Raw genomic sequence first — 111,064 nt, 5'->3', positions numbered from 1 at the left:
TCGACATCGGTCGTGAGCTCACGCGCGGTCTCGGTGCGGGCGCCAATCCCGACGTCGGTGAGAAGGCCGCCGAGGACCACGGCGACGAGATCGAGGAGGTGCTCAAGGGCGCCGACATGGTCTTCGTGACCGCCGGCGAGGGCGGCGGCACCGGCACCGGTGGTGCTCCGGTCGTCGCGCGCATCGCGCGCTCGCTCGGCGCGCTGACCATCGGTGTCGTCACGCGCCCGTTCGCCTTCGAGGGCCGCCGTCGCGCCAACTCCGCCGAGGACGGCATCGCCCGCCTCCGCGAGGAGGTCGACACCCTCATCGTCATCCCCAACGACCGCCTGCTGTCGATCAGCGACCGCAACGTGTCGATGCTCGACGCCTTCAAGCAGGCCGACCAGGTCCTGCTCCAGGGTGTATCCGGCATCACCGACCTGATCACCACCCCGGGCCTGATCAACGTCGACTTCGCCGACGTCAAGGCGGTCATGTCCAACGCTGGCTCCGCCCTCATGGGCATCGGCTCGGCGCGCGGCGACGACCGCGCGCTCGCCGCGGCCGAGATGGCGGTCTCCTCGCCGCTGCTCGAGGCCAGCATCGAGGGTGCGCACGGCGTCCTGCTCTCGATCGCCGGCGGCTCCGACCTCGGCATCTTCGAGATCAACGAGGCGGCCGCGATGGTCGCCCAGGCGGTCCACCCCGACGCCAACATCATCTTCGGCACGATCATCGACGACGCCCTCGGCGACGAGGTCCGCGTGACCGTCATTGCCGCCGGCTTCGACGGTGGCCAGCCCAAGAAGCGCGACGAGGGCACCGTCCTGCGTCGCGAGCCCGCGCCGGCCGGGCGCCAGGCCCCGACCAACAACGTCGGCCAGGTCGCCCAGCAGTCCCGCCCGGCCGCTCCTGCCCCGCAGGCAGCGCCCGCCCAGCAGCAGCCCGCCCCGGTGCAGCAGCAGCCGCAGTACACCCAGCAGCAGCCTGCACAGCCGGCCCGGCCGGCGGTGCAGTTCGACGACGACGAGCTGGACGTCCCGGACTTCCTCAAGTGACCGTCGCTTGTTCGCCCATCGCCTGACCGCCGACCCCGTCGAGCTGGCCTTCACGGACCGGCTCGGCGGGGTCAGCGCCTCGCCGTACGACGCGCTCAACCTCGCGCGCGTCAGCGACGACGACCCGGGTGCGATCCGCGACAACTGGCGCCTCGTCCTCGAGGCGTTCGCGCCCGACGGCGCGACCCTCTGTGACATGCAGCAGGTGCACGGCGCGGAGGTGGCGCTGGCCGACCCCGGCGCCGACGCGGCGCCGGTCTGCGACGCCATCGTGACCGACCGCACCGATGTCGTGCTCGCCGTCCGGGTCGCCGACTGCGTGCCCGTGCTGCTCGCCGACCCCGCTGCGGGTGTCGTCGGCGCCGCGCACGCCGGCCGGCTCGGCGTGCAGCAGGACGTCGTCGGCGCAACGGTGGCCCGCATGCGTGACCTCGGCGCCCGCGACGTGACCGCGTGGGTGGGTCCGCACGTCTGCGGCTCCTGCTACGAGGTGCCCCCGGCGATGCAGGACGAGGTGGCCGCCGCCGAGCCGTCGACGCGCTCGACGACCAGCTGGGGCACGCCCGCCCTCGACCTCGGCGCCGGCGTCCGCGCCCAGCTGGAGCGCGCCGGTGTCACCGTCGAGCTCCTCGGGCCGTGCACGCTGGAGTCCGACTCCCTCTACTCCCACCGGCGCGACGGCGCGGCCGCCGGCCGCCTCGCCGGACTGGTCCGGGTGCGCCCATGAGTGCCCCGCTGACCGGCGCCGCCCGTCGTGACGAGCTGGCCGCCAACCTCGCCCAGGTCCGCGAGCGCATCGCAGCCGCGACGTCCGCCGCGGGCCGCCCCGAGGGCGACGTCGCGCTCGTGGTCGTCACGAAGTTCTTCCCGGCCTCCGACGTGCGGCTCCTCGCGGAGCTCGGTGTCACCGACGTGGGGGAGAACCGCCACCAGGAGGCCGAGGAGAAGGCCGCCGCCTGCGCTGACCTCGACCTGCGGTGGCACTACATCGGCGGCCTGCAGTCCAACAAGGCGGCCGCCGTCGCGGCGTACGCCGACGTGGTGGAGTCCGTCGACCGGCTCAAGCTGGTCGCGCCGCTCGACAGGGGAGCGGAGGGCCGTCAGGTCGACGTCCTGCTCCAGGTCAGCCTCGACCGCCCCGACGCCGACGGACGGGCCGGCTGCGACCCGGCGGAACTCGCCGGGCTGGCCGAGGCGGTCGCCTCGGCAGAGCACCTCATGCTGCGCGGCCTGATGGCCGTCGCGCCCCTCGGGGAGGACCCCGCGGCGGCGTTCGCGAGGCTGGCGCAGATCCGCGCCGGCTTCCTGCAGGACCACCCCGAGGCCACCGTCCTGTCCGCAGGGATGAGCGGCGACCTCGAGGAGGCCGTCACGGCCGGCGCGACACACGTGCGCGTCGGATCGGCGATCCTCGGTTCCCGAGTCAACGTCAAGTAATGTCACAGACAACGCGCCAGATGGCGGCGCAGGAGTATCGGAGGACGACGCATGAGCACCATGCGCAAGATCGGTGAGTACCTCGGCCTGGTCGAGGACACGGGCCGGTACGCCGACGAGTACGACGACTACGACGAGGCGCCCGCGGCGCCGCGTGCGGCCCAGCCCGCACCTCGTCAGGCCGCTCCACGTCCGGCGCCGGTCGCGGACATCACGGAGCGTCGACGCCCGACGCCCGCGCCGCAGCAGACCGTTGCCGAGCTGTCGCGGATCACGACGCTGCACCCGCGCACCTACAACGAGGCGCGCACCATCGGTGAGAACTTCCGCGACGGTGTGCCGGTCATCATGAACCTCTCCGAGATGGACGACTCCGACGCCAAGCGTCTCGTCGACTTCTCCGCCGGCCTGGTCTTCGCGACCCGCGGCAACATCGAGCGGATCACCAACAAGGTGTTTCTTCTCTCCCCGCCCAACGTGACCGTGGCGGCCGAGGACAAGGCTCGTATCGCCGAAGGTGGCTTCTTCAACCAGAGCTGACCAGCTCTCCGCGCCTGTGACCGCGACTTCCCGTCTCGGTCGCAGGCGCTATTGTTCTGACAGTTTCTTTTCCGCTTCGACATATGAATGGGTGAGGGCATGCCGCTGACGCCTGAGGACGTGAGCAACAAGCGCTTTACTCCGGTCCGGCTCCGTGAGGGCTACGACATGGGTGAGGTCGACCAGTTCCTCGACGAGGTGGAGGCCGAGCTCGCTCGTCTCACCAAGGAGAACGACGACCTGCGCGCGAAGCTCGCTGCCGCGCAGTCCGGCCAGCCGGTCCCGGCCGAGCCGGTCAAGGCTCCCGAGCCGGTGAAGGCTCCCGAGCCGGTCGCGCCCGTCCCCGCCGCTCCGGCCCCGGTCGCCGCGCCGTCCGAGGAGATCCGGGTCGTCACGGTCGCCGACGCTTCCAGCGCCGCCGCCCGCCTGCTCGAGATCGCCACGCGCAACGCGGACGAGCTCGTCGAGGAGGCCAAGAACGACGCCGACAAGATCGTGGGCGAGGCTCGCACCAAGGCCGAGCGCCTCGAGTCGGAGTCCAAGATCAAGGCCGACAAGATGGAGTCCGACGCCCGGACCCGCGCGCAGATGCTCGACTCCGAGACCGCCGAGAAGCGCAAGCAGCTCTTCGGTGACCTCGAGAAGGAGCAGGCCAAGCTCAGCACCGAGGTCGAGCGTCTCCGCTCGTTCGAGCGGGAGTACCGCTCGCGCCTCAAGAGCTACTTCAGCCAGCAGCTCGAGGCGCTCGAGAGCACCCCTGAGGTCGCTCCCGACGAGGCCGCGGGCCAGGGTCCCAAGCGCCTGCGCTCGATCCTGGGTGAGGACGAGGGCTGAGGCTCTCCACGCTCTGCCACTGAGGTCGGCCGGATCCTTCGGGGTCCGGCCGACTTTTGCATCTGCACATTTTCCGGGGCGCGCCGAGTGGCGGTTTGAGCCGGTGCCCGGGAGGGGCTAGCCTCTCGGCCACCCGAGGTGGCGCAGGTCACCTTCTCCGTGCCGGTCCAGGAGGCCAGGTCCCCATGCCCCGCAGTACGCCGAAGATCCTCGCCGGCACCGCCGTCAACGCCGCCTCCGCAGCCCGCAAGGTGATCGCCCGCAAGCCGCGCGAGGAGGAGGCCGCCGAGGCCGCTCCCGCGAAGAAGGCTCCCGCCAAGAAGGCCACCGCCAAGAAGGCTGCTCCTGCCAAGAAGGCCGCGGCTCCCGCGAAGAAGGCGGCGGCGGCCGCGAAGAAGGCCGCTGCGCCGGCCAAGAAGGCCGCTCCCAAGAAGGCCGGTCCGGTGAAGCCGGAGAACCTCGCGGTCAAGGAAGGCGAGGAGGCCTGGACGAAGGCCGAGCTGGCCGAGGTCGTCAAGGAGCTCAAGGACCACGCCGCCCGCCTGCGCCAGGAGGTCGAGGAGCAGGAGGCCGAGCTCGCCGGCATCATGAAGGACGCCGGCGACGGCGCCGGCCACGACCAGGCCGACATGGGCGCGACGAGCTACGAGCGCGACCACGAGCTCACCGTGGTCGCGAACTCCCGCGAGATGCTCGCCCAGACCGAGCGCGCCCTCGCCCGCATCGACGACGGCACGTACGGCGTGTGCGAGTCGTGCGGGCAGCCGATCGGCAAGATGCGGGTCATGGCCTTCCCGCGCGCGACGCTCTGCATGGACTGCAAGAAGCGCGAAGAGCGGCGCTGATGCTCGCTGCGTGGTGGGGTGTGGGAAACTCGCTCCATCATGCAAGCAGCGCACGCCGAGTCTGAGTCCACCGTCGCCACCAGCTCCCGGCGCACCGCGCGGGCCTTGTTCGTGGCCACCGCCGTCGTCCTCTACCTGGTCGACCTGGGCACCAAGTCGCTCGTCGTCGAGAAGCTCGCCGACCGTGGTCGCGTCGACCTGGTCGGTGACCTGCTCGGGTTCCGGCTGACGCGCAACCCGGGTGCGGCGTTCGGCACGGGCACGTCGTACACCGTGCTGCTGTCGTGCGTGGCGCTGGTCGCGGTCGGCGTCGTCGTGTGGCTCTCGGCGCGCGTGGCCAACCGGGTCTGGGCGCTCGCGCTCGGACTGCTGCTCGCGGGCGTGCTCGGCAACCTGACCGACCGGGTCTTCCGGGAGCCGGGGCCGTTCGAGGGGCACGTGGTCGACTTCATCCAGCTCCCGCACTGGCCGATCTTCAACGTGGCCGACATGTGCATCAACGTGGCCGCCCTGCTGATCCTCGTGCAGGCCTTCCGCGGCGTGCGCCTCAACGGCACGCGCGACGGGAAGTGACGGCTGTGGACCAGCGCACCGTCCTGATCCCGGAGGGGCTCGCCGGCGAGCGCGTCGACGCCGCCATCGCCCGCATGTTCGGCCTCTCCCGCACCCGCGCGGCCGAGCTCGCCGCCGGGGGCCACGTGCAGCTCGACGGGCGTGACGTCGGGAAGTCCGACCGTGTCCACGAGGGCGGCATGCTCGACGTGACGATCCCGCGGATGGCCGACCCGCTCGAGGTGAAGCCCGAGCTCCACGACGGCATCCGGATCCTCCACGAGGACGACGCGATCGTCGTCGTCGACAAGCCCGTCGGCGTCGTCGTGCACCCCACCGTCGGCTGGACCGGCCCGACGATCGTGGGCCACCTCGCCGCGGCCGGCGTGCGCATCTCCACCAGCGGTGCGAAGGAGCGCGAGGGCATCGTCCAGCGGCTCGACGTCGGCACCTCGGGCGTCATGGTGATCGCGAAGTCGGAGCACGCCTACTCGGTGCTCAAGCAGGCGTTCCGCGACCGCACGCCGGAGAAGACCTACCACGCGCTGGTGCAGGGCCACCCGGACCCGAGCGAGGGCACCATCGACGCCCCGATCGGCCGGCACCCCAAGCACGACTGGAAGTTCGCGGTCATGAACGACGGCCGCCCGTCGGTCACGCACTACTCCACGCTCGAGGCCCACCGCTTCGCCAGCCTGCTCGAGATCCACCTCGAGACCGGCCGCACGCACCAGATCCGCGTGCACATGAGCGCCACGAAGCACCCCTGCGTCGGCGACCCGCTCTACGGCTGCGACCCGATCCTGGCCAGGCGGGTCAAGCTCGACCGGCAGTGGCTGCACGCGGTCAAGCTCGGCATCACGCACCCCGACTCGGGCGAGTGGGTCGAGTTCGAGTCGCCGTACCCCGCCGACCTGGCGCACGCGCTCGACGTCATCCGTGACACAGACTGATGCGCTGGTGCTCCGCCCTGCGGAGCCCGAGGACGTCCCCGACCTCGTCGACGTCTTCCTGACCGCCCGCGCGGCCGCGCCCATGCCGGCGTCGGTCCACACGCCGCGGGAGGTCGCCGCGTTCCTCGCGGCACGCCTGGCGACCGACGAGACCTGGGTGGGTGAGGTGGGGGAGACCGTGGTCGGCTACGCCCGCTTCACCGAGACCTGGCTCGACGACCTGTACGTCGCCCCCGGCGCCCAGCACGTCGGCGTCGGCACCGCCCTGCTCAACCTCGTCAAGACGCTCCGCCCCGACGGCTTCGGGCTCTGGGTCTTCACCTCCAACACCCCCGCCCGTGCCTTCTACGCAGGCCACGGCTTCGTCGAGGTGGAGCACACCGACGGCACCGACAACGAGGAGCGGGCACCCGACGTACGGATGGTCTGGGAGCCGCGCCGAGCGGGTGCCGGAACTGTCGGTGGGGCGGACTAAAGTGCCCTCCATGTCCTCTGGCTCCGCTGACTCGTTCGTGCACCTGCACGTCCACACGGAGTACTCGATGCTCGACGGCGCATCGCTCCTCGACGGCCTCTTCCAGCGCACCAGCGACCTGGGCATGTCCGCGATCGCGATGACCGACCACGGCAACATGCACGGCGCCTACGACTTCTACTCCAAGGCGAAGAAGTACGGGGTTAAGCCGATCATCGGCATCGAGGCCTACGTCACTCCGGGCACGCCGCGCGGCGAGCGCCGCCGCGTGCGGTGGGGCAAGGGCAACGCGTCCGAGGAGGGCGGCGACGACGTCTCGGGTGGTGGCGCCTACACCCACATGACGATGTGGGCCGAGTCCACCGAGGGCATGCACAACCTCTTCCGGCTGAGCTCGCGCTCGAGCCTCGAGGGCTACTTCTACAAGCCCCGCATGGACAAGGAGATCCTCGCCGAGCACAGCAAGGGGATCATCGTCTCCACCGGCTGCCCGTCGGGTGCGATCCAGACCCGGCTCCGCCTGGGCCAGTGGGACGAGGCCGTCCGCGAGGCCGGCGAGCTCCAGGACATGTTCGGGCGCGACAACGTCTTCCTCGAGCTGATGGACCACGGCATCTCGATCGAGAAGCGGGTCCGCGACGACCTGATCAAGCTCGGCCGCGACCTGGGCATCCCGCCGATCGCGACCAACGACTCGCACTACAACGCCCCCGAGGACGCCAAGGCCCACGAGTCCCTGCTCTGCGTGCAGTCCGGCAGCCGCATGGCGGAGCCGACGTACGAGCAGGGTGGCAAGCGGTTCGCCTTCCAGGGCGAGGGTTACTACATCAAGTCCGCGCAGGAGATGCGCGAGCTCTGGGGCGACCACAACGGCATGAAGGAGGCGTGCGACAACACCCTCCTGATCGCCGAGCGGTGCGAGGTCGAGTTCTTCGAGTCGACCGGCGGCTACATGGCGCGCGCCGACATCCCCGCGGGCGAGACCGAGGAGTCGTGGCTGCGCAAGGAGGTCTTCCGGGGCCTCGAGTCGCGCTACCCCGACGGCCGGCTCACGCAGGAGGTCATCGACCGCGCCAACTTCGAGCTCGAGGTCATCACCGGCAAGGGCTACTGCGGCTACTTCCTCGTGGTCGCCGACTTCATCCAGTGGTCCAAGGACAACGGCATCCGGGTCGGCCCCGGCCGTGGCTCCGGTGCGGGCTCCATCGCGGCGTACGCGCTGCGCATCACCGACCTGTGCCCGCTGGAGCACGGCCTCTTCTTCGAGCGGTTCCTCAACCCCGAGCGACCGTCGATGCCCGACTTCGACATCGACTTCGACGACCATCGCCGCGGCGAGGTCATCCAGTACGTCACGGAGAAGTACGGCGCCGACCGCGTCGCGCAGATCGCCACCTTCGGCCGGATCAAGGCCAAGCAGGCGATCAAGGACGCCGCGCGCATCCTCGACCACGGCTTCGCGATCGGCGACAAGATCACCAAGGCGCTGCCGCCCGACGTCATGGGCAAGGGCGTCAAGCTCAAGGACATCTTCAACCCCGAGGACAAGCGCTACGCCGAGGGCGGCGAGTTCCGCGCGCTCTACGAGCAGGACCACGACGTCCGCACCATCTACGAGACCGCGCTCGGCCTCGAGGGCCAGATCCGTCAGACCGGCGTCCACGCGGCCGGCGTGATCATGGCCAGCGAGCCGCTGATCGACATCGTCCCGCTGATGGACCCCAAGCAGGACGGGCAGGTGATCACGCAGTTCGAGTACCCGAAGTGCGAGGAGCTCGGCCTGGTCAAGATGGACTTCCTCGGCCTCTCCAACCTCCACACGCTGGAGGACGCGGTCCAGAACATCGAGATGAACCGCGGCGAGAAGGTGATCCTCGAGGAGCTCCCCTTCGACGACCGCGCGACGTACGAGCTGATGGGCCGGGGCGACACCCTGGGTGTCTTCCAGCTCGACTCCGGCGGCATGCAGGCGCTGCTGCGGTCGATGAAGCCCGACCAGTTCGCCGACATCACGGCCGTCTCCGCGCTCTACCGTCCGGGCCCGATGGGCGCGGACTCGCACAACAAGTACGCCCACCGCAAGAACGGCCGCGAGCCGATCGTGCCGATCCACCCTGCGCTGGAGGAGCCGCTCCAGGAGGTGCTCGGTGAGACCTACGGTCTCATCGTCTACCAGGAGCAGGTCATGGCGATCGCCCAGGTGCTCGCCGGCTACTCCCTCGGCGCCGCAGACAACATGCGCCGCGTCATGGGCAAGAAGAAGAAGGCCGAGCTCGACGCCCAGTTCGAGGGCTTCGAGGCCGGCATGCTCGAGCGCGGGTATCCCAAGGACGCCGTCAAGATCCTCTGGGAGATCCTCGTCCCCTTCGCGGACTACGCGTTCAACAAGTCGCACTCCGCGGCGTACGGCGTCATCACGTACTGGACGGCCTACCTCAAGGCCAACTACCCGACCGAGTACATGGCCGCGCTGCTGACGTCGGTGAAGGACAACAAGGACAAGATGGCGCTCTACCTCGGTGAGTGCCGCCGGATGAAGATCCAGGTCCTGCCGCCCGACGTCAACGAGTCCTCCCACAACTTCACCGCGGTCGGCAACGACATCCGCTTCGGCCTCACCGCCATCCGCAACGTTGGCGCCAACGTCGTCGACGGCATCGTCGAGGCGCGCGAGACGCAGGGCCGGTTCACCGACTTCAACGACTTCCTCTCGAAGGTCCCCGCGCCGGCGTGCAACAAGCGTCTCGTGGAGTCGCTGGTCAAGGCCGGTGCCTTCGACGGCATGGGCCACCGGCGGCGTGCGCTGGTCGCGATCCACGAGACCGCCGTCGACCAGTACGTCGACATCAAGAAGAACGAGGCGATCGGGCAGGACTCCCTCTTCGCCGGGCTCGGTGACGACGACGAGGGCGGCGGCTTCGGCGTCAACGTCGCCATCCCCGACATCGACGAGTGGGACAAGATGACCCTGCTCGGCAACGAGCGGGAGATGCTCGGCCTCTACGTCTCCGACCACCCGCTCAACGGCCTCGAGCACGTCCTCTCGCAGGGCACCGACTGCTCCATCGGCCAGCTGATCGTCGACGAGGAGCGGGCCGACGGCTCATCGGTCACGGTCTCCGGCCTGATCACCAGCGTGCAGCGCAAGATCACCAAGCGCGGCGACTCGTGGGCGATGGTGACGCTGGAGGACCTCGAGGGCTCGATCGAGGTGCTGCTCTTCCCGAGCAGCTACCAGCTCGCCGCGCCGTACCTCGTCGAGGACGCGATCATCACCGTCCGTGGCCGCCTCTCGCGGAGCAAGGACACCCCCGAGATCATGGGCCAGGAGGTCACGGTCCCCGACCTCTCCGACGGACCCAACGGCCCCGTGGTGATCTCGCTGCCGTCGACGCGCTGCACGGCTCCGGTCGTGGAGTCGCTCAAGGACGTCCTGCGGACCCACCCCGGCGTGACCGAGGTCCAGCTGCGGCTGCTGGCCCGCAACGCCACGACCGTGATGCGCCTCGACGACCGGCTCCGGGTCACGCCCAGCGGCGCGCTCTTCGCCGACCTCAAGCAGCTCCTCGGGCCTGGTTGCCTTGCCCAGTGACGTGAAGCGGCCCGCGCTGCTCGCTGCGGCGGTCGTGATCGGCTGCGCGCTGCTCGGCGCGCTCTGCGGCGTCGGCTGGTGGCTGTGGTGGAAGCCCGCGCCGAGCGGCGTCGTCTACCAGCACCACGCGTTCTTCATGCCCGACGAGGAGTTCCGCGCCACCGGGCTGTACGTCGCGATCGCGGCGCCGGTCGGGCTGCTCCTCGGTGTCCTCGGCACCTGGCGACTGCGCCGTGACCCGCTCCTCGCCGTGCTCGTCCTCGTCGCCGGCGCGGTCGCCGGGGGAGCGGTGATGCTGCTCGCCGGCCGCCTGCTGGAGCCCGCGAGCGCACTCGCGCTCGCGCGTCACGCGAAGGACGGCGCGGCGATCCACGCCTCGCTCCGGGTCGACTTCGGGCCGGCGTGGTGCGCGATGCCCTTCGCGGCCGTGGTCGGCTGCCTCGGCGTGCTGCTGTCGATCGACCCGCACGCCGCGCGCGAAATGGCGTCCCAACGTTCCTGATCGTCTGTAGCCTCCCAGTGACTTTCCACTGACTCGAGGACAGACATGACCGACCTTCCTGCCCAGCCCGCCAAGAGCCGCAAGGGGCTCGCGCTCGCCGCGGGTGGCGCCGTACTCGCTGTTGCTGCCGTGGGTGGCGGCGTCTGGGGCTACCAGGCGTACTTCGGCCAGGGCGACCAGCCGGCCCAGGCCCTTCCGGCGAAGGGCCTGCTCGGCTACGTCTCGCTCGACCTGAGCCCCAACGGCGAGCAGCTGCTCGCCGCGCGCTCGACGCTGAAGAAGTTCCCGGCGATCGCCGACGAGATCAAGCTCGGCGGCAAGGACGACCTCCGCAAGCAGGTCTTCGACAAGCTCAAGGGCGACGGTCCGGGCTGTGGCGGCCTCGAGGACTACGACAAGGACGTCAAGCCGTGGCTCGGGGACCGTGTCGCGCTGGCTGCCCTCGACGCCGGCGAGGGCGAGAGCCCGACGCCCGTCATCGTCCTGCAGACCACCGACCACGCGAAGGCCGCGAAGGCCGTCCCGTCGCTCGTGAAGTGTCTGGAGCAGGGCGGCGACGACACGACCAGCTCGGCGTTCAACGGTGACTGGCTCGTCCTCGCCGACGGCGCCGGCAAAGCCGAGGCAGCGGTGAAGGCAGCGAAGAAGGGCACGCTGGCGGACGACGACGCCTTCTCCACGTGGACCGACGCGGCCGGCGACCCGGGCATCGTCACCGGCTACGGCTCCACGCTCGGCTACGAGCGTGCGCTCGGCTTCATCACGTCCGACTCGGGCATGAAGCTCCCGGACGAGGTCATGAAGGAAGCGAAGAAGTTCACCGGCGCCGGTCTGGTCGGTCGCTTCCGCGACGGCGGCCTCGAGATCGAGGTGGCCAGCAAGGCGAAGGGGTCGACCGTGACCTCGGGTGACATCGTCTCCTCGCTGCCCAAGTCGACGGTCGCCGCGCTCACCATCGGCCTGCCGGAGGGCTGGCGTGCCAGGGTCGAGAAGTCCGTCGGCCACGCGCTCGAGGACGAGGTGGGCATGAGCCTCGAGCAGGCCGAGGCCATGCTCACCCAGCAGACCGGCCTCGACTTCGACGACATCGAGACCCTGCTCGGCAAGGGGCTCTCCGTCTCGGTCGACTCCGCCTTCGACGACGAGGCGATGCAGCAGGAGGACCCGACCGCGATCCCCGTCGGCATCAAGATCAAGGGTGACCCCGACAAGATCGAGAAGGTCGTCGAGAAGCTGCGCGACACCTTCGGTGCGCAGGGGATGCCGCGCGGCTTCCTCGTCAGCAAGAAGAGCGGTGACTACGAGATCATCAGCGTGAACCCGAAGTACGCCGACAAGCTGGCGGACGAGCACGGCCTGGGTGACACCGCGACGTTCAAGAAGCTGCTGCCCAACGCCGACGACTCCGTCGGCAGCTTCTTCCTCGACTTCGACGCCCACGACTGGCTGGACGACCTGTTCAAGCAGTTCGACGCGCCGAAGGACGTCCGCGACAACGTCGCGCCGCTGAGCGGCATCGGTGTCTCGTCGTGGAAGGACGGCGACGAGGCCCACGTCCTGGCGAAGGTCGCCACCGACTGACCCACGCCGCGCGGGCTGGTCGCCTAGTTCGGCGACCAGCCCGTGCGGGCGACGTCGACGGCGGGCAGCGACGGCACGACGTCCATCGCCCGCATCTCGTCGCGCAGCATGCGGGTCAGCATCGCCAGGCGGAGGTGGGTGTCGTCGGCCTCGAGCAGCGACTGCCGGTCGGGCAGGGGCAGCAGCGTGATCGCCGCCAGCGTCCACGACAGGTACGCCGGGTCCTGCGGCAGCACGCCGGTCAGCACGTCCTCGCCGTGCAGCTGCGAGAGCTGGAGCCGGTAGCGCTCGAAGAGGCTGCGCGCCCGCTCCACCAGCTCGGGCGCGGTCACGGCGTCGTGGTCGTCGCCGAGGAGCTCCACCTCGCCCGACGGGTACGCCGCGTGGGTGAGCACGCCGGAGAGCCGGAGCCGGCCGCGGCCGACGACGACGATCTCGAAGGTCCCGTCGTCGTTGCGCTCGGCCTCGGTCAGCTGGAGCACGCAGCCGACGCGGAAGAGCGACTGGCCGCCGTGGGTCTGGTCGCTGCCGGCGGGGCCGAACGGCTCGCTGACCTCGAAGCCCTCGCGGATCGCGACGGTGCCGAAGATCCGCTGCGCGGGGTCGGGTTCGGCGAGCAGCTCCTCGACGAGGGTGCGGTAGCGCTCCTCGAAGACGTGGAGCGGCACCGTCATGCCCGGGAAGACGACGGTGTTCAGCGGGAACAACGGCAGCGTCCGGGACATGCGAGACACCCTAGACTTGGCCCATGATCCGCCGCATCGACCTCCGGGGTTCTGACCCGCTCGCCGACTACAGCCGCGCCGTGCCGCGCGCTGCCTTCGACGTGGAGCATGCGGTCGAGATCGTCCGCCCGATCTGCGAGGACGTCCGCGACCGCGGCGTCGAGGCGATCGTGGAGTACTCGCGGAAGTTCGACGGCGTGGAGCAGACCGACGTGCGCGTGCCCGTCGAGGCGCTGACGCGCGCCCTCGAGCAGCTCGACCCCGACGTCCGCGCCGGCCTCGAGGAGTCGATCCGGCGCCTGCGGATCACGTGCGAGGCGGAGATGGAGCACGACGTCACGACCGAGCTCGGCGCGGGCGCGACCGTCACCCACCGCCTCGTCCCGGTCAACCGCGTGGGCCTCTACGTGCCCGGCGGCCTGGCTCCGCTGGTCTCCAGCGTGATCATGAACGTCGTGCCCGCCCAGGTCGCGGGCGTGAAGTCGATCGCGCTCACGTCCACGCCGCAGAAGGACTTCGGCGGCCTGCCGCACCCGACGATCCTCGCCGCCTGCGCGCTCCTCGGCATCGACGAGGTCTACGCGGTCGGCGGCGCCCAGGCGATCGCCATGTACGCGTACGGCGCGGGGGAGTGCCGCAAGGTCGACCTCGTGACCGGCCCCGGCAACATCTACGTCGTCTCCGCCAAGCGCCTCCTCAAGGGCCAGGTCGGCATCGACTCCGAGGCCGGCCCGACCGAGATCGCGATCCTGGCCGACGACAGCGCCGTGGCGTCGTACGTCGCTGCGGACCTGATCTCCCAGGCCGAGCACGACCCGCTCGCCTCCTCCGTGCTCGTCACCCCGAGCGAGGCGCTGGCCGCCGCGGTCGAGACCGAGCTCGAGGCGCAGGTCGCCGCGACCAAGCACCAGGAGCGCATCACCACCGCGCTCGGGGGTGAGCAGTCCGCGATCGTCCTGGTCGACGGCCTCGAGCAGGGGCTGGCCGTGGTCGACGCCTACGCCGCCGAGCACCTCGAGATCCAGACCGAGGACGCCGCTGCCTGGGCCGCCCGCGTCACCAACGCGGGGGCGATCTTCGTCGGCAACCACGCGCCGGTCTCACTCGGCGACTACTGCGCGGGCTCCAACCACGTCCTGCCGACGGCCGGCTGCGCCTGTCACAGCTCCGGCCTGTCCGTGCGCTCCTTCCTCAAGGCCGTGCACGTCATCGACTACAGCCGCGCTGCGCTCGCCGAGGTCGCCGACCACGTCGTCAACCTGGCCGAGGCCGAGGACCTGCCGGGTCACGCTGCCGCGGTGCGCGTCCGCTTCCAGGAGTCCTGATGAGCTTCCCCCCGATCCGGCCCGAGCTGGCCGGCATCGAGCCGTACGGCGCGCCCCAGCTCGACGTGCCCGTCCAGCTCAACGTCAACGAGAACCCCTACGGGCCCTCCGAGGCATGCCTGGACGACATCGCTGCTGCGGTGCGTGAGGCCGCGCGTGAGCTCAACCGCTACCCCGACCGTGAGTTCACCGCGCTGCGCGAGGGCCTCGCGGCGTACCTCAACACCGACGGCGGCCACGGGCTCGAGGCCCGCAACATCTGGGCGGCCAACGGCTCCAACGAGGTCATGCTCCAGCTGCTCCAGGCCTTCGGTGGCCCGGGGCGCACGGCGCTGAGCTTCGCCCCGACGTACTCGATGTATCCGGAGTACGCCCGCGACACCCACACCACCTGGGTGCAGGGCAAGCGCGAGGCCGACTTCGCCCTCGACCTGGACCACGCCCGCGAGCTGATCGCCGAGGTCAAGCCGCACGTCGTGCTGCTGCCCAGCCCCAACAACCCGACGGGCACCGCCCTGCCGCCCGAGGTCGTCGGCGTGCTCTGCGAGGCGCTGGCGGAGGCGAGCGGCGGCCTGCTGGTCGTCGACGAGGCGTACGGCGAGTTCCGCCGCGAGGGCACCCCGAGCGCGCTCGAGCTGCTGCCGGCGTACCGCAACCTCGTCGTGAGCCGCACGATGTCGAAGGCGTTCGCCGGCGCCGGCCTGCGCCTCGGCTACCTCGCTGCGGACCCCGCGATCCTCGACGCGATCCGCGTCGTCCGCCTGCCGTACCACCTCTCGGCGGTCACCCAGGCGACCGCGCTCGCGGCCCTGCGTCACGCCGACGAGCTGCTGGGCAAGGTCGACGAGCTCCGCAAGGAGCGCGACGAAACCGTAGGCTGGCTCCGCGAGCAGGGCTTCACGGTCGCCGACAGCGACGCGAACTACGCGTTCTTCGGCTCCTTCGAGGACCGGCACGCGGTCTGGCAGGGGCTCCTCGACCGGGGCGTCCTGATCCGGGAGACCGGGCCCGACGGCTGGCTGCGCGTGTCGATCGGCACGGCCGACGAGATGAACGCTTTCAAGACTGCACTGCTGCACACGATGGAGGAGCTCGCATGAGCCGCACGTCCACGATCACCCGTGAGACCAAGGAGTCCAAGGTCCACGTCGAGGTCGACCTCGACGGCACGGGCAAGGCGTCGATCTCGACGGGTGTGGGCTTCTACGACCACATGCTCAACTCGTTCGCGCGGCACTCGCTGGTCGACCTGACCGTCCACACGGTCGGCGACACCCACATCGACGCCCACCACACCGTCGAGGACACCGCGATCGTGCTCGGCCAGGCGCTGGCCGAGGCGATGGGCGACAAGAAGGGCACGCGCCGCTTCGGCGACGCCACCGTCCCGCTCGACGAGGCGCTGGTCCAGGCCGTCGTCGACATCTCCGGTCGCCCCTACTGCGTCTGCACCGGCGAGCCCGAGGGCCAGATCTACGTGCAGATCGGCAACGACGGCTACGTCGGCTCGCTGACCCGCCACGTCTTCGAGACGATCGCCTTCCAGGCGCAGATCGCGCTGCACGTCCGCGTGCTCGCCGGTCGCGACCCGCACCACCTGGTCGAGACCCAGTTCAAGGCCTTTGCGCGGGCCTTCCGCGACGCGATCGCGCTCGACCCGCGCGAGACCGGCATCCCTTCGACCAAGGGCGTCATCTGACGATGAGCCAGCCGTCTGTCGCCGTCCTCGACTACGGGTCCGGCAACCTGCGCTCCGCCGTGCGTGCTGTGGAGCGCGCCGGCGCCGCGGTCACCCTGACCTCCGACTTCGACACCGCGCTCGAGGCCGACGGCCTGCTGGTGCCCGGCGTCGGCGCGTACGCCGCGTGCATGGCCGGCCTGCGCGCGATCAAGGGCGAGCGGATCATCGGCCGTCGCCTCGCCGGTGGCCGCCCGGTGCTCGGCATCTGCGTGGGCATGCAGATCCTCTTCGAGCGCGGCGTCGAGCACGGCGTCGAGACCGACGGCTGCGACGAGTGGCCCGGCGTCGTCGAGCGCCTCCAGGCTCCCGTCGTGCCGCACATGGGCTGGAACACCGTCGACGTCGCCGCGGGCAGCTCCCTGTTCGCGGGCATCGAGGGCGAGCGCTTCTACTTCGTCCACTCGTACGGCGTCCGCGACTGGACCCTCGAGACCAACGACCGCACCGCGGCGCCCCTGGTCACCTGGGCCGAGCACGGCGGGGACCGCTTCGTGGCTGCCGTGGAGAACGGTCCGCTGTCCGCGACCCAGTTCCACCCCGAGAAGTCCGGCGACGCGGGCGCACAGCTGCTGCGCAACTGGGTCACCAGCCTCTGACCCTGCTGCCTTGTCGGTGGGTCGTGCCAAGGTGGAGGCCATGACCACCTTCGTCCTGGTGCACGGCTTCTGGCTCGGCGGCGACTCGTGGGACGCGGTTGCACGCCCACTCCGGGAGGCCGGCCACACGGTGGTCGCGCCGACTCTCGAGACAGCGCCCGGCACGACCTTCGCCGAGCACCTCGAGGCCCTGCGGGCAGCCATCGATGCAGCAGACGGTCCCGTCGTGCTCGTCGGCAGCAGCGCGGCGGCGAAGCACGTGCTCGCCCTGAGCGGTGACCATGCCGACCGCGTCGCGCGGGTTGTCTACGTCGATACGCTCCCGCAGCCGATCGAGGCCACCGATGACCCGGCGGAGGACTCGATCCCGTTCGACTGGGAGGAGCTCACCCCGGAGGAGCAGCGCGACCTCACCGACGAGCAGCGCGCGTGGATCGAGCAGACAGCGGTGCCCTACCCCGCCCGGGTCGTGCGCGACGGGTGGCCGCTCGATCCCCGCGCGTACGACGTGCCGGCGCTGGTGATCGGCACCGGCTTCGACGAGGCGACGCTGGGGGAGTGGCGGGAGAGGTGGCCGGGCGCATTCGGCGTCGTCGACCGCATGAGCGACCTGAGCTGGAGCTGGCTGCCGACCAGCCACTGGCCGCACCTGACGCGTCCCACCGAACTGACGGAGATCCTGCTCGCCGCCGCGCGTTCCCTAGGATGAGCGGCATGAGCGACTACCTCGAGCTGCTGCCCGCCGTCGACATCAAGGGCGGCCAGGCCGTCCAGCTCGTGCAGGGCGTGGACGGGTCCGAGAAGGTCTTCGGCGACCCGATCGAGGCGGCGCTGCGCTGGCAGGACGCCGGCGCCGAGTGGCTCCACCTCGTCGACCTCGACGCCGCGTTCGGCACCGGTCAGAACCGTGAGCTCCAGGCCGAGATCGTCGGTCGCCTCGACATCAAGGTCGAGATGTCCGGTGGCATCCGCGACGACGAGTCGCTCGAGGCCGCCATGGCCACGGGCTGCCGTCGCGTCAACATCGGCACCGCCGCGCTCGAGAAGCCGGAGTGGTGCGCCAAGGCGATCGCGACCTGGGGCGACCGCGTCGCCATCGGCCTCGACGTCCGCGGCACCACGCTCGCGGCCCGCGGCTGGACCCGCGACGGCGGCGACCTGTGGGAGACGCTGGCCCGCCTCGACGCCGAGGGCTGTGCGCGCTACGTCGTCACCGACGTCAACAAGGACGGCATGCTGCAGGGCCCCAACCTCCAGCTCCTGCGCGACGTCGCCGAGCGCACCGACCGTCCGCTGGTCGCCTCCGGTGGCGTCACCACGCTCGACGACATCCGCGCGCTGATGGGCCTGGTCGAGATCGGCGTCGAGGGCGCCATCGCCGGCACCGCGCTCTACACCGGCCAGTTCACGCTCGAGGACGCGCTCGCCCTCACCAAGGGCACCCTGTGAGCCTCGCCGTCCGCGTCATCCCGTGCCTCGACGTCGACGGCGGCCGGGTGGTCAAGGGCATCAACTTCAAGGATCTGCGCGACGCCGGTGACCCGGTCGAGCTTGCGCGCACCTACGACGCCGAGGGTGCCGACGAGCTCACCTTCCTCGACATCTCCGCGTCGAGCGACGCCCGCGCGACCACCATGGAGGTCGTCTCCAAGGTCGCCGAGGAGGTCTTCATCCCGCTGACCGTCGGTGGCGGCGTACGCGCGGTGGAGGACGTCGACCGCCTGCTGCGTGCCGGCGCCGACAAGGTCGGCGTCAACACCGCCGCGATCATGCGCCCGGCGCTGCTCGCGGAGATCGCCGACCGGTTCGGCAACCAGGTGCTCGTCCTCTCGGTCGACGCGCGCCGCGTGCAGGGCGACGTGCGCACCGACTCCGGCTTCGAGGTGACCACCCACGGTGGCCGCACCTCGACCGGCATCGACGCCGTCGCGTGGGCCGTCCAGGCCGCCGAGCTCGGCGCCGGCGAGATCCTGCTCAACTCGATGGACGCCGACGGCACCCGCGACGGCTTCGACCTCGAGCTGATCCGCATGGTGCGCGCTGCCGTCGACATCCCGGTGATCGCCTCGGGTGGCGCGGGCGCGGTCGAGCACTTCGCCCCGGCCGTCGACGCGGGCGCCGACGCCGTGCTGGCGGCGAGTGTCTTCCACTTCGGCGACCTGCGCATCGGTGATGTGAAGATGGCGCTCAGCAAGGCGGGCCACCCGGTCCGCTAGACCCGGCCGCCGCCGTTCAGACCCGGCGCGCGGTGTTCGGGATGCAGCCGGCCTGCAGGCCGACCGCGCGCAGGCCGCTGAGGTCGCCGGCGCCGAAGCGGTGGTTGGGGCTCGACGCCACGCCGTACATGAGCTGGTTGCTGCCGGACGCGTGCCCGAGGCCGAGGGTGTGGCCGATCTCGTGCTCCATGATCTGGCCCCAGGTGGCGCCGCCGGAGCTGGTGAAGCCGGCCGGCAGCCGCTCGGTGCGGTCGAGGGTGAGGGTGCCGTGCACCATCTCGGCGTAGCCGTCGTGGGTGGCCCAGCCGCCGCCGCCCTGGCCGGCGACCGACCCGCTGAGGGAGCCGACCTGCGACGGGGTGTTGAAGCCGACGGTGATCGTGGCGCGGCTGTCGTAGTTGCCGGGCCGCGGGGTGACGCTGGTGGTGCCGCCGTACGTGAAGGTCATGCCGGTGGCCTGCGAGAGCCGGTGGAAGGCGACCTTGAGGTCGTTGAGCGACGAGCTGTAGCCGCCGTTCTGGTTGAAGCGCCAGATGATCGGCTGACACGGGTTGTAGCGCGGGTGCGCGCTGGCGATCCAGCGCCAGTCCGAGGCCGTGCCGGCGGGGCTCCACGTGGGACGGACCGAGAACGAGCGGGACGACGAGGCGCCCGCGGTGGCATCGGTGGTCTCCGGCGCCTGCACGCGGAGCGTGTGGCCGCCGAGCCAGGCCGACGGTGCGACGAGGCGGTAGGTCTGGGTGCTCGAGGTCGTCGTGGAGCGCAGCGTGCGCCAGCCGGAGGCCGTCTGCACCTGCAGGCGCACGGTGCGTCCGGCCGGTCCGGAGACCGAGCCGGAGACGACCGAGGTGTCGCCGAGGGTCACCGACGCGTCGGAGACGGCGGCCGAGACGGTGGTGGTCGCTGCCGCCTGGGCCGGCGCGGGCAGCAGCACGCCGAGCGTGAGCGGCAGGGCGGCGATGAGGGCGGTGGAGCGCTTCATGGCATGGGAACGTACGTGTCGGCGGTTCATGACGGAGTCCGCCGAATGTCCATTTCTCCGGACCGAAGTGGTCAGCCGTTCGGCTGTGCTCCAGGGCCCTGGCCCCACGTCTCTGCCCGGTACTCGTCGTACGCCGCGCGGAGCTGCTCGCCGGGCCAGCCGGTGGGGGAGAGCTCCGCGGGGAGCAGCGGGTCGGACTGCAGGTGACGCACCATGGCCGCCACCACGGTGAACCGGTCGGCGGGCGTGCTGGTCCGGGGGAGGGCGTCGAGCAGGAGGCGGCCGTGGGTCGCCCAGCCCTCGAGGTCCCAGAGCCGGGCAGCCAGTGCGGCCGCATCGCCCAGCGGGCGCGACTCGAAGCACTCCGAGATCGCGGTGAGCTCCTCGGGCCAGCCGCGACGCAGGTTGGCCGGCCGGGTCCATACGCCCTCGCGCAGCTCGGCGACGCGGAGCGCCTGCAGCTGCGCGCGCAGCGCAGCCCGGTCGGCGGCGCTGCGACCCGTGGTGGTCACGATCGCCATCTCCCACGTGCCGTGCCAGGCGCGTGTCTCGGGGTGGTGGACGGCATCGACCTGGCGCTGGCGCTCGAGCAGCCGTTCGCTCAACGTGTACGACGTGTCGCCGTCGCGCAGCAGGTCGCCGCGCGTGACCATGCGCGAGAGCGCAGCCCGCGTGGCCGTCTCGGTGAAGCCGAGGAACTCCAGCCCGGCGACGAGCTGGGCGGCCGTCTGCCGCGGCGGGTGCAGCGCGAGCAGCGTCGTCAGCACCGCGGAGCGGGCCGAGACGGGACGCAGCTGAAGACCGGACACGCCTCGATCATTGCACAACTGGCGCGACTGAAGGAAAAGTGCAATGCTCGGGCCATGACCGAGCTGACCCGCGACGGGGACGTCTTCGTCCTCGACATCAGTGACCCCGCCCTGCCGGACGACGACCACCGCTTCACCTACGAGCGGATCGCGGCGATCGACGCAGCCCTCGACGAGGTCGAGGCATCCGAGGGGCCGGCAGCCCTGGTGATCACCGCCAGGGGCAAGTTCTTCTCCAACGGCCTCGTCCCGGAGCTCTTCGTCGAGCCGGAGTACACCCCGGCGTACCAGCGGCTCGTCGCGCGCCTGCTGGTCAGCGAGGTGCCCACCGTCGGCGCGCTGAACGGCCACTGCTACGCAGGTGCGCTGCTCTTCGCCCTCGCCTTCGACGAGCGCTACGCCCGCACCGAGCGCGGCTTCCACTGCCTGCCCGAAGCGGCGATCAAGGTCCCGTTCACCGCCGGCCTCGCCGCCCTCGCGATGGCACGCCTCGCCCCGCAGGTGGCCCACCGGGCCATGGTGCTCGCCACCCGCTACGACGCAGAGTCGGCCCTGGCGGCCGGCATCCTCGACGCCATCGTCCCGGCCGAGGAGCTCCTCGGTGCCGCTGTGGCACGGGCAGCGGAGCTCGCGCCCCTGCGCGGCCCCGTCCTCGGGTCGATCAAGAACGCACGCTACGCCGGCGTCGTCGACGCCCTGCACCGCACCGAAAGCCTCTCTGTCGAAGGAGCCACCGCATGAGCAGCAAGCGCCTCGAGGGCCGCACGATCCTGATGTCCGGCGGCAGCCGCGGCATCGGCCTGGCGATCGCGGTCGCCGCAGCGAAGGAGGGCGCCAACGTCGCCATCCTCGCCAAGACCGACACGCCCGATCCCCGCCTGCCCGGCACGATCCACACCGCCGCGGCCGAGATCGAGGCGGCGGGCGGTCAGGCCCTGCCGATCGTCGGCGACGTCCGTGACGAGGAGTCGGTGGCGGGCGCAGTCGCGAAGACGGTCGAGCGCTTCGGCGGCATCGACATCGTCGTCAACAACGCCTCGGCCATCAACCTGGCCAAGACCGTCGACCTGCCGATGAAGCGCTTCGACCTGATGATGTCGATCGAGCACCGCGGCACCTTCCTGCTGACCTCCAAGGCGCTCCCGCACCTGGTCAAGGGCACCAACCCGCACATCCTGACGCTGTCGCCGCCGCTCAACATGAACCCCAAGTGGCTCGGCGCGCACCCCGGCTACACGCTCGCGAAGTACGGCATGTCGCTGCTCGGCCTCTGCTGGGCCGAGGAGTACCGCGAGGCCGGCGTCGCCTCCAACACGCTCTGGCCCGAGACCCTGATCGCCACCGCCGCGGTGCAGAACCTGCTCGGCGGCGACGAGGCGATTGCGGTCTCCCGCACCCCGGAGATCATGGGCGACGCGGCGATCGAGGTGCTGGTCCAGGACTCGCGCGCCTGCACCGGCAACTCGTTCCTCGACGTCGACGTGCTGGCCGCGGCCGGCATCACCGACCTCTCGCCGTACGGCGGCACGGGCAAGCTCGAGCTCGACATCTACGTCGACCCGCGCTGACCCGCGCCGACCCGCGCCGTCCGGGCTGCGGGCCTCAGAGACCGAGGTCCGCGGCCTTGAGCGCGGTGATGTGCGCGTCGGGGCCCTCGAAGGCCACGTCGGCGACGGCACCCCGGCCGTAGAGGTAGAGCACGATCTCGGAGACCTCGCCGACGAGCACGACGGGGTTCTCGCCGCGGCGCAGCTGGAGCGTGGTGCCGGTGTCGGAGCGGCGGACCTGCACGGGCACGTCGGCGTCGCGCACGATCACGCGGCCGATGACGGGGAGCGCCCGCCACAGTGCCTTCACGGTGCTGTCGGGGAGCGTGCGCGGCTGCCAGGTGGCGCCGGCACGGCGGCGTACGTCCTCGTGGTGGACGAAGTACTCGATGGTGTTCGCGAGGGTGTCGACGCCGGGCAGGGCCAGCGGCGAGCGGGCGGAGCGGACCGCCTCGACGGTCGTGGCGAAGTCGCGGCGCGCGGTGGTGTCGACCGCGTCGTCGTGCCGGCCGGCGAGGGCCCGGGCGAAGATGCCGACGGCGTTGTGTGGCTGGCGGTCGCGCACGAGCAGGTGCGCCATCAGGTGCCGGACGTCCCAGGCGCCGCACAGCGTGGGTGCGTCAGGACCGACGGCCAGGGCCAGGTCGCAGAGCTGGTCGCGCTCGAGGCGTGCAGGTGACCGGGTCATGCAGGCAACCTTAGGCTCTTGGGAATGCCAGACAATGCTGAGGTGGTTGGGCCCTCGTGAGCACCCCGACATCGACCCTGCGTGACGGCTTCGCGGTGCTGGGGGTGGCGATCCGGCGCGAGCCGTTGATCTTCACCGTCTCCACCCTCGGCAGCGTCCTCTTCGGAGCGCTGACGGTCGCCGACGCCTGGGTGCTCGGCTGGGCCACCGACCACGCCGTGACGCCGGCCTTCCGCGACGGCCACATCTCCGCGTCGATCCTCTGGGCCGTCGTCGGCCTCTTCGTCGGCGTCGCGATCCTGCGCGCGGTCGGCATCGTCGCGCGCCGGCTCGGCGCCGGCGTCATGCAGTACCGCCTCCAGGCCCACGACCGCCGCGCCGTCACACGCCAGTACCTCCGGCTCCCGATGGAGTGGCACCAGCAGCACCCCACCGGCGAGCTGCTCTCCAACGCGAACGCCGACGTCGAGGCGGCGTGGAGCCCGATCGCTCCGCTGCCGATGGCGGTCGGCACCGTCGTGATGATGGTGATCGCCATCGCGCAGATGTTCGCCGCCGACCTCGTGCTCGCGCTGATCGGCCTGCTCGTCTTCCCGATCGTGGTGCTCACGACGGTCACCTACCAGAACGCCGCGTCCCCGCTGATGACCCGAGCGCAGGCCCTCCGCGGCACGCTGAGCGGCATCGCCCACGAGTCCTTCGAGGGCGCGCAGGTCGTCAAGACGCTCGGCCGCGAGGCCGACGAGACCGAGCGCTTCGCCGCTGTGGCCCGCGAGCTGCGCGACGTCAACGTGCGCGCCGGGCGGATCCGCGCGGCGTTCGACCCGGTGATCGCGGCTGTCCCGTCGCTGGGCGTCCTGGTCGTGCTGGCGGTCGGCGTCGCGCGGGTGCAGGCGGGCGACACGGCTCCGGGCGATGTCGTCACCATCGGCTACCTGTTGACGATCGTGGCCATGCCGATCCGGTCGATCGGCTGGCTGCTGGGGGAGTTCCCGCGCAGCGTCGTCGGCTTCCGCCGGGTCACCCGCGTGCTCGCCGCCACCGGCGAGATGCAGTACGGCGGGTCCGCGCTGCCGGCGTCCGGCGCAGCCTCGCTCGCGGTCGAGCGGGTGAGCTACGCCTACGAGCCCGGCGCCCCGGTGCTGACCGACATCGACTTCTCGCTGGAGCCCGGCCGCTCGGTCGCGCTGGTCGGCGCCACCGCGAGCGGCAAGAGCACGCTGACCACCCTCATCACCCGGCTCGTCGACCCCGACGCGGGCGCGATCCGCGTCGACGGCGTCGACCTGCGCGACCTCTCGGCGGGCGAGCTGGCCCGTGCGGTCGCGGTGGTGCCGCAGTCGGCGTTCCTCTTCGACGACACGGTGCGCGGCAACGTCACGCTCGGTGCGGACGTCCCCGACGCCGACGTCTGGGCCGCCCTCCGCACCGCGCAGGCCGACGGGTTCGTCGCGGCCCTGCCGCACGGCCTCGACACGAAGCTGGGGGAGCGCGGCACCTCGCTCTCCGGCGGCCAGCGGCAGCGGATCTCGCTGGCCCGCGCGCTCGTCCGCAAGCCGCGGCTCCTCGTTCTCGACGACGCCACGTCCGCGGTCGACCCGGAGGTCGAGGCGCGGATCCTCGAGGCGCTGCGCGACGGTGCCACGACGGCCACGCTGGTGGTCGTCGCCTACCGCAAGGCCACGATCGCGCTCGCCGACGAGGTGCTCCACCTCGCCGACGGCCGCATCGTCGACCGCGGTCCCCACACCGCGCTGATCCAGCGCTCGCCGGCCTACGCCGACCTCGTCAACGCCTACGAGACCCAGCAGGAGGACGCGTGAGCACCACCGTGACCGCGCCCGAGCCCGTCGTCGGCACCGGCGCCGAGATCTCCGCCATGGCGACGATCCGCCGCGGCATGCAGATCTCGCCCGAGCTCCGCCAGGGCCTCGGCGTGACGCTCCTGCTGGCACTGGTCGCGACCATCGGCCAGGTCGTCGTGCCGATCACCGTGCAGAAGACGATCGACCACGGCCTCGGCCCCCAGGGTGCCGACATCGGCTACATGGTGCGGATGGGCGTGCTGGCCGCGGTGGCGATCCTTGCGACCGGCCTGGCGTCGTACGCCATGACCAGCCGGCTCTTCACCCAGGCCGAGCGTGGCCTGGCCACGCTGCGGATCAAGGCGTTCCGCCACGTCCACGACCTCCCGCTGCTCACGCAGAACACCGAGCGCCGTGGGGCGCTCGTCAGCCGCGTGACCAGCGACGTCGACCAGGTCAGCCAGTTCCTCGTCTTCGGTGGCATCTTCGCGATCGTCAGTGTCGGGCAGATCACCGTCGCGACGGTGATCATGCTCTTCTACAGCTGGCAGCTCTGCCTCGTCGTGTGGATCTGCTTCGCGCCGCTCTTCCTCAGCCTCAAGTGGTTCCAGCAGCGGCTCTCTGACGCCTACGGCATCGTCCGCGCGCAGGTCGGCGTGATGCTCGGCGCGATCGCGGAGCCGGTCGTCGGCGCCGCCGTCATCCGTGCGTACGCCGTGCAGGACCGCACGCAGGCCCGCATCGACGAGGCGATCGCAACCAACCAGGCGGCCGCGACGAAGGCGCAGGGATTCACCGCGTTCTCCTTCTCGCTCGGCGGTCTGTCGGGCGGCCTGGCCAACGCCGGCGTCATCGTCATCGGCATCTGGCTCGGGTTCGCGGGGGTGCTGAGCGCCGGCGAGGTGATCGCCTTCGCCTTCCTCGTGACGCTCTTCGTCGGCCCGGTGCAGATGGGCACGCAGGTGCTCACCGACGCGCAGAACGCGCTCGCCGGCTGGCGCCGCGTGATCGGCGTGCTCGAGACGCCGGCGGAGCTCGTCGACCCCGGCGCCGACGGCGAGGTGCTGCCGCGCGGCCCGATCGACGTGGAGTTCCGCGACGTCTCGTTCGGCTACCCGGGCGGCCCGCTCGTGCTGCAGGACATCGACCTGCACGTGGAGGCTGGCACCCGCGTCGCGGTCGTCGGCGAGACCGGCTCCGGCAAGTCGACGCTCGCCAAGCTGCTCACCCGGCTGATGGACCCGACCAGCGGCTCCGTCCTCCTCGACGGCGTCGACGTACGCCGGGTGGCCAACGCCTCGCTGAGGCGCAGCGTCGTGCTCGTGCCCCAGGAGGGGTTCCTGATCGACGAGACCCTCCGCGCCAACGCGCAGTGGGGCCGCGCAGGGGCGACCGACGAGGAGATCCTCGCCTCCGCCGACGAGCTCGGCATCTCCGACTGGCTCGACACCCTGCCGCGCGGCCTCGACACCCGCGTCGGCCAGCGCGGCGAGGCGATGAGCGCGGGGGAGCGGCAGCTCGTCGCACTGCTGCGCGCGCACCTCGCCGACCCGGACCTGCTCGTGCTCGACGAGGCGACCAGTGCCGTCGACCCGCAGCTCGAGATGCGCATGGCGCGCGCGCTGGAGCAGCTCATGTCGGGCCGCACCTCGGTCACGATCGCCCATCGCCTCACCACCGCCGAGAACGCCGACGAGGTGGTCGTCGTCGACCACGGCCGCATCGTCCAGCGTGGTCCGCACGCCGTCCTGGTCACCCGCCCCGGTCCGTACGCCGACCTCCACGCCAGCTGGGTCGCCCAGCAGGCCCACTGAGCCCCATCGTGCGGGAGGATGGCCGCGTGGCCGACCCCCTCATCCTCCTCGTCTCCGGTGACCGCCTCGACGTCCTGACCGCGCACTTCCGCCGCTACGAGCAGGAGTACGCCGTACGGGCGGCCGGATCCGCGGCCGAGGCGACGGGGGTCATCGCCGCTGCAGTCGATGCCGGCCAGCCCGTCGCAATGGTCGTCAGCGACTCGCAGCTGCCCGACCAGCCCATGCTCACGGCCATGCACGCGTGGCGCACGCTGGTGCCGACCGCCCGCCGGATCGTGGCGATCCCGATCGAGCGGTTCGGCTCCGACACCGTGGCGCTGCGCCCCGCGCTGCAGAAGGGGAAGTTCGACACCCATCTGCTGCTTCCCCAGGGCCTGCGCGACGAGGAGTTCCACTACGCCGTCGTCGAGCTGCTCAGCGACTGGGGCGCCACCGTCGCGACGTCCGAGATCGACACGGTCCGGGTGATCACGCCCGACGCGTCGCCGCTCGCACTGGCGGTCCGCGACTTCCTCGACCGCACCGGCTTCCCGCACCGCACCTACGCGCCCGACTCCCCGCAGGGCGCCGAGGCGCTGGCCCTCCATGGCGACGAGCCCCGCTTCCCGCTCGTCCACCTGACGTCGAGGCCTTTCGCGGACCGGCCGATCATCGCCCCCAGCTCGGTGCGCGGCCTGGCCGCGCTGATCTACGGCCGACCCTCCGACATCGAGGTCGACACGGTGGTGGACCTCGCCGTGGTCGGTGCCGGACCGGCGGGCCTCGCGGCCGCTGTCTACGGGGCCTCCGAGGGGCTCAACACCGTCGTCATCGAGTCCGACGTCATCGGTGGGCAGGCCGGCACGAGCTCGATGATCCGCAACTACCTCGGCTTCCCCCGGGGCATCTCCGGGATGCGACTGGCGCAGCGGGCCCGCACGCAGGCGATCCGCTTCGGCGTACGTTTCTTCACGGGGTGGCCGGTGGTCGAGCTGCGGCCCGGAAAGGACGGTGGGCCCCACACGATCGTCACCGACGGAGGCGAGGTGCGCGCCCACACCGTCCTGGTCGCCTCCGGCGTCACCTACCGGCGCCTCGGCGTCGCCCCGCTCGAGGACCTCGTCGGCGCGGGCGTCCACTACGGCGCCGCCATGACCGCCGCCCGCGAGATGGAGGACCGCGACGTCTACGTCGTGGGCGGCGGCAACTCCGCCGGCCAGGCGGCGGTCCACCTCGCCCGCTTCGCGCGGTCGGTGACGATCCTGGTCCGCCGCGACGACCTGGCCGCCACCATGTCGAAGTACCTCATCGACGAGATCGAGTGGAACCCCCGCATCACCGTCCGGCCATGCACCGAGATCGTCGACGGCGGTGCCGAGGAGACCGGCCAGCTCGGCTGGCTGACGCTCCGCGACGTCCGCAGCGGAGCCGAGGAGCGGGTCACCGCCGGTGGCCTCTTCCTGCTGATCGGCGCGGCCCCGCACGGTGACTGGCTGCCCGACGGCGTACGCCGCGACGAGGCCGGGTTCGTCGTCACCGGGCGCGACGTCCCGCAGGAGTGCTGGGCCGGCGGCCTGCCACCAGCGAACCTCGCCACCTGCGTGCCGGGCGTCTTCGCGGCAGGCGACATCCGCTCCGGCTCGATGAAGCGCGTCGCGACCGCGAGCGGCGAGGGTGCCTCGGCGGTCGCGCTGGTGCACGCCTACCTGGAGGGCCTGCGCACCGGCAGCCATTAGCCTTGGCGCGTGACCGACGCCGACCAGCAGCAGCTCGACCCCCAGCTCGACCCCGCCATCGCCGCCCGCCTCAAGCGCACGGCTGACGGCCTCGTGCCGGCGATCGCCCAGCAGCACGACACCGGCGAGGTGCTGATGATGGGCTGGATGGACGACGAGGCGCTGCGCCGCACCCTGACCACGGGCCGCGCCGTCTACTGGAGCCGCAGCCGCCAGGAGTACTGGGCCAAGGGCGACACCTCGGGCCACGTCCAGCACGTCAAGGAGGTGCGCCTCGACTGCGACGGCGACACGCTCCTCGTCAAGGTCGACCAGGTGGGCGCCGCGTGCCACACGGGCGACCGCACCTGCTTCGACGCCGACCTGCTGGGCCCCGCGTGACGCGCAGGGGCAGCTTCGGGCCGGTCGTCCTCCTCGGCCTGGCCTCCTCCGCGCTGGCCGCGGTCGCGGGCAACAAGCCGATGGTGACCGGCAGCGGCCGTGCCACGTCACACGTCTCCGTCCCGGGCATCCCCGGGATCGAGGACAAGCTCCCGCTGGCCGGCGCCCTCGGCCTGGTCCTCCTCGCGTCGTGGGGCGTGCTCCTCGTCCTGCGGGGGCGGGTCCGGCGCGCGATCGCGGCGCTCGCAGCACTGCTCGCGCTCGGCACCCTGCTGGCCGCAGTCGTCGGCCTGCCGGACCTCCGGGCGTCCTACCGGTCGGACCTGGTCAAGATCGCCGCCGGCAGCACCACGGTCCACACCACCGGCTGGTTCGCCACGCTGCTCGTCGCGTCGGCGCTCGCCCTCGTGGCCGGGGTGCTCGCGGTCCTGCTCGCACGCGACTGGCCCGAGATGGGCAGCAAGTACGACGCGCCCTCCGCCGGCGACCGGCCCCGCGTCGTACCCCTGGCGGAGCAGTCGAGCGTCGACCTCTGGAAGTCGCTTGACGCAGGTCACGATCCGACTCGTGACCCGGACGCGCACGACGACCCGCCGGCCTGACTAGACTGTCGCCGCAATCGCTGCACGACGAGGAGAACCACGCGCATGTCTGACTCTCACGGCAACACCCCGGCGGCCTGGACCGCGGTCTTCATCGGACTTGCGGCGTTCGTCGTGGGCGGCATCGGCATGATGTTCTCCCCGATCAACTGGTCGCTCTTCTGGGTCGGCGTCGTGATCCTGGCCGTCGCGCCGGTCGCGCTGGTCGTGCTCAACAAGATGGGCTTCGGTGAGGGCACCGGCCACTGAGGCCCTGACGGCCTCCGTCGTCCCCGGCTCGCGCCGGGTGCGTGACCTGGCCGCGCCCCTCGGGCTCGCCACGGCAGTCGCCGCGGCGAGCCTCGCGCTGCACGTCCGCGACCCCCACCAGCAGGGCTCGTGGGGCTTCTGCCCGTTCCTGGTGCTCACCGGTCACCCCTGCCCGGGGTGTGGTGGCCTGCGTGCCGTCAACGACCTGACCCACTTCGACCTCGTCGGAGCGGCGTCGAGCAACCTCTACTTCGTGGCGAGCATCCCGTTCCTCGCCTTCGGCTGGCTGGTGTGGGTGCGCCGCGCCTGGGCCGGCCAGCCGGTCGAGGGACCGAGCACGCGCGTCGTCGCCGTCGCGCTCGTCCTGCTCGTCGCCTTCGGCGTCGCCCGCAACACTCCGTGGGGTGCGTGGCTCGCGCCCTAGCGCACGCCCGGGTCACCCGGCGTACGGCGAGACCGGCGCGCCTGCGCCCGGCGTCGTGTTGACCGCGATCGTCGCCAGCATCCGCAGCGTCTGCTCGAGCCAGCCGAAGAAGACGTAGGTGAGGAAGCCGTAGACCGCACCGACGAGGAGCGCGACCACCCCGATGCCGGGGGCGTCCTCGGTGATGCTGCTGATGAAGCCGATGAGCACAGCGAGGCCGACCAGGCCGATGACAACCCACTTGAGGGTGGCGATCATCGAGGCGACGCGGTTGGCGGCGGCGATGTGGTTCATGGGGAGCTCCTCGTCCTGACGTCGCCCGACGCGACGTGTGTCATCTGCAACCTAGGGCCCACGCCCGACAGTGCGCTGCAGGTCCGGCCCTGCTCCGCCGGTGGAACCCGGCGAAGACCGCTGGGCGCCGCGTGAGACGCTTGGACGCGTGAGCGACGCACCAGCAGAGGCCACGGTCCTCGACGAGATCATCGCCGGAGTCCGCGAGGACCTCGCCGTCCGCGAGGCGCAGGTCTCCTACGAGGAGGTCTGCGCAGCGGCGCAGGCAGCGCCCGCCCCCCGTGACCCGATGCCGGGCTTCCGCGCGGCCGGCATCAGCGTGATCTCCGAGGTCAAGCGCAAGTCGCCGTCGAAGGGCCACCTCGCCGAGATCACGGACCCCGCCGCGCTCGCGCAGTCCTACGCCCGCGGCGGCGCCCACGCGATCTCCGTGCTCACCGAGCAGCGCCGCTTCAACGGCTCCCTCGACGACCTCCGCGCCGTCCGCGCCGCCGTCGACACCCCGGTCCTGCGCAAGGACTTCATGGTGACGAGCTACCAGGTCCAGGAGGCCCGCGCCGCCGGCGCCGACCTGGTCCTGCTCATCGTCGCCGCCCTCGACGACGCCGACCTCAAGGCGCTCTACGACGAGGCGATCGGCCTCGGCATGACGGTCCTCGTCGAGGTCCACGACGAGGAGGAGACGCGCCGAGCGGTCGACCTCGGCGCCGAGCTGATCGGCGTCAACGCCCGCAACCTCAAGACCCTGGCCGTCGACAACGACACCTTCGGCCGCCTCGCCGCGCTCATCCCCGACGACCGCGTGAAGGTGGCCGAGTCCGGCATCTCCGGCCCGGCCGACGTCGAGCGGTTCGCCCGCGAGGGTGCCCGCGTGGTGCTCGTCGGCGAGGCGCTCGTCAAGGACGGCGACCCCGAAGCAGCAGTCCGCGCTATGACAGGAATCAAGGGATGACCAACTGGGACGCCGACGAGTTCGGATGGTTCGGCGGCGCAGGTGCGTGGGGTGGCCGGTTCATGCCGGAGGCCCTCGTCGCCGCGCTCGACGAGCTGACCGTCGCCTACACCGAGGCGATGGCCGACCCGGAGTTCGTGAAGACCTTCGAGGACGCCCTCGTCGACTACGCCAACGTGCCCAGCCCGCTCTACGAGGCCAAGCACCTCTCCGAGCAGTACGGCGTGAAGATCCTGCTCAAGCGCGAGGACCTCAACCACACCGGCGCCCACAAGATCCGCAACGTGCTCGGCCAGGCGCTGCTGACCAAGCGCATGGGCAAGTCCCGCGTGATCGCCGAGACCGGTGCCGGCCAGCACGGCGTCGCCTCCGCGACCGCGGCCGCCTACTTCGGCCTCGACTGCACCGTCTACATGGGCCGTGTCGACACCGAGCGCCAGGCCCTCAACGTGGCCCGCATGGAGCTCCTCGGCGCGAAGGTGATCCCGGTCGAGTCCGGCTCGGCCACCCTCAAGGACGCCATCAACGAGGCGCTGCGCGACTGGGTCGCCAGCGTCGACCACACGGCGTACCTCTTCGGCACGGCGGCGGGCCCGCACCCGTTCCCGTCGATGGTCCGTGACTTCACCCGCGGCATCGGCGACGAGGCGCGGGCGCAGTGCCTGGCCAAGTACGGCCGGCTGCCCGACGCCGTCGCTGCGTGCGTCGGCGGCGGCTCCAACGCCATCGGCCTCTTCACGGCGTTCCTCGACGACGCCGACACCGCGATCTACGGCTACGAGGCCGGAGGCGACGGCGTCGAGACCGGCAAGCACGCCGCCACGATCGCGGCTGGCGGCGCGGGCGTCCTCCACGGCGCGCGCACCTACGTCCTGCAGGACGGCGACGGCCAGACGATCGAGTCCCACTCGATCTCGGCGGGCCTCGACTACCCGGGCGTCGGCCCGCAGCACGCGTGGCTCTCGGCGGCCGGCCGGGCGTCGTACGAGCCGGTGACCGACACCGAGGCGATGGACGCGTTCCAGCTGCTCGCCCGCACCGAGGGGATCATCCCCGCGATCGAGTCGAGCCACGCGCTCGCCGGTGCCCTCCGTCTCGCCCCGACGCTCGCGGCCGAGAAGGGCAAGGACGCGATCCTGCTGGTCAACCTCTCCGGCCGCGGCGACAAGGACATGGGCACGGCGCTCGACTACTTCGAGCTCGCCTCGTCGAAGAAGGGTGAGAAGAAGTGAGCACCGCCTCCGCGTTCGCGCGCGCCAAGGCCGAGGGCCGCGCTGCGCTCGTCGGCTACCTGCCCGCGGGCTTCCCTGACCTCGAGGGCTCGATCGAGGCGCTGACGGTCATGGTCGAGCACGGCTGCGACGTCATCGAGATCGGCCTGCCCTACACCGACCCGGTCATGGACGGCCCGATCATCCAGGCCGCCGCCCAGCAGGCCCTCGACAACGGCACCCGGTCGAAGCAGGTCCTCCAGGCCGTCGAGGCGGTGGCGAAGGCCGGTGCCCCGACGCTGGTGATGACCTACTGGGGCCCGATCGAGCGCTACGGCGTCGCACAGTTCGCCGCCGACCTCGCCAGTGCCGGGGGAGCGGGCCTGATCACGCCCGACATCACGCCCGACTTCGGCCAGGAGTGGATCGCCGCTGCCGACGAGCACGACCTCGACAAGGTCTTCCTCGTCGCCCCCTCGAGCACCGACGCGCGCATCGCGATGACCACCGCCGCCAGCCGCGGCTTCGTCTACGCCACCGGCGTCATGGGCGTCACCGGCGGCAAGCAGGCCACGGCCGACGTCGTCCGCCCGCTCATCGAGCGCACGAAGGCGACGACGGACCTCCCCGTCGGCGTCGGCGTCGGCGTCAGCACCGGCGCCCAGGCCGCCCAGTTCGCGCAGTACGCCGACGGTGTGATCGTCGGCTCGGCGTTCGTGCGTGCACTGCTCGAGGCGCCCGACCGGGCGACCGGGCTGCGCAACCTCGCCGCGCTCACCGAGGAGCTGGCTGCCGGAGTCCGTGGCCGTGCCTGAGCCGCGCATGCGGCGCCTGGGCCTCGCGGCCTCGGGTGCGGCGCTGGTGCTCGCCCTCTCCGCGTGCGCCTCGACGCCGACCGCAGGCGGTCCGTTCCACGGCTCGAAGGTGCCCAACCCCTGGCAGGTGCCCGCGACGTCGCTGACGGCGACGACGGGGTCGGCGTACTCCTTCACGAAGGAGGCCAAGCCGCTGACGCTGGTCTTCTTCGGCTACACCAACTGCCCCGACGTGTGCAGCCAGGAGATGGCCGACATCACCTCGGCGCTGGTGCGGATCCCGAAGGACCAGCGCAAGGACGTCGACGTGGTCTTCGTGACCACTGACCCCAAGCGCGACACGGTCCCCGTCCTCGCGCGCTACCTCGGCGCCTTCGACCGCCGGTTCGTCGGCGTCACGAGCACGTACGCCGACCTGCAGGCGCTCGCGACGAAGACGTTCCACGTCTCCTTCGCCAAGGCCGGCCCCGGCGGACAGGGCACACCCGACAGCGACAACCCGGGCCGCACCGGCTACCTCGTCGAGCACAACGACGAGACGTTCGCCGTGCAGGATGGCCAGGTCACCGCCTTCTGGAACCGTGACGTGACCCCCCAGCAGCTCGCCCAGGACATCAGCAGTCTCCTCGAGGAGTGACGTGAACGCCCTGACCGCCCCCTTCGTGGCCCTCAGCATCCCCAGCCCCGCGCAGGGTGTCTGGCACCTCGGGCCGCTCCCGATCCGGGCGTACGCGCTCTGCATCATCCTCGGCATCGTCGCCGCGGTCTGGATCGGCGAACGCCGCTGGGTCGCCCGCGGCGGCAAGGCGGGGGAGATGCAGGACCTCGCGCTGTGGTGCGTGCCGTTCGGCATCGTCGGCGGCCGGCTCTACCACGTCATCACCGACCACGACCTGTACTTCGGCGAGGGCCGTCACGCGGTCGACGCCCTGAAGATCTGGCACGGCGGGCTCGGCATCTGGGGCGCGATCATCCTCGGCGCCGTGGGTGCCGTCATCGGCGCGCGTGTCATGGGCATCCGGGTGCTGCCGGCCCTCGACGCGCTCGCGCCCGGCGTGCTCGTCGCGCAGGCGATCGGCCGGTTCGGCAACTACTTCAACCAGGAGCTCTTCGGCAGGCCGACCGACCTGCCGTGGGCCCTCGAGATCGACCGTGACCACCGCCCGGCCGGCTACGAGAACGTCGCGACGTTCCACCCGACGTTCCTCTACGAGTCGCTGTGGTGCCTGGCGGCGTTCGCGGTGATCATCCTGCTGGACCGCCGGTTCCGCCTGGGCCACGGCAAGGTCGTCGCGCTCTACGCGCTGCTCTACACGGCCGGCCGCGGCTGGATCGAGACGCTCCGCATCGACCCGGTCGAGCTCCACGACGTCGGCGGCCTTCGCTTCAACGTCTGGATGTCGATGGTGGTCTTCGCGCTCGCGGCGGCCTACCTCGTGTGGGCCGCGGCGAGGCGTCCCGGGCGCGAGGAAAGCGTCTACCGCACCTCCTGAGACTCAGGTCACTCCGGTCCCGGGGGCCGGTTTTCGAGGGGCGCCGACGCGGCTCTCGGTGGTAGCCTGACCTTTCCGCTAGGGCCAACGTCGTCCCCTGCGGTTCCCTTTTGCTTCTTGCATTGCCGATTCGCCGTGCCCTCGAGGCCGGCGCAGACGACGACGGGAGAATGCCCATGCACGCATTCCCGCCGCCCCAAGGGCTGTACGACGGGGGCCACGAGCACGACGCCTGCGGAGTTGCCTTTGTGGCCACGCTCACGGGTGTTGCCAGCCATGACATCGTGAAGAAGGCGCTCACCGCGCTGAAGAACCTCGAGCACCGCGGTGCCGCGGGTGCCGAGCCCAACTCGGGCGACGGCGCCGGCATCCTGATGCAGGTTCCGGACACCTTCTTCCGCGAGGTCGTCGACTTCGACCTGCCTGCTGCCGGTGGCTACGCCGTCGGCACGGCGTTCATCGACGGCGACGCCGACACGGTGGCCAAGGTCCAGACGCGCATCGAGGAGATCGCGGTCGAGGAGGGCCTCAAGGTCCTCGGCTGGCGCGACGTCCCGGTCGCGACCGACATGCTGGGCGCCACGGCGCTCTCCTGCATGCCGTCGTTCCGCCAGCTCTTCGTCGCCTCGACGGAGGCCCTCACCGGCCTTCCGCTCGAGCGCCAGGCGTTCTGCCTGCGCAAGCGTGCGGAGCACGAGACCGGCGCATACTTCCCGTCGCTGTCGTCGCGCACCATCGCCTACAAGGGCATGCTCACGACCGAGCAGCTCGACCAGGTCTTCCCGGACCTCGTCGACGAGCGGGTCATGTCGGCGATCGGCGTCGTCCACTCGCGCTTCTCGACCAACACGTTCCCGTCGTGGCCGCTGGCTCACCCGTTCCGCTTCATCGCGCACAACGGTGAGATCAACACGGTCAAGGGCAACCGCAACTGGATGCGTGCGCGTGAGGCCCTGCTGGCCTCCGACGTCATCCCGGGCGACCTGTCGCGCCTGTACCCGATCGTCGACCCCGAGGCCTCGGACTCCGCGTCGTTCGACGAGGTGCTCGAGCTGATCCACCTCGGTGGCCGCACGCTCCCGCACGCGATGCTCATGATGATCCCCGAGGCGTGGGAGAACCACGCCACGATGAGCCCCGAGCGTCGTGCGTTCTACGAGTTCCACAGCACCGTCATGGAGCCGTGGGACGGCCCGGCCAACGTCGTCTTCACCGACGGCACCCAGGTCGGCGCGGTCCTCGACCGCAACGGCCTGCGTCCCGGTCGCCTCTGGGTGACCGACGAGGGCCTCGTGGTCTACGGCTCGGAGGCCGGTGTCCTCCACGACATCGCGCCGGAGTCGGTCGTCCGCAAGGGCCGCACCCAGCCCGGCAAGATGCTCCTCGTCGACACGGCCGAGGGCCGCATCATCGAGGACGACGAGATCAAGGACGCCCTCGCTGCGGAGCACCCGTACGCCGAGTGGCTGGAGGCCGGCCGCATCAAGCTGGGCGACCTCCCCGAGCTCGAGCACATCGTGCACACGCACAAGTCCGTCGCGCGTCGCCAGCAGGTCTTCGGCTACACCGAGGAGGAGCTCCGCGTCCTCCTCGCGCCGATGGCCAACACCGGTGCCGAGGCGCTGGGCTCGATGGGCACCGACTCGCCGATCGCCGCGATCAGCGAGAAGCCCCGCCTGCTCTTCGACTACTTCTCGCAGCTCTTCGCGCAGGTCACGAACCCGCCGCTCGACGCCATCCGCGAGGAGCTCGTCACCTCGCTCAACGGCACGATCGGCCCGGAGTCCAACCTGCTCGTCCCGAGCGAGGAGTCCTGCAAGCAGGTCATCCTGCCGTTCCCGGTCTTCAGCAACGACGACCTGGCCAAGATCCGCCACATCAACCGTGACGGTGACCAGCCCGGCTTCATCGCGCACGTCGCCCGTGGTCTCTACGACGTCAAGGGTGGCGGCGCCGCCCTCGCGGCGAAGATCGAGGAGATCTGCGCCGAGGTGTCCGCGGCGATCGCCGACGGTGCCCGCATCGTCGTCCTCTCCGACCGTCACTCGACCGCCGAGCTCGCGCCGATCCCGTCGCTGCTGCTCACCGCGGCCGTGCACCACCACCTCGTCCGCGAGAAGACCCGCACGCAGGTCGGTCTCGTCGTCGAGGCCGGTGACGTCCGTGAGGTCCACCACGTCGCGACCCTGATCGGCTTCGGTGCCGCTGCGGTCAACCCGTACCTCGCCCTCGAGACCGCCGAGGACCTCGCCCGCGAGGGCTCCTTCGTCAAGGTCGCCCCCGAGGTCGCGGTCAAGCACACCGTGAAGGCGCTCGGCAAGGGCGTCCTCAAGGTCATGTCGAAGATCGGTGTCTCCACCGTCGCGTCCTACACGGGTGCGCAGATCTTCGAGTGCATCGGCCTGTCGCAGGAGGTCATCGACCAGTACTTCACCGGTACGACGTCGAAGCTCGGCGGCATCGGCATCGACACGATCGCCGAGGAGGTGGCCAAGCGCCACGCCACGGCGTACCCGAAGGACGGCATCACGCCGGCCCACCGCACGCTGCCCATCGGCGGCGAGTACCAGTGGCGTCGCGAGGGTGAGCCGCACCTCTTCAACCCGGAGACGGTCTTCCGCCTCCAGCACGCGACCCGCCAGGGCCGTTACGACGTCTTCAAGCAGTACACGAAGGCGATCGACGAGCAGTCCGAGCGGCTGATGACGCTGCGTGGCCTCTTCAAGTTCAAGAGCGACCGCCAGCCGATCAGCATCGACGAGGTCGAGCCGGTCAGCGAGATCGTGAAGCGCTTCTCGACCGGAGCCATGTCCTACGGCTCCATCTCGCAGGAGGCCCACGAGACCCTCGCGATCGCGATGAACCAGATCGGTGCGAAGTCCAACACCGGTGAGGGTGGCGAGGACCCGGAGCGTCTCTACGACCCGGCCCGCCGTTCGTCGATCAAGCAGGTCGCCTCGGGTCGCTTCGGCGTCACGTCGGAGTACCTCACCAACGCCGACGACATCCAGATCAAGATGGCGCAGGGTGCCAAGCCCGGCGAGGGTGGCCAGCTGCCCGGTCACAAGGTCTACCCGTGGGTGGCCAAGACCCGTCACTCGACGCCCGGCGTCGGCCTGATCTCCCCGCCGCCGCACCACGACATCTACTCGATCGAGGACCTGGCGCAGCTGATCCACGACCTGAAGAACGCCAACCCGGCGGCTCGGGTCCACGTGAAGCTCGTCTCCGAGGTCGGCGTCGGCACGGTCGCCGCGGGTGTCTCCAAGGCCCACGCGGACGTCGTGCTGATCTCCGGCCACGACGGCGGCACCGGCGCGTCGCCGCTGACGTCGCTGAAGCACGCGGGCGGTCCCTGGGAGCTCGGTCTCGCCGAGACCCAGCAGACCCTGCTGCTCAACGGCCTGCGCGACCGCATCGTCGTCCAGGCGGACGGTCAGCTCAAGACCGGTCGTGACGTCGTCATCGCCGCCCTGCTCGGCGCCGAGGAGTTCGGTTTCGCGACCGCTCCGCTCGTCGTCTCGGGCTGCATCATGATGCGCGTCTGCCACCTCGACACCTGCCCCGTGGGTGTGGCCACGCAGAACCCCGTCCTGCGCAGCCGCTACTCCGGCAAGCCCGAGTTCGTCGTCAACTTCTTCGAGTACATCGCGGAGGAGGTGCGCGAGATCCTCGCCGAGCTCGGCTTCCGCACGCTCGAGGAGGCGGTCGGCCAGGTCGACGCCCTCGACACGCGTGACGCCTCGGCGTACTGGAAGGCCTCGGGTCTCGACCTGTCGCCGATCCTGCACAAGGTGGACCCGGCCGGCGACCACGGCCAGTACGAGGGCCAGACCCTCTACAACACCAAGGGCCAGGACCACGGTCTCGACAAGGCGCTCGACAACGAGCTGATCGCGCTCGCCAAGCCGGCTCTCGAGTCCGGCGAGAAGGTCACCGCGCAGCTCACCGTCAGCAACGTCAACCGCACCGTCGGCACGATGCTCGGTCACGAGGTCACCAAGCGCTACAAGGGCGCCGGTCTCCCCGACGACACGATCGACATCAGCTTCACCGGCTCCGGCGGCAACTCCTTCGGAGCGTTCCTGCCGAAGGGCGTGACGCTGCGCATCGAGGGCGAGTCCAACGACTACGTCGGCAAGGGCCTCTCCGGCGGCCGCATCATCGTGCGTCCGGACCGTCGTTCGACGTTCGAGCCGAGCCAGCAGGTCATCGCGGGCAACACGATCGCGTTCGGCGCCACGTCCGGTGAGCTCTACCTCTCCGGCATGGTCGGCGAGCGCTGCTGCGTCCGCAACTCCGGTGCCACGGTCGTGACCGAGGGCGTCGGCGACCACGGCTGCGAGTACATGACCGGTGGTCGTGTGGTCGTCCTGGGCCCGACGGGACGCAACTTCGCGGCGGGCATGAGCGGCGGCTACGCCTTCGTGCTCGACCTCGACGCTGCGCTGGTCAACCCCGAGCTCGTCGAGCTGGCGCCGGTCACCGGCAAGGCGGCCGACGAGCTCAAGGAGATCGTTTCCAAGCACCTCGCCGAGACCGGATCGTCGGTCGCCGAGGCGCTCCTGGCTGACTGGGACGCCGCACTGCCGCGGTTCACCGAGGTCATGCCGAGTGACTACAAGCGCGTGATCGAGGCTCGTGAGGAGGCCCTCGAGGAGGGTCTCAACGAGGACGAGGCCGCCGCCCGGATTATGGAGGTGCTCCATGGCTGACCCGAAGGGCTTCCTGAAGAACGGCCGCCAGGTCGCGACCCGTCGCCCCGTCGACGAGCGCGTCGGCGACTGGCGCGAGGTCTACCCCGATGGCGGCATCGGCAGGACCCTGCTGCCGATCATCAACACGCAGGCCAGCCGCTGCATGGACTGTGGCATCCCGTTCTGCCACCAGGGCTGCCCGCTCGGCAACATCATCCCCGAGTGGAACGACCTGGTCTGGCGCAACGACTGGGAGGCCGCGATCGAGCGGCTGCACGCGACCAACAACTTCCCGGAGTTCACCGGTCGCCTCTGCCCCGCCCCGTGTGAGACCGCCTGCGTCCTGGGCATCAACCAGGACCCGGTGACGATCAAGAACATCGAGGTCTCGATCATCGACAAGGCCTGGGACAGCGGCTTCGTCCGTCCCGAGCAGGCCGAGTGGCTGTCGGGCAAGACCGTCGCCGTCATCGGCTCCGGCCCCGCGGGCCTGGCTGCCGCCCAGCAGCTCACCCGCGCCGGCCACACGGTCGCCGTCTACGAGCGGGCCGACCGCGCCGGTGGCCTGCTGCGCTACGGCATCCCCGAGTTCAAGATGGAGAAGTCGCACGTCGACCGCCGTCTTGCGCAGATGGAGAAGGAAGGCACCGTCTTCCGCACCGGCGTCAACGTCGGCGAGAAGATCACGGGTGACCAGCTCCGCGAGCGCTACGACGCCGTCGTCCTGGCCATCGGCTCCACCGTCCCGCGTGACCTCCCGGTCCCGGGCCGCGAGCTCAACGGCATCCACCAGGCGATGGAGTTCCTGCCGCAGGCCAACCGCATCGCGTACGGCGACACGGAGCTTCCCGGCGGCGAGGAGCAGATCCTCGCGACCGGTAAGAACGTCGTCATCATCGGTGGCGGTGACACCGGAGCCGACTGCCTCGGCACCTCGATCCGCCAGGGCGCGAAGTCGATCACGCAGCTGGAGATCATGCCGCGTCCGAGCGAGGAGCGTCCCGCCGGCCAGCCGTGGCCGACGTACCCGATGACCTACCGGGTCTCCTCGGCCCACGAGGAGGGTGGCGAGCGCGTCTACGCGACCTCGACCGTCGAGTTCCTCGGTGACGGCAACGGCAACGTCCGTGCGCTGAAGGTCACCGAGGTCGACGCGAAGTTCCAGCCGGTCCCCGGCTCGGAGCGCGAGATCCCGGCCGAGCTGGTCCTCTTCGCGATGGGCTTCGTCGGTCCGGAGAAGCCCGGCATCGTCGAGCAGCTCGGCGTCGATCTGGACGAGCGCGGCAACGTCAAGCGCGACGACAGCTACGCGACCTCCGTCCCCGGCGTGTACGTCGCGGGTGACGCGGGCCGTGGCCAGTCGCTCATCGTGTGGGCGATCGCCGAGGGCCGCTCCGCCGCGGCCGGCGTCGACGCGTACCTCACGGGCTCGACGAACCTGCCGGCGCCGATCCCGCCGACGGCCCGTCCGCTGATGGCCTGATCGCAGCACTCACGCGAGCGCCCCGTTCCCCCTGGGAACGGGGCGCTTCGTGCTTCGCGGGGGAGTGGCCGGCGCCTCGGGCGGACTTTTGTTGTCCAAGAGACGAAAGGGTGTCCTCGTGACTGTCTGGTAGCCCGTCGGGCGCGCTAGTGTCACGGTGTGCGGAGAGCAAAGATCGTGTGCACCCTCGGACCTGCCGTCTCGACCCCGGAGAAGATCCGGGCGCTCGTGGACGCAGGCATGGACGTGGCACGGATGAACATGAGTCATGGGTCGCATGACGACCACGCCCGGATCTACCAGCTGGTGCGCAGCGCGGCTGAGGAGGCGGGCCGCTCGGTCGGCATCTTCGCCGACCTGCAGGGGCCGAAGATCCGCCTCGAGCGCTTCTCCGACGGGCCGGTCGACCTCGAGCAGGGGCAGGGCTGGACGATCACCACCCGCGACGTCGACGGCAACCACAGCGAGTGCGGCACGACGTACAAGGGGCTGCCGGGTGACGTGAAGGTCGGCGACCCGATCCTGATCGACGACGGCAAGGTCCGCCTGGTCGTGACCGGGGTCAGCGACACCGACGTGCACACGCAGGTCGTCGTCGCGGGCACCGTCAGCAACAACAAGGGCATCAACCTGCCCGGCGTCCCGGTCTCCGTTCCGGCGATGTCGGAGAAGGACGTCGAGGACCTGCGCTTCGCGCTGCAGCTCGGCGTCGACTTCATCGCCCTCTCCTTCGTGCGCAACGCCGCCGACGCCGAGGACGTGCGCGTGATCATGCGCGAGGAGGGCCGCATGGTCCCCGTCATCGGCAAGATCGAGAAGCCGCAGGCAGTCGACGCGATCGACGAGATCGTCGACGCCTTCGACGGCCTGATGGTCGCCCGTGGTGACCTCGGCGTCGAGTGCCCGCTGGAGGAGGTCCCCTTCATCCAGAAGTCGGTCATCGAGAAGGCCCGTCGCCACGCCAAGCCGGTCATTGTCGCCACGCAGATGCTCGAGTCGATGATCAGCTCGCCGGCGCCGACCCGCGCGGAGGCCTCCGACGTCGCCAACGCGATCATCGACGGCGCCGACGCGGTCATGCTCTCCGGTGAGACCAGCGTGGGTGCCCATCCGATCACGGCCGTGCAGACGATGGCGCGGATCGCCGCCTCTGCCGAGGACCACAGCATCGAGCACATGGCCCTGATCAACTGGAACCCCCGCACCACCGGCGGTGTCATCGCCAAGGCCGCTGCCGAGGTCGCCGAGCGGGTCAAGGCGAAGTACATCGTCGCCTTCACGACCAGCGGCGACTCTGCCCGCCGCCTCTCGCGCTACCGCGGCCAGATCCCGATCCTCGCCTTCACGCCCGAGGCCGACACCCGCTCGCAGCTCTGCCTCGCGTGGGGTGTCGAGGTCTTCCAGACCGCCGTCGTCGAGCACACCGACGAGATGGTCCGCCAGGTCGACGAGGCGCTGCTCGCCAGCGGCCGGGTCGACGAGGGCGACCTCGTCGTCATCATCGCCGGCTCGCCTCCGGGCATCCCCGGCTCGACCAACGCGCTGCGGGTCCACCGCATGGGCGACGCGATCAACGAGGTCGCCCCGGCGTACCGGCGTCGTAGCTGATCCCGGCTTGCCATCGCACGCACCGAGCCCAGCTCCGTGCGTGCGATGGCATGGGTGCCCCGGGTGGGATTCGAACCCACACTGGACGGTGTTTGAGACCGCTTCCTCTGCCGTTGGGATACCGGGGCGGCAGCAGCGGCAACCCTAGCCGCATCGCAGTCGCGCGCCGTACGCCGGGAGGCTAGCCTTGCGGCCGTGACCAGCACCGCACCCCGCCGCGTCCTCATCGCCGAGGACGAGGCCCTCATCCGCATGGACCTCGCCGAGATGCTCGCCGAGGAGGGCTACGACGTGGTGGGCCAGGCGGCCGACGGCGAGCAGGCGATCGCGCTCGCCGAGCAGCTCCGGCCGGACCTCGTCGTGCTGGACGTGAAGATGCCGAAGCTCGACGGCATCGCCGCCGCCCAGCGGATCGCGGGGGAGCGGATCGCCCCCGTCGTCATCCTGACCGCCTTCGCCCAGCGCGAGCTGGTGGAGCGGGCGCGCGACGCCGGTGCGATGGCGTACCTCGTCAAGCCGTTCAGCCGCAACGACCTGGTGCCCGCGATCGAGATGGCCGTGAGCCGGTTCCGCGAGGTGGCCGCACTCGAGGCCGAGGTCGGCGACCTCACCGAGCGGCTCGAGACCCGCAAGTCGGTCGACCGGGCCAAGGGCGTGCTGCAGAAGGATCTGGGCCTCTCCGAGCCCGAGGCGTTCCGCTGGATCCAGAAGACCGCGATGGACCTCCGCCTCTCGATGCGCCAGGTCTCCGACGGTGTCGTCGAGCACGGCGTCTCGGGTGGCGCCGGCTCCTGAGCTCTCCAGCGGCTCGCTGCGCAAAACTTCGGTCACGTTTCTGTTTCCGGGCGCGTCGAACCTGTCGCGTGACCCGGATCACGGGCTAGGTTGCGAGCGATCGCGGACATCGCCGTCCGCCGAATGATCGGAGACAAGCGTGACTTTTTCCTCGAAGGCCGTGACGGGCCTCATGCTGGCCGGCCTCGCGACCGCCTCGCTGTCCGCCTGCGGCACGACGGACAGCTCGAAGAATGCCGACGGCGGCAAGTGCGGCTACAAGATCGGCTTCCTCGGCGCGCAGACCGGGCCGAACGGTAACCTCGGTCTGAACATGACGGGCGGCATCAAGACGGCCCTCGACGCGTACAACAAGGACCACGCCGACTGCAAGGTCTCCCTGGTCATCAAGGACTCGCAGGGCAGCCAGGACCAGGCCCCGCCGCTGGCGAAGTCGCTCATCGACGACTCCAAGATCATCGGCGTCGTCGGCCCCGGCTTCTCGGGTGAGTCGGCCGCGACCGGTGACGCGTTCTCCCAGGCCGGCCTGGTCACCGTCTCGCCGTCCGCGACCAACGTCGACCTGACGAAGAACGGCTGGAAGACCTTCCACCGCGTCCTCGCCAACGACGACGCGCAGGGCCCTGCAGCCGCGAAGTACCTGCAGCAGCAGGGTGCCAAGAAGGTCTTCGTCCTCGACGACTCCGAGGACTACGGCACGGGCCTCGCCGGCGCTGTCAAGAAGGCGCTCGGCTCCGCCGTCGTCGGCACGGACAGCTACGAGAAGGACAAGATCGCCGACGTCGTCTCCGGCCTGGTGACCAAGATCAAGGGCTCGGGCGCCGACTCGGTCTTCGTCGGCGGTTACTACGGCGACTCCGGTCTTCTCGCCAAGAAGCTCCGCCAGGCAGCCTGGAAGGGCATCTTCGAGTCGGGTGACGGCTCGGAGGACCCGGGCTTCGTCGACCAGGCAGGCGCGGCCGGTGCTGAAGGCGCGATCCTCACTGCTGCTGCCGCTCCGGCCACGGCCGACTTCACCAGCAAGTACGAGGCCGCCAACGGTGGCAAGGCTCCCGGCCTCTACTCGGCCGAGGCGTACGACGCGGCGACCGCCCTGCTCAACGGCATCGACTCCGGCGCCACGACGCGGTCTGCACTTCTCGACTACGTCAACTCGTACGACAAGCCGGGCGTGACCAAGCAGATCAAGTTCACCAAGACCGGTGAGGTCACGACCCAGACGATCTACGCCTACACCGTCAAGGACGGCAAGATCCAGCCCGGTACGCCGATCAAGTGATCGCCCTCCGACGGGCGATCAGGTGACCTGACGCAGCGCGGCCGGGGGCGTTGAGCCCCCGGCCGCGGCTGCGTTACCAACTGGGAGAGAGACCTCCGTGGAATTCCTGCTCCACCACTTCTTCGAGCTCACCATCAGCGGCCTGGCGCTGGGGTCGATCTATGCGCTCGTCGCACTGGGCTACACGCTGGTCTACGGCGTGCTCCAGCTGATCAACTTCGCCCACTCCGAGGTCTTCATGTACGGCACCTTCGCCGTCGCATGGGTCTTCGTCTTCATCGGCGGCAAGGAGAGCTCGTCGAGCGGGCTGATGGCCGCCTTGCCGACGCTGCTGCTGGCCCTCGTGGTCGCGATGCTCGTCTCCGGTGGGGTGGCGCTCGCGCTCGAGCGCATCGCCTACCGCTCCCTCATGAAGCGCAACGCCCCCAAGCTGATCGCGCTGATCTCGGCCATCGGTGCGTCGTTCGCGCTCTCCGAGGCGATGGGCCTGCGCGACAAGTTCGCCGGCTGGTTCGGCCTCGACGACAACCTCGCGAACTACGTCTCCAAGCCGCGTGACATCTACACGCTGCCGGTCACGGTCAACCCCCACGGGCTCTTCACCCTGGGCGACTACCGGGTGACGGACGTCGACGTCCTGGTCATCGTGTCCGCCCTGCTGATGATGGTCGGCCTCGACCAGTTCATCCGCCGCACCCGCTTCGGTCGCGGCATCCGCGCGGTCGCGCAGGACCCCGAATCGGCGATGCTGATGGGCGTGAACTCGACCCGGGTCGTCCAGCTCACCTTCTTCGTCGGCGGCCTGATGGCTGGTGCCGCTGCGACGCTCTACATGCTGAACATCGGCTTCACCCGCCAGGACGCGGGCTTCCTCCTCGGCGTCAAGGCGTTCACCGCCGCTGTCATGGGCGGCATCGGCAACCTGCGAGGCGCACTGCTCGGTGGCCTCGTGCTCGGCGTCGCGGAGAACTGGGGGGCGGCCGTCCTCGGCACCGGCTGGCACGACGTGGTCGCGTTCGTGCTGCTCATCCTGATCCTGCTCTTCCGTCCGTCCGGCCTCCTCGGTGACGCACTCGGAAAGGCACGCGCATGAATCTCGTTCCTGCACCCGTTGCCGCGACCTTCAGCCGCATCGGCGCGCGTTTCGACAACCGGCCCGCGAAGATCACGCTCGCGGTTCTCGGCGTGCTCTTCGTCTACGCGCTCCCGCTGCTCAACATCCCGCTGCTGACGACGCCCGACAGCGACTTCGGTGGCGTCCTGTTCAGCGTCGCGGCGTACGCGCTGATCGCGGTCGGTCTCAACATCGTCATCGGCTACGCCGGCCTGCTCGACCTCGGTTACGTCGGCTTCTACGCGACCGGTGCCTACACGGTCGGCGTGCTGACGCAGTACCACTGGCACTGGCCGTTCTTCCTCGCCCTGCCGGTGGCCATCGTCGTCACCATGATCGCGGGCGTCATGCTCGGTGCCCCGACACTGCGCGTCCGCGGCGACTACCTGGCCATCGTCACGATGGGCTTCGGCGAGATCATCCGCCTGGTCATCACCAACACGGAGTGGCTCGGCAAGTCGGGTGGCATCGCGAAGATCCCCATGCCCCCGACGATCGGTACGCCGCCGCAGCCGGGCGAGCCGGGCGGCCTCTTCGGGATCCCGCACATCTCGTGGAGCACCTTCCCCAACGTCGTCGACGTGGGCCACGAGACGCACTTCCTGTCGTTCACCGTGCTCGACGCGATCCCGTTCTACTGGCTGATCGTGACCGCGCTGCTCCTCGTGCTGCTCGGCGACAAGCTCCTCAAGGACAGCCGCGTCGGCCGTGCCTGGGAGGCAACCCGTGAGGACGAGGACGTCGCCGAGATCATGGGTGTGCCGACCTTCCGCTACAAGTTGCTCGCCTTCGCGCTCGGCGCCGGCATCGGCGGGCTCTCGGGAGCGATGTTCGCGACGCGCCAGACCTTCATCCAGCCGGCGTCGTTCGCGCTGCTGCTGTCGATGCTCTTCGTCGCGTCCGTGATCGTCGGCGGTGCCGGCAACCGGTGGGGCGCTGTCGCGGGTGGCGCGGTCGTCGCCTACCTGCCGGAGCGGTTCCGCGGCTTCACCGAGTGGCGCATGCTCGTCTTCGGCATCGCCCTCATCGTCCTGGCCACCTGGCGCCCCGAGGGTCTCTTCCCACCACGTCGCACACGTCGCGCCAAGGCCGCCGAGGCCGAGATCGAGGAGCTGGAAGGAGACGCGGCCAATGTCTGACACCGCAACCACCACGCAGACACTGCTCGAGGTCCACGACGTCACGATCAAGTTCGGCGGCATCACCGCGCTCGACGGGGTCTCGTTCGACATCCGCGAGGGGGAGATCCTCGGCCTGATCGGGCCCAACGGCGCTGGCAAGACCACCTGCTTCAACGTGATGACCGGCGTCTACCAGCCGACGAGCGGCCAGATCCGCTTCGCGGGGACCGGCCTCGCGAAGATGAAGCGCCACGCCATCACGCGCCTCGGCATCGCCCGGACCTTCCAGAACATCCGGCTCTTCAAGTCGATGACCGCCCTGGAGAACGTTCTCGTCGGCGCCGACGCCCACAGCAGGGTCGGCTTCTTCCACGCGCTGCTGCGTACCCCGCTGCAGCGCCGCGAGGAGGCCGAGTCGCGTGAGCGGGCAATGGAGCTGCTGAAGTTCATGGGCCTCGCCCGCCGGGCCGACGAGCTCGCCGTCAACCTGTCGTACGGCGACCAGCGCCGTCTCGAGATCGCGCGGGCGATGGCGACCAACCCGAAGCTGATCTGCCTCGACGAGCCGGCGGCGGGCTTCAACCCCGCCGAGAAGGTCGTCCTGATGGACCTCATCAAGAAGGTCCGCGACCGGGGCTACACGGTGCTGCTCATCGAGCACGACATGAAGCTCGTGATGGGCGTGACCGACCGGATCGTCGTCCTTGAGTTCGGTCGCAAGATCGCCGAGGGCACCCCGGCGGAGATCCGTGACAACCCCGCGGTCATCGCGGCCTACCTCGGCGTGGAGGAAGACGATGCTTCTTGAGGTCAAGGGCCTGTCGGTCAACTACGGGCACATCGAGGCGATCCGCGACATCTCGTTCGGAGTCGCAGAGGGCACGATCACGACGCTGATCGGTGCCAACGGAGCGGGCAAGACGACCACGCTGAAGACGCTCTCCGGCCTCCGGAAGGTCCGGGAGGGCAAGGTGACCTTCGACGGCAAGGACATCACCGACCTGTCGCCCGAGCGACGCGTGAAGCTGGGCATCAGCCAGTCGCCCGAAGGCCGCGGCTGCTTCCCGGCGATGACCGTCCGCGAGAACCTCGACATGGGCGCCTACGTCCGTAGCGACCGCAAGTCAGCGGCGTACGCGCAGGATCTCGACCGCGTCTACGAGCTCTTCCCGCGCCTCAAGGAGCGCGAGAAGCAGGCGGCGGGCAGCATGTCCGGAGGTGAGCAGCAGATGCTCGCGATCGGCCGGGCGCTCATGGCGCGACCGAAGTTGATCCTGCTCGACGAGCCGTCGATGGGCCTCGCGCCCAAGCTGATCCAGCAGATCTTCTCGATCATCACCGAGATCAACCAGCAGGGCACGACGGTGCTCCTCGTGGAGCAGAACGCCGCTCAGGCGCTCAAGCGCTCGCACGAGGCGCACATCCTCGAGACGGGCGAGATCGTCCGTTCCGGTAGCGGCAAGGAGCTGGCCGGCGACCCCGCGGTCAAGGCGGCGTACCTCGGTGGAGATGTCTGAGACCCGGAAGACAGCCCGGGTCTCCGGGGAATAGGCTTCGCAGGCATCGCCGACGTTGGGAGGTAGTTGTGAGTCGTGCACCGTTCCAGGTCCGCTGCGTGGAGGCGGCTGACGCTGCAGGCCTCGCCGACCTCTGGCACGCCGACAGCCGCCTCGGCCAGCACGAGGCTGGGCGTCACGACATCCCCTCGACGATCCGCAAGGTGCTCGCCGGCACCAACGACCGCATCGTGGTCGCCGTCGTCAACGACGTGATCGTCGGCGCGGCCTACCTCCGGATCGGCCCGCTGATGCCACTGACCAGCGACCAGGCGGTCTTCGTCCACCTGCTCAAGGTCGACGAGGCGTTCCGCCGTCGCGGCGTGGCCCGCGGCCTCATGGAGGCCGCGGTCAGCTGGGCCGAGGAGCAGGGCACCAGCCACGTCCTCACGGTCGCCGGTGGCATCTCGCGGGAGTCGAGCCGCTTCCTGGCGCGCCTCGGCCTCAGTCCGGTGGCCGTCGTGCGCGCCGCACCGACGGCGGCCCTGCGGGCGAAGCTGCCGATGGAGGTCCCCGCGCTGGTGCGCGGCGGCGCCGGGCAGCGCAACAACCTCGGTCAGGTGCTGGCCGCCCGGCGCGCCACGCGCCGTTCGCAGAGCGTCTGAGCCGTCTGGCTCAGGGGGCCTTCGACCCCATCGGCACCAGCGCCAGGGTGATCCGCGAGGTGCAGACGCGCTTGTCGCGCTCGTCGGTGATGACGACCTCGTACGCCGCAGAGGTGCGGCCGAGGTGGATCGCGGTGGCGACCGCGGTGACGAGGCCCTTGGTGGCCGAGCGGTGGTGGGTCGCGTTGATGTCGACGCCGACCGCCATCTTGTCCGGGTAGGCGTGCATCGACGCACCCACGGAGCCGACCGTCTCGGCGAGCACGACCGACGCGCCACCGTGGAGCAGCATGAACGGCTGCTGGTTGCCCTCGACCGGCATCGTCGCGACGACGCGCTGTGCGGAGATCTCGACGAGCTCGATGCCCATCTTCTCGTTGAGGGGTCCCATGCCCGCGGGGAGCAGGGAGAGGTACTCGTCGATGGGGAGGTCCTCGAGGGACTCCGGCAGCTTCTGCTCAGTCATGGCTCCATCCTGCCGGACGGCGCCCCGGAGCCTGTCGGTGACGGCCGATAGAGTCACTGGGTGACCAGCTCCCGCCTGCTCCTGCTCGACGGCCACTCGCTCGCCTACCGCGCGTTCTTCGCGCTCCCGGTGGACAACTTCTCCACCGCGACGGGCCAGCACACCAATGCGGTCTACGGCTTCACCTCGATGCTCGCCAACGTGCTGCGCGACGAGCAGCCGACCCACGTCGCGGTGGCGTTCGACCTCAGCCGCCAGACCTTCCGCCTGGCGGAGTACAGCGAGTACAAGGCGAAGCGCAACAAGACCCCCGACGAGTTCAAGAGCCAGCTGCCGCTGATCCAGCGCATGCTCGACGCCCTCAACATCACCTGGCTCCACCACGAGGGCTACGAGGCCGACGACATCATCGCCACCCTCGCGACGCAGGCCAACGCGGCGGACATGGACGTCCTGGTCCTCACCGGTGACCGCGACTCGCTCCAGCTCGTCAACGACCGGACGACGATCCTCTACCCGATGCGCGGCGTCTCCGACCTCGCCCGCATGACGCCCGCCGCCGTCGAGGAGAAGTACGGCGTGCCCCCGCATCGCTACCCCGAGCTGGCCGCGCTGGTCGGCGAGGCGAGCGACAACCTGCCGGGCGTGCCCGGCGTGGGCCCGAAGACCGCGGCGAAGTGGATCCAGACCCACGACGGCCTCGACAACCTGATCACCCACGTCGACAAGGTCGGTGGCAAGGCGGGGGAGAACCTCCGTGCCCACCTGACCGACGTGATCCGCAACCGCCGGCTCAACGCGCTGGTCTGCGACCTCCCGCTCACCGTGGGCCCGACCGACTTCGCCCGCGCCGAGTGGGACCGTACGACCGCGCTCGAGCTCCTCGACGAGCTGGAGTTCCGCGGCGAGCTGCGCACGCGCCTGCTCGACGTGGTGGGCGCGGCCGAGCAGCCGGTCGAGGCCGACTCGGGCTTCACCCTCGACGGTCGCGTGCTGGCTCCCGAGGAGGTCGCGGGCTTCCTCGCCGAGCTCGGCAACGAGCCGGTGGGCCTGCAGGTCCGCGGCACGTGGGGCTCCGGCACGGGCCGCGCCGAGGGCCTCGCGCTGGCCACGGTCGACGACCGCGCGGCGTACGTCGACGTCGCGGGGCTCACGCCCGAGGCCGACGGCGCGCTGGCGGTCTGGCTGGCCGACGCCGACCGCCCGAAGGTGCTCCACGACGCCAAGGGGCCCGGTCACGCGCTCGCGGCCCAAGGGTGGAGCCTCGACGGGCTGGCCACCGACACGGCAGTTGCGGCGTACCTCGTGCAGCCGGACCAGCGCTCGTACGACCTCGGCGACCTGACGCTGCGCTACCTCAAGCGCGAGCTGCGCCAGGAGGCGGCGCAGGAGCAGGACGCGCTCTTCGACGACGCCTTCCTCGAGGGGGAGGGTGCGGTCGACAGCGCGGCCACCACCGCGATGCTGCAGGCGCGCGCCGTGCTCGACCTCGCCGTGGTGCTCACGGCGGAGGTGGAGGACCACGGCGGCACCCGCCTGATGGCCGACGTCGAGCTTCCCCTGATCGCCAACCTCAGCGCCATGGAGCGCACCGGCATCGCGGTCGATGTCGCCCACCTCGAGGCGCTCGAGGCCGACTTCGGCGTCGAGGTGCGGGCCGCGGCCGAGGAGGCCTTCGCGGTCATCGGCAAGGAGATCAACCTGGGCTCGCCGAAGCAGCTGCAGGTCGTCCTCTTCGACGAGCTCGGCATGCCGAAGACGAAGAAGACCAAGACCGGCTGGACCACCGACGCCGATGCCCTCCAGGGGCTCTTCGAGAAGACCGAGCACCCCTTCCTCCTCCACCTGCTCCGCCACCGCGACGTCACGCGGCTGCGGCAGACGGTCGAGGGCCTGCTCAAGACGGTCCAGCCCGACGGCCGGATCCACACGACGTTCAACCAGCTGATCGCGGCGACGGGCCGCCTGTCCAGCACCGAGCCCAACCTGCAGAACATCCCCGTCCGCACCGAGTCCGGCCGCCGGATCCGCGAGGCGTTCGTGGTCGGCGAGGGCTACGAGACGCTGATGACGACCGACTACAGCCAGATCGAGATGCGGATCATGGCGCACCTCTCGGAGGACGAGCTCCTGATCGAGGCGTTCCGCTCGGGCCAGGACTTCCACTCGATCACCGCGTCGAAGGTCTTCGAGGTGCCGGCTGCCGAGGTCACCAGCGAGCAGCGCGCCAAGATCAAGGCGATGAACTACGGCCTCGCCTACGGCCTCTCGGCGTTCGGCCTGAGCCAGCAGCTGAAGATCACGCCGGCGGAGGCGAAGGTGCTCATGGACGAGTACTTCGAGACCTTCGGTGGCATCCGCGACTACCTCGGCGGCATCGTGGACGAGGCCCGCCGCTCGGGCTACACCGAGACCATCATGGGCCGGCGCCGCTACCTCCCCGACCTCACCAGCGACAACCGCCAGCGCCGCGAGATGGCCGAGCGCATGGCGCTCAACGCGCCGATCCAGGGCTCTGCTGCCGACCTGATCAAGGTCGCGATGCTCGACGTCGACCGTGCGATCGCCGAGACGGGCCTGCGCTCACGGATGCTGCTCCAGGTCCACGACGAGCTCGTGCTCGAGGTCGCGCCGGGCGAGACCGAGGCGCTCACGGCGCTGGTGCGCGAGCGGATGGGCGGCGCCGCAGACCTCGCCGTGCCGCTCGACGTCTCCGTCGGCACCGGCCGGTCCTGGCACGACGCCGCCCACTGAGCCTCAGGAGACCTGCGTGACCTCGTCGGCCGCCGGAGCCTTGATGTCGACGTCATCGCCCCAGTGGTCCATGGTCATGACGGTGTTCTGCCCGCCCACCTCGATCTCGAGGCGGCGCATCAGGTTGTCGTCGTCGAGCAGGACGCTGTAGCTCATCTCCGGCAGGTCCTTCGCCTTCAGCGTCGAGGGGTCCATGCCGAGGGCCTGGGCCTGCTTGCGCATCTTCGCGAGGGCGTAGTCCTGGTCGAGCGTGAGGTCGTAGGAGTGGAGGCTCTCGCCGCCGACCTTCTTGTCGCCCTTGTAGGAGAGCGTCTCGAGGCTCTTCGCGTAGTCACTGGCCATCTTCTCCGGCGACATGTCCTCGAGCGTGCCGGTCATCGTCTTGCTGAACTCCGGAGGCAGCTCGCTCCACTTCGCGTCGCCCTTCTGGCGCGTGTAGAAGGTGCCGTCGACGAGCAGCACCTCGCTCGTGCCCATCCCACCCTTCATCGAGGTCGAGGCCGCGTCCTTGCCGATCTCCATCCACATGTCGAGCTTCTGCCCGCCGAGGTCGCCGCCGACGTGCACGGTCTCCTCGTCGGCGGTCGCGGCGGCGACCTCCTTGCCGAAGGTCGCCTTCGTCAGCGGCGTGTACGCCACGTGGTCGTCCTTCGTGGAGTCCGTGCCGCACGCGGTGAGCGAGGCGAGCAGGGCGGCGCCGATCAGCGCGGTGCCGATGGGGGTGCGCAGGCGAGGCATGCGGAGGTCCTTCGGGGTCGTCCGGAGGCCCGATGCCCCCGGTGGCGCGATCGTACGTCGCTCGGCCACGCCGGGCAGGACTTGCGATCAGGCGGGTGTGAGCGCGTCGTCGCTCGGTGAGGGCGCCGGCTGCTCGACGAGCCAGAAGCTGATGGCGACGAGGGCGACCAGCAGGGCGGAGTCGACGCCCACGACGACGGAGAGCAGGCCGCCGAGCGAGGTGGTGGCGAGGCCGAGGGCGACCATCGCGACGAGGCCGGCCCAGACGAGCAGGACGGTGCGCCGGCCCTGGCGCGCGATGACCGCGTAGACGAGCAGCTGGAGCATCGAGAGCAGGGTGCCGAGGAGGGCGAAGGCCCACAGGCGGGGCTCGATCGCGGCGTACGCGTCGCCGCCGACGAAGACCATCGCGAGCCGGGGGAGCAGCAGCGCGCCGAGGATCGCGCAGACCCCGAGGCCCGCGACGGCGAGGAGGCTCCCGGTCAGGGCGCGGCGGCGTTCCGCGGCAGTCGACATGGTCGGGAAGGCGACCACGACGACGAACTGCGGGAGGAAGAGGACGGCCTTCGTGAGGATCAGGCCGCCGGCGTAGAGGCCGGCAACGTGGTCGTCGAGGACGTTGCGCGCGATGAGGATGTCGAGGTTCGACAGGGCGAAGAAGGCGAGCAGTGCCTGGGAGTTGTGGAGCGTCTCGCGGAGCACGGACCGGGCGCCGTGGTCTCCGACGTCGGTGCCCGTCGTGCGGGAGCCGCGCAGCGCCCACCAGCCGCACAGCACCGGCACGACCTGGCCGAGGGCCACGGCGACGATCGCGGTGAGCTCGTCGGGGCGCCAGGCCATCAGGGCGACGCCGATCAGGAGCCGGGGGAGTCCGTTGGCGATGTAGACGACGGCGAGGGGATACCAGCGGCGCTCGCCCTGCAGGATGCCCAGCTGGCCGCCGAGCATCGTCATCGGCACCGCGGTGAGGGCGAGGATGATCGCCGTCGGGAGGCTGTCGAGCCGCAGCACGCCGTTCACCAGCGGCGCGAGGGCGAGCATCAGAGAGCCGAGAGCAAGGGAGGCGCGCCAGCTCAGCCGCAGGATGCCGTGCTCGATCTGCGCCACCTCGGCAGGTGCCGCCGAGATCCGGCGCGCGGCGGTCGCCTGGAGGCCCAGCTGCAGGACGGAGACGACGAGCAGGGTGTTCATCATCGCGACCAGAGCGCCGTAGGCACCGGGCCCGAGCATGCGGGCCGCGATCATCGTGAAGCCGTACGTCGCGACGCTCATCACCGCCATCGCCACGGCGATGGAGCTGCCGCTACGAAGAGCGCGGCCGATGGCGTCGTGCAGGCGGTTCACGTCGGTGAGTGTCGCACGGGGTCGATGACGGGACGGTGAACCCCTGACAGACCCCGAATGGAGGCCCGTGTTGCCTGGGTCACACCCTGAATGTTACCGTCCAGTAGCGCTGTCATGGGGTGACGGTAGGCGCTGCGGGTTGGGAGGCCCGCAAGGAGGGAGGGGCGCCGCTGCGCGCCCGAGAAGGGACGCCTCACCATGCGCGTCAACCTGTTGTCCGGACTGCTGCTCACCATCGCAGCCGTCCTCTTGTCGGGTCCGGGGGCCGCGCTCGACGCGGGCCTGGGCCCGGTCGCACTCGCCGGCCTCGGTGCCGGCGCCGTGGTCGCGCTCGTGCCCGACCGTGGACTGCCGGCCCGGCTGGCCGGCTTCGGCGTCGGCCTGGCCCTCGCCTGGGCCGCGTACGCCGCGAGGGCCGCGCTGCTGCCCGACACCACGGCCGGTCGCGCGCTCGCGGTCGGCCTCGTCGTGGGCGTCGGCGTCACCGCCGTGTCGCTCCTCCGACTGCCGCTCTGGCCGGCGTTGCTCGGCGCCGCGTCGCTCGCCGGCACCTACGAGGTCGCCTACACGGCTGCGCCGTCCGAGGTGATGACCACGTCGCTCGCCGCGGTCTCCGCGCTCGTCGTCGCGGTCGCGCTCGGGGTGGTGGCCGGTGCCCTGGCCGCGGCCCTGACCGGTGCGCCGGCGTCCGCCACGACGCAGGAGGTCGCCCGATGAAGACGCGCCTCGCACTCGCAGGAGTCGCCGCTCTGGCCTTGTCTGCCTCCATGCCGCTCACGGCCTCCGCCGCCCAGCGATCGGCGCACCACGACGGCGACGCCTCCGTCGTCGACACCGAGACCGTCCAGGCCTACCTCGACCCCACCGGCAAGGTGCAGTCGCAGCGTGTCTACGAGCAGCTCGTCGTCCAGGGCTCCGGCAAGGTCACCGTGACCAACCCGGTCAGCACCCACGGCCTGCGCAACCTCGACGGCTTCGGCGGCTTCGCCGTCAAGCACGGCGCCCAGGTGGCGACGTACGACCTCGACGCCGCAGGCGGGACGGTGCGGGAGCGCACCGTCAGCGACCACGACGCCGACCTGCCGCTCAAGGTCTCGGTCCGCTACCTGCTCGACGGCAAGGAGGTCGAGCCCGGCGACGTCGTCGGTGCCTCCGGCCACCTCCGCGTGGAGTACACCGTCGAGAACACCACCGCGCGCACGCAGCAGCTCACGATCCCCGACGGTCGCGGTGGCACCACGACCCGCGACGTCCCCGTGGCGGTGCCGTACGCCGGCACGCTGACCACCACGCTGCCCGCGTCGTTCGCCGAGGTCAGCTCGGAGCGGGGCAACCTCGCCGGGGACGGCCGCGGGGGCACCAAGGTCAGCTTCACGATGACCCTCTTCCCGCCGATCGGCTCGCCCCGGACCACGCTCGTCTACGAGGCGGACGTCAGCGACGCGGTCGTGCCGCGCGCCGAGGTCGCGGCCCTCCCGGTCAACCCGATGGAGAGCCCGACGTTCGCCACCGCCGCCGACGGCTACCGCAAGGGCACGGCGAGCGGCAACGAGCTGGCCGCCGGCGCCCGCGAGATGGATGCCAACCTCCTCAAGCTCCGCGACGGCGCGCAGGACCTGCTCGGTGGCCTCATCCAGCTCCACGACGGCGCCGACCGGCTGCGCGACGGGCTGAACGACGACGCACTCCCGGGTGCCCGCAAGCTCGCCGACGGGTCGAAGACGCTGGCCGACGGCCTCGCCGGCGACGCGCTGCCGGGTGCGCGGAAGCTCGCTGACGGGTCGAAGGAGCTCGACGCGGGCCTGGCGAGGCTTGACGACGGCTCCGGACGGATCGCCGGCGGCGCCGCGCGGCTGAGCGGTGGCACCCATGACGCCGCCCTGGGCAGCACCGAGCTGCGCGACGGACTCGCGCGGATCAGCGCGGGCCTTGGCTCGCTCGCCGACGTGGACGGGCTCCCCGCGGCGGCCGACGGTGCGGCGAAGCTCAAGGTGGGTGTCGACCAGGTCCTCGCCGGCTTCGGTGCGGCCGGCTCGACCGGCACGCTCCTCGATGGGCTGTCGCGCCTTGAGACCGGCCTCGGTCAGCTCTCCGCCGGCCTCGTGCAGCTCAAGGGTGACGGCAGCCAGGCCACGCCGGGCCTCGTCGGCGCCAAGGGCGGCGTCGACCAGTCGAAGTCCGGTGTGGATCAGTCGAAGGCGGGCGTCGACCAGGTCATCGCCGGCCTGGGTGACGCGGTCGGCGCCGGTGGCTCGATCGACCAGTTGCTCGGTGGCCTCCAGCTGCTGACCACGCTCGACTGTGGCCCCACGTGCCTTGGCGTCGTCACGACGAAGCTGATCCCCGGCGTGCAGGACAGCAAGTCGAAGCTGACCGACGCCCGCAACGGCCTCACGCAGGTCACTGGCGGGCTCGGCCAGGTCTCGGGCGGTCTGGGTCAGGTCTCGGGTGGCCTCGCGCAGGCGATCGGCGGCCTGCAGACGCAGCTCATCCCGGGTGCCCAGCAGGCAGCCGACGGCGCGACCAAGGCCAACGCGGGCGCGAAGCAGCTCGCGGGTGGCCTCGGCGTCATCCGGCAGGGCCTCGCCGACCTGGAAAGCGGCCTGACCGGCGCGGTCGCAGGAGTGCTCGCGCTCGATGACGGCGCGGGCGACGCCTACACCGGCGCCGGCGATCTGAGCACCGGTCTCGGGCTCCTCGACGACGGTGCGGGAAGCCTCGCCGACGGCACGCGTGACCTGGCGGCCGGTGCGCACGATGCCCACGACGGCTCGCGCCGGGTGGCCGGTGGCAACGCGGAGCTGGCCGACGGCCTGGTGGACGCGGCGGACGGATCGGGCAAGCTCGCCGACGGCAACGCCGAGCTGGCCGACGGCCTGGTGGACGCCGCCGACGGATCGGGCAAGCTCGCCGACGGGCTCCTCAAGGCACGCACCGGCACCCCGCGGCTGGTCGACGGCGCCGGGCGGCTCTCAAAGGAGGGGGCCCGGGTCATGGCCGGCAAGGGTCGCAAGGCCGCCCAGGACTACGGCGAGCTGGTCGCGGTCATGGAGGCCGGTGGCAAGCGCGCGGACGCCGAGCAGATGGCGTACGGCGCCCCGAAGGGCGCGGTCGGGCTCACGGCGTACAACCTGGTGATCGAGGGCGACGACGGCGCGGGCAGCCGCAACGTGCTGCGCGTCCTCACCGGAGGCGGCCTGCTCGCCGCAGCGGCGGGTGCCGGCTTCCTGCGGCGCCGGCTGGTCTGAGCGCCCGCCCGCACCGACAGGGCCGCGGGCGGATCAGGTGGTGGCGACGAAGATCGCCGTGCCGGGGGTGTACTTGCCCCGCACGTGCGACCAGCCACCCCAGATCCGCTCGTGGCCCTCGGGCCACTCCGGCTCCTCGAGGCGGGTGATCCGGAATCCGGCGCCGGCCAGGATCGTGACCCAGTCGCCGAGCGTGCGGTGGTGCTCGACGTAGGAGACCACGCCGGTCTCGTCGTCGACCTCGACGTACGGCGTGCGGTCCCAGTAGGACTGCGAGGCGACGAGGCCCTCCTCGGAGGGGTCGTCGGGGAACATCCAGCGCGTCGGGTGGGTGATCGAGAAGGCGAAGGTGCCGCCCTCGCGCAGGACCCGCCGGGCCTCGCCGACCATGTGCTCGATGTCCTTGACGAACTGCAGCGCGCCGAACGACGAGAAGACGATGTCGAAGCTGCCGTCGGCGAACGGCAGGTCGGTGGCCGTGGCGTGCACGACCGGCACCTCGATGCCGGCCTGGTCGTCGATGCGCAGCGAGTGCTGCAGCTGGCGGAAGCTCAGGTCGAGCCCGACCGCCCACGCGCCCTGCGAGGCGAGCCAGCGCGAGCACTGGCCTGCGCCGCTGCCGACCTCGAGCACGTCCTTGCCCGTCAGGTCGGTGCCGAGGATCCGCAGCTGCTCCTCGGTGAGCCCCTCGGGTCCCCACAGGAAGCCGACGTCGCCGAGGAACTCGCCGTGCGTGGCCTGGTACTCGTCGGCGTAGCTGTCCCAGTCGGGGCCGTTGGCGCGCCGTGACTCCTGCTCCGAGACGGGGCGTCGCTCGACGCGGACCGGCCGGTGCGGCTGTTGCTCCATGCCCGGAAGCGTAGTGGGGAGTTCTCCCCATGCCGCAGGGCCCCGAGGGGAGTTCTCCCCATTCCGCCGCCCCCTCTGCGGCGCCGAGGGTTGGTCTCACCAACCGGTGCACACACCACCCACCACAGAGGGAGAACATCATGCTTCGGATCAGGGCCATGGCACTCGCCGTGTTCTTCGGGGTCCTCGCGTCGCTCTTCGCGGCGGTCACCCCTGCCCAGGCGTCGACGCTCCGCAACGGCGTCTGCGAGAGCGGCGAGTTCTGCTACGCCTACAACAGCAACTTCGCCGGGTCGATCTCCGACCACGGCGCGCAGCTCGCCAGCTACGGCTCCACCACGCCGTCCTGCTACACCTTCCGGACGCCCGGCAAGGCCGGCTACGGCAAGTGCATCAAGAACAACGCGGCCTCGGTGTGGAACCGCACCTCGAAGACGATCCGCGTCTACTACAACAGCAACTACAGCGGGAAGTACGTCGACGTCGCGTCGGGCGTGAAGAAGAACCTCTACGGCACCGCGCTCTACAACCAGAACGCCTCGCACGGACCCAAGCCGTCGACCTCCGGCACGTCGTACGCCGCGATCGACAACTACCCGTACAAGGGCGCCACCGGTGGCGTCGACCCCTGGTACTTCTACAAGGGCCAGTGCACGAGCTGGGCCGCCTGGGCCGTCCACAACCGTCTCGGCATCAACTTCAACAACTCCTACAAGGGCCAGCACTGGGGCAACGCCAACCACTGGGACGACGCGGCCCGTGCCGCCGGCGTGCCGGTCTACAGCACCCCGAAGGCCGGTGACGTCGCCGTCCGCAACTCCGGCACCTACGGTCACGTCGCGTTCGTCCGGGCGGTCTACTCCGACGGCACCTTCTCGATCGAGGAGTACAACCACGTGCACCCCTACACCTACAGCGTGCGTCGTACGACGCGTGGTGAGGGTGCCGACCAGTTCAGCCAGTTCATCCGGCTGAAGTGATCGCCATGAGGACCTCCGTGAGCAAGCTCGCCGGCGCACTCGCCGCCGTCACCGTCACGATCGGCGGCCTGGCCGGCATCACGGCCACTGCCCCGACCGCCACCGCGTCGTACGGCGTCACCGGCGTCGACGTCTCGGCGCACAACCACCCCAACGGGGCGGCGATCAGCTGGGGCACCGTCGCGCAGACCGAGAAGTTCGCCATCGTCAAGGCGACCGAGGGGCTGACCGGCAACTACGACAACGCGTGGTTCGGCCGGGACTTCGACGGCGCGAAGGCAGCCGGACTCGTGGTCGGCACCTACCACTTCGCCGACCCGGGCACTCCGGTCGTCGACGACGCGGTGGGGGAGGCCCGGCACTACTGGGCGACGATCCGGAGCCGCCAGGTCACGGGGGGCCTCCCGCCGGCGCTCGACATCGAGAAGGCCAAGGGGCTCACCCCGACGCAGCTCCAGGGCTGGGTCACGGCCTTCCTGAACGAGACGAAGCGGCTCTCGGGCCGTACGCCGATCGTCTACACGTACCCGTCCTTCTGGGACACCTACATGAAGACGACCGCGCACTCCGGCAACCCGCTGTGGATCGCGCACTACAGCACGAGCCCGCGGATCCCCGGCGGCTGGACCAGCTGGAAGATGTGGCAGTACACCTCCACCGCCGCGGTGCGGGGCATCCCGGACGCCACCGTCGACCGCAACTACTTCAACGGCACCCTCACGCAGCTGAAGGCGTTCGCCGGCGGCACCACGACGACGCCCACGCGCAACGGCGTCTGCGAGGCGGGGGAGTTCTGCTACTACTACAACAGCTACCAGGCCGGGTCGATGTCGGACCACAAGGCCTCGCAGGCCGACTACGGCGCGACGCAGCCGACCTGCTACGAGTTCAAGACCGCCGGCAACGGCCAGGGCGTCTGCGTGAAGAACCACGCCGCCTCGGTCTGGAACCGGACCGGCCACACCGTCCGGGTGTACTTCAACTCCAGCTACGGCGGCTCGTACCAGTCCGTCGCTGCGGGGGCGAAGGTCAACCTCAACAGCACGCTGAAGAACCAGAACGCCTCGCACCGCACCGTGTGACGCGTGGGAGGATCCCGTCCGTGGACCTCTTCGACTCCGGCCTCCGCCCCCTCCCGGGCGGACGGTCGGAGTCGTCGTTCCTGGCCCAGGCCGGCGACGAGATCAGCGTGGTGAGGCTCTGGGTGCGTCCCGACCGCCGTGGCTCCGAGGGCTACGCGATCGAGGTGGCGCTGATGACCCTGCTCCGCGGGATCGTGCCCGTCCCCGAGGTGCGGGAGGTGCGCCGCCCGGTCGGCGACATGCCCGCCCTGGTGGTCACCGGCTTCCTGCCGGGCGAGCGGCTCGACGAGCTCCTGCCGCTGCTCTCCGACGAGCAGCTCGCAGCCGTGGGCGCCGACGTGGGCCGGATCCTGGCCCGCCTCGCCGGCGTGCCGATGCTGCGGGCGGGGGAGTTCCGCGACGCCGAGCTGATCGTCGCTCCCTTCCCGCCGGGGGAGCGCACGGCCGGCCGCGCGGTGCTCGTGCACGGCGACCTGACGGCGGCTCGGCTCCTGGTCGACCCGGTCCGCCTGCGGGTCACCGGGGTGCTCGACTGGGAGGCCGCCCACGCGGGCTCACCCGGCGACGACCTCGCGAGCGTGCTGTCCTGGGCGCCGCAGCCGCTCGCCGACGCTGCGCGGGCGGCGTACGACGGGGTGTGGGGGTAGGTCCACGCCGGGAGGCCGGTTGGACCCCGCGGGTCGCCCGCAGGTATCCTGACGGTTGCACCAGTTGTCTGCCTGTGTCCCGGACAGAGGGGACCCTCGCTCGCCATCACCGCACGTTCCCGTGCGACCGCTCCAACGGTGGTGAAAAGTGGCTTCTGGTGTGCCCGCACGACTCCATCCATCCCCAAGGACTACTTCCTCCTCATGACGAGCACCCTCTCGACTGCCCCGGACTACGACGCGCCCCAGGTGGCCGTCAACGACATCGGTTCCGAGGCCGACTTCCTCGCGGCTATCGACGCGACCATCAAGTACTTCAACGACGGCGACATCGTCGAAGGCACCATCGTCAAGGTCGACCGTGACGAGGTCCTCCTCGACATCGGCTACAAGACCGAAGGTGTCATCCCCTCCCGCGAGCTGAGCATCAAGCACGACGTCGACCCCAACGAGGTCGTTTCCGTGGGCGACCAGGTCGAGGCCCTCGTCCTCCAGAAGGAGGACAAGGAAGGCCGTCTGATCCTGTCCAAGAAGCGCGCGCAGTACGAGCGCGCCTGGGGCACGATCGAGAAGGTCAAGGAGGAGGACGGCGTCGTCGAGGGCACCGTCATCGAGGTCGTCAAGGGCGGCCTCATCATCGACATCGGCCTCCGCGGCTTCCTGCCCGCGTCGCTCGTCGAGATGCGTCGCGTCCGCGACCTGCAGCCGTACGTCGGCCAGGTCCTCGAGGCGAAGATCATCGAGCTCGACAAGAACCGCAACAACGTGGTCCTGTCGCGCCGTGCCTGGCTCGAGCAGACCCAGTCGGAGGTCCGCCAGGGCTTCCTGACCCAGCTCCAGAAGGGTCAGATCCGCAAGGGTGTCGTCTCCTCGATCGTCAACTTCGGTGCGTTCGTGGACCTCGGCGGCGTCGACGGCCTCGTCCACGTCTCGGAGCTCTCCTGGAAGCACATCGACCACCCGTCCGAGGTCGTCACCGTCGGTGACGAGGTCACCGTCGAGGTCCTCGACGTCGACATGGACCGTGAGCGCGTCTCCCTGTCGCTGAAGGCGACGCAGGAGGACCCGTGGCAGCACTTCGCCCGGACCCACCAGATCGGCCAGATCGTCCCGGGTAAGGTCACCAAGCTCGTTCCGTTCGGTTCCTTCGTCCGCGTCGAGGAGGGCATCGAGGGTCTCGTCCACATCTCCGAGCTCGCCGAGCGCCACGTCGAGATCCCGGAGCAGGTCGTCCAGGTCAACGACGACGTCATGGTCAAGATCATCGACATCGACCTCGAGCGTCGCCGGATCTCGCTGTCCCTCAAGCAGGCCAACGAGACCGACACCGCTGCGAACGTCGAGGAGTTCGACCCGACGCTCTACGGCATGACGGCCACCTACGACGAGGCCGGCAACTACGTCTACCCCGAGGGCTTCGACCCGGAGACCGGCGAGTGGCTCGAGGGCTTCGACGAGCAGCGCGCGACGTGGGAGGAGCAGTACGCCAAGGCTCACGCCCGCTGGGAGGCCCACGTCAAGCAGCAGGCCGAGGCCAAGGCGGCCGACGCCGAGGCCGGCGAGGCTTCGTCGTACTCCTCCGCGGCTCCGGTCGAGGAGACCGGCGGCTCGCTGGCTTCCGACGAGGCGCTCCAGGCGCTTCGCGAGAAGCTCACCGGCGGCCAGTGAGTCCCTCACTGATCAGCTGATCAGCACGCACCGGACGGCGGTCACCCTGTGGGGTGGCCGCCGTCCGGCATTTCTCAGAACAGGCGGCGCGGAGTCTGCAGGAGCCAGGTGTCGCTGTCGCGGAAGCGGTCGTGGGGGAGCGAGCCGGTCGTGAAGTGGTCGTTGCGGGCATACCGCACGAGCAGCGCGAGGAGGACGAGGAGGGCGGCGAGGGCGAGGATGCTGGTCATGGCAGTAATTCTTCCCTGCAGGTGATCCTGCCACCAGTGGCAGATATGACGTTGATGGTTGATTAACTGCCATGCCGGTGGAAGAGTGGCTGCATGCTGACCAACGTGGCCGTGATGGTGTGGGACGGCGCGGCCCCCTTCGAGCTCGGCGTGCTCTGCGAGGCCTTCGGCCTGGACCGCTCGCAGCACGGCGTCCCGGTCCTCGACTTCGCGGTCTGCTCGCCCGGTGGCGACGCGGTGCGGATGTCGATGGGCCTGACGATGCAGCCGGAGCACGACCTCTCCCGGGTCCGCTCGGCCGACCTCGTCGCCGTCTCCGCGACCCCGACGCTCGGTGGCACTCCCGAGCCGGTGCTCGCCGAGCTGCGCGCGGCCCACGCCCGCGGCGCGCGGATCCTCTCCGTCTGCAGCGGCGCCTTCGCCCTCGGCGAGGCCGGCCTGCTCGACGGGCGCGAGTGCACCACCCACTGGATGTACACCGAGCGCCTGCAGAAGCAGTTCCCGACCGCGCGCGTCGTCCCCGAGGTGCTGTACGTCGACACCGGTCAGGTCGTCACCTCTGCGGGCAGTGCGGCCGGCCTCGACGCCGCGCTGCACATCTGGCGCGAGGAGTACGGTGCGAACGTCGCGAGCATGGTCGCCCGCCGCGCCGTCGTGCCCCCGCACCGTGACGGCGGCCAGGCGCAGTTCATCGCCCGCGCCGTGCCCGCCTGCGACGCCGAGACGCTCGGGCCGCTGCTGGTCTGGGTGGTCGAGAACCTCCGCGACGACCACAGCGTCGAGTCGCTCGCCCGGCGCGCCCACATGTCGCCGCGCACGTTCGCGCGGAGGTTCCGCGACGAGACCGGCGCGACGCCGCACAGCTGGGTCACCCGCCAGCGCGTGGCGGCGGCCGAGGAGCTCCTCGAGACCACCGAGCAGCCGGTCGAGTGGATCGCCGACCAGGTGGGCTTCGGCAATGCCGCGACCCTGCGGCACCACTTCACACGTGCGCGGGGAGTGAGCCCGCAGCAGTACCGGCGTACGTTCTGCCCGGCGGCCGGCACCGCTTGAGTGGTGCGTGAGACTGGCTCCGTGTCCGTCCAGCTCCGTCGCCACGCCGTTCTCGCCCTCGCCCTCCTGGTGCTCGTCCTGGCCGGGTGTGGTGAGCCGGCCCGGCACGGCAAGGGCAGCGCGTCCCCGTCCGCGTCCCCGTCCGCGTCGCCGTCCGCGTCGCCGTCCGCGTCGGCGTCCGGTGCGCGCGGTCTGATCAAGCTGCCGGACCCGGGCAAGGGAGCGAAGATCGGCTGGGAGCCGCAGCTCGACCCGCTGCCGGGCGGTCGCAGCTACTACGTCGCGATCCCGACCTGCACGGGCTCCCCGGGCTGTACTGCGTGGCTCGCGGCGCCCCGCAAGCTGGTCGTCTGGCTCCACGGCATCGGCCAGGGCGAGGCGCCCGCCATCGTGGCAGGGGCCTTCGAGCGCCTGGGGCAGGTCACGAATGACGTCGTCCCGGCCTTCGGTGTGGCGGCGGGTCCGCGCCACTCCTGGGATGCCGGGATGTGCTGCACGTTCCGGCCGATCGACGACCTGGGCTACCTCGACGACCTGGTCCGCGACGCCTCCGCCCGTACGCCGATCGCGGCCGGCCGCGTGGGCCTCGCCGGCGTCTCCAACGGCGGTCTCCTCGCCACGCGCGCGATCTGCACCCACCCCGACCGCTACCGGGCGATCGCGGTCTGGGCGGCGAGCTGGCGTGGCCCGTGCGCGACGGGGCCGGTGACCATCGGGCACTGGCACGGTGACGCGGACCCGGTGATCCGGCTGCACGGCGGTGCGCTCTCGCTCGGAGGGCACGTCGTCGACTTCCCGCCGGCGGACTGGCTGCGCAACCGGCTTGCGCCGGGCTCCGACTTCGAGCTCACCGTCGTGCCGGGTGCCACGCACCTGACGCTGCCGCCTGCGACGCTCACCGAGATGTTCGCCTGGCTCGACGCGCATCTCTGACCCGGCGCACCTCTGACCCGGCGCGGCTCTGACCCGGCGTGCCCCGGGCCGGGAGTGACCCGGTCGGGCGCCACGCGCGAAGTCGGACAAGTCCTGTCCTTCCGCGCCCTTCTCCGCTAGATTGACGAGTGCCGGTTTCCATTCCGGTGCCGTTGGGTTGGGAGGCCCCGCGGCCACGCTTCCTGGGAGGGGATGGCGCCATGCTGCGTCGTATATTTTCATGCTGTCTTGCGGGTGCCCTGACTGCTCTGGCACTGGTCGCCGCACCGTCCGCGGCGCAGGCGGGGGCGCCGTCGGCGCCGCCGAAGATCATGCTCTTCGGCGACTCGCTGACGCAGGGGTTCAACGGTGACTGGACCTGGCGCTACCGCGTCTGGCAGTCACTGACGGAGGCCGGCCAGGCCTTCGACTTCGTCGGCCCGCGCAACGACGTGGTCGAGTACACGACCTGGAAGCTCGACAGCCAGGGCTACCGCAACCCGGCGTTCGACCGCGACCACGCGTCGCTGGCCGGCATGAAGTTCATGTCCGGCTACTACCAGCTCGCCTCGCTCGCGCGGTCCTACCGTCCTGATGTCGTCGTCGGCCTGATCGGCGTCAACGACCTCCTCGCGGGGACCAGCGTCGCCGACCTGGAGGCGCACTGGCGCGAACAGATCGCGCAGGCGCGCAACGTCGACCGGGGTGTGGACGTCGTGCTGGTGCCGATCCCCGAGACGTGGGCGGCGGGCGTCGTTGACTACAACGCGATGCTCGGGCGGCTCGCCGCGGACCTGGACACCGCGACGGAACGGGTGACGCTGGCACCGCTGGCGAGCCTGTCGATGTGGAGCGACACGTTCGACTATCTGCACCCGACCGCGAGCGGGCAGCGCAAGATCGCCGCCTCGGTGGAGGGCGGCCTGGCCCAGCTCGGCATCGGCAGTGGATCAGCGGCGATGGCCGCCGATCCTGCCGATGACCACCAGTGGGCGCCGGTGCCGTCGGTGACGGTCGCCGGCGGTGCCATCACGGTCGCCTGGAGCGCCGTCACCTACGCCTCGAGCGAGAACGTCTGGCTCCACGACCTGACCGCCGGCACGTCCGGCGTCCAGCGCTACGTCAAGGACACCAGCACGACCTTCCAGGGCGTGGCGGGTCACCAGTACTCCATCTGGCTCGTCCCCGTGAAGGGCTACGGCGCCATGGACACCAGCTCGCTGCCCGTCGAGGTGACGGCCTGATTCAGGCCAGGTCGCGTCGACGGACCTTGCCGGTGAGCGTCCGGGGGAGCTCCGCCAGGTGGCGGTACTCCTTCGGGCGCTTCGGCGGGGCGAGTCGTTCGCGCGCCCAGCGGTCGAGCTCGTCGGCGGTCGCGGTGCCGACCACTGCCGCGACCACGCGCTGCCCCCAGTGGTCGTCGGGCACGCCGTACACCGCGACGTCGGCGACGCCGGGGTGCCCGGCGAGCGTGCTCTCGACCTCGGCGGGGTAGACGTTGACGCCGCCGGTGATGATCAGGTCCTCGCGGCGTCCGTCGAGCCAGAGGTAGCCCTCGGCGTCCAGGCGCCCGAGGTCACCGACGCTGAACGCCGGCCCGTCGGCCGTCTCGCGCCAGGCGGCCGCGGTCTTGGCGGGGTCGTTGAAATAGCTGAACCGGGCGTACGCCGGCACGGTGCACCAGATCTGGCCGTCCTGGTCGAGCTGGAGCGTGCGCCCCGGCCGAGCGCGTCCGACCGTGCCGGGTCGCTCGAGCCACTCCTCGCTGCGGCAGGCGGTGAACTGGCCCTCGGTCGAGCCGTAGAACTCCCACGTGCTCCCCGCGGGGAAGGCATCGATCAGCCGGCGCTTGAGCGGCTCGGGGCAGGCGGCTCCCGCGTGGGCCACGAGCCGGAAGCAGCCCAGGTCGGGGGTGCCGTGCTCGTCCCAGTGGGCGAAGAGGCGCTGCAGGTGCGCGGGCACGCAGAACATCGTCGTGGGCCGCTCCCGCTCGATCGTCGCGGTGATGCCCGCCGGGTCGAACGCCGGCTGCCTGCCGTCGGCGTCGAAGCCAGTGATCTGGCCGCCGGCGAGCAGGGTTCCCATCGCGAAGCGCAGGGGAGCGGAGTGGTAGAGCGGGCTGAGCACGAGGTTGACGTCGGTCGCCTCGAAGCCCCAGAGGTCGCGCTCCTCGGCAACGAGCGCCTGCGCGTCGGCGGGGTCGAGGAGTCCGGAGAAGACGCCCTTCGGCGTGCCGGTCGTGCCGCTGGTGACGTGCATGGGTCGCCCGAGCGGCAGGCCGTGCGGGCCGGCGAGCGCTGCCAGCTGGGTGTCGTCGGTGACGGTCAGGGCGGGATCCAGGTTCCCGAGGATCCGCTCGCGCTCGTACGCCGTCAGGCGCGGGTCGAGCGGGACCGGGAAGACGCCGCGGGCCAGCAGCGACAGCACCACGTCGACGTACGACCGGGAGCCGGGGACGAGGAGGGCGACGCGGTCACCGGGCTGCAGGGGCATGGCGCTCATTCTCCCTGCCGGGGCGGGCGGTCGTCGCTACCGTGCTCGCATGGATGACAGGCAACGGTCGTACGGCGTGGCCCTGCTCGTCGCGTCGCTGGCCTACGCCAGCCTCCATCACCTGGGGCTGCTGCCCGCGTGGGACGGGCCGTCCGGCACCCGGTGGAACGACTGGCTCGACCTGCTCGTGCCGTGGCTGGTGCTCGGACCGGCCGCGTGGGTGCTGGTTGCTGCCGCGGCGTCGCCGCGGGCCTGGCTGGCCTTCGCGGCGGGTGCGCTGCTCTACGCCTCGGGCCACGGGATCCACCTCGCCGCGAACTCGATCGGCAACGTCGCACCGGGCGAGACCGCGCACCTGTGGGACGAGGAGGTGGGCCACCTGGTCTGGTACGCCGGTGCCGCCGTCGTCGGCGGTGCCGTTGCCGGGACGATGCGAGGGCGGCGGCTTCCGACGGGTGCCGGGCTTCTCCTGGGCCTGGCCGCTGGGGCCGCCGTCGGCACGACCTGGGCGACCAACGCACTGGGCGGCGGCTCACTGGTGCTGGCGGTGGTCGTCGCGCTCGCGGCATGCGCCTTCGGCTGGCACGAACGCCGCTCGCTCGGGCGTCTCGTCGGTGCCGCCGGTGTAGCGGCGCTCGGCGTACTGCTGGCGGGCCTGGCTGCCGCCCTGCGTGCATGAAGGGACACGTTGGCGCACAACGTGCCCGACGTTCGTGGACAAACCAGACAGTTGGACGGTCAATGTGTCCCGTCGCGCACGCCTGAGGCCGCGAGGGGGCTTAGGTGCTCAGTTCCGCGATCGTGCGCCGCAGCTCGTCGCGACGTGCGGTCCAGCGCTCGCGCTGCTCGCGCGTCAGGCGCCGCAGTTGCATCTCGAGCACGGCGCTCGCGCCCTCGTCGTCCACGCCGAGCAGCGCACGCACCCGAGCGAGCGCCTCCTCGTTGTCCTCCGCGGCCTCAACGGCGGCGAACACCTCGGACCGGCGCTCCATGCCGAGCGCGATCGCCTCGATGATCGCCAGCTGCTCCACGAGCAGCACGCGCCTCTCCTCGCCGGTCGGTTCATCGCGCCTGCGCTTCGGGAACGGCATACTTCATTGAACCGGAGGAGTGCGGCCAGCGTCCTCACCTCGCGCGTGCCAGAATCCCGCGCATGACCCTTCGTCTCGGCCTCACCGGTGGCATCGCGAGCGGCAAGAGCACGGTCTCGAGGATCTTCGCCGAGCTCGGCGCGATCATCATCGACTCGGACGTGCTCGCGCGGGAGGTCGTGGCGCCGGGCACCGAGGGCCTCGCCGAGGTCGTCGCAGCGTTCGGGCCGGAGATCCTCACCGAGGACGGCGAGATGGACCGGGCCAAGGTGGGCGCGATCGTCTTCGCGGACCCGGACAAGAGGAAGGTCCTCGAGCAGGTGATCCACCCGCGGGTCTTCCTGCGCGCCCTCGAGATCGACCAGGCGGCGGGGGAGCACGACGTCGTCATCAACGACATCCCGCTGCTCGTGGAGACCAACCAGGCCGACCGGTTCGACGCGGTCGTCGTGGTCGACGTACCGACGGAGCTGCAGGTCGAGCGGATGGTCCGCGACCGCGGCATGACACCGGACGAGGCGTCCGCGCGCATCGCGGCCCAGGCCTCCCGCGAGCAGCGGCTCGCCGTCGCGACGTACGTCATCGAGAACACCGGCACGCTCGAGGAGCTGCGCGAGCGCGTCCGCCAGGTCTGGGACCAGCTTCCGCGCTAGAAATGGCGTCAGCCCGCCTCCGGGGAGGCGGGCTGACGGCCGGGCTGCTTCTGGGAGGGAGCAGGATCAGGCGGCGAGGTCCGGGTCGGCGAAGCGGCGGAGCTTCTGCAGGGCCTCGCGCTCGAGCTGGCGCACGCGCTCGGCGGAGATGCCGTGCTTGGCGCCGATGTCGGCGAGCTTGTGCTGGCGGCCGTCGACGAGGCCGTAGCGCGAGCGGATGATGTCGGCCGCACGGTCGTCGAGCTTCTCGACGAGGGTGTTGAGCCGGTCGCGCGCCTCGACGTCGAGGAACTCCAGGTCCGGGCCGGGCGAGGAGTCCTGCGCCATCAGGTCACCGAGCGAGGTGTCGCCGTCGTCGTCGATCGGGGCGTCGAGGCTGACGTGCTCACGGCCCCATGCCATCAGGTCGAGCACCCGCTCCAGCGGCGTGCCGAGCTCCTGGGCGATCTCCTCGGGCTCCGGGTCGCGGCCGAGCTGGCGCTCGAGCGTGCGGCGGGCCGAGCCGATCTGGTTGATCTCCTCGACGACGTGCACGGGGAGGCGCACGACGCGGGCCTGCTGCGCGATGCCGCGCGTGATCGCCTGACGCACCCACCAGGTGGCGTACGTCGAGAACTTGTAGCCCTTGGTGTAGTCGAACTTCTCGACCGCACGGATCAGGCCCGTGTTGCCCTCCTGGATCAGGTCGAGCATCGGCATCTGCGCGCGGCCGTACTTGCGGGCGATGGAGACGACGAGACGCAGGTTGGCGGTGATGAACCGGTCGACGGCACGCTGCCCCTCCTCAGCGAGCCACTCGAGCTCCTCGCGGGTGGCGCCACCCGGCGCGCGGTTCTTGCCGCGCGTGGCGTAGCGACCCTCCTCGAGCAGCCTCTCGGCGAGCAGGCCCGCCTCGATGGCCTTGGAGAGCTCGACCTCGGTCGCTGCGTCGAGCAGCGGGTTGCGGGCGATCTCATCCAGGTAGAGGCCGACGCTGTCGCGTCCCTCGATCTCACGGGTTCCTGCAGTCATGGCAGCCCTCCTTCCCGTTTGCGTGACAGCGGGGAGTACTGCCACACGTTCCTGCAACGTCCCGTGTGGGTGCGGGATTCCCCCCGTACCCCGGTGTTGCCTTCACACACATTGACGCGTGATCGGGCCGGGAAGTTGCCGCGGGCAACGAATCTCAGGGACTTCTCAGGGCGACTCAGGAGGGGCTCAGGCCAGGCCCATCCGCTCGAGGATCCAGGCGAGGGTGAACGCGCGGTCCTTCCAGGCCTGGTAGCGCCCGGAGACACCGCCGTGGCCAGCTGCCATCTCGGTCTTCAGCAGGAACTCGCGACGCCCGACGGCCGTGTCGCGGAGCTTCGCGATCCACTTCGCCGGCTCGACGTAGAGCACCCGGGTGTCGTTGAGCGAGGTCTCCGCGAGGATCGGCGGATAGTCCACCGCCGCGACGTTGTGGTACGGCGCGTAGCCCCGCATGCAGGCGTACGTCGCGGGGTCGTCGGTCGGGTTGCCCCACTCCTCGTACTCCATGACGGTGAGCGGGAGGCTCGCATCGAGCATCGTGGTCAGCGCGTCGACGAACGGGACCTGCGCGACGACGCCGGCCCACAGCTCGGGGGCCAGGTTGGCGATCGCGCCCATGAGCAGGCCGCCGGCCGACCCGCCCTCGGCGACGAGCCGGTCGGGGGAGGTCCAGCCCTCGGCGACGAGGTGGCGCGCGCAGGCGACGAAATCGGTGAACGTGTGGGGCTTGGCCAGGAGCTTGCCGTCCTCGTACCAGTGCCGGCCCATCTCGCCGCCACCGCGCACGTGGGCGATCGCGAAGCCGGCGCCCCGGTCGAGGAGGGAGAGCCGGGCGACCGAGAAGTACGGGTCGATCGACGACTCGTAGGAGCCGTAGCCGTAGAGCAGGACGGGCACGGAGCCGTCGCGCGGCGCACCTGCGGGCACGACGATCGAGATCGGCACCTGCGTGCCGTCGTCGGCGGTTGCCCAGATCCTGTGCTGCTCGTACGCCGTGGGGTCGAACGGGCGGCCGTCGGGTGCCGGCAGCACCTCCGACTCCTTGAGCAGGGTCAGCGAGCGCGAGGCCACGTCGTACGCGTACACGGCGCCGGGGCGCGCCATCGTGGTGTAGCCGAGGCGGACGACGGGCTGGGTGAACTCCGGGTTGGAGCCCGAGCCGATCGTGTAGACCTCGTCGTCGAACTCCACGAGGAAGTCGTCGGCGATGCCGTCGGCGTCGAGGGGGAGCAGGCGCAGTCGGGTCAGCCCCTCGGAGCGCTGGTGCACCACCAGGTGCCCGGCGAAGGCGTCCACGTCCTCCAGACGCACGCCCGGGGTGTGGGCGATCAGCGGCTTCCAGGCGTCGACCGGGGTCGGGGTGATCGGCGCGGTGGCCAGCTCGAAGTCGGGGCCGGTGGCGTTGTGCATGACGAGGAAGAGGTCCTCGCCGCCGATGATGGCGTGCTCGAGGGAGTACTCCACGCCCTCGACCCGCGGCCACTCCTGCCAGCCCTTCGCGCGGTCCTGCGTGTCGAGCACGCGGTAGGCGCTGGTCGTCTTCGAGCCGCTCGCGATCATCACGAAGCGGTCGCTGCGGGTGCGACCGATGCCGAGCCAGAAGCGGGCGTCGGGCTCGGTGAAGACCAGCTCGTCGTCGGCCTGGGGAGCGCCGAGCGTGTGGCGCCAGATCTTGTCGGGTCGCCACGACTCGTCGACCGTGGCGTAGTAGAAGGCGGTGCCGTCCGGGTCCCAGGTCGCGCCGCCCATGACGCCTTCGATGGTGTCCGGCAGGAGCTCGCCGGTGGCGAGGTCCTTCACCCGGATCGTGTAGCGCTCGTCGCCGACGACGTCGGTCGCGTAGGCGAGCAGCCGCTCGTCCTGGGCGATCGACGAGCCGCCGAGCGAGAAGAAGTCGTGGCCGTCGGCCAGCTCGTTCATGTCGAGCAGGAGCTGCTCACCCGGGAGCGCCGGCTGGTCGGGCGCACAGTCCTCGGCGGGCCTGGGCGGAGTCCAGTCGTCGGGGCCGTCGACCGGCACGCGGCAGCTCGCGCCGTACTCCTTGCCGGCGAAGCTGCGCGAGTAGTACCAGTGACCGCGGATCCGGTAGGGCACCGACAGGTCGGTCTCGCGCGTGCGCGCCTTGATCTCGTCGAAGAGCTGCTGGCGCAGGTCCGCGAGATGCTCGGTCTGCGCGGCGGTGTACGCGTTCTCCGCCTCGAGGTGCGCGATGACCTCGGGGTCCTCCTTCGCGCGCAGCCACTCGTAGTCGTCGACGAAGGTGTCGCCGTGGTGCGTGGTGGTGACGGGGACCTTCTTCGCGACGGGCGCCTGCGGCGTCGCGACCTGCTGCTCGGACATGCCGGCGAGCCTAGCGAGCCGCACCGACGGCGCAGGCGCAGCGGGTGGTCAGGGGCAGCGGGCAGGATGGAGCCATGACCCGGACGATCGACCTGAACGCGGACCTCGGCGAGGAGATCACCGACGACGCCGCCCTGCTCGCCGTGGTGACGTCGGCCAACGTGGCGTGCGGCTACCACGCCGGTACGCCGGCGACCATGCGCTTCGTCTGCGAGGAGGCCGCGCGGCGCGGCGTCGCGATCGGCGCCCAGGTCTCCTACGCCGACCGCGCGCACTTCGGCCGGCGTGCGCTCGACATCTCGCCCTCGTTGTTGCGCGACCACGTCTTCGACCAGGTCGGCACGCTCTGCGAGATCGCCGATGCGGCCGGCGTCCGCGTCTCCTACGTCAAGCCCCACGGCGCGCTCTACAACCGGGTCGTGACCGACCCGGAGCAGGCCGCCGCGGTCCTCGCCGGGTCGGGTGACCTGCCGGTGCTAGGCCTGCCCGGAGGCGTCTTCGTCGCGGCAGCGGCGGCCGCCGGCAGGCAGGTCTTCCGCGAGGGCTTCCCGGACCGCGGCTACACGCCGTCCGGACAGCTGGTTCCGCGCGACCAGCCGGGCGCGCTTGTCGAGGAGGTCGAGGTCGTCGCGGCCAACGCCGTGCGCCTCGCCGACGCGGTGGACTCGGTCTGCGTCCACGGCGACTCGCCGTCCGCGGTCGACGCCGCCCTGGCCGTACGCCGTGCGCTCGAGGCCGCGGGCTGGTCGCTGGCTCCGTTCGTGCGGTGACAGCCGTGCTGTCGGTGTCGGGGGTGCCCGGGGTGACCGCCGTCCGCCCCGTCGGCGCGACCGCCGCACTGGTCGAGGTCGACGACGCGGCGCACGCGCTGGCGCTGTCACTCTGGCTGCGCTCACGCGTGGCTGCGCTCGACGTCGTGCCCGCCGCTGCGACCGTGCTCGTCGACGGTTGCTCGGCAGCCGACCTGCACGCCGTCGTGGGTCACTGGACGGGCTCCGCCGACACGCCTGACGGACCGCTGGTCGAGGTGCCGGTGGTCTACGACGGTCCCGACCTCGCTGGGGTGGCGGGTCTGCTCGGGCTCACCGTCGACGAGGTCGTGGCGGCCCACACGGAGACCGAGCACGTGGTGGCGTTCTGTGGCTTCGCACCGGGCTTCGGCTACCTGGCCGGCTCGCCGTGGGACGTGCCCCGCCTCGCCTCGCCACGGGCTTGGGTGGAGCCCGGCTCCGTGGGCCTCGCCGCTTCGTGGACCGGCGTCTACCCGACCGCGTCTCCCGGCGGCTGGCAGCTGGTCGGGCGCACGGACGTCGTGCTCTGGGATCCCTCTGCTCCTCGCCCCGCGCTGTTCGAGCCGGGGACCCGGGTGCGCTTCGTGCAGGTTGCTGCACTGGGCGGTGGCTCGTGACGCCGGCCGTGCGGGTTCTCGAGGTGCTGGCGGCAACCGGCCTGGTGACGGTCCAGGACGCCGGCCGGCCCGGCTTCGCTCACCTCGGCGTGCCGCGGGCCGGGTGGCTCGACGAGCCGGCTGCACTGCTGGCCAACCGGCTGGTGGGCAACGAGGCGTCCGCGGCGGTGCTGGAGGTGCTGGGCACGGTCGCAGTGCGTCCCGCAGGGCCGACGTGGGTCGCGGTCACCGGCGCCTGCTCCCCGGTGAGCGTGGCCGGCCGGGCCGTTGCCTTCGGCGAGCCGGTGCACGTCCCCGCCGGCGCGGTCCTGCGCGTGGACCTGCCGATGACCGGTGTCCGCTCGTACCTCGCCGTCGCCGGTGGCATCGCGGTCGAGCCCGTCCTCGGGTCGCGTGCGACCGACACGCTCGCCTGGGTCGGCCCGGCGCGCGTCGAGGGCGGCGCCCGGCTGCCGATCGGCGCTGCTGCGGGCGAACCGCAGGCGCTCGACACCCCGCGCGCGCCGATGGTCTCAGCGCTGCGCCTCCTGCCCGGGCCCCGGGCCGACTGGTTCGACGGGGACCCGCTCGACGCCCTCGTGGCGGGCCCGTGGACCGTGGACGCCGACTCCAACCGCGTGGGGCTGCGCCTGGACGGGCCCGCCCTGCGGCGCCACCCGGCGTACGTCGGAAGGGAGCTGGCCAGCGAGGGCATGGTGCTCGGCGCCGTCCAGGTCCCGCCGTCGGGGAAGCCCGTCGTCTTCCTCGCCGACCACCCGGTGACCGGCGGCTACCCGGTCGCGGCCGTCGTGCACCCCGACGACCTGTGGATGTGCGCGCAGGTGGGGCCGGGGGAGCGCCTCCGGTTCCGTCGCGGCTGACCGTCGTGTTGTGATGGAGGTGTGAACCGAGCTGCCCGCATCGCCGTTGCCGTGACCACCCTCGTGGCCTCCGTGGTCGCGCTGGCCGTCCTCTTCGTGGTGCGCGACGAGCCCGGCGCCGGCAAGCCCTCGACCGGCGGCACGATCGCTCCGGTCTCCACCTCGGTGCCGCGCGTCACCAAGGTGATGGTGGTGATGGTCGAGAACCACTCGCTGTCGCAGATGAAGGCGGGCATGCCGAAGACGTTCGCGTTCGCGTCGAAGTACGCCTACGCGAGCAACTACTACGCGATCCGGCACCCCTCGCTGCCCAACTACATCGCGATCGCGTCGGGCTCGACGTACGGCATCACCGACGACAAGCCGCCGTCGGCCCACCAGCTGAAGGGGCGCAGCGTCTTCAGCCAGGCGCTCGCCAACGGCAGGACCGCTCGGACGTACGCCGACTCGATGCCGTCCAACTGCTACCTGTCCAACTACGGCTACTACGCGGTGCGCCACAACCCGTGGACGTACTTCGTCGACAGCCGCACCGGCTGCCGGAAGTACGACAACCCGGCCTCGCGCTTCGCCACCGATGCTGCCGGCGGGCACCTGCCGAACGTCGGGTTCCTGATCCCCAACGTGGTCCACGACGCGCACGACGGCACGCTCGCGCAGGCGGACGACTGGATCGCGCGACGGATCAACATGATGACCTCCGGCCCGGACTGGGCGGCGGGGCGCCTGGCGATCGTGATCACGGCCGACGAGGACGCCCACAACGAAGGCAACCGGGTGCTGACCGTCGTCGGCTCGAAGTACCAGGCCCACAAGGTCGTCACCACGCGCCTCAACCACTACTCGCTGACGCGGTTCATCGAGGACGTCCTGCACGTCTCGCACCTGCGCAACGCGAGGTACGCCGCCGACATGCGCGCCGCCTTCGGCGTGCGGGTCAGCTGACCTCGTCGTCGGTGGGGCGGGTCCAGGGCGCGAGCTCCGGGTCGTCGGCCTTGTAGGAGCGGACCGGGCCCGGCCCGGTCTCGGCGGTCTCGAAGCGGACCGTGACCACGCCGCTGCCGGCGCCCCAGACCCAGCCGCGGCCCATCCTGGCGTGGACGACGTCCTGACCGGGCCACCACTGGGCGCGCATGCGCGACGGCAGCTCCGGCAGCTCCGGCAGCTCCTCCTCGGGCTCGGCTTCGGCGACGCTGCCGAAGAGGTCGTCCTGCACCCAGTCGGCCAGGCCGCTGACGCCGACGCCGAGGAGCCGCACGCCGCCGCTGGGGTCGAGGTCACCCAGCATCGTGCGCGCCAGGCGGGCGATCGTCGACGCGCTGTCGGTGGGACTGGGCAGCGTGGTCGAGCGGGAGAGCGTCGTGAAGTCGTGGAGCCGCACCTTGATGCTGATCGTGCGTCCGGAGAGGCCGTGCTTGAGCAGCCGCGTCGCGACCGAGGAGGCCTGACGGGTGAGCACCGCCTCCATCACCCTCCGGTCGGTGAGGTCCTCCTCGTAGGTGCCCTCGACGCTGACCGACTTCGCCTCGCGCTCGGCCACGACCGGCCGGTCGTCGAGGGCCCGCGACAGGCGCCAGAGCCCGTGGCCGTGGGCCTGGCCCAGCTCGAGGACGAGCTCCTCCTCGCCGCGTGACTGCAGGTCGGCGACGGTGCTGACGCCCATGCGCCGCAGTCGCTCGGCGGTCGCGGGCCCGACGCCGGGGATCACCTTCACCGACATCGGCCGGAGCAGCTGCTGCTCGCGCCCGGGCTCCACGACGACGAGGCCGTCGGGCTTGTCGAGGTCGCTGGCGACCTTCGCCATGAACTTGCTGGTGCCGATGCCGACGCTGGCGGTGAGCCCGCCGGTCGCCTCGGCAACCCGCGCGCGCAGCTCATGGCCGAACGCGGTCAGGCCCTCGAGGCTGAAGTCGGTCACCCCGCCCGCGGCGAGGTCGACGAACGCCTCGTCGAGGCTGAGCGGCTCGACCAGCGGCGAGACCTCCCGAAGCAGGCCCATCACGATGCGCGACGCCTCGCCGTACGCCGGGAACCGGCCGCCGAGGAACGCCGCGTGCGGGCACCGGGCGCGTGCCTCGCGGGTCGACATCGCGGAGCGGACGCCGAAGACGCGGGCCTCGTAGGAGCACGTGGCCACCACACCGCGTCCGCCCGTGCCGCCGACGATCACCGGCTTGCCCCGGAGCGAGGGCTTGTCGCGCTGCTCGACGGAGGCGTAGAAGGCGTCGAGGTCGAGGTGGAGCACGCTCGCCTCGGACCTCATGGGGCGGAACCTACCCGAGCCGCTTTTCGCGCACAGGGGATGCGGCGGGGTAGTCCTCCACCAGGTGCTGCCACGGCCCCGCGGGGTGGGGTCGTGGGGGAGCACCGTCGCTCCATGACCACCGAGACCACCCAGGCAGGGGCCGTCTTCAAGGCCCGCACCCCCGAGGACCTGCTGGCCGTCGTGCCGGCCGTGCTCGGCTTCCACCCCGAGGAGTCGCTGGTGATGCTCACCTTCGGCGGCCGACGCTCCTTCCACGCCCGCGTGGACCTGCCCGGGGAGCCCGGCCACGTCGGGCGGGTCGTCGACATGATGCTCACCCCGGCGTTGCGCCAGCGACCCGAGACCGTGCTCTTCGTGGCGTACTCCAGCGACGCGGCCCGCGCGGCCTCGACGGCGTTGCACGCGAGCGACGTCTTCGGTGCCCACGGCTTCGCGGTGATCAAGCCGCTCCGCAGCGACGGCACGTCGTGGTTCCACGTCAGCCCGGAGGAGGACCCCGCGCAGGCGACACCCCATCCGTACGACGTGAGCACGCACGCACTGACCGCGCAGTCGGTGCTCGACGGCCGGGTCACCCTCGCCTCGCGCGCAGCCGTGGCCGCGTCGGTGGCGGCCGACCCCGTGGCCGCCGAGGCGGTGCTGCAGGCATGGCTGGTGCAGCTGGCGGAGCCCCTGCCCGACCAGGACGAGGTGCGTGCGCTCGTCGCGCGGGGCCTGGCCGGCGGAGGTCCGCTGGCGGAGCGCGAGGTCGCGCGGCTGGCCCACGCCTGCCTCGACCCCGAGGTGCGCGACGCCGCCTGGTCGGAGCTGCGCAGGGAGACCGTGGAGGCGCAGCTCGACTTCTGGCGCGAGGTCGTCGTGCGCACGCCGGACGTGCTGGTCGCGGGTGTCGCCTCGGTCCTGGCCTTCGCCGCCTGGCTCGCCGGCCACGGGGCGCTGGCGTGGTGCGCGGTCGACCGGTCGTCCGCCGCAGACCCGGAGTGCTCCCTCGCCCGGCTCGTGGCCGACCTCCTCCAGGCCGCGGTGCCACCGACGGCGTGGTCAGACATCGCGCGCGCCACGCAGGCGTAGCCGCTGCCACGTGCGGGTCTCGCCGGTGACAGGACGGACCCAGCCCTGCTTGGTCACCACGGCGAACCAGGGGAGCGGCGCGCCCGACTCTCCGAAGGCCGCCCGGGCCGCTGCCTCCCACCCGGCGTCGAGGTCGTGCCCGCCGGGCTCGCCGACGCGCGTGAGCCAGACGGAGGGCCGCGCGTCCTCGTGGTGCATGGCGAGGAGGGTCAGCACCAGGTCGGTGCGCAGCGCCTGGTCGAGGCCGTCGGCGGGAGCGACGAAGACCTCGCCGCCGGGCACACCGACGTGGACGACGGGAGCGAAGACCCGCGCGCGGGTGCTGCGGCGGAGCTCGAAGACGAGGCGACGCAGGGCTGACTGCGTCGCAGCGTCGAGGGGAGCGGGGTCCATGGGCCGAGCCTGCCCCAAGCCACCGACAGCGGCCGGACGCCTTCCACAGGCGCTCGTTCCGGGTGCCCGAGACGTCCATGAATGCGCGTCTTCATGTGCAGTTCAGGAATATGTCGGCATGATGCAAGGGTGGACCAGCTGATTGCCCCTGAGAGCCCGTCCACCAGCGTCCCCTCGGAGGCCTCGTCTCGCTGGCTGTCGGGGCCGCTCCGCCTGTGGGCGGTGGTCGCGCTCTTCACCGCCCTCGGAGTCGCGCGGTCGCTCCAGGTCGGTGTGCCCTTCCGCGACCCGGGCGGCGCCTACTTCGTCGGTCGGCTGGAGCTGACGGCCGCGATCTTCGCCGGTTGCGTGCTCGCCGAGGCGGTGCTCCGCGCCGGCCTTCCGCTGTCTCCGTCGCGGACCTGGCGGCTGATCCGCGAGAAGTGGACCCCGGCCCGGCTGGCCTGGTCGTGGGTCGCGTTGCTGGCGTACCACGTGACCTACCTCGTCTATCACAACCTCAAGAGCTGGAACGACCTGCGCGACCCGCACGACCAGTGGCTGCTCGACGTCGACCGCGCCCTGTTCTTCGGCCACAGCCCGGCCGTCCTCCTGCATGACCTGCTCGGCGAGCACGCCGCGGCGTGGACGCTCTTCGTCTGGTACGAGACCTTCCCGACGCTCGTCGTCATCGCGTTCCCCGCCTGCGTGGCCCTGGCGACGCGTCTGAAGGACGCCTACGCCTGCATCGCGGCGTTCGTCTGGGTGTGGATGCTCGGCACCGGCACCTACTACCTGATCCCGACGCTGGGCCCGTTCCACTCGGCGCCGCAGGAGTTCGCGGGCCTGCCGCACATGCCGATCCAGGACACCCAGGCTCGCTACATGCAGCAGTGGGACAACCTCCGGGCCGCCCCGCACGCGGATGACGCCTTCGCCCAGGTGGCTGCGTTCGCCAGCCTCCACGTCGGCGTCGCGGCCGTGATCATGGGCGTCCTCTGGTGGCACCGCCTCCGCCTCGCGACTGCCGTCATGGCCGTATTCGTGGCTGGCACCATGGTCGCGACGGTCTACCTGGGCTGGCACTTCTTCGTCGACGACCTCGCCGGCCTCGCGATCGCGGCGCTGGCGTGGACGCTCGGCCCGCTGACCGTCGGCGTACGACGGAGGCCGGTGCGCGTGTCATGAGTGACCCGGCGAAGCGGCTCTGGGCGCGCGTCCGCTTCCTGGTCTCCTGGACGCTGGCGCTCGCGGTGGTCGGCATCGCCCTGCCGCGCGCGGTGGACGTCTCGTGGCACGGCGTGGTCCCGGTGCTGACGTCGCTGCACTGGACCGCGCTCGTCGTGCTCGTGGCGATCTGGTTCCTCGGGCTCTTCGTCCACTCGTTCGTGCTCACCGCGGCGGCGCCGAGCCTCACCCACCGGCGCGCCCTCACCCTCAACGTGACCGGCAGCGCCGTGTCCAACGTCGTCCCGCTCGGCGGTGCGGCCGGGGTGGAGCTCAACCGCCGGATGATGCGGGGCTGGGGGATCGAGGCGCACTCGTTCGCCGGCTACACGTTCCTGACGAACCTCTGGGACGTCCTCTCCAAGCTGCTCCTGCCGATCATCGCCGTGGCGGTGCTGGCCCGGTCCGACGAGACGGTGACGACGCCGCTCAAATGGGCCTTCATCGTCGGCGCGGTGGCGTTCGCCGTCGTCGCCGGGCTGGCGGTGATGCTGCTCGGCAGCGTCCGCTGGGCCACGCTGCTGGGCCGCGCGATCCAGCGCGTCCTGCGTCCGTTCTTCGGCCTCGCCGGCCGCCCGTCGCCCGACGTCGTCCACGCCCTGCTCGAGACGCGCCGCGAGTGCGCCCAGCTGGTCGCCAACGGCTGGCTGCGCATGTCGCTCGGCATCCTCGGCTACGTCGCGCTGCAGTGCATCCTGCTCGGCACCTGCCTCGAGCTGACCGGCGCGGAGGTCACCCGGGTCGACGTCCTCGCCGGCTTCGCGGTCGAGCGGATGCTCACCGTGCTTCCGGTGACGCCGGGCGGTGTCGGCGTCGCTGACCTCGGCCTCGTCGGCGTCCTCCTCGCCCTGGGCGGTGACCCGGCGGGCGTGACCGCGGCGGCCGTGCTGTACCGCGGCTTCGTCTTCGCTGCCGAGATCCCCGTCGGCGGCGGCACGCTGGGCCTCTGGCTCCTCGGCCAGCGACTGCAGGCGCGCAACGCCCCGCTGCGGCTGCGGGAGCCGGGGGAGACCCGCCGCATCGCCCACGTCACCGACGTCTTCCTGCCGCGCCTCGGCGGCATCGAGACGCACGTCGACGACCTGGTCCGCCACCAGCGGGCCGTCGGCATCGACGCCGAGGTCCTCACCCCGACCCCCGCCGGTGCCGGCCTCGACCCTGAGTGGGTACGCCGGATCCCCGCCGGCGCCGCCCGCGCCTCCATCGCCGACTACGACGTGGTGCACGTCCACGTCTCGATGTGGTCCCCCTACGGCGTCGGCGTCGCGCGCGCGGCGATCGCCGCCGGCGTACCCACGCTGCTGACGGTGCACTCGATGTGGGCCGGTGCCGGCGGCGTGATCCGGCTCGCCGCGCTGGCCGGTCTGCGCCGCTGGCCGGTCGCCTGGTCCGCCGTGAGCGGTGCGGCGGCTGACACGTTCCGGCGCTCGCTCGGTGACACCGAGGTGGCCGTGCTGCCCAACGCGATCGACGTTGACGACTGGCGTGACCCGGTTCCCGCGCTCGCGGAGGCCGTGCCGGTCGTGCCGGCTCCGCGCGGGCCGATCACCCTGATCTCCGTCATGCGGCTCATGCCGCGCAAGCGCCCGGTGCACCTGGTCCGGCTCTTCGAGTCGGTCCGCGCCGCGACGCCCGGTGTCGACCTGCGCCTCGTGATCGTCGGCGACGGCCCGCTCCGGCGCCGCGTCGAGCGCCGGGTGGCGCGTGCCGGCCTCGGCGACGTGGTGCGCCTGACCGGTCGCCTGACCCGCGAGCAGGTCCTCGATGAGCTCCGCGCCGCCTCGATCTACGTCGCACCCGCCCCGAAGGAGTCCTTCGGCATCGCCGCCCTCGAGGCGCGCTGCGTCGGCCTCCCGATCGTCGCGAGCAGGGCCAGCGGTGTGGGCGAGTTCGTGCGCCACCAGGAGGACGGCCTGCTCGTCGGCGGCGACGCCGAGATGGTGCGCGCCCTGATCCGCCTGGTCGCCGAGCCCGGCCTGCGCGCCCGCATCGCCACGCACAACCGCGCGGTCGCGCCGCCGTTCGACTGGAGCGACGTGCTCCGCCAGACCGAGGACCTGTACGCCGTGGCCGCCGCCCGTGCCGAGGTCGCCACCGCGACGACCGCGCCGCGCGAGGCGGAGCTGGTCGCCGAGGAGGCCTGACGCCGCGATGGCGACGATCGTCTCGCTCCACGCGCACCCCGACGACGAGGCACTGCTCACCGGAGGCTGGCTGGCGCAACGGGCACGTGCCGGTGACCGCGTCGTGCTCGTCTTCGCCACCGACGGCGATGCCGGGCTGAGCGACCACGACGGACCGCTGGGCGCTCGCCGGCGGGAGGAGGGCGAGGCGTCCGCCCGTGCGCTCGGGGCGGCCCGCGTCGTCTGGCTCGGTCACGCCGACTCCGGCATGGCCCACGCGCCCACGACCTGTCCCGGTCGCTTCGTCGACGTGCCGGTCGCGGAGGCCGCCCGGGCGCTCGCCGCGGTCCTCGACGAGGAGCAGGCCGACACGCTCACCGGCTACGACGCAAACGGCGGCTACGGCCATCCCGACCACGTCGCCGTGCACCACGTCGCCCGGGCCGCGCAGGGCCTCGCCAGGCGCCGGCCGGTGCTGCTCGAGGCGACCCGTGACCGCCGGGGCCTGGTGCGGCTGCTCCGCGTCCTGCGTCCGCTGGGGCCGCTGCTGCCCGGTCTGACGCTGCCCGCCGGCGAGATCTACGCCGACCCGGCCGACGTACGCCTGGTCGACGTCCGTGACGCGGTCGACGCCAAGCGCGCGGCCCTCGCCGCCCACGCCAGCCAGGCGACCGGGGGAGTGCGCACGGTCCGGCTGCTGCTCGCCCTCCCCGGCCCTCTCGCGCGCCGCGTGCTCGGCCGCGAGTGGTTCGTCGAAGTTCCCTGAGGCACGGCCTCCTCGCGCCCTGCGGCAGGATGGAGCCATGGCCTTCCAGATCGCCCAGGACCCCGCCGCCGACCAGGTGCTCACCGACAGCGCGTTCGCGCTCCTCGCCGGCATGGCGCTGGACCAGCAGTTCCCGATGGAGCACGCCTTCCGCGGCCCGGCGAAGATCCTCGAGCGCTTCGGCAGCATCGACCCGCGCGACATCGCCGCGGCCGACCCGGAGTCGTTCGCTGCGCTCTGCGCGACCACGCCCGCCATCCACCGCTTCCCGGGCTCGATGGCGGCCAAGCTCCAGGCGCTCGCGCAGGTCATCGTCGACGAGTACGACGGCGACACCGCGCGGCTGTGGAACGAGGCGAAGGACGGCAAGGACCTGCTCAAGCGGATGACCGCGCTGCCGGGCTTCGGCAAGCAGAAGGCCCAGATCTTCGTGGCGCTGCTCGCCAAGCAGGTCGGTGTCCGTCCGGAGGGGTGGGAGGCCGCCGTGGGTGACTACGCGCTCGAGGGCCACCGCTCCGTCGCGGACGTCGTCGACGGTGTGTCGCTGCTCAAGGTGCGGGAGTACAAGCAGGCCAAGAAGGCTGCTGCGAAGGCTGCGAAGTAGTCCACGCCGCGCCTCACACCGGGCGGTGGCGAGGAACGTTGGGAAGCCGTGGCAGACTATGCCCGCGGCTCTTGACGACAGCGGGACTTGCCGCGCCCCAAACCCAGATTTCTCCAAGAGGTGTTCGTGTCGCGCAACCTGCTTCCGGCCGAGGTCCTGTCCCATCCTGAGATCGTCGGGCTGGTGACCATCGCGGAGCCGACCGGCACCGTGACCCCCGAGCAGGTCCGCAAGGCGGCCGAGGCCGCCGCCATCGAGCCCCGCCACCTCAAGGCGCTGCTCGTGCACCTGTCCGCCGAGGGCATCACGGTCGCGATGAACGCCGACGACCACAAGGCCGTCGCCGCCACCGCTCCGCGCAAGACCGCCACGGCTCCGGCCAAGAAGGCCGCGGCGGCCCCGGCCAAGACGGCTGCCGCTCCGGCGAAGAAGGCCGCTGCCCCGCGCAAGACCGCGGCGCAGAAGAAGGCCGAGGCGGCCGAGCTCGTCGAGGTCGAGGTCCCGGCTGCTGCCGTGGTCGGCCCCGACGGCAAGAAGATCCTTCCCGACCTTCCGGACGAGGCGTTCGAGAAGGAGAAGGACTCCGAGGAGATCAAGGAGGTGGAGAAGGAGTCCGAGTCCTTCGTCATCTCCTCGAGCGACGACACCGACGAGCCGGTCCAGCAGGTCATGGTCGCCGGCGCGACCGCCGACCCGGTCAAGGACTACCTCAAGCAGATCGGCAAGGTCCCGCTCCTCAACGCCGAGATGGAGGTCGAGCTCGCCAAGCGGATCGAGGCGGGTCTCTTCGCCTCCGAGAAGCTCGCCCAGGGCGGCAAGATCTCCCCGAAGCTCCTCGACGAGCTGGAGTGGATCACCGCCGACGGCGGCCGTGCCAAGAACCACCTGCTCGAGGCCAACCTGCGTCTCGTCGTCTCCCTCGCCAAGCGCTACACCGGCCGCGGCATGCTCTTCCTGGACCTGATCCAGGAGGGCAACCTCGGTCTGATCCGCGCGGTCGAGAAGTTCGACTACACCAAGGGCTACAAGTTCTCGACGTACGCCACGTGGTGGATCCGCCAGGCGATCACGCGCGCCATGGCCGACCAGGCCCGCACCATCCGCATCCCGGTGCACATGGTCGAGGTCATCAACAAGCTCGCGCGCGTCCAGCGCCAGATGCTCCAGGACCTGGGCCGTGAGCCCACCCCGGAGGAGCTGGCCAAGGAGCTCGACATGACCCCCGAGAAGGTCATCGAGGTCCAGAAGTACGGCCGCGAGCCGATCTCGCTCCACACCCCGCTGGGTGAGGACGGCGACTCCGAGTTCGGCGACCTGATCGAGGACTCCGAGGCGATCGTCCCGGCCGACGCCGTGTCGTTCACGCTCCTCCAGGAGCAGCTGCACGCCGTCCTCGACACGCTCTCCGAGCGTGAGGCGGGCGTCGTCTCCATGCGCTTCGGCCTCACCGACGGCCAGCCGAAGACCCTCGACGAGATCGGCAAGGTCTACGGCGTCACGCGCGAGCGCATCCGCCAGATCGAGTCCAAGACGATGTCGAAGCTGCGCCACCCGTCGCGCTCGCAGGTCCTGCGCGACTACCTCGACTGACCGCTCACTCCGAGCACGTACGACGCCCCCGGCCGCTGTGGTCGGGGGCGTCGTCGTATGGGGGCCCTGCCCGAACCAACACGTTGACGTGTCATCGAGCACCGTTTCCGCAGGTCGGCGAGATAGTGGATACGTCAATGTGTCGGTTCGGGCCGCAGGACCCGTGGGAGAGGCACGACGCGGTGTTCGTGTCCGGCCTGGCCTGCGTCCTGGGCCTCGTCGCGGCCGTGCTGGGCAGACGCTGGTGGCGTGCGTCCGGGGGAGTCGCGGACGCCGACGCCCGGCGTACGCCATGATCAGCGCATGCTGACTGCTGCCGCGGTGTTCGCCGCCCTCGCCGGGCTCCTGCACGTCTACATCTGGGCGATGGAGTCCCTCGTCTTCACGACGAAGGGCCGCAAGGTCTTCGGGCTCACCGCGGAGGAGGCGGCCAACCCCAACGTGCAGTCGCTCTTCTACAACCAGGGCTTCTACAACCTCTTCCTGGCGATCGGCACGCTGGTCGGCGTCGGCTTCGTGCTCGCCGACGGGGGCCGCCCGGGCCCGGCGCTGATCGTCTTCGGCACCGGCTCGATGCTGGGCGCTGCGATCGTGCTGGTCACCCACGACGCGAAGATGCTGCGTGGTGCGGTCGTGCAGGGCACCTTCCCGCTGGTCGCGCTCGCGCTCCTCGCGGTCCACGCGTTGACCCGCTGAGAAGTACCCCCTAGGCGAGCGGCGCCGTGCGCGGCCACGGCTGGCCCGCCTCGAGCTGGCCTGCCTCGATCTGGGCCGCCACGGCCAGGAGCCTGGCTTCCGTGCCCGGGCGTCCCACGAGCTGCACCGCGACGGGTCGCCCCTCGGGGTCGAGACCCGCGGGGACGGTCATCGCCGGCCAGCCCACGATGTTCCACGGCGCGGCGAACGGCGCGAACCGCGCGTTGGCGGCCACGGACCGCAGCCAGCCGCGGCTCGACCAGGCCTGCGCCTTGACGGGCGGCTGCGCCAGCGCCGGTGTCAGGAGCACGTCGACGTCGTCGAAGAACGCCTCGGCGCGCGCCCGCCAGGCCTCGCGTCGCTTCGGCTTCGGGTGCCCGCGTCGTGCCAGCGCGCGCCCGATCGCCGCGTGTCGGCGGTTCCGCTTCTCCAGGCTTCCCGGATCAGCGAGCAGGTCGGCCTCCTCGGCGGTGCCGGTCGTCCACAGCGCCATGCCGGTGGTCGTCAGCAGCGTCGCGGAGTAGCGCGGGGTCTGGTCCGTGACGCGGTGTCCGGCGTCCCGCAGCAGGTCCGCGACGCGCTCGGCCGCCTCGCGCCAGGGCGCGGCGACCGGTGTCATCGGCGCGGGGGCGCGGGTCGAGAGCGCGACGCGGAGCGCCCCGGGAGCCCCCACCTCGGCCAGCTCGGGCCGCCCTGCCAGGACCGCCAGCATCAGCGCGGCGTCGGCCACCGTGGTCGCGAGCGGACCGTGCTCGGACATGCCATTCCAGTGGCTGGTCCGGTCGTCGCTCGGCACGACGCCCGAGCCCGGCTTCATGCCGACGAGGCCACAGCACGCAGCCGGGATCCGGATCGAGCCCATCCCGTCGTTGCCGTGTGCGATCGGCACGTCGCCCGCAGCCACAGCGGCCGCGGAGCCACCGGAGGAGCCCCCGGGCGTGCGGTCCGGGTCCCACGGGTTGCGGGTGATGCCGAACCGGGAGTCGGTGACGCCCCAGACGCAGAGCTCGGGGACCCGGGTCAGCCCGACCACCACCGCGCCGGCGGCGCGGAGACGGCGTACGACCTCATGGTCGGCGTCGCGCGGGGTGGGGTCGGTGGCGAGCGACCCGTCCCGCAGCGGCTCGCCCGCGACCGGCACGGTGTCCTTGATCGCGACCGGTACGCCGGCCAGCGGCAGGGTGGACCGCTCCGGGTGCTGGTCGATCGCGTCGGCCTCGGCCAGTGCCGCCTCCGTCCGGACCACCTGCCAGGCGTTGGTCACCGCCTGGCTGCGGGCGATCCGCTGCAGGGCCCGGTCGGTTGCTTCGCGTGCGGTCAGGCTCCCGGCACGGACGGCGGCGGCGGTCTCGACAGCGGTCAGCTCCATCCCTGCACGGTAGCGACCGCCCCATCGCTCCCCGCGCACAAACCGGTTGACCGGCCCGGGAGGATCGGGCCATGAGACGCCGCGGGATCCTCGACGCCGTGCCCCTGTTCATCCCGGCGATCCCGTTCGCGTTCGTGCTCGCGGTCGCGATCCTCGACTCGGGCGTCAACGAGATGACCGGCCTCTCCAGCTCCCTCATCGTGTACGCCGGGGCCGCGCAGCTCACCCTGGTGACCCTGCTCGGCGCGGGCGCCGCGTGGGCGGCGGTGACGGCGGCGTTCGTGGTCAACACGCGGCACGCGCTCTACTCGCTGGCGCTCGCGCCCGCGTTCCAGCGGCAGCCGGCGTGGTTCCGGTGGGTGGGGTCGGCGCTGCTCATCGACCAGATGTTCGTGCTGGCCGAGCCGCACCGGGACGACGACCCCGACGACTTCCGGCGCTACTACCTCAGCGCCGCGCTCTTCATGCTCGTGGCCTGGAACCTGTGCACGGCGGTCGGCCTGCTGGTCGGGCCGTCCGTGCCGACCGACTGGGGGCTGGGCTTCGCGGTGCCGGTGATGTTCACCGGGATGCTCGTGCCGGGTCTCGTCGGCGCCGCACCGCCGAAGGTCGTCGCGGCTGTCGTCGCCGGTGCCGCCACCGTCCTCGCCGCCGACCTGCCCAACCGCAGCGGACTCCTCGTGGGCGCAGCAGCGGGTGTCCTCGCGGGTCTTGCGGCCGCCCGCCTGGCGCCGGCCAGGTCGCCGCAGGAGGTCGACGCATGAGCGACCTCGCCGCGGTCCTCCTGGTCGGCCTCGGCACCTTCGCCAGCCGCGCGGTCTTCATCCTGGGCCTGGCCAACCGCCGCATCCCCGCGCGGGTCCTCCAGGCGCTCGAGTACGTCGGCCCCGCCACGCTCGCGGCCCTCGTCGCCTCCCTGCTGACCAGCGAGGGAGGCTCGGGCATCGGGTGGCCCGAAGCGGCCGGGCTCGCGGCAGCGGTCGCCTGCGGCCTGCGGACCCGCAACCTCACGGTGATCCTGGTGGTCGGGATGGCGGCGTACTGGGTGGTGGGCGCGGCCGCCTGACCCCGGCTCAAGGGCCCCAGCCCGGGGTCCTGCACTGGGGAGGGCCTGTCCGGGCCCGCTCAGGGAGGCGATGGGCAGCAGCCGCCGCCGAGCGGAGAGTCGAGAGGTGCGCCGGCCCCATCCGGGTGGCCTCGTCGGGGGCGTGAGACATGGGGAGTACGTCCATGGACGTTCGCACGAACCGGACGGCGCGTCGCCGCGTCTTCTCCGCAGCAGCCGCCCTGCTTCTCGCGGGGCTCGGCCTCGCGGCCACGACGGCGCCTGCGAGCGCGTCGGTCTCCACTGACGGTGGCTTCGAGTTCGCCGACGGCAACCTCGCCCCGCAGGCGTCGATCAACAACGACTGGAACAGCTTCGCGCCGGTCACCTGGACCGGCACCGCGCCGTACCGGGTCACGTCGAAGAACGTCGGTGGCTGGACCCTGGGTGGGCTCGAGGACGCGCAGTCGGCGACCTCCGACACCGGCTTCGCCGGGGGCACCAAGCAGGACCAGGACTGCGCCACGCTGGCTCCGTCCAAGGCACCCAACAAGGACGACCTGCAGCGCGTCTACCTCACGACGAAGCTCGTCGGCGGTGACGTCTTCCTCGGCCTGAGCTGGATCCGGATCCCGCAGAACACCACCTCGCCGTCGGCCCACATCGGCTTCGAGTTCAACAAGGCGCAGAACGGCGCGTGCGCGGGCAGCGGCCTGGTCAAGCGCACCGCGGGCGACATGCTCGTCGTCTACGACTTCGAGGGCGGCACCGACGACCCGGTGATCACCCTGCGCCGCTGGACCACCTCCGGCGCCTGCGAGGTCGCCTCCGACGCCGCTCCGTGCTGGGGCGTGGCCGACAACCTGACCGACCTCGGCTTCGCGGAGGCGAAGGTCAACGCCGTCGCCGCCGTCACCGACACCCTCAAGCCCGGTGGCGCCAACCCCGGCATCAAGGAGTTCGGCGAGGCCGGCATCAACCTGACCGACGCGCACGTCTTCCAGCCCAACCAGTGCGAGTCCTTCGGCAAGGCGTATGCCGTCAGCCGCTCGTCCGGCAACTCGGGCACCGCACAGATGAAGGACCTCGTCGGCCCCGGCAACTTCACCATCAGCAACTGTGGGGCGATCACGATCCACAAGGCGACCGAGAACGGCGACGACTCGTTCAACTTCGACGCCACCGGCGGCCTGACGCCGGCCACGTTCGACCTCTCCGGCGGCGGCACGCAGTCGTTCACGGACGCGCAGCAGGGCAGCTACACGGTCACCGAGGACATGACGACCGGCCAGGCGACCACCGGTGGATGGAGCCTGCGGGCCCTCACCTGCACCAGCACGGGCACCGGCACCTCGACCGTCACGAACCTCGTCACCAGGAGCGTGTCGATCACGCTCGCGGCGGGAGGAACGGTGGACTGCACGTTCACCAACCGGCAGAAGCTCAGCCCGACACTGGCCACGAAGCTCAACGGCGACCAGCCGAGCATCTCGGTCCCGGTCGGCTCGAGCGTCCACGACACCGCCACGCTCAGCGGCGCCTCGGCAACCGCCGGCGGCACGGTGACCTACACCGCGTACACCGACAGCGCGTGCACCACCGGAGCGCGTGACGCCGGCACGAAGGCCGTGACCAACGGCGTCGTCGCCGACTCCGACGCCCTCGCGTTCACGAGCGCAGGCACCTACTACTGGAAGGCCGTCTACACGGGTGACGCCGGCAACTTCGGCGCCATGAGCACCTGCACCGACGAGGTGCTGACCGTGGCGCCCAGGAGCCCGGCGGCGACGACCGCGCAGCACCTGAAGCCGAACGACTCGTTCGCGCTGACCGGCGGCTACAACGCCTCGGGTGACGTCACCTTCGCGCTCTACAGCCCGTCCGACGCGACGTGCGCGGGGACCCCGGCGTACACGGAGACGGTGGCGCTGGCCGGCGACGCTGCTGCGACCACGAACACGACGTTCGTCGCCTCGGCGCAGGGCGTCTGGCGCTGGAAGGTCGTCTACGTCGGCGACGGCAACAACCACGGCGTCACCCTCGGGTGTGGCGTGGAGCAGTTCACGATCGACAACGACAGCACGTCGTAGCCGACCCCGACAGCCCGGCCGCGGCACCTGTGCCGCGGCCGGGTCATGTCATCCCGCAGCGACGAGCGCGACGGCGACGCCGCAGAGCGCCAGCCCGATCGCCTGCCCGCCGAGCACGCGCTCGCGCAGCACGAGCGCCGCGAGCAGGATCGTGAACGCCGGGTAGAGCGAGGTGAGGATCGACGACACCGTCAGCGACCCCTGCTGGGCGGCCAGCATGAAGGCGCCGGTGGCTGCCAGGCCGAGCAGCCCACACACCACCCCCGCGTACGCCGCCCGCTCGCGCGGCACCCACGGCGCGCGCGCCGCGACGGCCAAGGCGGCGACGACGACGGCCGCGGCGAGCTGGTTGACGCCGAGCGGCAGGAAGCCGCTGCCGTCGTGGACCTGGCCGAGCGCGGCGAACTGCGCACCGAAGCCGAGGCCGGCGAGCACGCCGTCGAGCACGCCCGTGGAGCCGGACGCGCTGCTGGACGCGCTGTCGGCCCGCGGGTCACGCGCGACCAGCCAGATGCCCGGCAGTGCGCAGGCGATGCCGACCCAGACCAGTGCTCCGGGCCGCTCGCCGAGGGCCAGGCCGACCAGCACCGGAAGGACCGCCGCGCCCACTCCGGAGATGGGCGCGACGACGCCCATGCGCCCCGAGGACAGGCCGCGGTAGAGGAAGGCCGTGCCGACGCCACCGCCGATGCCGCCGAAGGCCGCCCACAGCAGGTCGGCGGACGTGGGGGAGCCGGGCAGCACGGGGCCGAGCGCCACCACGAGGAGGCCGGCCCCCAGGGCGGCCGTGAACGCGACCGCCCACGGTGAGGCCCTCCGGGAGAGCAGCCCGCCGGCGAAGTCGGCGACGCCGTAGGCGATCGCCCCGCCGAGCGCGAGGAGCACGACCACCATCAGGTGCTCACCGCACCGACGACCAGCGCGGTCACCGCTGCGAGCCCGAAGCAGAACTCGATCAGCATCGAGAGACCTACCGCCTTGACCGCGTGCCACGTGGACGCGCGGGCCGGACCGGCGCCGAGGCGGCGTGACTCGGCCAGGAAGACGCCCAGGACGAAGCCGAGCGGCAGCCCGATCACCGGGACCACGAAGAAGCCGACGACACCGACCACCGCGCCGAGCAGCAGCGTCGAGCGGGGCACGCCCGCAGCCTTCAGGCGGCGTCCGGGGACGGCGTACTGGAGGAAGGTGCCGGCGAGGCCGAGGGCGACGACGACGGCGGCGAACCACCACGCGGTAGAACCAGTGACGGTGGAGGCCCACGCGATCGAGGTGCCGACGATGAGGATCGTGCCGGGCAGGACCGGGACGAGGATGCCGACCAGGCCGATCGCGGTGAGGAGCAGGAAGATCAGGTCGTAGCGGAAGTCCACGGGGTGACTCTCTCAGAAGACGCGACCGGCCCCGGTCCGCCGCAGGGGCAGGACCGGGGCCGGTCGTGAGGTCAGTCCGTCAGGAGGAGAGCTTGGCGGTCTCGTCGACGACGTTGACGGCGACGTCGCGGAGCTTGTCCTCGTGCTCGCGGGCGTGGTGTGCGCAGAAGAGCAGGTCGAAGCCGGACGCGAGCTCGACCTTGAGGTAGGCCTGAGCGCCGCAGCGGTCGCAGCGGTCGGTGGCGGTCAGGGTGCTGGCGGGAGCAACTGCTGTAGTCACAATCGGCCTCGTTTCTTCCGTGGTGCCCGGCTCAACGAGCCATCGGGGTAGATGATTCCCCGGATGTCTCGTGGCTCCGGCCACATCCTCACCTGCTGGACATCTTCCCGGTGCCCAGAAGTGGTTGCTTCCAAGTGTGGGGGCGATGGGTGCTGGTGTCCGGCCAACATACAAACCCGGGCAAGCGAATTCCGCGCAAGGCGTGCCTGCCGGGCCGCGTGGCGTGTCGCCGGTAGATTCACGCCTGACATGACTGCTGTGAAGGACACCGAGATCGACAACTCGTACAACGCCGCGCACCTCCTGGTCCTCGAGGGCCTGGAGGCGGTCCGCAAGCGCCCCGGCATGTACATCGGCTCCACCGACACCCGCGGTCTCATGCACTGCGTGTGGGAGATCATCGACAACGGCGTGGACGAGGCGCTGGCCGGCCACGCGCACCGTGTCGAGGTGACGCTGCACGGCGACGGCTCCGTCGAGGTCTACGACGACGGTCGCGGCATCCCGACCGACAAGGAGCCCCGCACCGGCCTGACCGGCGTCGAGGTCGTCGCGACCAAGCTCCACGCGGGCGGCAAGTTCGGTGGCGGCTCCTACAACGCCACCGGTGGCCTCCACGGCGTCGGCCTCTCGGTCGTCAACGCACTGTCCTCCCGGATGGACATCGACGTCGACCGCTCGCCCTCGCAGCAGGGCATCTCGTTCCGCCGCGGCGTGCCCGGTGTCTTCGACGGCGACAAGCCGACCGCAGCCTTCACACCCACTGCCGGCCTGACCCGCAAGGGCAAGCGCGTCGCCAAGGGCAAGAGCGGCACCCGGGTGCAGTTCTGGCCGGACCGCCAGATCTTCACCAAGGACGCCGACTTCGTCTACGACGAGCTCGTCACCCGCGCCCGCCAGACGTCGTACATCGTGCCGGGGCTGGAGCTGGTCATCAGCGACCTGCGCGGCAGCGAGCCGGTCACCGAGAGCTTCAAGCACGAGGGCGGCATCGCGGAGTTCGCGGAGTTCCTCAGCAGCGGCGAGCCGGTGACCGAGGTCCTGCGCCTCCAGGGCACCGAGACGTTCACCGAGACCGTGCCGATGCTCGACGAGGCCGGCCACATGACGCCCCAAGACGTCGAGCGCGAGCTCTTCGTCGACGTCGCGCTGCGCTGGTCCAACAACTACGACACCGAGCTCCGCTCGTACGTCAACGTGATCGCGACACCCAAGGGCGGCACCCACGTCAGCGGCTTCGAGACGGCGGTGACCAAGGCGTTCAACGACGTCATGCGCTCGGCGAAGGTGCTCAAGGTCAACGACACCGACGTCATCAAGGACGACGTGCTCGAGGGCCTCACCGCCGTCGTGACGGTGCGCCTGGCCGAGCCGCAGTTCGAGGGCCAGACCAAGGAGATCCTCGGCACGCCGGCCGCGCGCACCATCGTGCGCAAGGTCGTGATGGCCGAGCTCAAGAAGTGGCTGACCTCGACGAAGGCTGCCGACAAGCGTCAGTCGAAGCTGGTCATGGAGAAGGTCTCCGGCGCCGCCAAGACCCGCATCGCGGCGCGCACCCACAAGGAGACCCAGCGCCGCAAGAACGCGCTGGAGTCCTCCGCGCTGCCGGCCAAGCTCGCTGACTGCCGCAGCAGCGACAACGACCGCACCGAGCTCTTCATCGTCGAGGGTGACTCCGCGCTCGGCACCGCCAAGCTCGCGCGCAACTCGGAGTTCCAGGCGCTGCTGCCGATCCGCGGCAAGATCCTCAACGTGCAGAAGGCCTCCGTCGCCGACATGCTCAAGAACACCGAGTGCGCCTCGATCATCCAGGTCGTCGGCGCCGGCTCGGGTCGCACGTTCGAGATCGAGCAGGCGCGCTACGGCCGGATCATCTTCATGGCCGACGCCGACGCCGACGGCTCGCACATCCGCTGCCTGCTCGCGACGCTCTTCATGAAGTACATGCCCGAGCTGATCCGCGCCGGCCGTGTCTTCACGGCCGTGCCGCCGCTGCACCGGATCGAGATCGTGCAGCCGAAGAAGGGCCAGGAGAAGTACGTCTACACGTACTCCGACGACGAGCTCCAGCGGAAGCTCGCGGAGCTGAAGAAGAAGGGCGCCCGGGTCAAGGACCCGGTGCAGCGCTACAAGGGCCTCGGCGAGATGGATGCCGACCAGCTGGCCGAGACGACGATGGACCCACGCCACCGCACGCTGCGCCGGATCACCGTCGACGACGCCGAGGGTGCTGCCCAGATCTTCGAGCTGCTGATGGGCTCCGACGTGGCTCCGCGCAAGGAGTTCATCGTCCAGGGCGCCTACGAGATCGACGTCGACGCGCTCGACGCGTGACACTCGACCGGTGACTCCCGCAGCGGCCCGGGCCGCCGTCCTCAAGCAGCTCAAGGCACGCGGCTTCAAGGCCCGTCGTGGGCACCTCCGCCTCGGCGTCGGCGACCTCTGGTGGTACGTCGACGCGCGCATCGCCGGCGTCGGCTCGGCCGCTCAGGTGGTGGCCGAGGTCGGTTGCTGGACCCCCGACCTGCCGCCGGAGCCCGACGGGGGAGCCGTCGACTGCCCCTTGCTCCTCGACGTGGTCGTGGGCGAGGCCGTGGCCGACACCGATGCGCTGGTCGACCGGGTCTCCACCATCGGCGACCTGGCCACCCTCGGGCAGCGCCTCGACGACCTCCCGGGCGCGCTCGTCGACAAGGCGCTGCGCGACCTGCTCTGACGCATCGCCTAAGTTGGCGGGGTGACCGACCTCGCCATCCAGGACCGGCTCTTCCCCGACGCGCGCTGCTTCGGCTGTGGGCCTGCCAACGCCGACGGGCTGCGCCTCAAGAGCCACCCCGCCTCCGACACCGTCGTCACGGCGAGCTTCACGCCGTGGCCCCAGCACGACAACGGCGTCGGCTTCCTCAACGGCGGCATCATCGCCACCGTGCTCGACTGCCACAGCGGGGCCGCGGCGTTCCATCACGCCGACCTGCGCGGCTGGGCGCCCCTGGGCGGCGCACCCTTCGCGTTCGTCACCGCGGGCATCGACCTGCGCTACCTGCGGCCGGCGCCGCTCACCGCGACGGTCGACCTGGTCGCCGAGGTGCGTGAGGCGTCGGAGGACGCCGTCACCGTCGACGTACGGCTGGAGCACGAGGGCACGGTCCGGGCCGAGGCTGTCGCGCTGTGGAAGCGCTGGCGGCCGCGGGCCTAGGCCTCGAGCAGCGCGAGCAGCTTGCGGGTCGTGTTCCAGTTGCGCACCGACATCTCCTTGTAGAGCTTCGTGCCGACGACCTTCGTGAGCCGGCTCTTGCTGGCGAGCTCCGCGACACGCGTCGTGTAGAGGACGCCAGGGCCCTTCCAGAGCCGGTCGACGTCGGGGTTGGGGTCGGGCATCCGCTCGAGCGCGTCGGCGGGGGAGAGGCCGGGGCGCAGGAAGTAGACGTCGGGGCGGACGTCGGGGTCGTCGAGCTCCTTCGGCGCCTTGGCGACGACCTTCGCGATCTCGTCGTGACTGCGGACGAGCACCGAGATCGTCAGCCCGAACGCGTCGGTGATGACCTTCTCGAGCTCCTCCTCCGTCGGCCGCTTCGGCGCGGAGAAGAGCACGTTGCCGCTGTTGATGTACGTCGACACGTCGGCGTAGCCCGCCTCCCGGAAGGCCTCCGCGAGCTCCTTCATGACGATCTTGTTGTTGCCGCCCACGTTGATGCCGCGCAGCAGCGCGACGTACCGATCGCTCATGGCTCCGACGGTAGTGGCTAGGGTCGAGCCATGTTCGGCTCCGTGGAGATCCTCGTCCTCACCGTCTTCTTCTGGTTCGTCAGCGTCTGGGTCTTCTACATGATCATCAAGGCCGCGGTCCGCAACGGGATCCTGGAGGCCGACGCGCAGCGCCGCAGCCCCCGGCGTCCGTACGCCAACCTCACGTACGACGAGATCCAGCAGCGCATCGCGGAGCACCGCGCGCAGGAGCCGGGCCAGCCCGGCGACACGCCCTGACGGCGTACGCCGAGGCGCTTCTGGGCACCGGACAGGTGCCGAGAGGAGGCAGCCATGAGGGGAATCGTCGGACTGGTCGTGCTCGTCTGGCTCGTCATCGGGGTGATCGCTGCGTGGCAGCGGGGCTACATCACCAACGACCGTGACGTGAACTGCCGGACCACTGCTGACACCGCCCTGACCGTCATCGCGGGCCCGCTCAACTACCTGGGCGCCAACCCGAAGGTGAAGTGCGACATGCCGAAGCCGTCGAAGTAGGGCTCGACGCAGCAGGGTGAAGACTTCTCGCCAGCATGGGACGAGAAGCCTTCACCCTGTCGTGACGCCGTGACGTCTCGGCGTCAGAACTTCTGCTCGAGCTCGCCGGAGTCGACGTTGTAGACGAAGCCGCCGACCTTCACCGTGTCGGGGATGAGCGGGTGCGCCTTGACCTTGTGGATGTCGGCCTCGAGGGCCGCGACCTGGTCGGCGATCGGGTGGAAGGCGTGCCACGACGCGTCGACACCCGCCGACTCGCCGACCTTGGCCTGGAGCTCGGCCTCGGTGAACTTCGCCATCGCGCACTTGGTGTGCGGGATGACGAGGATCCGGTTGACGTTGAGCAGGTGCGCGCCGAGCACGAGGGCCTCGAGGGCCGCCTCGGTCACGCGACCACCCGGGTTGCGGAAGATCTTGGCGTCGCCCGGCTTCAGGCCGAGGAGGCCGAGCGGGTCGATGCGCGAGTCCATGCAGGTCACGATGGCCACACCGGCCTTCGCGACACCGTCGAAGCCGGCGAGCGCGAAGTCGGCGGCGTACGTCTTGTTGGCAGCGAGAAGATCGTCGAAGTCACCCATGGTCGTGAAGTTAGTCCACCCGGTGTGACGGCGGGATGACGTGGTTCGCACGGTGGTACGTCGACCTCAGCACTTGAAAAGCAGTTCAACTGCCGGGAGTGGGCGCTAGCGTGCGCGCGTGGGACTCACACGACGCGGGCTGCTGCTGGGCGGGATGGCGGGCGCGGCTGTCGTCGCGGGTGCAGGTGCGCTCGTCGAGGGCGCGGTCGTGCCCGGCGCCGACAGCGACGGAGGTGACCTCTCGCGCGGCGTCCTCCGCGGTGCGGAGTGGTGGATCAGCCGTCCGGACGGCGCGTCGGGCCGGCTGCCGGTCGTCGTCGCCCTCCACGGTGCATACGCCGGCGCCGAGCAGTGGCGTCGCAAGCTCGACCTCGACGACGCCCATCGCGCCTCGGGCGCCCGCTTCGCGCTCGCCGCCATCGACGGGGGAGTCCACGACTACTGGCACCCGCGTGCCGTCGGCCGCGACCCGCGGTCGCTCGTGCTCGACCGCTTCCTGCCGCTGCTGGCGCGGGAGGGGCTCGACGTCGCGCGGCCGGCGTTCCTCGGGTGGTCGATGGGTGGCTACGGCGCCCTCATGCTGGCCACCGAGATCGACCACGCCGGACCCGTCGTGGCCACGAGCCCCGCGCTGTGGTCGCGCTTCGAGGACTCCGCGCCCGGCGCGTACGACGGCCCCACCGACTTCGCGCGCTGGGGCATCCTCGGCAACCACGCACGCATCGACCGGCTCGCCCGCGACCGCGTCCGTGTCGACTGCGGTGCCAGCGACCCGTTCGTCCCCGGCGTCACCGAGCTGCGGCGTGAGCTGCCGTCGGCGAAGGTGCGCTTCAGCCCGGGCGCGCACAACGCCGGCTACTGGAAGCGGGTGCTCCCGGCTCAGCTGGCCTGGCTCGACGCCCGGGTCTGAACGCCGCCCCTCCGCGGGGCATGCGGGTCGCGCAGCAGCACGAGCGCGAGGACGGCGCCGAGGGTCGCGCAGGCTGCGGCGCCGGTGAAGACCGTCTGCTCCTGGACGAGCGCGGCGGCGGAGGCCGAGCTGCCGCCCTCGAGGGCGACGTGGAAGCGGTGGAGGCCGACCGCGGTCAGGGTCGAGAGGCCGACCAGCATGCCGACCATCCGCGCGACGACGGCGAGTGCCGCGCTCACGCCGTGGGAGTCGGCCGGCGTGTGCCCGAGCAGCGCGGTGGTGACCGGGGCGAGCGCGAGGCCGAAGCCCAGGCCGCAGAGGACGAGCGCCAGCGTCGGGACGACGACGGAGGCCAGCGTGGCGCCGTCCCACTGCGCCATCAGGCCGAAGCCGCAGGCGGCGGCGAGCAGGCCGGTGGTCGCGACCCAGGCCGTGCCGAAGCGCCGTGTCGCGAGCCCGCCGAGCCAGGCGCCGACGGGCAGCGCCGCGAGGAACCGCACCAGCACCAGCGCGGCCATCAGCTGCGAGTCGGGGTAGCGGGTCGTGCGGGCGAAGATCGGGATGTCGACGAGCGCCGCGATCAGGGCCGCGCCCACCAGGAAGCTGACCAGCAGCGCGCCCCACGCCGGCCGCGCGCGGAGGCTGTCCAGGCGGATCAGCGGGTTCTCGGCGCGGCGCAGGTGCACGAGGAGGGTGAGCAGCGCGAGTGCCGAGCCCAGGAGGTACCAGTGGCCCTGCGGCGCGAAGAGCTGCACCGCGGGGTCGGCCGTCGCGAACGCCAGCACGACACCGCCCAGCGCCACCGCGAGCAGCAGCGCACCGGTCACGTCGGCCTGTCGCAGCGCCCCCACCCACCCGCGTACCTCGACCAGTGGCCGCCGCGCGAACGTGCACCGCAGCAGCAGCGCGACGAGGGCGGTGACCACGGCGATGCCGAGGGGAGTGGTCCAGTCGGAGCCGCCGGCGTACGGGATGAAGAGCTGGCCCCAGAAGAGGTCGCGCTGCACCACCGGAGGCCGCAGCACGAGCAGCAGGTCGGCCGCGACTGCCACCGCGAGCAACGCGAGCGAGAGCCAGTCGAGGTGCCGCAGTGCGGAGCCTCGTCCAGCAGCCGGGGTGCCCTCCGCCGCGGGCGCGGCACCGCGCGCGGCCAGGATCCGGAGGCCGACCAGCAGCGCGACGGCGACGACCACGTTGATCACGAAGATGACCTGCCAGAACGCCAGCGCCAGCACGACCGCACCGAAGAGCGGACCGACGACGCTGCCGATCTCCTGGACGGCGGAGACCGCTCCGAGCGGCACGGCGCGACGTGACGGGGGATAGAGGTCCGCGACCAGCGCGAGCGTCGCCGGCACCAGGCCGCCACCACCGACGCCCTGCAGGAAGCGCCCAGCGACCAGCGGCCCGAAGCCGACGGAGAACGCCGTGACGAAGGAGCCCACCGCGAAGATGCCGAGGCAGAGGGTGAGCACCGGAAGCCGGCCGCGCAGGTCCGCGAGGCGACCGATGAGCGGGAGCATCGCGACGTACCCGAGGAGGAAGCCGGAGACGATCGGGGCGGCGCGCTGCAGCTCGGTGATGGCGATGCCGAAGGAGGCCATCATCTCCGGCAGGGCCAGGACGACGACGTAGGTGTCAGCGGCGGCGAACGCCACCGCGACGGCCGCCAGGGTGAGGAGCGCCGACGGCCGGCGGGCGCCGGCGACGGGGCTGGTCACGGGCTGGGTCACGGAGCGGAGATCGCCTTGGTGACGCCGTAGTGCACCAGGCGCACGGTGTACGTCGTCGGGGCCTCGCCGGCGTAGAAGTCACCGGTGACCTCGACGGTGCGGAGGAACCCCTTGGCGTCGACCTCGTAGCGGACCTTGAAGTCGCCGGTGCCCATGCCGAGCACGTCGTGGATCTGCGCGGAGGTCAGCACGCCGGTGTACTCGGTGAGCACCTCCTTGTTGTCCTCGCCGCCGCGGACGGTGTCGCCCACCGCGAGGTCCTTGGTCTCCGCGAGCAGGTCCGAGACGCCGCCGTCGGCCGAGAGCAGCTTGCCCGGGTCCGGCACGCCGTAGTCCTGCGGGTCGACCTTGGTGAAGCCGGGGCCGAGCAGCGCCTGCTTGATCCAGACCGTGCCGCCCTTGGCGATGACCTGCGCGTCGGCGAGGATGCCCATCGCCTTGACGCTCAGGGTGCCCTCGAAGGAGTCGGGGTGCACCGCCGTGCCGTCACCGCCGACGAGCAGGAAGCCCGCGCCCTGGTCCGGCAGGCCGGCGCTGGTCAGCTCGAGGTCGACCCCCGAGGTCGCGTCCAGCTTCGCAGCGGCCGCGGCCATCACCTTCTCCGGCGAGGCGCCCTTCGGCTTCCCCTCGTCGCTGGAGCAGGCGGGGAGCAGCAGGAGGGAGGCCGTCAGCGCGGCCGTGACGAGGCGCATGCCGGTCAGCCTGCCACAGGGGGCGTGGGCGCCGGCGTGCCGAGCTGCAGCGCGACCGGAGCGGCGCACGCGGCGATCGGCTGCGCCAGGGGTACGCCGGAGCCGTCGCGCCGCGGGTCGATCTCGGGCAGGTCGACCGCAGCACCGCTGGCGGCTGCCGCACGGGCCGGCGGCTCGCCCGCCCAGGCGAAGACCAGGGTGTCCTCGCCCTTGAGCATGCGGTGGCAGCGGACGCCGCCCGTGCCGCGGCCCTTGGGCGGGTACTCCGTGAACGGGGTGACCTTGGCCGAGCCGGCCTCGGTGCCGGGCAGCGCGGTGCTCGAGCCGGAGGCGGTCACCACGACCGCGTCGTCGGAGACCGCGCCGAACCACGCGACGTGCGCGCCGTCGGAGAGCCGGATGCCGGCGATGCCGCCGCCCGCGCGGCCCTGCGGCCGCACCGACTCGGCGGTGAAGTGGAGCAGCTGCGCGTCCGTGGTGATGAAGCACAGCGTCTCGGCGCGGTCGGTCATCTCCAGGGCGCCGACGACCTCGTCGCCATCCTTGAGGGAGATGTAGTCCCACTCGTCCTTGGCCGCGAGGTACTCCGGGTTGACCCGCTTCACGATGCCCTGGCGGGTGCCGACGGCGAGCCCGAGGCTGCCCTCGGCGAACGACGTGAGCCCGAGGACGCGCTCGCCGGCCTCCAGCGAGACGAACTCGGAGACCGGGGCTCCGCCCGTCAGGTGGGGATCGTTGGCGGTCGACGGCAGCGTCGGCAGGTCGAGCACGCCCAGCTTGAGCACGCGGCCCCGGGAGGTGAGCACGCCGACCTCGCCGCGCGCGGTCGCACGCACCGCGGAGGTGATCACGTCGTGCTTGCCGCGTGGCCCGCCGGCACCGGGGGCGTCGGCCGTCGTCGTACGCGCGAGGAGACCGGAGGACGACAGGTAGACGAAGCACGGGTCGTCGGCCACCTCGAGCGGGACCGCGCTGGTGACCGCGACGCCGGCCGACTCGAGCAGGACCGTGCGGCGCGGGGTGCCGAAGGTCTTGGCGACCTCGCCCAGCTCGTCGGAGACGACCTTCCGCAGCAGCTTCTCGTCGTTGAGGATCGCGTCGAGCTCCTCGATGGTCCGCTTGAGGTCCTCCTGCTCCTTCTCGAGCTCGAGGCGGGAGAACTTCGTCAGGCGGCGCAGGGCCATGTCGAGGATGTACTCGGCCTGCAGCTCCGACAGCTCGAAGATGTCGATGAGGCGCTCCTTGGCGGCCGCCGCGTTGTCCGACGTGCGGATCACCTGGATCACCTCGTCGATGTCGAGGATCGCGATGAGCAGCCCCTCGACCAGGTGCAGGCGGTCGGCGGCCTTCTTGCGGCGGAACGCCGAGCGGCGGCGTACGACGTCGAACCGGTGGCCGAGGAAGACCTCGAGGAGCTCCTTGAGGCCGAGCGTGCGCGGCTGGCCCTCGACGAGGCAGACGGCGTTGATCGAGAACGACTCCTCGAGCGGGGTCTGCTTGTAGAGCTGCTCGAGGATCGCCTCGGGGTGGAAGCCGTTCTTGACCTCGATCACCAGGCGCGTGGGGTTCGCCATGTCCGAGAGGTCCTTGACGTCGGAGATGCCCTGGAGCTTCTTCGCCTGGACGAGCGACTTCATCCGCTCGACGACCTTCTCGATGCCGACGTTGTAGGGCATCTCGGTGACGACGATGGCCTTCTTGCGGCCCTGCGTCTCGATCCGCGCGGTGGCCCGCATGCGGAAGCTGCCGCGGCCGGAGAGATAGGCGTCGCGGATGCCGTCGAGGCCGATGATCTTGCCGCCGGTCGGGAGGTCCGGGCCGGGGATGAAGCGCATCAGGTCGTCGACCGACGCCTTCGGGTGCGTGATCAGGTGGCGCAGCGCCTGGACCGTCTCGACCAGGTTGTGGGGCGCCATGTTGGTCGCCATGCCGACCGCGATGCCGGTGGTGCCGTTGACGACGAGGTTGGGCAGCGCGGAGGGGAGCACGGTGGGCTCCATCTCGCGGCTGTCGTAGTTGGGCTTGAAGTCGACGGTGTCCTCGTCGATGGACGCGGTCATCGCCAGGGCGGCCGGCGACATCCGGGCCTCGGTGTAACGCATGGCGGCCGGGCCGTTGTCGGGGGAGCCGAAGTTGCCGTGGCCGTCGATGAACGGCACGCGCATCGACCACGGCTGGGCCATGCGGACCATCGCGTCGTAGATGGCGGAGTCGCCGTGGGGGTGCAGCCGGCCCATGACCTCACCGACGACGCGGGCGCTCTTGACGTGCCCGCGGTCGGGCCGCAGGCCCATGTCGTTCATCGTGTAGAGGATCCGTCGCTGCACCGGCTTGAGGCCGTCGCGCGCGTCGGGCAGTGCGCGCGAGTAGATGACGGAGTACGCGTACTCGAGGAACGACGAGCGCATCTCGTCGCGGACGTCGATGTCGAGGATGTGCTCCTCGAAGTCCTCCGGGGGCGGTGCGGGGGTGCTGCGGCGTGCCATGTGCGCATTCTCGCGGGCGCACCGCACGGATCCGCACCCGGCGCGCCGAGCGTGGCTGCCTTGGGACGGTTGCAAGACGGTTCATGCGCCGGAAATGCCGGACCGCTAGATTTCGTGTGTGAGCGATCCCGCGGCCCCGCCGGCCACCGGTGCCCTGGTGGCCGAGCCGCCCCCGCACTGGGCGGCCGACGTGCTGCTGCTCGACGGCGGCACGGCGCACATCCGGCCGATCCGCCCCGAGGACGCCCCGGCGCTGGAGGCGTTCTACGCCCGCGTCTCCGACCGCTCGAAGTACTACCGGTTCTTCGCCCCGCGCCCGCGGCTCTCGCCGCGCGAGCTGGCCCTCTTCACCCGCGTCGACCACACGAAGCGCATCGCGTTCGTCATGGAGCTCGCCGGCAAGATCATCGCCGTCGGCCGCTTCGACGTCGTGCACCCCGGCGAGGCCGAGGTCGCCTTCCTCGTCGAGGACCGCCACCAGGGCCGGGGCATCGCCCAGATCCTGCTCGAGCACCTCGCCCAGGCCGGCCGCGAGCGCGGCGTACGCCGGTTCACCGCCGACGTGCTGCCCGACAACCAGCGGATGATCGCGACCTTCGAGGCGGCCGGCTACCAGGTCATGGGCGGCGTCGAGGACGGCGTGATGACGCTCGGCTTCGACATCGACCCGACCACCACCGCCATCGGCGTGATGCAGGACCGCGAGCACCGGGCCGAGTCGGCCGCGATCGCCCAGTTCCTCGCCGCCCGGTCGGTGGCCGTCATCGGTGCCTCGCGCCGCAAGGACTCGATCGGCGAGGCGCTCGTGCGCAACCTCGTGGCCGGCGACTTCCGCGGCCGCGTCCACATCGTCAACCCGGCGGCCGAGTCGATGCGCGGCCTCCCGGCGTACGCGTCGGTGGGGGAGATCCCCGGCGAGGTCGACCTGGCGATCGTCGCAGTGCCCGCCGAGGCCGTGCAGGACGTCGTGCTCGACTGCGCCGCCAAGGGCGTCAAGGGGCTCGTCGTCATCTCGTCGGGCTTCGCCGAGACCGGTGACGAGGGCCGCCAGCGGCAGCGGAAGCTGGTCGGGCTGGCCCGCTCCTACGGCCTGCGGCTGATCGGGCCCAACTGCCTCGGCGTCATCAACACCGACCCCGCCGTGTCGATCAACGCCTCGCTGTCGCGCAACATGCCGGCGCGCGGTCGCGCGGGCTTCTTCTGCCAGTCGGGTGCGCTCGGCTCCGCGATCCTCGACAAGGTCAACGCACGTGGCCTCGGCCTGTCGACGTTCGTCTCGGCGGGCAACCGCGCCGACGTCTCCGGCAACGACCTCCTGCAGTACTGGGAGGAGGACGAGTCGACCGAGGTCGTCCTGCTCTACATGGAGTCGATGGGCAACCCGCGCAAGTTCTCGCGCATCGCCCGCCGCGTCTCGCGCACCAAGCCGATCGTGGCCGTGCGGTCGGGGCGCACGACGCAGGGTGTGCCGATGGGCCACCAGGTCCGCACGTCGACCACGCCCCCGGGTGCCGTCGACGCGATGTTCCGCCAGGCGGGCGTCATCCAGGTCGACACGCTGGAGGAGATGTTCGACGTCGCGCAGGTGCTCGCGCACCAGCCGCTGCCGGCCGGTCGCCGCATCGCGATCGTGGGCAACTCCGACGCGATCGGGCTGCTCGCGCGCGACGCCGCCGCGTCCAGCGGCCTGGTCATCTCGCACCAGACCAACCTGGGTGCGCGGGCCTCCGCCGACGACTTCGAGTCCGCGCTGCTCGAGGCGACCGGGTCCGACGACGTCGACGCGGTCGTCGCGGTCTGGATCCCTCCGCTCAACGCCTCCGCGGCTGCGCCGGCCACCGCGCTCGCCACCGTCGCCCAGAAGTCCACCAAGCCGATCGTCTCGACCTTCCTCGGCGAGAAGGGCGTCCCCTCCCAGCTCCGCGTCGCCGACGTCGACGGGGGAGCCGCGGGCCGTGGCTCGGTGCCGTCGTACCCCGCGGTGGAGTCGGCCGTCCGAGCCCTCGCCCACGCCGTCGAGTACGCCGTGTGGCGGCGCATGCCGCAGCACGAGGCGGCCGAGCTGCAGGTTGCGCCCGAGGTCGGCCGCGCGGTCGTCGACCGGGTCGTCGAGAACGCCACCCGCGGGCGCAACCTCGAATACGCCGAGTCGCGCGACCTGCTCGCGGCGTACGGCATCACGCTGTGGCCCTCGGTGGGCGTCGACACCGTCGAGGAGGCGATCGCCGCCGGCTCCGACCTCGGCTGGGACGTCGTGCTGAAGGCGACCGCCGACCGGTTCCGCCAGCGCCCCGACCTCGTGCACTCGTGGCGGCACATCCGTGACGCCGACGAGATGAAGCAGGCCTGGGCGATGCTCCGGGCCCGCGTCGACCGGCCCGACGAGGCGGCGTTCGTCGTCCAGCCGACCGCGCCCGAGGGCGTGCCCGTCTCGATCGCCGCCGAGGAGGACGCGCTCTTCGGCCCGGTCATCTCGTTCGGCATCGCGGGGCCCGTCTCCGAGCTGCTCGGCGACCGCTCCTGGCGGATCCCGCCGCTGTCGGTCAACGACGCCCGCGCGATGACGCGCGAGATTAAGGGCTCGCCGATGCTCTTCGGCTACCGCGGCTCCGACATCGCCGACGTCGATGCGGTCGAAGACCTCCTGCTGCGCGTGGCGCGGCTCAAGAACGACCTCCCGCAGGTGCACTCCATCGTCCTGCCGCTGGTGCTCGCCGGGCGCGAGGGTGCATCGGTGCTCTCGTCGTCGATCCGGGTCCAGCCGGTCACCGACGCGCGCGTCGACTGGTTCGCTCGCCGGCTGACCCCGCTCCCGGGGGACACGCTGCACTGAGGGCGCTCCGGAGGGGGTGCCGTTGTCGGCTTGAATGAGGCATGGACTTCAGCGTGCGGGTGGCGACGGCGAACGACGCGGGTGCCTGCGCCGGGATCTACGGTCCGTACGTCGAGGACACGGTCGTCAGCTTCGAGACCGAGGCGCCGACGCCGGAGCAGATGGCCGCGCGGATCGGCAGCGCGATCCGCTGGCTCGTGGCCGTCGACGCGGACGACACCGTCATCGGCTACGCCTATGCGAGCAGCCACCGCGAGCGGGCGGCGTACCGGTTCGCGTGCGACGTCAGCGTGTACGTCCGTCCGGGCAACGCGGGCAGGGGAGTGGGCCGCGCGCTCTATGAGGCGCTGCTCGCCGACGTCGAGCAGCAGGGCTACCGGATGGCGTGCGCCGGCATCGCGCTGCCGAACCCCGCGAGCGTCGGCCTGCACACGGCGCTGGGCTTCCGCCCCGTCGGCACCTACGAGCGGATCGGCTGGAAGCGCGGTGCCTGGCACGACGTGCACTGGATGCAGCGCCCGCTGGGCGGCGACGGTCCGCCGCTCGGCGAGCCCCGGCCCGCCTAGACCCGGGAGGCGCAGTCGATGCAGAGACGCGCGACGGGCCGCGCCTCCAGCCGCCCCTCGCTGATCTGCTGACCACACCGCTCGCAGACGCCGTAGGTCCCAGCCTCGACCCGCTCGAGTGCAGCGGAGATCTCGGCCAGCCCCTCACGCGCCTGCCGGATCAGGGCGCCGACCTGGGAGCGCTCGAAGGCGATCGTCGCGCCTTCCGGGTCGTGCTCGTCGTCCGCGTTGCTGTCGTACGACGCAGCGACCACCGCTTCGTAGGTCCCGGTGAGCCCGGCCAGCCGCCGGCGCGTCTCGTCGCGCTGCTGCTCGAGCCGTTCGCGCGCGTCCATGCGTCGATCCTCCCCGCCGCCCACAAGGGCGAGCATGATGGCCGGGTGACATCCCACACCGACGCCGGTGCCGCCCACCCCGCGGTCACCTACAGCTCCTACCTCGCCCTCGACGACCTGCTCGCGGCGCAGCACCCACGCTCCGACGAGCACGACGAGCTGCTCTTCATCGTCATCCACCAGACCTACGAGCTGTGGTTCAAGCAGCTCCTCCACGAGCTCGCGCACCTCCAGTGCGTGCTCGAGGGCGGCCTCACCCCGCAGGCCGAGGGCACGCTCCGCCGGGTGCTGACGATCTTCAAGACGATCGTGGCCCAGGTCGACGTGCTCGAGACGATGACGCCGCGGCAGTTCGCCAGCTTCCGCGGACGGCTCGCGCAGTCGAGCGGCTTCCAGTCCGCGCAGTTTCGCGAGCTCGAGGCGGTCCTCGGCCGCCGCGACCCACAGGTCTTCGAGCACTACCCGGAGGGTCCGTCGCGCGACCGGATCGCCGCGGCCATGGCGCGCCCCTCCCTCTACGACTCGTTCGTCACCTACCTCGCGCGACAGGGGTACGCCGCCAGCCCGCGCGCCGACGTGACCTCACCGGTCGCGCCGCGCCCCGACGTACAGGAGCTGCTGCTGCAGGCGTACGCCGACGACGGTGACGCCGTGCGCGTCGCCGAGCGCCTGGTCGACCTCGACGAGGGGCTGATGGAGTGGCGCTACCGGCACGTGAAGATGGTCGAGCGCACGATCGGCATGAAGCCGGGCACCGGCGGCTCGGCGGGCGCGGCGTACCTCCGCACGACGCTCGACCAGCCGATGTTCCCCGACCTGTGGGCGATCCGGAGCTCGCTGTGAGCCTGGCTGCCCGCCTCGCCCCGCACTACAGCCGCTTCCGGGTCAGCGAGCGCCTGCTGCTCACCGGCCACTCGCACCAGGCCTGGCCCGACGTCGCGCTCCTCGGCTTGGAAGAGGCGTACGCCGACGCCGCGGAGCTGGTCGACGAGAAGTGGTCGCGCGCCTTCGCGAGAGCGGAGGACGTGCGCGAGGGGTTCCGTCGCCTGCTCGACGACCCTGACGCCGAGATCGCGCTCGGGTCGAGCACCCACGAGCTGCTGGTCCGCTTCCTCTCCGCGCTCGACCTGCGGGCCCGGCCGCGGATCGTGACCACCGACGGCGAGTTCCATTCCGCACGCCGGCAGCTGGCCCGCCTCGGAGAGGCCGGCGTCGAGCTGGTCGTGGTCTCCGCCTCGCCGGCCGACACCCTTGCCGAACGGCTCGCCGCAGAGGTCGACGAGCGCACCGCCGCGGTGCTGACGTCGTCGGTCCTCTTCGCGACCTCGCGCGTTGTGGCCGGCCTCGACGAGGTGGCAGCGGCGTGCGAGCGTGTCGGCGCGGAGCTGCTCGTCGACGCCTACCACCAGCTCGGGGTGGTGCCCCTGTCGCTGGACGCGGCGGGGCTGACGAACGCGTGGGTCGTCGGCGGTGGCTACAAGTACCTCCAGCTCGGCGAGGGCAACTGCTTCCTCCGCCTGCCCCCGCACGCCTCGTCGATGCGGCCCGTCGTCACCGGCTGGTACGCCGAGTTCGGGGCGCTGGCCGGTGCCGGCGGCGCGGGCGAGGTGGTCTACGGCCCCGGTGCCACGCGCTTCGCGGGCTCCACGTACGACCCGACCTCGCACTACCGCGCGGCTCGTGTACTGCGGTTCTTCGCGGACCAGGGCCTCACCGCTGACGTGCTGGCGGCGTCGTACCGCCGGCAGCGGGAGGTGCTCGCGTCCGCGTTCGACGCGCTCGGTGCGTCCGACGAGGTGATCACCCGCGACCGCACGACGCCGTCCGACGGCTTCGGCGGGTTCCTGTCGCTCGAGACGCCGCACGCCGGCCGGCTGCAGGAGCTGCTCGCCGGGCGCGGTGTCCTCACCGACAGCCGGGGGAGTCACCTGCGGCTCGGACCCGCGCCGTACCTCTCCGATGCGCAGCTGACCGAGGCCGTCGCGCACCTGGGCGAGGCGATCCGCGAGCTCGATGCAACCCCGCGCCGTACGGGATCCGTCTGAGCGATGTGAAACCCACCCACGAAGCCGAGTACGAAGCATTCGTCCTCCAGCACCGCGGCCGGCTCCTCGCCACGGCGCTCCACCTGACGGGCGACGTCCACCTCGCCGAGGACCTGGTGCAGAACGCACTGGTCCGGCTCTACCTCGCGTGGGGCAGGGCGCGGACCACGTCGACCGCGGCGTACAGCCGGCGGATCCTGCTCAACGGGTTCGTCGACCACCACCGACGCCCGTGGGTACGCCGCGAGCGCACCGCCGACCGGCTGCCCGACAGCGCGGCCGCGGAGGTGTCGGCCGCCGACCCCGAGCTGATGGCTGCGCTCGCCGCGCTCCCGCCACGGATGCGGGCGGCGGTCGTCCTGCGGCACGTCGAGGACCTGTCGGTCGAGGACGTCGCGGACGCCCTCGGCTGCTCCACCGGCACCGTCAAGAGCCAGACCGCGCGCGCCCTCGACAAGCTCCGCGCCGCGCTTCCCGACCTCGAGAGGAACCCCTCATGAACGACGTCATCGACCGCCTCGCCGGTCTCCGCTCCGAGCCCTCCGTCAACCACGCCGTCGACCCTTCCGTCGTCGGCGCCGATGTACGCCGGGGCCGCCGCGCCGTCGCCCGCCGCCGGGCTGTGCGGGGTGCGAGCGCGGGGGTCTTCGCGCTCGCCGTCGGGGGAGTGGCGACCACGGTCGCGACCCACCGGGCGCCCGCCGACACGGGTCTCGACCTGGTCACCTACGACGGCCCGCAGCTGCCCGGCTTCACGGTCGACAAGGTGCCCGAGGGCTACGTGCTGCAGGGCGCGACGGCGTACACGCTGGACGTGGCGAAGCCCGGTGACACGAGCAGCCTCGACGACTTCCGGGGCAAGCTCGTGGTGATGCTGGAGCAGACCGATCCGGCGCCGGCGAAGGTCGGCGAGCCGTGCGGAGGCTCGGTGGAGCGGCACGGCAAGAAGCTGCTGTTCCGGTTCAACGACGGCCGGCCTCCGGTGGAGGTCCGCGACGGCAGCGACGCGACGAAGCTGCCGGCGTTCGACTGCGAGGGCACGGAGCCGGCTCCTCTTCCGGCCCTCGAGCCGTTCGACGTCGACGGCGCCGCCGCGAAGATCACAACCAACTCCGAGGGCACGCGGACCCTGCGCTACGAGCACGGCGACTACCGGGTCGTGGTCCAGCTCTGGCCCACGCTGAAGCTGAGCAACGCCGAGCTGGTGGAGTTCGCCGACGGGCTGTCTGTGACCAGTGCCGCCAGGCCCGGCGTCGGCTGACCTCACTCGCCTAGGGTGAGGACGTGCGCGACACCGCCCGTCAGGCCTGGATGCTCCTCGAACCGATCCACGCGGTCACCTACTTCTCGCCCGAGCCGCTCGCGGCGCTGCGCGAGGCGGGGTACCGCGGCTTCTGGATGGGCTACTTCGCGGGCCGCGCGGCACCCCTCGGGCCGGCCTCGGCGGAGCTGGTGCATGCGCTCTTCTACAACTTCACGCCGTCGCACGTGGGGAAGGCGCTGCCGGACGCGTGGTCGTTCGCGCCTCCGGCGGCAGCCCTGGGCGCCCGGCTCGACGGCTCGGTGGCCGCGCTCCGGAGACTCCTGGGCGACGCTGACGGCATCGAGCGTGCCGCGGACCTCGCCCTCAAGGCGGCCTCCCACGCACCCGCCGAGGGCCGCGCGCTCTTCGCCGCGAACCGCTCCCTCGCCGTACCCACGGACCCGCTCGCGCGGCTCTGGCACGCCGCCACCCTCCTGCGCGAGCACCGCGGTGACGGCCACGTCGCCGTCCTCGTCGCGGCCGGCATCAGCGGCCGCGAGGCGCACGTCCTCCACGCCCTCACCAGCGGCACCCCCGCCGAGGTGTACGCCGTCGCCCGCGGCCTCGGCGAAGCGGAGTGGTCGGCGCTCTGCGAGGACCTGTCGCTGCGTGGCCTCGTCGCGGACGGCCAGGTGACCGAGCTCGGTCGCGACGTGAAGGCCGTCGTCGAGGAGCAGACCGACCGGCTCGCAGCCACCGCCTACGCGGGCCTGACCGCAGCCGAGATGGCTGAGCTGCTCGACCTGCTGCGTCCGCTCGCACGCGCTGTCGTCGCCGGCGGTGACCTCCCCGCGAAGTCCCCCATGGGCCTGGACCTGGACGAGGTGCTGGGGGAGTAGTGCGCTCCATCTCTCACTCGTGCAGCGAAACACCGGGCGCCGAGCGAGCGTGGGCCAGGTCCTGGGCGAGAACACGATGCTCTTCCCGAACGGGGGTCTAGGCTCCGGCACATGGTCAGTTCACGGATGAGGGACGTCCTTACGTTCGTCATCTGGTTCGCGCTTGTCATGGTCATCAGTTGGGCGCTGGACACCCAGCAGGTTCATCCTGCCGCGCACCTCTGGGGTGTGGCGCTGACCGTGCTTGCTGCCTGGGGCATGTACGTGCTCGTGCGCGCCGTCGTCATGCGAATTCTGGGCGCGCAGAGTTCGTCGCGCTGATCCGGCGAGCAGGACTCAATGATTCGGGCCGTGGGTCGGGGAAGGCCTTTGGGTCCGGGCTGCGCCCGAGGAGTGCGTCCGTTGGTACCGCAGCGGGAATTTTCGGGGTCGCCGCTCCATGGGAACGGCGACCCCTGGCGCCCGGCCCGACTCGAACGGTGCCGTCATCCCTGAGTTCAGTGACGCCCGGTACCAGCGCCGGGCGTTGAGCGGGCTGGCCGACAACGGTACGCCCGCGAAACGTTGCCCTGCGAGCGGAGTAGATCCGCCCGCTCATGCCGATGAGCGGGCAATCAGGCCTAGGCTCCGACCGTGACCGAAGATGCCGACGACCTGGCTCGCGAGTGGGACGTCATGCGCTCGGTCGGCGACCCAATGGCCAACGACATTGTCCGTGCCGCCGAAGTTGAGTCCCCGATAGTGGTGTAGCGCGGTCGCCGAGACCGTCGCCGGCGTGTACGGCAGACGAAGACGCGGCCACCGCGT

110 protein-coding genes and 1 tRNA gene (1 of these 111 cut by a window edge) are annotated in these 111,064 nt (G+C 71.4%); 84 read left to right on the top strand and 27 right to left on the bottom strand.

The annotated features are described in order from the left end of the window. The 12 genes from ftsZ to IEX47_RS05380 all read left to right on the top strand — a co-directional run. On the top strand, positions 1–1,040 hold the 3' portion of the coding sequence (gene ftsZ / locus IEX47_RS05435; protein ID WP_188783001.1) for a cell division protein FtsZ. The gene continues 166 nt to the left of window position 1, outside the view; the window shows 1,040 of its 1,206 coding nt (coding positions 167–1,206); its start codon lies beyond the left edge, outside the window; the stop codon is at positions 1,038–1,040. A gap of 7 nt (positions 1,041–1,047) precedes the next feature. Beyond that, entirely contained in the window at positions 1,048–1,767 is a 720-nt protein-coding gene (gene pgeF / locus IEX47_RS05430) for a peptidoglycan editing factor PgeF (RefSeq protein WP_188783000.1), read from the top strand. Then, on the top strand, positions 1,764–2,477 hold the full coding sequence (locus IEX47_RS05425; protein WP_188782999.1) for a YggS family pyridoxal phosphate-dependent enzyme: 714 nt from the start codon (positions 1,764–1,766) through the stop codon (positions 2,475–2,477). The genes pgeF and IEX47_RS05425 overlap by 4 nt, the downstream gene beginning before the upstream one ends. Before the next feature lie 60 nt (positions 2,478–2,537). Next, positions 2,538–3,017 carry a cell division protein SepF gene (locus IEX47_RS05420; RefSeq protein ID WP_373289208.1) on the top strand — a complete coding sequence of 160 codons (480 nt, stop codon included), beginning with the start codon at positions 2,538–2,540 and terminating at the stop codon, positions 3,015–3,017. 99 nt (positions 3,018–3,116) lie between these two features. Further along, on the top strand, positions 3,117–3,851 hold the full coding sequence (locus IEX47_RS05415) for a DivIVA domain-containing protein (RefSeq protein WP_188782997.1): 735 nt from the start codon (positions 3,117–3,119) through the stop codon (positions 3,849–3,851). Between the two features lie 185 nt (positions 3,852–4,036). After that, the gene (locus tag IEX47_RS05410) at positions 4,037–4,696 is read left to right on the top strand and encodes a TraR/DksA family transcriptional regulator (protein ID WP_188782996.1); all 660 of its coding nucleotides are present in this window, start codon (positions 4,037–4,039) and stop codon (positions 4,694–4,696) included. A gap of 39 nt (positions 4,697–4,735) precedes the next feature. After that, a complete protein-coding gene (gene lspA, locus IEX47_RS05405) occupies positions 4,736–5,269 on the top strand; it encodes a signal peptidase II (protein ID WP_188782995.1) in 534 nt (177 codons plus the stop codon). Between the two features lie 5 nt (positions 5,270–5,274). Continuing rightward, complete coding sequence (locus tag IEX47_RS05400; RefSeq protein ID WP_188782994.1) at positions 5,275–6,201, top strand: RluA family pseudouridine synthase; 927 nt, start codon at positions 5,275–5,277, stop codon at positions 6,199–6,201. Continuing rightward, entirely contained in the window at positions 6,188–6,676 is a 489-nt protein-coding gene (locus IEX47_RS05395; protein ID WP_188782993.1) for a GNAT family N-acetyltransferase, read from the top strand. Before IEX47_RS05400 ends, IEX47_RS05395 begins: the two co-directional genes overlap by 14 nt. Before the next feature lie 10 nt (positions 6,677–6,686). After that, the gene (dnaE, locus tag IEX47_RS05390) at positions 6,687–10,268 is read left to right on the top strand and encodes a DNA polymerase III subunit alpha (protein WP_188782992.1); all 3,582 of its coding nucleotides are present in this window, start codon (positions 6,687–6,689) and stop codon (positions 10,266–10,268) included. 1 nt (position 10,269) lies between these two features. Further along, positions 10,270–10,770 (top strand): hypothetical protein, encoded by a 501-nt coding sequence (locus tag IEX47_RS05385; protein ID WP_188782991.1) that lies wholly within the window; start codon positions 10,270–10,272, stop codon positions 10,768–10,770. A gap of 45 nt (positions 10,771–10,815) precedes the next feature. After that, positions 10,816–12,351: a DUF3352 domain-containing protein gene (locus IEX47_RS05380; protein WP_188782990.1), complete on the top strand. Its 1,536-nt coding sequence runs from the start codon at positions 10,816–10,818 to the stop codon at positions 12,349–12,351. 23 nt (positions 12,352–12,374) lie between these two features. On the opposite strand, the gene IEX47_RS05375 is transcribed toward IEX47_RS05380, so the two are convergent. Continuing rightward, complete coding sequence (locus IEX47_RS05375) at positions 12,375–13,076, bottom strand: LON peptidase substrate-binding domain-containing protein (protein ID WP_188782989.1); 702 nt, start codon at positions 13,074–13,076, stop codon at positions 12,375–12,377. Positions 13,077–13,099: 23 nt separating this feature from the next. On the opposite strand from IEX47_RS05375, the gene hisD reads away from it, so the two are divergent. Genes hisD through hisF form a run of 7 tightly spaced genes read left to right on the top strand, consistent with a single transcriptional unit; the run spans position 13,100 to position 18,954 of the window. Then, positions 13,100–14,401, top strand: coding sequence for a histidinol dehydrogenase (hisD, locus tag IEX47_RS05370; protein WP_188782988.1), 1,302 nt, complete (start codon positions 13,100–13,102; stop codon positions 14,399–14,401). Beyond that, the gene (locus tag IEX47_RS05365; RefSeq protein ID WP_188782987.1) at positions 14,401–15,501 is read left to right on the top strand and encodes a histidinol-phosphate transaminase; all 1,101 of its coding nucleotides are present in this window, start codon (positions 14,401–14,403) and stop codon (positions 15,499–15,501) included. The genes hisD and IEX47_RS05365 overlap by 1 nt, the downstream gene beginning before the upstream one ends. Beyond that, a complete protein-coding gene (hisB, locus tag IEX47_RS05360; RefSeq protein WP_188782986.1) occupies positions 15,498–16,100 on the top strand; it encodes an imidazoleglycerol-phosphate dehydratase HisB in 603 nt (200 codons plus the stop codon). Before IEX47_RS05365 ends, hisB begins: the two co-directional genes overlap by 4 nt. A gap of 2 nt (positions 16,101–16,102) precedes the next feature. Beyond that, on the top strand, positions 16,103–16,738 hold the full coding sequence (gene hisH / locus IEX47_RS05355) for an imidazole glycerol phosphate synthase subunit HisH (RefSeq protein WP_188782985.1): 636 nt from the start codon (positions 16,103–16,105) through the stop codon (positions 16,736–16,738). A gap of 40 nt (positions 16,739–16,778) precedes the next feature. Beyond that, positions 16,779–17,447 carry an alpha/beta fold hydrolase gene (locus IEX47_RS05350; RefSeq protein WP_188782984.1) on the top strand — a complete coding sequence of 223 codons (669 nt, stop codon included), beginning with the start codon at positions 16,779–16,781 and terminating at the stop codon, positions 17,445–17,447. A 5-nt stretch (positions 17,448–17,452) separates the two neighbouring features. Beyond that, positions 17,453–18,187, top strand: coding sequence for a bifunctional 1-(5-phosphoribosyl)-5-((5-phosphoribosylamino)methylideneamino)imidazole-4-carboxamide isomerase/phosphoribosylanthranilate isomerase PriA (priA, locus tag IEX47_RS05345; protein ID WP_188782983.1), 735 nt, complete (start codon positions 17,453–17,455; stop codon positions 18,185–18,187). After that, complete coding sequence (gene hisF / locus IEX47_RS05340; RefSeq protein ID WP_188782982.1) at positions 18,184–18,954, top strand: imidazole glycerol phosphate synthase subunit HisF; 771 nt, start codon at positions 18,184–18,186, stop codon at positions 18,952–18,954. Before priA ends, hisF begins: the two co-directional genes overlap by 4 nt. Before the next feature lie 16 nt (positions 18,955–18,970). Here the strand turns inward: hisF and IEX47_RS05335 are convergent, their stop codons facing one another. After that, positions 18,971–19,936 carry a matrixin family metalloprotease gene (locus tag IEX47_RS05335; protein WP_188782981.1) on the bottom strand — a complete coding sequence of 322 codons (966 nt, stop codon included), beginning with the start codon at positions 19,934–19,936 and terminating at the stop codon, positions 18,971–18,973. 71 nt (positions 19,937–20,007) lie between these two features. Further along, positions 20,008–20,745, bottom strand: a complete 738-nt coding sequence (locus tag IEX47_RS05330) for a PaaX family transcriptional regulator C-terminal domain-containing protein (protein WP_229662650.1) — start codon at positions 20,743–20,745, stop codon at positions 20,008–20,010. A 54-nt stretch (positions 20,746–20,799) separates the two neighbouring features. Between IEX47_RS05330 and IEX47_RS05325 the strand changes: the two genes are divergently transcribed. Together IEX47_RS05325 and IEX47_RS05320 are read left to right on the top strand one after the other, a co-directional pair. After that, positions 20,800–21,486 (top strand): enoyl-CoA hydratase/isomerase family protein, encoded by a 687-nt coding sequence (locus IEX47_RS05325; RefSeq protein WP_188782979.1) that lies wholly within the window; start codon positions 20,800–20,802, stop codon positions 21,484–21,486. Then, positions 21,483–22,313, top strand: coding sequence for an SDR family oxidoreductase (locus tag IEX47_RS05320; RefSeq protein WP_188782978.1), 831 nt, complete (start codon positions 21,483–21,485; stop codon positions 22,311–22,313). Before IEX47_RS05325 ends, IEX47_RS05320 begins: the two co-directional genes overlap by 4 nt. 34 nt (positions 22,314–22,347) lie before the next feature. Here IEX47_RS05320 and IEX47_RS05315 read toward each other — a convergent pair whose 3' ends face one another. Then, positions 22,348–22,980, bottom strand: a complete 633-nt coding sequence (locus IEX47_RS05315; protein WP_188782977.1) for a TIGR03085 family metal-binding protein — start codon at positions 22,978–22,980, stop codon at positions 22,348–22,350. Positions 22,981–23,036: 56 nt separating this feature from the next. On the opposite strand from IEX47_RS05315, the gene IEX47_RS05310 reads away from it, so the two are divergent. The 7 genes from IEX47_RS05310 to IEX47_RS05280 are packed head-to-tail and all read left to right on the top strand — an operon-like array spanning position 23,037 to position 29,973. Then, positions 23,037–24,803, top strand: a complete 1,767-nt coding sequence (locus IEX47_RS05310; protein ID WP_188782976.1) for an ABC transporter ATP-binding protein — start codon at positions 23,037–23,039, stop codon at positions 24,801–24,803. Next, the gene (locus IEX47_RS05305) at positions 24,800–26,599 is read left to right on the top strand and encodes an ABC transporter ATP-binding protein (RefSeq protein WP_308423248.1); all 1,800 of its coding nucleotides are present in this window, start codon (positions 24,800–24,802) and stop codon (positions 26,597–26,599) included. The genes IEX47_RS05310 and IEX47_RS05305 overlap by 4 nt, the downstream gene beginning before the upstream one ends. Positions 26,600–26,625: 26 nt before the next feature. Then, positions 26,626–28,317: an NAD(P)/FAD-dependent oxidoreductase gene (locus IEX47_RS05300; RefSeq protein ID WP_188782975.1), complete on the top strand. Its 1,692-nt coding sequence runs from the start codon at positions 26,626–26,628 to the stop codon at positions 28,315–28,317. 9 nt (positions 28,318–28,326) lie between these two features. Beyond that, complete coding sequence (gene hisI, locus IEX47_RS05295; protein WP_188782974.1) at positions 28,327–28,698, top strand: phosphoribosyl-AMP cyclohydrolase; 372 nt, start codon at positions 28,327–28,329, stop codon at positions 28,696–28,698. Next, complete coding sequence (locus tag IEX47_RS05290) at positions 28,695–29,300, top strand: Trp biosynthesis-associated membrane protein (protein ID WP_188782973.1); 606 nt, start codon at positions 28,695–28,697, stop codon at positions 29,298–29,300. Before hisI ends, IEX47_RS05290 begins: the two co-directional genes overlap by 4 nt. A gap of 45 nt (positions 29,301–29,345) precedes the next feature. After that, positions 29,346–29,549: an HGxxPAAW family protein gene (locus IEX47_RS05285; RefSeq protein WP_188782972.1), complete on the top strand. Its 204-nt coding sequence runs from the start codon at positions 29,346–29,348 to the stop codon at positions 29,547–29,549. After that, positions 29,530–29,973 carry a DUF2752 domain-containing protein gene (locus tag IEX47_RS05280; RefSeq protein ID WP_229662649.1) on the top strand — a complete coding sequence of 148 codons (444 nt, stop codon included), beginning with the start codon at positions 29,530–29,532 and terminating at the stop codon, positions 29,971–29,973. Before IEX47_RS05285 ends, IEX47_RS05280 begins: the two co-directional genes overlap by 20 nt. 12 nt (positions 29,974–29,985) lie before the next feature. On the opposite strand, the gene IEX47_RS05275 is transcribed toward IEX47_RS05280, so the two are convergent. After that, positions 29,986–30,267, bottom strand: a complete 282-nt coding sequence (locus tag IEX47_RS05275) for a hypothetical protein (protein ID WP_188782971.1) — start codon at positions 30,265–30,267, stop codon at positions 29,986–29,988. Between the two features lie 148 nt (positions 30,268–30,415). Between IEX47_RS05275 and trpC the strand changes: the two genes are divergently transcribed. The 8 genes from trpC to pyk all read left to right on the top strand — a co-directional run bounded on the left by trpC (position 30,416) and on the right by pyk (position 42,526). Beyond that, positions 30,416–31,219, top strand: a complete 804-nt coding sequence (gene trpC, locus IEX47_RS05270; protein WP_188782970.1) for an indole-3-glycerol phosphate synthase TrpC — start codon at positions 30,416–30,418, stop codon at positions 31,217–31,219. After that, a complete protein-coding gene (trpB, locus tag IEX47_RS05265; RefSeq protein ID WP_188782969.1) occupies positions 31,216–32,451 on the top strand; it encodes a tryptophan synthase subunit beta in 1,236 nt (411 codons plus the stop codon). Before trpC ends, trpB begins: the two co-directional genes overlap by 4 nt. Further along, positions 32,448–33,245 carry a tryptophan synthase subunit alpha gene (gene trpA / locus IEX47_RS05260; RefSeq protein ID WP_188782968.1) on the top strand — a complete coding sequence of 266 codons (798 nt, stop codon included), beginning with the start codon at positions 32,448–32,450 and terminating at the stop codon, positions 33,243–33,245. The genes trpB and trpA overlap by 4 nt, the downstream gene beginning before the upstream one ends. Then, on the top strand, positions 33,238–33,882 hold the full coding sequence (locus IEX47_RS05255) for an SCO family protein (protein WP_188782967.1): 645 nt from the start codon (positions 33,238–33,240) through the stop codon (positions 33,880–33,882). The genes trpA and IEX47_RS05255 overlap by 8 nt, the downstream gene beginning before the upstream one ends. Position 33,883: 1 nt before the next feature. Continuing rightward, positions 33,884–34,738 carry a prolipoprotein diacylglyceryl transferase gene (gene lgt, locus IEX47_RS05250; RefSeq protein WP_229662648.1) on the top strand — a complete coding sequence of 285 codons (855 nt, stop codon included), beginning with the start codon at positions 33,884–33,886 and terminating at the stop codon, positions 34,736–34,738. Between the two features lie 176 nt (positions 34,739–34,914). After that, positions 34,915–39,453, top strand: a complete 4,539-nt coding sequence (gene gltB / locus IEX47_RS05245) for a glutamate synthase large subunit (RefSeq protein WP_444544073.1) — start codon at positions 34,915–34,917, stop codon at positions 39,451–39,453. Then, positions 39,446–40,918: a glutamate synthase subunit beta gene (locus IEX47_RS05240; protein WP_188782965.1), complete on the top strand. Its 1,473-nt coding sequence runs from the start codon at positions 39,446–39,448 to the stop codon at positions 40,916–40,918. Before gltB ends, IEX47_RS05240 begins: the two co-directional genes overlap by 8 nt. Positions 40,919–41,077: 159 nt before the next feature. After that, positions 41,078–42,526: a pyruvate kinase gene (gene pyk / locus IEX47_RS05235; protein WP_188782964.1), complete on the top strand. Its 1,449-nt coding sequence runs from the start codon at positions 41,078–41,080 to the stop codon at positions 42,524–42,526. A gap of 55 nt (positions 42,527–42,581) precedes the next feature. Here pyk and IEX47_RS05230 read toward each other — a convergent pair. After that, positions 42,582–42,654 (bottom strand) — tRNA-Leu (locus tag IEX47_RS05230). 67 nt (positions 42,655–42,721) lie between these two features. Here IEX47_RS05230 and IEX47_RS05225 point away from each other — a divergent pair. The 7 genes from IEX47_RS05225 (at position 42,722) to IEX47_RS05195 (ending at position 48,996) form a co-directional block, all read left to right on the top strand. Further along, entirely contained in the window at positions 42,722–43,321 is a 600-nt protein-coding gene (locus IEX47_RS05225) for an ANTAR domain-containing response regulator (RefSeq protein WP_188782963.1), read from the top strand. 139 nt (positions 43,322–43,460) lie between these two features. Continuing rightward, entirely contained in the window at positions 43,461–44,600 is a 1,140-nt protein-coding gene (locus tag IEX47_RS05220; RefSeq protein ID WP_229662647.1) for a branched-chain amino acid ABC transporter substrate-binding protein, read from the top strand. Between the two features lie 97 nt (positions 44,601–44,697). Continuing rightward, positions 44,698–45,693 carry a branched-chain amino acid ABC transporter permease gene (locus IEX47_RS05215; protein ID WP_188782962.1) on the top strand — a complete coding sequence of 332 codons (996 nt, stop codon included), beginning with the start codon at positions 44,698–44,700 and terminating at the stop codon, positions 45,691–45,693. Beyond that, positions 45,690–46,853 carry a branched-chain amino acid ABC transporter permease gene (locus IEX47_RS05210; RefSeq protein WP_188782961.1) on the top strand — a complete coding sequence of 388 codons (1,164 nt, stop codon included), beginning with the start codon at positions 45,690–45,692 and terminating at the stop codon, positions 46,851–46,853. Before IEX47_RS05215 ends, IEX47_RS05210 begins: the two co-directional genes overlap by 4 nt. Beyond that, entirely contained in the window at positions 46,846–47,643 is a 798-nt protein-coding gene (locus tag IEX47_RS05205) for an ABC transporter ATP-binding protein (RefSeq protein ID WP_188782960.1), read from the top strand. Before IEX47_RS05210 ends, IEX47_RS05205 begins: the two co-directional genes overlap by 8 nt. Continuing rightward, complete coding sequence (locus IEX47_RS05200; RefSeq protein WP_188782959.1) at positions 47,633–48,352, top strand: ABC transporter ATP-binding protein; 720 nt, start codon at positions 47,633–47,635, stop codon at positions 48,350–48,352. Before IEX47_RS05205 ends, IEX47_RS05200 begins: the two co-directional genes overlap by 11 nt. Before the next feature lie 68 nt (positions 48,353–48,420). After that, on the top strand, positions 48,421–48,996 hold the full coding sequence (locus IEX47_RS05195; protein WP_188782958.1) for a GNAT family N-acetyltransferase: 576 nt from the start codon (positions 48,421–48,423) through the stop codon (positions 48,994–48,996). A gap of 10 nt (positions 48,997–49,006) precedes the next feature. On the opposite strand, the gene IEX47_RS05190 is transcribed toward IEX47_RS05195, so the two are convergent. Further along, positions 49,007–49,462: a PaaI family thioesterase gene (locus IEX47_RS05190; protein WP_188782957.1), complete on the bottom strand. Its 456-nt coding sequence runs from the start codon at positions 49,460–49,462 to the stop codon at positions 49,007–49,009. 60 nt (positions 49,463–49,522) lie between these two features. Between IEX47_RS05190 and polA the strand changes: the two genes are divergently transcribed. After that, positions 49,523–52,216 (top strand): DNA polymerase I, encoded by a 2,694-nt coding sequence (polA, locus tag IEX47_RS05185; RefSeq protein ID WP_188782956.1) that lies wholly within the window; start codon positions 49,523–49,525, stop codon positions 52,214–52,216. 3 nt (positions 52,217–52,219) lie between these two features. On the opposite strand, the gene IEX47_RS05180 is transcribed toward polA, so the two are convergent. Together IEX47_RS05180 and IEX47_RS05175 are read right to left on the bottom strand one after the other, a co-directional pair. Further along, the gene (locus IEX47_RS05180; protein WP_188782955.1) at positions 52,220–52,954 is read right to left on the bottom strand and encodes a hypothetical protein; all 735 of its coding nucleotides are present in this window, start codon (positions 52,952–52,954) and stop codon (positions 52,220–52,222) included. An 87-nt stretch (positions 52,955–53,041) separates the two neighbouring features. Then, on the bottom strand, positions 53,042–54,298 hold the full coding sequence (locus IEX47_RS05175; protein WP_188782954.1) for a lipopolysaccharide biosynthesis protein: 1,257 nt from the start codon (positions 54,296–54,298) through the stop codon (positions 53,042–53,044). A gap of 198 nt (positions 54,299–54,496) precedes the next feature. On the opposite strand from IEX47_RS05175, the gene IEX47_RS05170 reads away from it, so the two are divergent. Further along, positions 54,497–55,015: a hypothetical protein gene (locus IEX47_RS05170; RefSeq protein WP_188782953.1), complete on the top strand. Its 519-nt coding sequence runs from the start codon at positions 54,497–54,499 to the stop codon at positions 55,013–55,015. After that, complete coding sequence (locus tag IEX47_RS05165) at positions 55,012–57,546, top strand: YhgE/Pip domain-containing protein (RefSeq protein ID WP_188782952.1); 2,535 nt, start codon at positions 55,012–55,014, stop codon at positions 57,544–57,546. The genes IEX47_RS05170 and IEX47_RS05165 overlap by 4 nt, the downstream gene beginning before the upstream one ends. A 33-nt stretch (positions 57,547–57,579) precedes the next feature. Here the strand turns inward: IEX47_RS05165 and IEX47_RS05160 are convergent, their stop codons facing one another. Next, positions 57,580–58,395, bottom strand: a complete 816-nt coding sequence (locus IEX47_RS05160) for a class I SAM-dependent methyltransferase (protein ID WP_188782951.1) — start codon at positions 58,393–58,395, stop codon at positions 57,580–57,582. Positions 58,396–58,553: 158 nt separating this feature from the next. On the opposite strand from IEX47_RS05160, the gene IEX47_RS05155 reads away from it, so the two are divergent. The 4 genes from IEX47_RS05155 to rpsA all read left to right on the top strand — a co-directional run bounded on the left by IEX47_RS05155 (position 58,554) and on the right by rpsA (position 62,772). Next, positions 58,554–59,375 (top strand): CHAP domain-containing protein, encoded by an 822-nt coding sequence (locus tag IEX47_RS05155; protein WP_229662646.1) that lies wholly within the window; start codon positions 58,554–58,556, stop codon positions 59,373–59,375. Positions 59,376–59,380: 5 nt separating this feature from the next. Then, positions 59,381–60,457 carry a GH25 family lysozyme gene (locus tag IEX47_RS05150; RefSeq protein ID WP_188782949.1) on the top strand — a complete coding sequence of 359 codons (1,077 nt, stop codon included), beginning with the start codon at positions 59,381–59,383 and terminating at the stop codon, positions 60,455–60,457. A gap of 20 nt (positions 60,458–60,477) precedes the next feature. Beyond that, positions 60,478–61,104 (top strand): phosphotransferase family protein, encoded by a 627-nt coding sequence (locus IEX47_RS05145; RefSeq protein WP_188782948.1) that lies wholly within the window; start codon positions 60,478–60,480, stop codon positions 61,102–61,104. A gap of 204 nt (positions 61,105–61,308) precedes the next feature. After that, a complete protein-coding gene (gene rpsA, locus IEX47_RS05140; RefSeq protein ID WP_188782947.1) occupies positions 61,309–62,772 on the top strand; it encodes a 30S ribosomal protein S1 in 1,464 nt (487 codons plus the stop codon). A 74-nt stretch (positions 62,773–62,846) separates the two neighbouring features. On the opposite strand, the gene IEX47_RS05135 is transcribed toward rpsA, so the two are convergent. After that, positions 62,847–63,002, bottom strand: coding sequence for a hypothetical protein (locus tag IEX47_RS05135; protein WP_188782946.1), 156 nt, complete (start codon positions 63,000–63,002; stop codon positions 62,847–62,849). Between the two features lie 93 nt (positions 63,003–63,095). Between IEX47_RS05135 and IEX47_RS05130 the strand changes: the two genes are divergently transcribed. The 3 genes from IEX47_RS05130 (at position 63,096) to IEX47_RS05120 (ending at position 66,211) form a co-directional block, all read left to right on the top strand. Further along, on the top strand, positions 63,096–64,055 hold the full coding sequence (locus tag IEX47_RS05130) for a GlxA family transcriptional regulator (RefSeq protein WP_188782945.1): 960 nt from the start codon (positions 63,096–63,098) through the stop codon (positions 64,053–64,055). A 21-nt stretch (positions 64,056–64,076) separates the two neighbouring features. Then, positions 64,077–64,988, top strand: coding sequence for a CE1 family esterase (locus tag IEX47_RS05125; RefSeq protein ID WP_188782944.1), 912 nt, complete (start codon positions 64,077–64,079; stop codon positions 64,986–64,988). A gap of 200 nt (positions 64,989–65,188) precedes the next feature. Then, positions 65,189–66,211, top strand: a complete 1,023-nt coding sequence (locus IEX47_RS05120; protein WP_188782943.1) for an SGNH/GDSL hydrolase family protein — start codon at positions 65,189–65,191, stop codon at positions 66,209–66,211. A 1-nt stretch (position 66,212) separates the two neighbouring features. Here the strand turns inward: IEX47_RS05120 and IEX47_RS05115 are convergent, their stop codons facing one another. Continuing rightward, entirely contained in the window at positions 66,213–67,460 is a 1,248-nt protein-coding gene (locus IEX47_RS05115) for a class I adenylate-forming enzyme family protein (RefSeq protein ID WP_229662645.1), read from the bottom strand. Positions 67,461–67,509: 49 nt separating this feature from the next. Between IEX47_RS05115 and IEX47_RS05110 the strand changes: the two genes are divergently transcribed. Beyond that, a complete protein-coding gene (locus tag IEX47_RS05110) occupies positions 67,510–68,139 on the top strand; it encodes a hypothetical protein (RefSeq protein WP_188782941.1) in 630 nt (209 codons plus the stop codon). Between the two features lie 100 nt (positions 68,140–68,239). On the opposite strand, the gene IEX47_RS05105 is transcribed toward IEX47_RS05110, so the two are convergent. Continuing rightward, positions 68,240–68,500 (bottom strand): DNA gyrase subunit A, encoded by a 261-nt coding sequence (locus IEX47_RS05105; protein ID WP_188782940.1) that lies wholly within the window; start codon positions 68,498–68,500, stop codon positions 68,240–68,242. Positions 68,501–68,613: 113 nt separating this feature from the next. Here IEX47_RS05105 and coaE point away from each other — a divergent pair, with 113 nt between their 5' ends. After that, positions 68,614–69,204, top strand: a complete 591-nt coding sequence (gene coaE / locus IEX47_RS05100; RefSeq protein ID WP_188782939.1) for a dephospho-CoA kinase — start codon at positions 68,614–68,616, stop codon at positions 69,202–69,204. A gap of 66 nt (positions 69,205–69,270) precedes the next feature. Here coaE and IEX47_RS05095 read toward each other — a convergent pair whose 3' ends face one another. Continuing rightward, complete coding sequence (locus tag IEX47_RS05095; RefSeq protein WP_188782938.1) at positions 69,271–70,215, bottom strand: sigma-70 family RNA polymerase sigma factor; 945 nt, start codon at positions 70,213–70,215, stop codon at positions 69,271–69,273. Positions 70,216–70,401: 186 nt separating this feature from the next. Beyond that, entirely contained in the window at positions 70,402–72,555 is a 2,154-nt protein-coding gene (locus IEX47_RS05090) for a S9 family peptidase (RefSeq protein WP_188782937.1), read from the bottom strand. Between the two features lie 74 nt (positions 72,556–72,629). On the opposite strand from IEX47_RS05090, the gene IEX47_RS05085 reads away from it, so the two are divergent. From IEX47_RS05085 to IEX47_RS05070, 4 genes are read left to right on the top strand one after another with little or no spacing between them, the layout of a single operon-like run. Next, entirely contained in the window at positions 72,630–73,325 is a 696-nt protein-coding gene (locus IEX47_RS05085) for a LamB/YcsF family protein (RefSeq protein ID WP_188782936.1), read from the top strand. Continuing rightward, positions 73,322–73,963, top strand: coding sequence for a 5-oxoprolinase subunit B family protein (locus tag IEX47_RS05080; RefSeq protein ID WP_229662644.1), 642 nt, complete (start codon positions 73,322–73,324; stop codon positions 73,961–73,963). Before IEX47_RS05085 ends, IEX47_RS05080 begins: the two co-directional genes overlap by 4 nt. An 8-nt stretch (positions 73,964–73,971) precedes the next feature. Beyond that, positions 73,972–74,823: a 5-oxoprolinase subunit C family protein gene (locus IEX47_RS05075; RefSeq protein ID WP_229662643.1), complete on the top strand. Its 852-nt coding sequence runs from the start codon at positions 73,972–73,974 to the stop codon at positions 74,821–74,823. A gap of 21 nt (positions 74,824–74,844) precedes the next feature. After that, entirely contained in the window at positions 74,845–75,768 is a 924-nt protein-coding gene (locus tag IEX47_RS05070; protein WP_229662642.1) for an alkaline phosphatase family protein, read from the top strand. Here IEX47_RS05070 and IEX47_RS05065 read toward each other — a convergent pair. Beyond that, entirely contained in the window at positions 75,761–77,086 is a 1,326-nt protein-coding gene (locus IEX47_RS05065) for a DNA polymerase IV (protein WP_188782933.1), read from the bottom strand. The two genes, IEX47_RS05070 and IEX47_RS05065, sit on opposite strands and share 8 nt — an antisense overlap. Positions 77,087–77,200: 114 nt before the next feature. On the opposite strand from IEX47_RS05065, the gene IEX47_RS05060 reads away from it, so the two are divergent. Further along, on the top strand, positions 77,201–78,160 hold the full coding sequence (locus tag IEX47_RS05060) for a DUF4192 domain-containing protein (RefSeq protein ID WP_188782932.1): 960 nt from the start codon (positions 77,201–77,203) through the stop codon (positions 78,158–78,160). Here IEX47_RS05060 and IEX47_RS05055 read toward each other — a convergent pair. Further along, the gene (locus tag IEX47_RS05055) at positions 78,131–78,553 is read right to left on the bottom strand and encodes a hypothetical protein (RefSeq protein ID WP_188782931.1); all 423 of its coding nucleotides are present in this window, start codon (positions 78,551–78,553) and stop codon (positions 78,131–78,133) included. The two genes, IEX47_RS05060 and IEX47_RS05055, sit on opposite strands and share 30 nt — an antisense overlap. Positions 78,554–78,682: 129 nt before the next feature. Between IEX47_RS05055 and IEX47_RS05050 the strand changes: the two genes are divergently transcribed. From IEX47_RS05050 to IEX47_RS05020, 7 genes are all read left to right on the top strand, one after another. Beyond that, positions 78,683–79,720: a phosphatase PAP2 family protein gene (locus IEX47_RS05050; protein WP_229662641.1), complete on the top strand. Its 1,038-nt coding sequence runs from the start codon at positions 78,683–78,685 to the stop codon at positions 79,718–79,720. Continuing rightward, positions 79,717–81,903 carry a glycosyltransferase gene (locus IEX47_RS05045; protein WP_188782929.1) on the top strand — a complete coding sequence of 729 codons (2,187 nt, stop codon included), beginning with the start codon at positions 79,717–79,719 and terminating at the stop codon, positions 81,901–81,903. Before IEX47_RS05050 ends, IEX47_RS05045 begins: the two co-directional genes overlap by 4 nt. A 7-nt stretch (positions 81,904–81,910) precedes the next feature. Then, positions 81,911–82,648: a PIG-L family deacetylase gene (locus IEX47_RS05040; RefSeq protein ID WP_188782928.1), complete on the top strand. Its 738-nt coding sequence runs from the start codon at positions 81,911–81,913 to the stop codon at positions 82,646–82,648. Between the two features lie 37 nt (positions 82,649–82,685). Beyond that, the gene (locus IEX47_RS05035; RefSeq protein ID WP_188782927.1) at positions 82,686–83,252 is read left to right on the top strand and encodes an HhH-GPD-type base excision DNA repair protein; all 567 of its coding nucleotides are present in this window, start codon (positions 82,686–82,688) and stop codon (positions 83,250–83,252) included. Positions 83,253–83,567: 315 nt separating this feature from the next. Continuing rightward, positions 83,568–84,842, top strand: a complete 1,275-nt coding sequence (locus IEX47_RS05030) for an RNA polymerase sigma factor (RefSeq protein ID WP_229662697.1) — start codon at positions 83,568–83,570, stop codon at positions 84,840–84,842. A 137-nt stretch (positions 84,843–84,979) separates the two neighbouring features. After that, a complete protein-coding gene (locus IEX47_RS05025; protein ID WP_188782925.1) occupies positions 84,980–85,138 on the top strand; it encodes a hypothetical protein in 159 nt (52 codons plus the stop codon). 7 nt (positions 85,139–85,145) lie between these two features. Continuing rightward, a complete protein-coding gene (locus IEX47_RS05020) occupies positions 85,146–85,538 on the top strand; it encodes a DUF1304 domain-containing protein (RefSeq protein WP_188782924.1) in 393 nt (130 codons plus the stop codon). Positions 85,539–85,548: 10 nt separating this feature from the next. Here IEX47_RS05020 and IEX47_RS05015 read toward each other — a convergent pair whose 3' ends face one another. After that, on the bottom strand, positions 85,549–86,907 hold the full coding sequence (locus tag IEX47_RS05015) for an amidase (RefSeq protein WP_188782923.1): 1,359 nt from the start codon (positions 86,905–86,907) through the stop codon (positions 85,549–85,551). Positions 86,908–86,978: 71 nt separating this feature from the next. Between IEX47_RS05015 and IEX47_RS05010 the strand changes: the two genes are divergently transcribed. From IEX47_RS05010 to IEX47_RS05000, 3 genes are all read left to right on the top strand, one after another. Next, positions 86,979–87,671 (top strand): AzlC family ABC transporter permease, encoded by a 693-nt coding sequence (locus IEX47_RS05010; protein WP_188782922.1) that lies wholly within the window; start codon positions 86,979–86,981, stop codon positions 87,669–87,671. Further along, a complete protein-coding gene (locus IEX47_RS05005; protein ID WP_188782921.1) occupies positions 87,668–87,973 on the top strand; it encodes an AzlD domain-containing protein in 306 nt (101 codons plus the stop codon). The genes IEX47_RS05010 and IEX47_RS05005 overlap by 4 nt, the downstream gene beginning before the upstream one ends. A 164-nt stretch (positions 87,974–88,137) precedes the next feature. Further along, the gene (locus IEX47_RS05000; RefSeq protein WP_188782920.1) at positions 88,138–90,042 is read left to right on the top strand and encodes a prealbumin-like fold domain-containing protein; all 1,905 of its coding nucleotides are present in this window, start codon (positions 88,138–88,140) and stop codon (positions 90,040–90,042) included. 48 nt (positions 90,043–90,090) lie between these two features. Here the strand turns inward: IEX47_RS05000 and IEX47_RS04995 are convergent, their stop codons facing one another. The 3 genes from IEX47_RS04995 to IEX47_RS04985 form a co-directional block, all read right to left on the bottom strand. Next, positions 90,091–90,936, bottom strand: coding sequence for an EamA family transporter (locus IEX47_RS04995; protein WP_229662640.1), 846 nt, complete (start codon positions 90,934–90,936; stop codon positions 90,091–90,093). Next, positions 90,936–91,415 carry a DUF456 domain-containing protein gene (locus IEX47_RS04990; RefSeq protein ID WP_188782919.1) on the bottom strand — a complete coding sequence of 160 codons (480 nt, stop codon included), beginning with the start codon at positions 91,413–91,415 and terminating at the stop codon, positions 90,936–90,938. Before IEX47_RS04990 ends, IEX47_RS04995 begins: the two co-directional genes overlap by 1 nt. Positions 91,416–91,494: 79 nt before the next feature. Further along, positions 91,495–91,695, bottom strand: a complete 201-nt coding sequence (locus tag IEX47_RS04985) for a DUF7455 domain-containing protein (RefSeq protein ID WP_188782918.1) — start codon at positions 91,693–91,695, stop codon at positions 91,495–91,497. A gap of 249 nt (positions 91,696–91,944) precedes the next feature. Between IEX47_RS04985 and IEX47_RS04980 the strand changes: the two genes are divergently transcribed. Genes IEX47_RS04980 through IEX47_RS04970 form a run of 3 tightly spaced genes read left to right on the top strand, consistent with a single transcriptional unit; the run spans position 91,945 to position 94,891 of the window. Further along, positions 91,945–94,029 carry a DNA gyrase/topoisomerase IV subunit B gene (locus tag IEX47_RS04980; protein ID WP_188782917.1) on the top strand — a complete coding sequence of 695 codons (2,085 nt, stop codon included), beginning with the start codon at positions 91,945–91,947 and terminating at the stop codon, positions 94,027–94,029. A 10-nt stretch (positions 94,030–94,039) separates the two neighbouring features. Then, complete coding sequence (locus IEX47_RS04975) at positions 94,040–94,411, top strand: hypothetical protein (protein ID WP_188782916.1); 372 nt, start codon at positions 94,040–94,042, stop codon at positions 94,409–94,411. Between the two features lie 21 nt (positions 94,412–94,432). Then, positions 94,433–94,891: a PaaI family thioesterase gene (locus IEX47_RS04970; RefSeq protein WP_188782915.1), complete on the top strand. Its 459-nt coding sequence runs from the start codon at positions 94,433–94,435 to the stop codon at positions 94,889–94,891. On the opposite strand, the gene IEX47_RS04965 is transcribed toward IEX47_RS04970, so the two are convergent. Next, positions 94,888–95,421, bottom strand: a complete 534-nt coding sequence (locus IEX47_RS04965; protein ID WP_188782914.1) for a DUF1697 domain-containing protein — start codon at positions 95,419–95,421, stop codon at positions 94,888–94,890. The genes IEX47_RS04970 and IEX47_RS04965 overlap by 4 nt on opposite strands. A 30-nt stretch (positions 95,422–95,451) precedes the next feature. On the opposite strand from IEX47_RS04965, the gene IEX47_RS04960 reads away from it, so the two are divergent. Next, on the top strand, positions 95,452–95,679 hold the full coding sequence (locus IEX47_RS04960) for a hypothetical protein (protein ID WP_188782913.1): 228 nt from the start codon (positions 95,452–95,454) through the stop codon (positions 95,677–95,679). Positions 95,680–95,733: 54 nt separating this feature from the next. Beyond that, complete coding sequence (locus IEX47_RS04955; RefSeq protein WP_188782912.1) at positions 95,734–95,937, top strand: hypothetical protein; 204 nt, start codon at positions 95,734–95,736, stop codon at positions 95,935–95,937. 83 nt (positions 95,938–96,020) lie between these two features. Here the strand turns inward: IEX47_RS04955 and IEX47_RS04950 are convergent, their stop codons facing one another. Then, positions 96,021–96,515: a beta-class carbonic anhydrase gene (locus IEX47_RS04950; RefSeq protein WP_188782911.1), complete on the bottom strand. Its 495-nt coding sequence runs from the start codon at positions 96,513–96,515 to the stop codon at positions 96,021–96,023. A 118-nt stretch (positions 96,516–96,633) separates the two neighbouring features. Here IEX47_RS04950 and IEX47_RS04945 point away from each other — a divergent pair, with 118 nt between their 5' ends. Continuing rightward, complete coding sequence (locus IEX47_RS04945) at positions 96,634–97,425, top strand: alpha/beta hydrolase-fold protein (protein ID WP_188782910.1); 792 nt, start codon at positions 96,634–96,636, stop codon at positions 97,423–97,425. Here the strand turns inward: IEX47_RS04945 and IEX47_RS04940 are convergent. Genes IEX47_RS04940 through IEX47_RS04930 form a run of 3 tightly spaced genes read right to left on the bottom strand, consistent with a single transcriptional unit; the run spans position 97,395 to position 102,336 of the window. Further along, the gene (locus IEX47_RS04940; RefSeq protein WP_229662639.1) at positions 97,395–99,158 is read right to left on the bottom strand and encodes an MFS transporter; all 1,764 of its coding nucleotides are present in this window, start codon (positions 99,156–99,158) and stop codon (positions 97,395–97,397) included. The two genes, IEX47_RS04945 and IEX47_RS04940, sit on opposite strands and share 31 nt — an antisense overlap. Then, positions 99,155–99,850 (bottom strand): LppX_LprAFG lipoprotein, encoded by a 696-nt coding sequence (locus IEX47_RS04935; protein ID WP_188782909.1) that lies wholly within the window; start codon positions 99,848–99,850, stop codon positions 99,155–99,157. Before IEX47_RS04935 ends, IEX47_RS04940 begins: the two co-directional genes overlap by 4 nt. A gap of 5 nt (positions 99,851–99,855) precedes the next feature. Further along, positions 99,856–102,336, bottom strand: a complete 2,481-nt coding sequence (locus tag IEX47_RS04930) for a DNA gyrase/topoisomerase IV subunit A (RefSeq protein ID WP_188782908.1) — start codon at positions 102,334–102,336, stop codon at positions 99,856–99,858. Positions 102,337–102,454: 118 nt separating this feature from the next. Between IEX47_RS04930 and IEX47_RS04925 the strand changes: the two genes are divergently transcribed. Further along, a complete protein-coding gene (locus IEX47_RS04925) occupies positions 102,455–105,169 on the top strand; it encodes a bifunctional acetate--CoA ligase family protein/GNAT family N-acetyltransferase (RefSeq protein ID WP_229662638.1) in 2,715 nt (904 codons plus the stop codon). Positions 105,170–105,210: 41 nt separating this feature from the next. Beyond that, positions 105,211–105,735 (top strand): GNAT family N-acetyltransferase, encoded by a 525-nt coding sequence (locus IEX47_RS04920; protein WP_188782907.1) that lies wholly within the window; start codon positions 105,211–105,213, stop codon positions 105,733–105,735. Here the strand turns inward: IEX47_RS04920 and IEX47_RS04915 are convergent. After that, entirely contained in the window at positions 105,732–106,070 is a 339-nt protein-coding gene (locus IEX47_RS04915; RefSeq protein ID WP_188782906.1) for a TraR/DksA family transcriptional regulator, read from the bottom strand. The two genes, IEX47_RS04920 and IEX47_RS04915, sit on opposite strands and share 4 nt — an antisense overlap. Positions 106,071–106,115: 45 nt before the next feature. On the opposite strand from IEX47_RS04915, the gene IEX47_RS04910 reads away from it, so the two are divergent. The 6 genes from IEX47_RS04910 to IEX47_RS04885 all read left to right on the top strand — a co-directional run bounded on the left by IEX47_RS04910 (position 106,116) and on the right by IEX47_RS04885 (position 110,578). Beyond that, positions 106,116–106,913 (top strand): tryptophan 2,3-dioxygenase, encoded by a 798-nt coding sequence (locus tag IEX47_RS04910; RefSeq protein WP_188782905.1) that lies wholly within the window; start codon positions 106,116–106,118, stop codon positions 106,911–106,913. Then, entirely contained in the window at positions 106,910–108,115 is a 1,206-nt protein-coding gene (locus IEX47_RS04905; protein ID WP_188782904.1) for an aminotransferase class V-fold PLP-dependent enzyme, read from the top strand. Before IEX47_RS04910 ends, IEX47_RS04905 begins: the two co-directional genes overlap by 4 nt. A gap of 5 nt (positions 108,116–108,120) precedes the next feature. Next, complete coding sequence (locus IEX47_RS04900; protein WP_188782903.1) at positions 108,121–108,615, top strand: SigE family RNA polymerase sigma factor; 495 nt, start codon at positions 108,121–108,123, stop codon at positions 108,613–108,615. Then, positions 108,612–109,376: a hypothetical protein gene (locus IEX47_RS04895; protein WP_188782902.1), complete on the top strand. Its 765-nt coding sequence runs from the start codon at positions 108,612–108,614 to the stop codon at positions 109,374–109,376. The genes IEX47_RS04900 and IEX47_RS04895 overlap by 4 nt, the downstream gene beginning before the upstream one ends. Positions 109,377–109,399: 23 nt before the next feature. After that, a complete protein-coding gene (locus IEX47_RS04890) occupies positions 109,400–110,257 on the top strand; it encodes an SCO6745 family protein (RefSeq protein WP_229662637.1) in 858 nt (285 codons plus the stop codon). A 111-nt stretch (positions 110,258–110,368) separates the two neighbouring features. Beyond that, positions 110,369–110,578, top strand: coding sequence for a hypothetical protein (locus IEX47_RS04885; protein WP_188782901.1), 210 nt, complete (start codon positions 110,369–110,371; stop codon positions 110,576–110,578). Positions 110,579–111,064 lie beyond the last annotated feature (486 nt).

The organism is Nocardioides phosphati, from assembly GCF_014646375.1.
Lineage (GTDB): Bacteria > Actinomycetota > Actinomycetes > Propionibacteriales > Nocardioidaceae > Nocardioides > Nocardioides phosphati.
This window is presented reverse-complemented; position numbering and strand designations above follow the sequence as displayed.

Excerpts from the sequence above, each read along its gene's own strand:
- IEX47_RS05425 (WP_188782999.1), top strand. The coding sequence starts at position 1,764 with ATGAGTGCCCCGCTGACCGGCGCCGCCCGTCGTGACGAGCTGGCCGCC.
- IEX47_RS05420 (WP_373289208.1), top strand. The coding sequence starts at position 2,538 with ATGCGCAAGATCGGTGAGTACCTCGGCCTGGTCGAGGACACGGGCCGG.
- IEX47_RS05415 (WP_188782997.1), top strand. The coding sequence starts at position 3,117 with ATGCCGCTGACGCCTGAGGACGTGAGCAACAAGCGCTTTACTCCGGTC.
- IEX47_RS05410 (WP_188782996.1), top strand. The coding sequence starts at position 4,037 with ATGCCCCGCAGTACGCCGAAGATCCTCGCCGGCACCGCCGTCAACGCC.
- lspA (WP_188782995.1), top strand. The coding sequence starts at position 4,736 with ATGCAAGCAGCGCACGCCGAGTCTGAGTCCACCGTCGCCACCAGCTCC.
- dnaE (WP_188782992.1), top strand. The coding sequence starts at position 6,687 with ATGTCCTCTGGCTCCGCTGACTCGTTCGTGCACCTGCACGTCCACACG.
- IEX47_RS05380 (WP_188782990.1), top strand. The coding sequence starts at position 10,816 with ATGACCGACCTTCCTGCCCAGCCCGCCAAGAGCCGCAAGGGGCTCGCG.
- IEX47_RS05375 (WP_188782989.1), bottom strand. The coding sequence starts at position 13,076 with ATGTCCCGGACGCTGCCGTTGTTCCCGCTGAACACCGTCGTCTTCCCG.
- hisD (WP_188782988.1), top strand. The coding sequence starts at position 13,100 with ATGATCCGCCGCATCGACCTCCGGGGTTCTGACCCGCTCGCCGACTAC.
- IEX47_RS05365 (WP_188782987.1), top strand. The coding sequence starts at position 14,401 with ATGAGCTTCCCCCCGATCCGGCCCGAGCTGGCCGGCATCGAGCCGTAC.
- hisB (WP_188782986.1), top strand. The coding sequence starts at position 15,498 with ATGAGCCGCACGTCCACGATCACCCGTGAGACCAAGGAGTCCAAGGTC.
- hisH (WP_188782985.1), top strand. The coding sequence starts at position 16,103 with ATGAGCCAGCCGTCTGTCGCCGTCCTCGACTACGGGTCCGGCAACCTG.
- IEX47_RS05350 (WP_188782984.1), top strand. The coding sequence starts at position 16,779 with ATGACCACCTTCGTCCTGGTGCACGGCTTCTGGCTCGGCGGCGACTCG.
- priA (WP_188782983.1), top strand. The coding sequence starts at position 17,453 with ATGAGCGACTACCTCGAGCTGCTGCCCGCCGTCGACATCAAGGGCGGC.
- IEX47_RS05335 (WP_188782981.1), bottom strand. The coding sequence starts at position 19,936 with ATGAAGCGCTCCACCGCCCTCATCGCCGCCCTGCCGCTCACGCTCGGC.
- IEX47_RS05325 (WP_188782979.1), top strand. The coding sequence starts at position 20,800 with ATGACCGAGCTGACCCGCGACGGGGACGTCTTCGTCCTCGACATCAGT.
- IEX47_RS05320 (WP_188782978.1), top strand. The coding sequence starts at position 21,483 with ATGAGCAGCAAGCGCCTCGAGGGCCGCACGATCCTGATGTCCGGCGGC.
- IEX47_RS05315 (WP_188782977.1), bottom strand. The coding sequence starts at position 22,980 with ATGACCCGGTCACCTGCACGCCTCGAGCGCGACCAGCTCTGCGACCTG.
- IEX47_RS05285 (WP_188782972.1), top strand. The coding sequence starts at position 29,346 with ATGTCTGACTCTCACGGCAACACCCCGGCGGCCTGGACCGCGGTCTTC.
- IEX47_RS05275 (WP_188782971.1), bottom strand. The coding sequence starts at position 30,267 with ATGAACCACATCGCCGCCGCCAACCGCGTCGCCTCGATGATCGCCACC.
- trpB (WP_188782969.1), top strand. The coding sequence starts at position 31,216 with ATGACCAACTGGGACGCCGACGAGTTCGGATGGTTCGGCGGCGCAGGT.
- gltB (WP_444544073.1), top strand. The coding sequence starts at position 34,915 with ATGCACGCATTCCCGCCGCCCCAAGGGCTGTACGACGGGGGCCACGAG.
- IEX47_RS05240 (WP_188782965.1), top strand. The coding sequence starts at position 39,446 with ATGGCTGACCCGAAGGGCTTCCTGAAGAACGGCCGCCAGGTCGCGACC.
- IEX47_RS05210 (WP_188782961.1), top strand. The coding sequence starts at position 45,690 with ATGAATCTCGTTCCTGCACCCGTTGCCGCGACCTTCAGCCGCATCGGC.
- IEX47_RS05205 (WP_188782960.1), top strand. The coding sequence starts at position 46,846 with ATGTCTGACACCGCAACCACCACGCAGACACTGCTCGAGGTCCACGAC.
- IEX47_RS05200 (WP_188782959.1), top strand. The coding sequence starts at position 47,633 with ATGCTTCTTGAGGTCAAGGGCCTGTCGGTCAACTACGGGCACATCGAG.
- IEX47_RS05190 (WP_188782957.1), bottom strand. The coding sequence starts at position 49,462 with ATGACTGAGCAGAAGCTGCCGGAGTCCCTCGAGGACCTCCCCATCGAC.
- IEX47_RS05180 (WP_188782955.1), bottom strand. The coding sequence starts at position 52,954 with ATGCCTCGCCTGCGCACCCCCATCGGCACCGCGCTGATCGGCGCCGCC.
- IEX47_RS05170 (WP_188782953.1), top strand. The coding sequence starts at position 54,497 with ATGCGCGTCAACCTGTTGTCCGGACTGCTGCTCACCATCGCAGCCGTC.
- IEX47_RS05165 (WP_188782952.1), top strand. The coding sequence starts at position 55,012 with ATGAAGACGCGCCTCGCACTCGCAGGAGTCGCCGCTCTGGCCTTGTCT.
- IEX47_RS05160 (WP_188782951.1), bottom strand. The coding sequence starts at position 58,395 with ATGGAGCAACAGCCGCACCGGCCGGTCCGCGTCGAGCGACGCCCCGTC.
- IEX47_RS05155 (WP_229662646.1), top strand. The coding sequence starts at position 58,554 with ATGGCACTCGCCGTGTTCTTCGGGGTCCTCGCGTCGCTCTTCGCGGCG.
- IEX47_RS05150 (WP_188782949.1), top strand. The coding sequence starts at position 59,381 with ATGAGGACCTCCGTGAGCAAGCTCGCCGGCGCACTCGCCGCCGTCACC.
- rpsA (WP_188782947.1), top strand. The coding sequence starts at position 61,309 with ATGACGAGCACCCTCTCGACTGCCCCGGACTACGACGCGCCCCAGGTG.
- IEX47_RS05135 (WP_188782946.1), bottom strand. The coding sequence starts at position 63,002 with ATGACCAGCATCCTCGCCCTCGCCGCCCTCCTCGTCCTCCTCGCGCTG.
- IEX47_RS05130 (WP_188782945.1), top strand. The coding sequence starts at position 63,096 with ATGCTGACCAACGTGGCCGTGATGGTGTGGGACGGCGCGGCCCCCTTC.
- IEX47_RS05120 (WP_188782943.1), top strand. The coding sequence starts at position 65,189 with ATGCTGCGTCGTATATTTTCATGCTGTCTTGCGGGTGCCCTGACTGCT.
- IEX47_RS05115 (WP_229662645.1), bottom strand. The coding sequence starts at position 67,460 with ATGCCCCTGCAGCCCGGTGACCGCGTCGCCCTCCTCGTCCCCGGCTCC.
- IEX47_RS05110 (WP_188782941.1), top strand. The coding sequence starts at position 67,510 with ATGGATGACAGGCAACGGTCGTACGGCGTGGCCCTGCTCGTCGCGTCG.
- coaE (WP_188782939.1), top strand. The coding sequence starts at position 68,614 with ATGACCCTTCGTCTCGGCCTCACCGGTGGCATCGCGAGCGGCAAGAGC.
- IEX47_RS05095 (WP_188782938.1), bottom strand. The coding sequence starts at position 70,215 with ATGACTGCAGGAACCCGTGAGATCGAGGGACGCGACAGCGTCGGCCTC.
- IEX47_RS05090 (WP_188782937.1), bottom strand. The coding sequence starts at position 72,555 with ATGTCCGAGCAGCAGGTCGCGACGCCGCAGGCGCCCGTCGCGAAGAAG.
- IEX47_RS05085 (WP_188782936.1), top strand. The coding sequence starts at position 72,630 with ATGACCCGGACGATCGACCTGAACGCGGACCTCGGCGAGGAGATCACC.
- IEX47_RS05065 (WP_188782933.1), bottom strand. The coding sequence starts at position 77,086 with ATGAGGTCCGAGGCGAGCGTGCTCCACCTCGACCTCGACGCCTTCTAC.
- IEX47_RS05060 (WP_188782932.1), top strand. The coding sequence starts at position 77,201 with ATGACCACCGAGACCACCCAGGCAGGGGCCGTCTTCAAGGCCCGCACC.
- IEX47_RS05055 (WP_188782931.1), bottom strand. The coding sequence starts at position 78,553 with ATGGACCCCGCTCCCCTCGACGCTGCGACGCAGTCAGCCCTGCGTCGC.
- IEX47_RS05045 (WP_188782929.1), top strand. The coding sequence starts at position 79,717 with ATGAGTGACCCGGCGAAGCGGCTCTGGGCGCGCGTCCGCTTCCTGGTC.
- IEX47_RS05040 (WP_188782928.1), top strand. The coding sequence starts at position 81,911 with ATGGCGACGATCGTCTCGCTCCACGCGCACCCCGACGACGAGGCACTG.
- IEX47_RS05035 (WP_188782927.1), top strand. The coding sequence starts at position 82,686 with ATGGCCTTCCAGATCGCCCAGGACCCCGCCGCCGACCAGGTGCTCACC.
- IEX47_RS05030 (WP_229662697.1), top strand. The coding sequence starts at position 83,568 with ATGAACGCCGACGACCACAAGGCCGTCGCCGCCACCGCTCCGCGCAAG.
- IEX47_RS05025 (WP_188782925.1), top strand. The coding sequence starts at position 84,980 with ATGTGTCGGTTCGGGCCGCAGGACCCGTGGGAGAGGCACGACGCGGTG.
- IEX47_RS05020 (WP_188782924.1), top strand. The coding sequence starts at position 85,146 with ATGCTGACTGCTGCCGCGGTGTTCGCCGCCCTCGCCGGGCTCCTGCAC.
- IEX47_RS05015 (WP_188782923.1), bottom strand. The coding sequence starts at position 86,907 with ATGGAGCTGACCGCTGTCGAGACCGCCGCCGCCGTCCGTGCCGGGAGC.
- IEX47_RS05010 (WP_188782922.1), top strand. The coding sequence starts at position 86,979 with ATGAGACGCCGCGGGATCCTCGACGCCGTGCCCCTGTTCATCCCGGCG.
- IEX47_RS05005 (WP_188782921.1), top strand. The coding sequence starts at position 87,668 with ATGAGCGACCTCGCCGCGGTCCTCCTGGTCGGCCTCGGCACCTTCGCC.
- IEX47_RS05000 (WP_188782920.1), top strand. The coding sequence starts at position 88,138 with ATGGACGTTCGCACGAACCGGACGGCGCGTCGCCGCGTCTTCTCCGCA.
- IEX47_RS04995 (WP_229662640.1), bottom strand. The coding sequence starts at position 90,936 with ATGGTGGTCGTGCTCCTCGCGCTCGGCGGGGCGATCGCCTACGGCGTC.
- IEX47_RS04980 (WP_188782917.1), top strand. The coding sequence starts at position 91,945 with ATGACTGCTGTGAAGGACACCGAGATCGACAACTCGTACAACGCCGCG.
- IEX47_RS04965 (WP_188782914.1), bottom strand. The coding sequence starts at position 95,421 with ATGAGCGATCGGTACGTCGCGCTGCTGCGCGGCATCAACGTGGGCGGC.
- IEX47_RS04960 (WP_188782913.1), top strand. The coding sequence starts at position 95,452 with ATGTTCGGCTCCGTGGAGATCCTCGTCCTCACCGTCTTCTTCTGGTTC.
- IEX47_RS04955 (WP_188782912.1), top strand. The coding sequence starts at position 95,734 with ATGAGGGGAATCGTCGGACTGGTCGTGCTCGTCTGGCTCGTCATCGGG.
- IEX47_RS04950 (WP_188782911.1), bottom strand. The coding sequence starts at position 96,515 with ATGGGTGACTTCGACGATCTTCTCGCTGCCAACAAGACGTACGCCGCC.
- IEX47_RS04935 (WP_188782909.1), bottom strand. The coding sequence starts at position 99,850 with ATGCGCCTCGTCACGGCCGCGCTGACGGCCTCCCTCCTGCTGCTCCCC.
- IEX47_RS04930 (WP_188782908.1), bottom strand. The coding sequence starts at position 102,336 with ATGGCACGCCGCAGCACCCCCGCACCGCCCCCGGAGGACTTCGAGGAG.
- IEX47_RS04920 (WP_188782907.1), top strand. The coding sequence starts at position 105,211 with ATGGACTTCAGCGTGCGGGTGGCGACGGCGAACGACGCGGGTGCCTGC.
- IEX47_RS04915 (WP_188782906.1), bottom strand. The coding sequence starts at position 106,070 with ATGGACGCGCGCGAACGGCTCGAGCAGCAGCGCGACGAGACGCGCCGG.
- IEX47_RS04895 (WP_188782902.1), top strand. The coding sequence starts at position 108,612 with ATGAACGACGTCATCGACCGCCTCGCCGGTCTCCGCTCCGAGCCCTCC.
- IEX47_RS04885 (WP_188782901.1), top strand. The coding sequence starts at position 110,369 with ATGGTCAGTTCACGGATGAGGGACGTCCTTACGTTCGTCATCTGGTTC.